The organism is Streptomyces caeruleatus, from assembly GCF_001514235.1.
In the GTDB taxonomy this organism is placed as follows: Bacteria; Actinomycetota; Actinomycetes; order Streptomycetales; family Streptomycetaceae; genus Streptomyces; species Streptomyces caeruleatus.
This window is the reverse complement of sequence record NZ_KQ948927.1, coordinates 367,514-482,856: the sequence shown is the minus strand read 5'-3', so window position 1 is coordinate 482,856 and position 115,343 is coordinate 367,514. Positions and strand designations below refer to the sequence as shown.

99 protein-coding genes, 1 tRNA gene and 2 pseudogenes (2 of these 102 running past the window's edge) are annotated in these 115,343 nt (G+C 71.1%); 44 read left to right on the top strand and 58 right to left on the bottom strand.

The window, feature by feature from the left end:
- Both AQJ67_RS14495 and AQJ67_RS14490 read left to right on the top strand, forming a co-directional pair.
- A protein-coding gene (locus tag AQJ67_RS14495; RefSeq protein ID WP_062719117.1) for a hypothetical protein crosses the window boundary here: on the top strand, positions 1-79 show its final stretch. 797 nt of this gene lie to the left of the window's left edge; the window shows 79 of its 876 coding nt (coding positions 798-876); its start codon lies beyond the left edge, outside the window; it ends in the stop codon at positions 77-79.
- Positions 80-336: 257 nt separating this feature from the next.
- Positions 337-1,293 carry a hypothetical protein gene (locus tag AQJ67_RS14490; protein WP_062719116.1) on the top strand — a complete coding sequence of 319 codons (957 nt, stop codon included), beginning with the start codon at positions 337-339 and terminating at the stop codon, positions 1,291-1,293.
- Positions 1,294-1,577: 284 nt separating this feature from the next.
- On the opposite strand, the gene AQJ67_RS50675 is transcribed toward AQJ67_RS14490, so the two are convergent.
- Both AQJ67_RS50675 and AQJ67_RS50670 read right to left on the bottom strand, forming a co-directional pair.
- Complete coding sequence (locus AQJ67_RS50675; protein WP_062719115.1) at positions 1,578-1,808, bottom strand: beta family protein; 231 nt, start codon at positions 1,806-1,808, stop codon at positions 1,578-1,580.
- A gap of 24 nt (positions 1,809-1,832) precedes the next feature.
- Positions 1,833-2,344, bottom strand: a pseudogene (locus tag AQJ67_RS50670) (beta family protein); the annotation flags it as partial.
- A 204-nt stretch (positions 2,345-2,548) separates the two neighbouring features.
- Between AQJ67_RS50670 and AQJ67_RS14480 the strand changes: the two are divergent.
- The 4 genes from AQJ67_RS14480 (at position 2,549) to AQJ67_RS14465 (ending at position 12,954) form a co-directional block, all read left to right on the top strand.
- The gene (locus AQJ67_RS14480; protein ID WP_062719114.1) at positions 2,549-9,334 is read left to right on the top strand and encodes a DEAD/DEAH box helicase; all 6,786 of its coding nucleotides are present in this window, start codon (positions 2,549-2,551) and stop codon (positions 9,332-9,334) included.
- Positions 9,331-11,613 (top strand): UvrD-helicase domain-containing protein, encoded by a 2,283-nt coding sequence (locus tag AQJ67_RS14475; RefSeq protein WP_062719113.1) that lies wholly within the window; start codon positions 9,331-9,333, stop codon positions 11,611-11,613. Before AQJ67_RS14480 ends, AQJ67_RS14475 begins: the two co-directional genes overlap by 4 nt.
- Before the next feature lie 88 nt (positions 11,614-11,701).
- Complete coding sequence (locus AQJ67_RS14470) at positions 11,702-12,376, top strand: hypothetical protein (RefSeq protein WP_244190454.1); 675 nt, start codon at positions 11,702-11,704, stop codon at positions 12,374-12,376.
- 152 nt (positions 12,377-12,528) lie between these two features.
- Positions 12,529-12,954: a RidA family protein gene (locus AQJ67_RS14465; RefSeq protein WP_062719111.1), complete on the top strand. Its 426-nt coding sequence runs from the start codon at positions 12,529-12,531 to the stop codon at positions 12,952-12,954.
- A 417-nt stretch (positions 12,955-13,371) separates the two neighbouring features.
- Here AQJ67_RS14465 and AQJ67_RS14455 read toward each other — a convergent pair whose 3' ends face one another.
- Positions 13,372-14,091, bottom strand: a complete 720-nt coding sequence (locus tag AQJ67_RS14455; protein ID WP_062719109.1) for an aspartate/glutamate racemase family protein — start codon at positions 14,089-14,091, stop codon at positions 13,372-13,374.
- 5 nt (positions 14,092-14,096) lie between these two features.
- A complete protein-coding gene (locus tag AQJ67_RS14450) occupies positions 14,097-15,581 on the bottom strand; it encodes an NCS1 family nucleobase:cation symporter-1 (protein WP_062719108.1) in 1,485 nt (494 codons plus the stop codon).
- Between the two features lie 170 nt (positions 15,582-15,751).
- On the opposite strand from AQJ67_RS14450, the gene AQJ67_RS14445 reads away from it, so the two are divergent.
- A complete protein-coding gene (locus AQJ67_RS14445) occupies positions 15,752-16,456 on the top strand; it encodes a GntR family transcriptional regulator (RefSeq protein WP_062719107.1) in 705 nt (234 codons plus the stop codon).
- Here the strand turns inward: AQJ67_RS14445 and AQJ67_RS45050 are convergent.
- Positions 16,441-17,044 (bottom strand): annotated as a pseudogene (locus AQJ67_RS45050) (alpha/beta hydrolase family protein); the annotation flags it as partial. The gene AQJ67_RS14445 and the pseudogene AQJ67_RS45050 overlap by 16 nt on opposite strands.
- A 7-nt stretch (positions 17,045-17,051) precedes the next feature.
- Positions 17,052-17,756, bottom strand: a complete 705-nt coding sequence (locus AQJ67_RS14435; RefSeq protein ID WP_062719105.1) for a uracil-DNA glycosylase — start codon at positions 17,754-17,756, stop codon at positions 17,052-17,054.
- A gap of 68 nt (positions 17,757-17,824) precedes the next feature.
- Between AQJ67_RS14435 and AQJ67_RS14430 the strand changes: the two genes are divergently transcribed.
- Positions 17,825-18,364: an RNA-binding S4 domain-containing protein gene (locus tag AQJ67_RS14430; RefSeq protein WP_062719104.1), complete on the top strand. Its 540-nt coding sequence runs from the start codon at positions 17,825-17,827 to the stop codon at positions 18,362-18,364.
- A gap of 188 nt (positions 18,365-18,552) precedes the next feature.
- Here AQJ67_RS14430 and AQJ67_RS14425 read toward each other — a convergent pair whose 3' ends face one another.
- Together AQJ67_RS14425 and AQJ67_RS14420 are read right to left on the bottom strand one after the other, a co-directional pair.
- The gene (locus AQJ67_RS14425) at positions 18,553-19,026 is read right to left on the bottom strand and encodes a DoxX family protein (RefSeq protein WP_062719103.1); all 474 of its coding nucleotides are present in this window, start codon (positions 19,024-19,026) and stop codon (positions 18,553-18,555) included.
- Positions 19,027-19,120: 94 nt separating this feature from the next.
- The gene (locus AQJ67_RS14420; protein WP_062719102.1) at positions 19,121-20,050 is read right to left on the bottom strand and encodes an acyltransferase domain-containing protein; all 930 of its coding nucleotides are present in this window, start codon (positions 20,048-20,050) and stop codon (positions 19,121-19,123) included.
- 55 nt (positions 20,051-20,105) lie between these two features.
- Here AQJ67_RS14420 and AQJ67_RS14415 point away from each other — a divergent pair, with 55 nt between their 5' ends.
- On the top strand, positions 20,106-20,426 hold the full coding sequence (locus AQJ67_RS14415) for a DUF6343 family protein (protein ID WP_208614958.1): 321 nt from the start codon (positions 20,106-20,108) through the stop codon (positions 20,424-20,426).
- Between the two features lie 69 nt (positions 20,427-20,495).
- On the opposite strand, the gene AQJ67_RS14410 is transcribed toward AQJ67_RS14415, so the two are convergent.
- The 4 genes from AQJ67_RS14410 to rpsA form a co-directional block, all read right to left on the bottom strand.
- Entirely contained in the window at positions 20,496-20,876 is a 381-nt protein-coding gene (locus AQJ67_RS14410) for a tetratricopeptide repeat protein (protein ID WP_062719100.1), read from the bottom strand.
- 89 nt (positions 20,877-20,965) lie between these two features.
- Entirely contained in the window at positions 20,966-21,580 is a 615-nt protein-coding gene (coaE, locus tag AQJ67_RS14405) for a dephospho-CoA kinase (protein ID WP_062719099.1), read from the bottom strand.
- A gap of 54 nt (positions 21,581-21,634) precedes the next feature.
- On the bottom strand, positions 21,635-22,573 hold the full coding sequence (locus AQJ67_RS14400) for a PAC2 family protein (RefSeq protein WP_062719098.1): 939 nt from the start codon (positions 22,571-22,573) through the stop codon (positions 21,635-21,637).
- 240 nt (positions 22,574-22,813) lie between these two features.
- Positions 22,814-24,310, bottom strand: a complete 1,497-nt coding sequence (rpsA, locus tag AQJ67_RS14395; protein ID WP_062719097.1) for a 30S ribosomal protein S1 — start codon at positions 24,308-24,310, stop codon at positions 22,814-22,816.
- Between the two features lie 384 nt (positions 24,311-24,694).
- Between rpsA and AQJ67_RS14390 the strand changes: the two genes are divergently transcribed.
- The gene (locus tag AQJ67_RS14390) at positions 24,695-25,537 is read left to right on the top strand and encodes a class I SAM-dependent methyltransferase (protein ID WP_062719096.1); all 843 of its coding nucleotides are present in this window, start codon (positions 24,695-24,697) and stop codon (positions 25,535-25,537) included.
- Between the two features lie 4 nt (positions 25,538-25,541).
- Entirely contained in the window at positions 25,542-28,022 is a 2,481-nt protein-coding gene (hrpB, locus tag AQJ67_RS14385) for an ATP-dependent helicase HrpB (protein WP_062719095.1), read from the top strand.
- On the opposite strand, the gene pgfA is transcribed toward hrpB, so the two are convergent.
- The 3 genes from pgfA to AQJ67_RS14375 all read right to left on the bottom strand — a co-directional run bounded on the left by pgfA (position 28,012) and on the right by AQJ67_RS14375 (position 31,096).
- The gene (pgfA, locus tag AQJ67_RS14380; RefSeq protein WP_062719094.1) at positions 28,012-29,004 is read right to left on the bottom strand and encodes a cell envelope lipid trafficking protein PgfA; all 993 of its coding nucleotides are present in this window, start codon (positions 29,002-29,004) and stop codon (positions 28,012-28,014) included. The two genes, hrpB and pgfA, sit on opposite strands and share 11 nt — an antisense overlap.
- 41 nt (positions 29,005-29,045) lie before the next feature.
- Positions 29,046-29,180, bottom strand: coding sequence for an SPW_0924 family protein (locus tag AQJ67_RS46725; RefSeq protein ID WP_107122876.1), 135 nt, complete (start codon positions 29,178-29,180; stop codon positions 29,046-29,048).
- A gap of 158 nt (positions 29,181-29,338) precedes the next feature.
- Positions 29,339-31,096, bottom strand: a complete 1,758-nt coding sequence (locus AQJ67_RS14375; protein WP_062719093.1) for a lytic transglycosylase domain-containing protein — start codon at positions 31,094-31,096, stop codon at positions 29,339-29,341.
- A 333-nt stretch (positions 31,097-31,429) separates the two neighbouring features.
- Between AQJ67_RS14375 and AQJ67_RS14370 the strand changes: the two genes are divergently transcribed.
- Positions 31,430-32,293, top strand: a complete 864-nt coding sequence (locus AQJ67_RS14370; protein WP_062719092.1) for a DUF4184 family protein — start codon at positions 31,430-31,432, stop codon at positions 32,291-32,293.
- 536 nt (positions 32,294-32,829) lie between these two features.
- Here AQJ67_RS14370 and polA read toward each other — a convergent pair.
- On the bottom strand, positions 32,830-35,556 hold the full coding sequence (gene polA / locus AQJ67_RS14365) for a DNA polymerase I (protein ID WP_062719091.1): 2,727 nt from the start codon (positions 35,554-35,556) through the stop codon (positions 32,830-32,832).
- A gap of 136 nt (positions 35,557-35,692) precedes the next feature.
- Here polA and AQJ67_RS14360 point away from each other — a divergent pair, with 136 nt between their 5' ends.
- From AQJ67_RS14360 to AQJ67_RS14325, 8 genes are all read left to right on the top strand, one after another.
- Positions 35,693-37,972 carry an FdhF/YdeP family oxidoreductase gene (locus AQJ67_RS14360; protein WP_062719090.1) on the top strand — a complete coding sequence of 760 codons (2,280 nt, stop codon included), beginning with the start codon at positions 35,693-35,695 and terminating at the stop codon, positions 37,970-37,972.
- Between the two features lie 69 nt (positions 37,973-38,041).
- Positions 38,042-38,533, top strand: a complete 492-nt coding sequence (locus AQJ67_RS14355; protein ID WP_062719089.1) for a hotdog fold thioesterase — start codon at positions 38,042-38,044, stop codon at positions 38,531-38,533.
- 121 nt (positions 38,534-38,654) lie between these two features.
- The gene (locus AQJ67_RS14350; RefSeq protein WP_062719088.1) at positions 38,655-39,086 is read left to right on the top strand and encodes a hypothetical protein; all 432 of its coding nucleotides are present in this window, start codon (positions 38,655-38,657) and stop codon (positions 39,084-39,086) included.
- A gap of 509 nt (positions 39,087-39,595) precedes the next feature.
- Positions 39,596-40,825, top strand: a complete 1,230-nt coding sequence (locus AQJ67_RS14345; RefSeq protein WP_425264150.1) for a branched-chain amino acid ABC transporter substrate-binding protein — start codon at positions 39,596-39,598, stop codon at positions 40,823-40,825.
- A gap of 116 nt (positions 40,826-40,941) precedes the next feature.
- A complete protein-coding gene (locus tag AQJ67_RS14340) occupies positions 40,942-41,871 on the top strand; it encodes a branched-chain amino acid ABC transporter permease (protein WP_062719087.1) in 930 nt (309 codons plus the stop codon).
- A 23-nt stretch (positions 41,872-41,894) separates the two neighbouring features.
- Entirely contained in the window at positions 41,895-43,706 is a 1,812-nt protein-coding gene (locus AQJ67_RS14335) for a branched-chain amino acid ABC transporter permease (protein WP_062719361.1), read from the top strand.
- A 5-nt stretch (positions 43,707-43,711) separates the two neighbouring features.
- Positions 43,712-44,590: an ABC transporter ATP-binding protein gene (locus AQJ67_RS50420; RefSeq protein WP_062719360.1), complete on the top strand. Its 879-nt coding sequence runs from the start codon at positions 43,712-43,714 to the stop codon at positions 44,588-44,590.
- Positions 44,587-45,303 carry an ABC transporter ATP-binding protein gene (locus AQJ67_RS14325; RefSeq protein WP_062719086.1) on the top strand — a complete coding sequence of 239 codons (717 nt, stop codon included), beginning with the start codon at positions 44,587-44,589 and terminating at the stop codon, positions 45,301-45,303. Before AQJ67_RS50420 ends, AQJ67_RS14325 begins: the two co-directional genes overlap by 4 nt.
- A gap of 83 nt (positions 45,304-45,386) precedes the next feature.
- On the opposite strand, the gene AQJ67_RS14320 is transcribed toward AQJ67_RS14325, so the two are convergent.
- Positions 45,387-46,043 carry an ANTAR domain-containing response regulator gene (locus AQJ67_RS14320; protein WP_030949406.1) on the bottom strand — a complete coding sequence of 219 codons (657 nt, stop codon included), beginning with the start codon at positions 46,041-46,043 and terminating at the stop codon, positions 45,387-45,389.
- 101 nt (positions 46,044-46,144) lie between these two features.
- Here AQJ67_RS14320 and AQJ67_RS14315 point away from each other — a divergent pair.
- A tRNA-Leu gene (locus AQJ67_RS14315) sits at positions 46,145-46,219 on the top strand.
- A 94-nt stretch (positions 46,220-46,313) separates the two neighbouring features.
- Here AQJ67_RS14315 and pyk read toward each other — a convergent pair.
- Together pyk and AQJ67_RS14305 are read right to left on the bottom strand one after the other, a co-directional pair.
- The gene (pyk, locus tag AQJ67_RS14310; RefSeq protein WP_062719085.1) at positions 46,314-47,750 is read right to left on the bottom strand and encodes a pyruvate kinase; all 1,437 of its coding nucleotides are present in this window, start codon (positions 47,748-47,750) and stop codon (positions 46,314-46,316) included.
- A gap of 169 nt (positions 47,751-47,919) precedes the next feature.
- Positions 47,920-48,636: an SIMPL domain-containing protein gene (locus AQJ67_RS14305; protein ID WP_062719084.1), complete on the bottom strand. Its 717-nt coding sequence runs from the start codon at positions 48,634-48,636 to the stop codon at positions 47,920-47,922.
- 139 nt (positions 48,637-48,775) lie between these two features.
- On the opposite strand from AQJ67_RS14305, the gene AQJ67_RS14300 reads away from it, so the two are divergent.
- The gene (locus AQJ67_RS14300; RefSeq protein WP_062719083.1) at positions 48,776-50,581 is read left to right on the top strand and encodes a bifunctional metallophosphatase/5'-nucleotidase; all 1,806 of its coding nucleotides are present in this window, start codon (positions 48,776-48,778) and stop codon (positions 50,579-50,581) included.
- A gap of 24 nt (positions 50,582-50,605) precedes the next feature.
- Here AQJ67_RS14300 and AQJ67_RS14295 read toward each other — a convergent pair whose 3' ends face one another.
- From AQJ67_RS14295 to AQJ67_RS14270, 6 genes are all read right to left on the bottom strand, one after another.
- On the bottom strand, positions 50,606-52,246 hold the full coding sequence (locus tag AQJ67_RS14295) for a lysine N(6)-hydroxylase/L-ornithine N(5)-oxygenase family protein (protein ID WP_244190453.1): 1,641 nt from the start codon (positions 52,244-52,246) through the stop codon (positions 50,606-50,608).
- The gene (locus AQJ67_RS14290) at positions 52,243-53,706 is read right to left on the bottom strand and encodes a pyridoxal phosphate-dependent decarboxylase family protein (RefSeq protein WP_062719358.1); all 1,464 of its coding nucleotides are present in this window, start codon (positions 53,704-53,706) and stop codon (positions 52,243-52,245) included. Before AQJ67_RS14290 ends, AQJ67_RS14295 begins: the two co-directional genes overlap by 4 nt.
- Before the next feature lie 210 nt (positions 53,707-53,916).
- Positions 53,917-56,412, bottom strand: coding sequence for an aminopeptidase N (gene pepN / locus AQJ67_RS14285; RefSeq protein WP_062719357.1), 2,496 nt, complete (start codon positions 56,410-56,412; stop codon positions 53,917-53,919).
- Between the two features lie 56 nt (positions 56,413-56,468).
- Positions 56,469-57,005: a response regulator gene (locus AQJ67_RS14280; RefSeq protein ID WP_062719082.1), complete on the bottom strand. Its 537-nt coding sequence runs from the start codon at positions 57,003-57,005 to the stop codon at positions 56,469-56,471.
- Between the two features lie 271 nt (positions 57,006-57,276).
- Positions 57,277-57,642 (bottom strand): chorismate mutase, encoded by a 366-nt coding sequence (locus AQJ67_RS14275; RefSeq protein ID WP_062719081.1) that lies wholly within the window; start codon positions 57,640-57,642, stop codon positions 57,277-57,279.
- A 23-nt stretch (positions 57,643-57,665) separates the two neighbouring features.
- A complete protein-coding gene (locus tag AQJ67_RS14270) occupies positions 57,666-58,553 on the bottom strand; it encodes a helix-turn-helix domain-containing protein (protein ID WP_062719080.1) in 888 nt (295 codons plus the stop codon).
- Between the two features lie 89 nt (positions 58,554-58,642).
- Between AQJ67_RS14270 and AQJ67_RS14265 the strand changes: the two genes are divergently transcribed.
- Positions 58,643-60,418, top strand: a complete 1,776-nt coding sequence (locus AQJ67_RS14265) for a glycoside hydrolase family 35 protein (protein ID WP_062719079.1) — start codon at positions 58,643-58,645, stop codon at positions 60,416-60,418.
- 23 nt (positions 60,419-60,441) lie between these two features.
- On the opposite strand, the gene AQJ67_RS14260 is transcribed toward AQJ67_RS14265, so the two are convergent.
- Positions 60,442-61,206 (bottom strand): S1 family peptidase, encoded by a 765-nt coding sequence (locus tag AQJ67_RS14260; RefSeq protein WP_062719356.1) that lies wholly within the window; start codon positions 61,204-61,206, stop codon positions 60,442-60,444.
- 193 nt (positions 61,207-61,399) lie between these two features.
- On the opposite strand from AQJ67_RS14260, the gene AQJ67_RS14255 reads away from it, so the two are divergent.
- A complete protein-coding gene (locus tag AQJ67_RS14255) occupies positions 61,400-62,308 on the top strand; it encodes a hypothetical protein (protein WP_062719078.1) in 909 nt (302 codons plus the stop codon).
- A 211-nt stretch (positions 62,309-62,519) separates the two neighbouring features.
- Here AQJ67_RS14255 and AQJ67_RS14250 read toward each other — a convergent pair whose 3' ends face one another.
- The gene (locus tag AQJ67_RS14250; RefSeq protein ID WP_062719077.1) at positions 62,520-63,431 is read right to left on the bottom strand and encodes an SDR family oxidoreductase; all 912 of its coding nucleotides are present in this window, start codon (positions 63,429-63,431) and stop codon (positions 62,520-62,522) included.
- A gap of 1 nt (position 63,432) precedes the next feature.
- A complete protein-coding gene (locus tag AQJ67_RS14245; protein WP_062719076.1) occupies positions 63,433-64,173 on the bottom strand; it encodes an SDR family oxidoreductase in 741 nt (246 codons plus the stop codon).
- A gap of 210 nt (positions 64,174-64,383) precedes the next feature.
- Here AQJ67_RS14245 and AQJ67_RS14240 point away from each other — a divergent pair, with 210 nt between their 5' ends.
- Genes AQJ67_RS14240 through AQJ67_RS14225 form a run of 4 tightly spaced genes read left to right on the top strand, consistent with a single transcriptional unit; the run spans position 64,384 to position 67,722 of the window.
- Complete coding sequence (locus tag AQJ67_RS14240; protein WP_062719355.1) at positions 64,384-65,100, top strand: enoyl-CoA hydratase family protein; 717 nt, start codon at positions 64,384-64,386, stop codon at positions 65,098-65,100.
- Entirely contained in the window at positions 65,100-65,936 is an 837-nt protein-coding gene (locus AQJ67_RS14235) for a CoA transferase subunit A (RefSeq protein WP_062719075.1), read from the top strand. The genes AQJ67_RS14240 and AQJ67_RS14235 overlap by 1 nt, the downstream gene beginning before the upstream one ends.
- Positions 65,933-66,676 (top strand): CoA-transferase subunit beta, encoded by a 744-nt coding sequence (locus AQJ67_RS14230; RefSeq protein WP_062719074.1) that lies wholly within the window; start codon positions 65,933-65,935, stop codon positions 66,674-66,676. The genes AQJ67_RS14235 and AQJ67_RS14230 overlap by 4 nt, the downstream gene beginning before the upstream one ends.
- Positions 66,676-67,722 (top strand): NAD(P)H-dependent flavin oxidoreductase, encoded by a 1,047-nt coding sequence (locus AQJ67_RS14225; protein WP_062719073.1) that lies wholly within the window; start codon positions 66,676-66,678, stop codon positions 67,720-67,722. The genes AQJ67_RS14230 and AQJ67_RS14225 overlap by 1 nt, the downstream gene beginning before the upstream one ends.
- A gap of 117 nt (positions 67,723-67,839) precedes the next feature.
- Here the strand turns inward: AQJ67_RS14225 and AQJ67_RS14220 are convergent, their stop codons facing one another.
- The 3 genes from AQJ67_RS14220 to AQJ67_RS14210 are packed head-to-tail and all read right to left on the bottom strand — an operon-like array spanning position 67,840 to position 70,478.
- The gene (locus tag AQJ67_RS14220) at positions 67,840-68,997 is read right to left on the bottom strand and encodes an acetyl-CoA C-acetyltransferase (protein WP_062719072.1); all 1,158 of its coding nucleotides are present in this window, start codon (positions 68,995-68,997) and stop codon (positions 67,840-67,842) included.
- Positions 68,998-69,035: 38 nt separating this feature from the next.
- Complete coding sequence (locus tag AQJ67_RS14215) at positions 69,036-69,677, bottom strand: TetR/AcrR family transcriptional regulator (RefSeq protein WP_062719071.1); 642 nt, start codon at positions 69,675-69,677, stop codon at positions 69,036-69,038.
- A 15-nt stretch (positions 69,678-69,692) separates the two neighbouring features.
- Positions 69,693-70,478: an SDR family oxidoreductase gene (locus tag AQJ67_RS14210; protein WP_062719070.1), complete on the bottom strand. Its 786-nt coding sequence runs from the start codon at positions 70,476-70,478 to the stop codon at positions 69,693-69,695.
- A 68-nt stretch (positions 70,479-70,546) separates the two neighbouring features.
- Here AQJ67_RS14210 and AQJ67_RS14205 point away from each other — a divergent pair, with 68 nt between their 5' ends.
- Both AQJ67_RS14205 and AQJ67_RS14200 read left to right on the top strand, forming a co-directional pair.
- On the top strand, positions 70,547-71,686 hold the full coding sequence (locus tag AQJ67_RS14205; protein ID WP_062719069.1) for an acyl-CoA dehydrogenase family protein: 1,140 nt from the start codon (positions 70,547-70,549) through the stop codon (positions 71,684-71,686).
- 37 nt (positions 71,687-71,723) lie between these two features.
- Entirely contained in the window at positions 71,724-72,698 is a 975-nt protein-coding gene (locus tag AQJ67_RS14200; RefSeq protein ID WP_062719068.1) for an acyl-CoA dehydrogenase family protein, read from the top strand.
- Here the strand turns inward: AQJ67_RS14200 and qcrB are convergent.
- Positions 72,676-74,325, bottom strand: coding sequence for a cytochrome bc1 complex cytochrome b subunit (gene qcrB, locus AQJ67_RS14195; protein WP_062719067.1), 1,650 nt, complete (start codon positions 74,323-74,325; stop codon positions 72,676-72,678). The genes AQJ67_RS14200 and qcrB overlap by 23 nt on opposite strands.
- Before the next feature lie 85 nt (positions 74,326-74,410).
- On the bottom strand, positions 74,411-75,136 hold the full coding sequence (locus AQJ67_RS14190; protein WP_062719066.1) for a vWA domain-containing protein: 726 nt from the start codon (positions 75,134-75,136) through the stop codon (positions 74,411-74,413).
- A 146-nt stretch (positions 75,137-75,282) separates the two neighbouring features.
- Here AQJ67_RS14190 and AQJ67_RS14185 point away from each other — a divergent pair, with 146 nt between their 5' ends.
- Complete coding sequence (locus AQJ67_RS14185; RefSeq protein ID WP_062719065.1) at positions 75,283-76,230, top strand: rhomboid family intramembrane serine protease; 948 nt, start codon at positions 75,283-75,285, stop codon at positions 76,228-76,230.
- Positions 76,231-76,291: 61 nt separating this feature from the next.
- Positions 76,292-77,203, top strand: a complete 912-nt coding sequence (locus AQJ67_RS14180) for a chitosanase (RefSeq protein WP_062719064.1) — start codon at positions 76,292-76,294, stop codon at positions 77,201-77,203.
- Positions 77,204-77,325: 122 nt separating this feature from the next.
- Here AQJ67_RS14180 and AQJ67_RS14175 read toward each other — a convergent pair whose 3' ends face one another.
- The 3 genes from AQJ67_RS14175 to AQJ67_RS14165 form a co-directional block, all read right to left on the bottom strand.
- Positions 77,326-78,786, bottom strand: a complete 1,461-nt coding sequence (locus tag AQJ67_RS14175; RefSeq protein WP_062719063.1) for a glutamate synthase subunit beta — start codon at positions 78,784-78,786, stop codon at positions 77,326-77,328.
- Complete coding sequence (gene gltB, locus AQJ67_RS14170; protein WP_079055956.1) at positions 78,779-83,377, bottom strand: glutamate synthase large subunit; 4,599 nt, start codon at positions 83,375-83,377, stop codon at positions 78,779-78,781. The genes AQJ67_RS14175 and gltB overlap by 8 nt, the downstream gene beginning before the upstream one ends.
- Positions 83,378-83,746: 369 nt before the next feature.
- Positions 83,747-84,478, bottom strand: a complete 732-nt coding sequence (locus tag AQJ67_RS14165; protein WP_062719061.1) for a VIT1/CCC1 transporter family protein — start codon at positions 84,476-84,478, stop codon at positions 83,747-83,749.
- A 271-nt stretch (positions 84,479-84,749) separates the two neighbouring features.
- Here AQJ67_RS14165 and AQJ67_RS14160 point away from each other — a divergent pair, with 271 nt between their 5' ends.
- The 7 genes from AQJ67_RS14160 to AQJ67_RS14130 are packed head-to-tail and all read left to right on the top strand — an operon-like array spanning position 84,750 to position 92,828.
- Entirely contained in the window at positions 84,750-85,817 is a 1,068-nt protein-coding gene (locus AQJ67_RS14160) for an ADP-ribosylglycohydrolase family protein (protein ID WP_062719060.1), read from the top strand.
- Positions 85,814-87,340, top strand: coding sequence for an ADP-ribosylglycohydrolase family protein (locus tag AQJ67_RS14155; RefSeq protein WP_062719059.1), 1,527 nt, complete (start codon positions 85,814-85,816; stop codon positions 87,338-87,340). The genes AQJ67_RS14160 and AQJ67_RS14155 overlap by 4 nt, the downstream gene beginning before the upstream one ends.
- Before the next feature lie 8 nt (positions 87,341-87,348).
- Positions 87,349-88,524 carry an ADP-ribosylglycohydrolase family protein gene (locus tag AQJ67_RS14150; RefSeq protein WP_062719058.1) on the top strand — a complete coding sequence of 392 codons (1,176 nt, stop codon included), beginning with the start codon at positions 87,349-87,351 and terminating at the stop codon, positions 88,522-88,524.
- Positions 88,512-89,900 carry an ADP-ribosylglycohydrolase family protein gene (locus AQJ67_RS14145; protein ID WP_062719057.1) on the top strand — a complete coding sequence of 463 codons (1,389 nt, stop codon included), beginning with the start codon at positions 88,512-88,514 and terminating at the stop codon, positions 89,898-89,900. The genes AQJ67_RS14150 and AQJ67_RS14145 overlap by 13 nt, the downstream gene beginning before the upstream one ends.
- Entirely contained in the window at positions 89,897-90,790 is an 894-nt protein-coding gene (gene rbsK, locus AQJ67_RS14140) for a ribokinase (RefSeq protein ID WP_062719056.1), read from the top strand. The genes AQJ67_RS14145 and rbsK overlap by 4 nt, the downstream gene beginning before the upstream one ends.
- Complete coding sequence (locus AQJ67_RS14135; protein ID WP_062719055.1) at positions 90,787-91,998, top strand: CaiB/BaiF CoA transferase family protein; 1,212 nt, start codon at positions 90,787-90,789, stop codon at positions 91,996-91,998. The genes rbsK and AQJ67_RS14135 overlap by 4 nt, the downstream gene beginning before the upstream one ends.
- Positions 91,995-92,828: an HpcH/HpaI aldolase/citrate lyase family protein gene (locus AQJ67_RS14130; protein WP_062719054.1), complete on the top strand. Its 834-nt coding sequence runs from the start codon at positions 91,995-91,997 to the stop codon at positions 92,826-92,828. The genes AQJ67_RS14135 and AQJ67_RS14130 overlap by 4 nt, the downstream gene beginning before the upstream one ends.
- 78 nt (positions 92,829-92,906) lie before the next feature.
- Here AQJ67_RS14130 and lgt read toward each other — a convergent pair whose 3' ends face one another.
- The 11 genes from lgt to hisI all read right to left on the bottom strand — a co-directional run bounded on the left by lgt (position 92,907) and on the right by hisI (position 101,767).
- Complete coding sequence (gene lgt, locus AQJ67_RS14125) at positions 92,907-93,863, bottom strand: prolipoprotein diacylglyceryl transferase (RefSeq protein WP_062719053.1); 957 nt, start codon at positions 93,861-93,863, stop codon at positions 92,907-92,909.
- Positions 93,864-93,960: 97 nt separating this feature from the next.
- Positions 93,961-94,737 carry a DsbA family protein gene (locus tag AQJ67_RS14120; protein ID WP_062719052.1) on the bottom strand — a complete coding sequence of 259 codons (777 nt, stop codon included), beginning with the start codon at positions 94,735-94,737 and terminating at the stop codon, positions 93,961-93,963.
- Between the two features lie 112 nt (positions 94,738-94,849).
- Complete coding sequence (gene trpA / locus AQJ67_RS14115) at positions 94,850-95,668, bottom strand: tryptophan synthase subunit alpha (protein ID WP_062719051.1); 819 nt, start codon at positions 95,666-95,668, stop codon at positions 94,850-94,852.
- Positions 95,665-96,951, bottom strand: coding sequence for a tryptophan synthase subunit beta (gene trpB, locus AQJ67_RS14110; RefSeq protein ID WP_062719050.1), 1,287 nt, complete (start codon positions 96,949-96,951; stop codon positions 95,665-95,667). Before trpB ends, trpA begins: the two co-directional genes overlap by 4 nt.
- 59 nt (positions 96,952-97,010) lie before the next feature.
- Positions 97,011-97,253, bottom strand: a complete 243-nt coding sequence (gene trpM, locus AQJ67_RS45040) for a tryptophan biosynthesis modulator TrpM (RefSeq protein WP_079055955.1) — start codon at positions 97,251-97,253, stop codon at positions 97,011-97,013.
- 21 nt (positions 97,254-97,274) lie between these two features.
- Positions 97,275-98,084: an indole-3-glycerol phosphate synthase TrpC gene (gene trpC, locus AQJ67_RS14105; RefSeq protein ID WP_062719049.1), complete on the bottom strand. Its 810-nt coding sequence runs from the start codon at positions 98,082-98,084 to the stop codon at positions 97,275-97,277.
- Positions 98,085-98,219: 135 nt separating this feature from the next.
- Positions 98,220-98,666: a DUF2752 domain-containing protein gene (locus AQJ67_RS14100; protein WP_062719354.1), complete on the bottom strand. Its 447-nt coding sequence runs from the start codon at positions 98,664-98,666 to the stop codon at positions 98,220-98,222.
- 101 nt (positions 98,667-98,767) lie between these two features.
- Positions 98,768-99,013 carry an HGxxPAAW family protein gene (locus tag AQJ67_RS14095; RefSeq protein WP_062719048.1) on the bottom strand — a complete coding sequence of 82 codons (246 nt, stop codon included), beginning with the start codon at positions 99,011-99,013 and terminating at the stop codon, positions 98,768-98,770.
- A gap of 124 nt (positions 99,014-99,137) precedes the next feature.
- Positions 99,138-99,776 carry a TIGR02234 family membrane protein gene (locus tag AQJ67_RS14090; RefSeq protein ID WP_062719047.1) on the bottom strand — a complete coding sequence of 213 codons (639 nt, stop codon included), beginning with the start codon at positions 99,774-99,776 and terminating at the stop codon, positions 99,138-99,140.
- A gap of 81 nt (positions 99,777-99,857) precedes the next feature.
- On the bottom strand, positions 99,858-101,345 hold the full coding sequence (locus tag AQJ67_RS14085; RefSeq protein WP_062719046.1) for an anthranilate synthase component I: 1,488 nt from the start codon (positions 101,343-101,345) through the stop codon (positions 99,858-99,860).
- A gap of 11 nt (positions 101,346-101,356) precedes the next feature.
- Positions 101,357-101,767, bottom strand: coding sequence for a phosphoribosyl-AMP cyclohydrolase (gene hisI, locus AQJ67_RS14080; RefSeq protein ID WP_062719045.1), 411 nt, complete (start codon positions 101,765-101,767; stop codon positions 101,357-101,359).
- A 95-nt stretch (positions 101,768-101,862) separates the two neighbouring features.
- On the opposite strand from hisI, the gene AQJ67_RS14075 reads away from it, so the two are divergent.
- Positions 101,863-102,498, top strand: a complete 636-nt coding sequence (locus tag AQJ67_RS14075; RefSeq protein ID WP_062719044.1) for a TIGR03085 family metal-binding protein — start codon at positions 101,863-101,865, stop codon at positions 102,496-102,498.
- Between the two features lie 53 nt (positions 102,499-102,551).
- Here the strand turns inward: AQJ67_RS14075 and hisF are convergent, their stop codons facing one another.
- From hisF to hisD, 8 genes are read right to left on the bottom strand one after another with little or no spacing between them, the layout of a single operon-like run.
- Positions 102,552-103,307, bottom strand: coding sequence for an imidazole glycerol phosphate synthase subunit HisF (gene hisF, locus AQJ67_RS14070; RefSeq protein WP_062719043.1), 756 nt, complete (start codon positions 103,305-103,307; stop codon positions 102,552-102,554).
- Positions 103,308-103,320: 13 nt separating this feature from the next.
- Positions 103,321-103,716 (bottom strand): RidA family protein, encoded by a 396-nt coding sequence (locus AQJ67_RS14065; RefSeq protein ID WP_062719042.1) that lies wholly within the window; start codon positions 103,714-103,716, stop codon positions 103,321-103,323.
- A complete protein-coding gene (gene priA / locus AQJ67_RS14060; RefSeq protein ID WP_062719041.1) occupies positions 103,713-104,438 on the bottom strand; it encodes a bifunctional 1-(5-phosphoribosyl)-5-((5-phosphoribosylamino)methylideneamino)imidazole-4-carboxamide isomerase/phosphoribosylanthranilate isomerase PriA in 726 nt (241 codons plus the stop codon). The genes AQJ67_RS14065 and priA overlap by 4 nt, the downstream gene beginning before the upstream one ends.
- Before the next feature lie 4 nt (positions 104,439-104,442).
- Positions 104,443-105,093 (bottom strand): imidazole glycerol phosphate synthase subunit HisH, encoded by a 651-nt coding sequence (hisH, locus tag AQJ67_RS14055; RefSeq protein WP_062719040.1) that lies wholly within the window; start codon positions 105,091-105,093, stop codon positions 104,443-104,445.
- Positions 105,084-105,248 (bottom strand): hypothetical protein, encoded by a 165-nt coding sequence (locus AQJ67_RS48220; protein WP_062719039.1) that lies wholly within the window; start codon positions 105,246-105,248, stop codon positions 105,084-105,086. The genes hisH and AQJ67_RS48220 overlap by 10 nt, the downstream gene beginning before the upstream one ends.
- Positions 105,245-105,838 (bottom strand): imidazoleglycerol-phosphate dehydratase HisB, encoded by a 594-nt coding sequence (gene hisB, locus AQJ67_RS14045; protein WP_062719038.1) that lies wholly within the window; start codon positions 105,836-105,838, stop codon positions 105,245-105,247. Before hisB ends, AQJ67_RS48220 begins: the two co-directional genes overlap by 4 nt.
- Entirely contained in the window at positions 105,835-106,977 is a 1,143-nt protein-coding gene (locus AQJ67_RS14040; protein WP_062719037.1) for a histidinol-phosphate transaminase, read from the bottom strand. The genes hisB and AQJ67_RS14040 overlap by 4 nt, the downstream gene beginning before the upstream one ends.
- Positions 106,974-108,317: a histidinol dehydrogenase gene (gene hisD, locus AQJ67_RS14035; protein WP_062719036.1), complete on the bottom strand. Its 1,344-nt coding sequence runs from the start codon at positions 108,315-108,317 to the stop codon at positions 106,974-106,976. Before hisD ends, AQJ67_RS14040 begins: the two co-directional genes overlap by 4 nt.
- A 182-nt stretch (positions 108,318-108,499) precedes the next feature.
- On the opposite strand from hisD, the gene AQJ67_RS14030 reads away from it, so the two are divergent.
- From AQJ67_RS14030 to ybaK, 4 genes are all read left to right on the top strand, one after another.
- Positions 108,500-110,089 carry a hypothetical protein gene (locus AQJ67_RS14030; RefSeq protein WP_062719035.1) on the top strand — a complete coding sequence of 530 codons (1,590 nt, stop codon included), beginning with the start codon at positions 108,500-108,502 and terminating at the stop codon, positions 110,087-110,089.
- A gap of 169 nt (positions 110,090-110,258) precedes the next feature.
- Positions 110,259-111,305, top strand: a complete 1,047-nt coding sequence (locus AQJ67_RS14025) for a hypothetical protein (protein ID WP_062719034.1) — start codon at positions 110,259-110,261, stop codon at positions 111,303-111,305.
- A gap of 11 nt (positions 111,306-111,316) precedes the next feature.
- Positions 111,317-112,054, top strand: a complete 738-nt coding sequence (locus AQJ67_RS14020) for an LON peptidase substrate-binding domain-containing protein (RefSeq protein WP_062719033.1) — start codon at positions 111,317-111,319, stop codon at positions 112,052-112,054.
- A gap of 15 nt (positions 112,055-112,069) precedes the next feature.
- Positions 112,070-112,576: a Cys-tRNA(Pro) deacylase gene (gene ybaK / locus AQJ67_RS14015; protein ID WP_062719032.1), complete on the top strand. Its 507-nt coding sequence runs from the start codon at positions 112,070-112,072 to the stop codon at positions 112,574-112,576.
- A 196-nt stretch (positions 112,577-112,772) separates the two neighbouring features.
- Here the strand turns inward: ybaK and AQJ67_RS14010 are convergent, their stop codons facing one another.
- The 3 genes from AQJ67_RS14010 to AQJ67_RS14000 form a co-directional block, all read right to left on the bottom strand.
- Complete coding sequence (locus AQJ67_RS14010; RefSeq protein WP_063807325.1) at positions 112,773-113,531, bottom strand: DUF2567 domain-containing protein; 759 nt, start codon at positions 113,529-113,531, stop codon at positions 112,773-112,775.
- A 34-nt stretch (positions 113,532-113,565) separates the two neighbouring features.
- A complete protein-coding gene (locus AQJ67_RS14005; protein ID WP_062719030.1) occupies positions 113,566-114,390 on the bottom strand; it encodes an ABC transporter permease in 825 nt (274 codons plus the stop codon).
- 112 nt (positions 114,391-114,502) lie between these two features.
- A protein-coding gene (locus AQJ67_RS14000) for an ABC transporter ATP-binding protein (protein WP_062719029.1) crosses the window boundary here: on the bottom strand, positions 114,503-115,343 show its 3' portion. It continues 134 nt past the right edge of the window; 841 of the gene's 975 nt are visible here — the last part of the coding sequence; its start codon lies off the right edge, out of view — the gene reads right to left on this strand; it ends in the stop codon at positions 114,503-114,505.

Here is a 115,343-nt window from a genome sequence, read left to right as displayed (position 1 = left end):
CCGGCTGGTGCCCGAACGGAAGTCCTTCCGTCTGGGCTACGTCGGTGACAAGCCCGGCAGCGACCGCTTGTCCAACTGACGGTTCTCCCTGACCGGCGGTTCGGGCCGGTTCGGCCACCCCGTTGCGATCGGAGGCGTCGTACTTTCCCGACCAGGCCGTGTCACTGCTGGGCGGCGCTCCGGCCTGGGGCGCCGTCGCCGCGCCGCTCGGCAAGGCCGAGAAGCGCAGGGACTTCATGGAGCGCTGGTGGTGGGGCGAGAAGCCCAAGCGTGACTCCCCTAGCCGAGCGGGGGAACCGACGGGAAGGTTCCGCCAGTCCCCGGCCGTCGAACGGCATGCAGGCGCTGCTGCAACGCCTGGAACGCGGTGAGTCGCTGTACGACCCTCCTGCCGACGTGCGCTTTCCCCATCAGGCGGGCCGCGAGGCGAACGGGCCTGCCCCGGTACCGGCCGGCACCGCCGCCGTGGACGGCTGGGCCGCCGCCAAGGCCGAGTTCAACCGTGCGCTGCGGCACGCGGAGAGGCTGCGTGCCGCGCGGGTGACCGCGGCACGTGCGCTGCGCGACGTCGAGCGGCTCGGCATGGACGTGGTGTGCGCTCAGACGGCGGAGCGGCGGGCGCGCCAGGACGAGGAGCAGGCCGCGGAAGCGGTCGAGTCCGCGTACGCCGCCCTGCGGGAGGCGTCGGCGGCGTACCAGGACGTGCGTGCGGGAGCCGGGAGCCATGCGCAGGGCAGGCCCGGCGGTCTGCGGAGCATGCTGGGTACCGGGCACGCGTTCGCGGAGTGGCAGGAACGGGAGCGCTGGTTCCAGGCGGAGGTGGAGCGGACGTACCTCGCGTGCGGGGCGGCCCGCAACCACGCGCTCGCCGCGGAACGTGCGCTGGACGAATGCGTCGAGATCCGCAGGCACGCGCTCGAACGGCTGCGGCTTGCGCGGGACGCCGCCGATTTAGCGCGACGCGTTCTGGAGCAGGCGCGCGCCGACTGGGGTGAGCGCGTTCCCGAGGACTGGGAGCAACTCGACGACACACGGCGCGAGTTGTCCGCGCCCTGGTCCGACGAGGAGTTCTGTGCCGCGCGTACCCGAGTGTTCCACGCCGCGCTGAATCTGCACCGCGCCTTCATCGTCGCCAACGCCCGTACCCTGCGCCTGGACCTGCTGCTGCTCAAGGAGGTGTTCGCCGGGGTCGCGCCCCAGGACGCGGCACTGGCGGTCTGTTCCCGGTCGCGGTCCAGCAAGTCGCAACGCCTGACATACATTTCGATCTTGGCCGCCTGTGCGAGACGCTGAACCCGCCATGCCGCCGCCTGCTCGGTCCTGTTGTTGCGCTCACCGAAGAGGTGCACTTCCACCAGGTACAACCGCGAATCGCCGTCCGGCGTCAGTACTCCCGCCGCTGGGCCCTCCCCCCGGGCGAAAGAGGCGACCATCGGCCAGTCGCGCTGCGTGAACTCGCTCTCGGCCTTTTCCCAGTCCCTGGGCCCACCGCGCACCTCGACAAGTGCCAGTGCTCGCTGGTCGTACCGGACACGCACGCGTGCCTCCCCCATAGGCGTGTGCTGACTGCTGATGGATCATTCCACAGCGCCCATGAGCCGGCTCACGACGAAGTTCATGTGCTGGACGTGCCCCATCTTGATCCATGTCTCTGGTGTGCCGGAGCCCTTGGCCCCCTCTCCCACCGCGCACTCGTGCAGCCAGCGTTCGCCCTCGTTGCAGTCGGCGCCACGGAACTCCTCGGACTCCTGGATCCACCGGGCCATGGCACGGACCCGGTCGGCGTGCCCGCTGCCCCGGGTCGGCACACGGTGGTCACGCCCATGTCCAGGATGAGGTCGGTCCGTGACGGCACCAGGCAGAGGCGGGCGACCATCGCCAGCAGCTCGGTCGAGTACCGCTCGTCCGGTGGCTCGTCGACCAACAGCCGTATGCCGAGCCCCCGGCCGCTGAGGAACGCCAGATCGGCCGTGTAGCGCTGCAGCGTGTGGTCCCGTTCCGGGCCGGTGACCAGCCTCAGGGAGCTCCTGGTCGCCAACCGCCACAAGCCCACGGCGGACCCCCGGACATGGTTCTCCGCATGGACGGCGTCGACCCAACCCGGCGCCCCTTCCATGACCTTGATCAGTCGGTCCACGAGCGGGGTGAGCCAGCGCTCCGTCACCATCGCTTCGTCCTCCGGCTCCGGGCCGGCCCGTTCCCCTCGGGTCCGCTCCGTGCCGGTGCGCGGGACAATCGTCCACAGGGGTGCGACGCGTCTCCGTAATCGGGAATCCAGCAGCCCGTAGGCGTCCCAGGCACGCGGTCGTGTCGGCAGTACGGGTACATAGATCGGCTCGGTCATCGCGGCTCCCCCTCGCCGAATCACCCATCACCCCTGGTCACAGGGTGAGTGGGCACGCTTCGCTACGAAAGAGCGCAATTCCGGCCAGATTCGAACCGGAAACGAATGGTGTGCGTCCTGATTCGGGGGACGCTGTCGGTGCTCCCCTATACGGTTGGGCTGAACGGTTGATCCGTACACTGACCTGGGACTAAGGAGTACGTCGTGCGGCCCACCCTGGCCGCCGCGCAGGTGCGCGGCAGTCTGACTCAGTACCTCACGACGACGTACGCCCTGACCGACTCCGACACCCGCCTCGCCCTGGAGCGGTTTCTCAACCACCCCGAGACCGGGATCTTCCGGGGGCCGTATCTGCGCATCCGGACGCCGTTCCACACCGCCGACGACGGCTGGCGGCAGCACCTCGAATGGTCTCCTGGCTTCCCTCCGTACCGGCATCAGGCGAAGGCGTGGGAGCGGCTCAGCACCCTGCGAGGGCCCGCGCAGCCGACACTGATCACCACCGGAACGGGGTCCGGCAAGACGGAGTCCTTCCTCGTGCCCGTGCTCGACCACTGCCGACGGGAGCGGGCGGCCGGGCGGGCCGGCGTCAAGGCCGTGTTCCTCTACCCCATGAACGCCCTCGCCACCGACCAGGCGGGGCGTATCGGCGAGTACCTGGCACAGCCGGAGCTGGCCCAGGTCACCGCGGGGCTCTACATCGGTGACCGCCCGGACACCGACTTCCGGCGAGTCATGACCCGCCGGGAGGAGATGCGGGTCTCCCCGCCGGACGTGCTGATCACCAACTACAAGATGCTCGACCTGCTGTTGCAGCGAGGCGAGGACCAGCCCCTGTGGGACGGCGCCGACATCACGTATGTGGTGCTCGACGAGTTCCACACGTACGACGGCGCGCAGGGCACCGACGTCGCCATGCTGCTGCGGCGGCTCGCGACGGCCACGGGCAAGAGCCGGCCGGGGCGGCCGCTCGGGGCGATCTGTCCCGTTGCCACGTCGGCGACCTTGGGCGAGGGCGCCACTCACGACGGCGGGATCCTGGAGGTCGCCGAGCAGGTCTTCGGCATGCCCTTCCCCGCTGACACGGTGATCGGCGAGGAGCGGATGTCCGCGGAGCAGTTCACCGGAGAGATCGACTACGAGCTGCCCGAACCGCCGACGCCCAAGGAAGTCATCGAGTGCTCCGGCGGTCCCGGTATCGAGGCCCGGCCTGACCTGCTCGATCTCGACGGGCTCGCGGAGCGGCTGCTCGGGCGCAGAGGGCTGGACGCGTTCCAGATCGGCAGGCTGCTGAAGCGGCACGACTTCACGCACGGTGTTCTGTCGCTGCTCGACGGCGAGCCGCTGAGCGAGTGGGAACTGCGGGACCGTATGAGCCGGTTCGGGTATGCGTGGGGGCGTACCGCACGCGAGAACCCACGGTTGGTGCTTCAGGCACTCTCGCGGTTCGTGGCGCTGCTGTCCGCCGCCCGGGACCCGGAGTCGGACGCGAGGCGGCCCAGGCCGCTGCTGCATGTCGAAGCCCATCTGTGGGTGCGGCCCGTGACACGCGTCCTGCGCGGGGTGAGCCCGAACGCCGAGTTCCGGTGGTACGAGGACGACCGCACCGCCGCACGTCGTTCCGCGCTCGCCGCGCCGCCCGCCGATGCGGAGGCTTTCGAGGGCGTCGACGGCGAGCGGTCGTCCGGCGGATGGCCGTCCGGCGATGCCCGGCGCGCCCAGGCACAGCCGGGGGCGGACACCGCGGTCCGCCCTGCCGCCGTGCATCTGCCCGCTGTCTACTGCCGCACCTGCGGTCGGTCAGGCTGGGCCGCTTTGTCCCCGGAAGCCGACCCGCAGCAGCTCGTCATGGCCCAGGACCGGGTCTGGCGCGCCGGAGTGGGGCGCGACAAGCGGCGGATCCGGTACTTCATCGCCGCCACTTCGGCCGAGCGGGACGAGGCGCTGGACGCGCTGACCGGCGCCAGGCCGTCCTCGGGCAAGGGCAGCGGTGTCGATCCGCTCTCCGTGGTCGTCCTCGACGGAGCGCAGGGCACGTATCGTCTGCCGACGCCCGCCGACCGCGAAGAACTGCAGGACGGCTGGTTCGCGCTGGCCATCACCGACAAGAAGTCGGCCGACCGGGCGGCCGTCGACGACCGCTGCCCGGCCTGCAACACCGACAACGGCATCCGCTTCCTCGGTACGGCACTGGCGGCGCTCGCCTCGGCGACCGTCACGCAGCTGTTCACGGGCGGGGACATCGCGCTCGTACCGGAAGAGCGCAAGACGCTGCTGTTCAACGACTCGACACAGGACGCCGCGCACCGTGCGGGGTACGTCGCCAACGCCTCGTACAAGTTCTCGCTGCGCTCGCTCCTCGCCCACGCCCTCGCCGACTCGCCGGAACCGCTGCCACTGAACGACCTGATCGGCAATGTCCTCGACTCCATCGACGACACTCAGGCCCTGGCCGCCGTCGTACCGCCCGACCTGCACGACGAGCCCGGCGTGGACCGCCTGCTGTCCGGGCGGGGCACGGGGGATGCCCGTACCTGGAAGCTGATCGGTGAGCGGCTGGCCTTCGCCACGGTGATGGAGTTCGGCCTGCGATCCCGGCAGGGGCGCACGCTGGAGCTCACCCGCACCCTGGCGGCGGAGGTCGCCCTGCGCGAGCCGGACCGCATCACGGCGCTGGCCCGCGATCTGCATCTGTCGCTGCCCGGCCAACTGGTGGCGGTGGGCGAGTTGCCCACGCCGGACCGCTATCTGGCGTTCGTGCGCGGGTTGTTGGAGCGCATCAGGCTGCGTGGTGGCGTACGGCACCGCTGGCTGGAGCCGTGGATGCGGGACGCCGGGGTCACTCGGTTCAAGGTGTGGGGCGGGCGGCCCGACGGCATGCCCGCGTTCCCCGACGGAGTTCCCGCGCCCCGGTTCCTGCTGGACGCCCCCAAGGAGAAGTCGGCGTTCGACGCGGCCACCGGCCGGCTCGGCTGGTACCAGGACTGGACCCGGCGTTGCCTCGGCCTTGACGGCGCGGGCGCCAACGAGTACCTGCGGCGGCTGCTGCCGGTGCTCGCGGAGGAGCACGTGCTGGCGGTCCGCACGGCACAGGACCGGACGACGAAGGTGTACGGGCTGCAGCCCGGGCACATCGCAGTGCGGCTGCTGGACGACACATCGGTCAACAAGGCGTTCGTCAGCTGCCCGGACTGCGGATGGGAGCAGGTCGTCCTGCCGGAGCGCCGAACCCGCTGGTACGGGCATCCGTGCCCGCGCTACCGCTGCCAGGGCGTACTGCGGCCGCCCCAGGACGACGTCTCGGTGAGTATCGCCGGCACCTCCGGGAGCTTCGGCGGATCACGCGAGCGTGACTACGTCGGCGACTACTACCGGCGGCTGTATCTGACCGGTGGCACCTTCCGCGTAGTGACGGCCGAGCACACCGGCATGCTCACGCGGCCACAGCGCGAGCGCGTCGAGCGCACGTTCCGCGACGGCACCCACTACACCGACCCGAATGTGCTGTCGTGCACGCCCACGCTCGAACTCGGCATCGACATCGGTGACTTGTCGGCCGTGCTCCTCGGTTCGCTGCCGAAGGGGCCCGCGAACTACGTGCAGCGGGCCGGCCGTGCAGGCCGCAGGACCGGCAACGCGCTGGTGGTGGCGTTCGGCGGGCGGCGCGCCCGGGACCTGTACTACCTGGACGAGCCACGCGAGATGATCGCGGGCGACATCGTCCCGCCGGGTTGCTATCTGTCCGCGGTCGAGATCCTGCGACGCCAGTACACGGCGCATCTGCTCGATCTCGCGGCCCGGGGAGCGCTGGCCACCGCGGACGGCGAGCGGCTCCAGCCCGCGCCCCGGCTGGTATCCGCGCTCTTCGGCACGACCGGCTGGTGCCAGGACCTCGCGGACGCGGCACTCACCCATGGCGCGCGCCTGGTCGAGGACTTCCTGACCCTCATCGCCGGTGTCACCGACCATGCCGCGGGAGAGCTGCGGGCGTACGCGACCGGCGGGATCGTGCGCACTCTCCAGGAAGCCGAGGAGGACTGGACGGCACGCCGCGAGGAACTGCGCCGACGGATCGCGGCGATCGACACCGCGATGGACGGCCTGGTGCGCTCCGACCCCGAACAGGACCGGGAGCACCGGGAGTTGCTGGCCGAGCGCCGCACCACCGGGAATCTGCTGCGCGAGCTCAGCCAGACCAGCGCCCACGGCGCGCTCGTCGATCTGGGTCTGCTCCCGAACTACAGCCTCACGGACACGACGACCCAGCTGGAGGCCACGCTCTACTGGACGGAGGAGCAGGACTCCGGCGAGGCGGAGGGTGCGAAGAAGACCTATCGCAGCGAGGTACGCGACTACGAACGGTCGCGCCGGCTCTCGCTCGCCGAACTCGCCCCGGGCAACAGCTTCTACGTCAACGGCTACAAGCACGTCGTGCGCGCCCTGGACATCGGCAGCCCCGACCGCCGCGCCTGGTCGGTGTGGCGGCTGTGCCCGGCATGCGGATACGCGCGCACAGAGAACGCCAAGGCGGACACCTCGCCCTGTCCGCGCTGCGGTGGCCGGGAGATCGCCGACGCCGGGTGCGTCCAGCAGGTACTCGAACCGCGGCGGGTGATCGCCCGGGACAAACGAGACGATGCCCGCGTCCGGGACGACAAGGACGAGCGGGACCGTCGCCGCTACTCCATGCTCACGACGGTCGACATCGACCCCGTGCACCTCGCTCCCGGTTCCTGGCGGCACGACACCGCCGTGTTCGGCGTCGACTTCACCCGGCGAGCCGTCGTCAGAACCCTGAACCTGGGGCTCGACCGGCAGGACGGCAGCAGCACCGCGCCCGTCGCCGGTGAGGACGTACGTCTCAACCCCTTCTACGTGTGCACCAGTTGCGGTGGTGCGACCGCCGACGGACGTCCCGTGGTGGACCAGGCCCAGGACGGCCTCACCGAGTCGCTCGCCGCTTCCACCAGGGCCAGCGCCCACCATCTGCTGTGGTGCCCCCGCCGCAAGACGCGGTCGACCGGTGACGGGCAGGGCAAGGGCCAGGACATTCCGCTGCTGCTCGCCCACGAGCTGGTCACGGAGGCTGTGCGCATTCTGCTTCCGGCGTCCGTCGCCCGCGCCAAGGAGCGACTCGCCTCCTTCACCGCGGCCCTGTTCGTCGGCATCGCGGCCCGTTATGGCGGAGACCCGGACCACATCGACATCGCCGCCGCCTCCATGCCCGACGGTGGGGACGCCAACTGGCCACGGCGCTTCCTCGTGGTGTACGACCGGCTGCCGGGCGGCACCGGGTATCTCCACCGCCTCGCTTCCGCGGACGGCTTCCGGGAGGTGCTGCTCAAGGCCAGGGAGGCCATCGAGAGCTGCCCCTGCATCGAGAAAGGGCTCGACGGCTGCCACCGCTGTCTGCTGCGTCGCGTCCCCGCGAGCGACTACGACAAGGTCAGCCGGAACGAAGTGCGGCACATGCTGGACGAGCTGCTCGGCAAGGGCGGTGAGGCCTGGAAGACCTCGCCCGTGGCCGCGACGCAGGCCATTCCCATGGAGCGCCAGGCCGAGAGCGACCTTGAGGTCATGTTCATCGACACGCTCAAGGAGTGGGCACGCCAACCCGCGGCGCAGGCCAGCGCGGACGCGTACACGACCACCGCGGGCACCTACTCCCTCGACCTGCGGCTGACGAACCCGGCCGGAAAGACGCTGAGCTGGCGGGTGTCCCAGCAGCGCGTGCTCGACGGCACGCGTCCGGACGTACTCTTCGAACGGCTCGACGCGCCCGGACCGCGTCTGGCGCTCTATCTCGACGGGTACGAGTTCCACGCCTCGGCCCGGCACAACCGTCTCGCCGACGACGCCGCCAAGCGCACACGGCTCCGGGCGGAGGGACTCCGGGTCTTCCAGCTCACGTATTACGACGTCAAGCAATGGCGCACGCGCGTGCACGACACCGGATATGCGGCGGCCGGTCCGGCCGACCCGGTGTGGCGGCCCTACGGCGACCAGGGCCGGCGGCAGGCGCGCGACTACTACGCCAGGGTGAAGGGCGGACTGCCCGGCGAACTCGCCGAGAACGTCTGGGTCAATCCGGCCGAGACACTGCTTGCTTACCTCCGTTCCCCGGACGCGGACCGGTGGCTGGCCCGTGCGGAGGCGGCCGTCGCGGGGCTCACCGGGGCCCGGCCGGAGTCGTCAGCGGTCTCGGGGGATGCCGTGAGCTCGCAACTCATGGCTGCCCTGCGCGGAGCTCCGCTGACCGGTCAGAGTGGTCCCGTGCGCATTCTCGGCGCAACGGACCAGTCGGGGGGCCGTGTGGTCGCGGTGGCCGACGGGCGGCAGAAGCCTCCCGTGTGGACGGCGGTCACCGTCCTGGACGACACAACGGCCGCCGTCACCGACTCCGCACCGCACAAGGAGCGGTGGCGTGCCTGGCTGTACTGGAGCAATCTGCTGCAGTTCCTCGAGCGTGGGGGCGGGGACAGCGCACAGCTGACAACCAGTCAGCTCGATGCCTTCTCGCCGGAGACACTCGCGGTCACGGGAGGGTCGGGGTGGCTTGCCTCCACACGTGTCGACCTGGAGGCGGTAGCGCGGGAAGGGGACACGGAGCCCGTCGTCGAGACGCCTGTCCCACAGGGCGGGGACTGGAACGCCGTACTGGAGTACCTGGATCCCGACGAGCCCGGCCTCCAGCTCCTCGCGGTGTCCCTGGCCACTCGGGGCGTACCCGCCCCCGTCGACGGATTCGAACTCGACGAGAACGGTTGGCTGGCCGAGCTCGCCTGGCCGGACCGGAAGGTGGGAGTGGTTCTCGCGCCCCGGTCCGCGCAGCCGGAACCCGACTACGAGGCTCAGGACCGGGACCGGGCCTTCGCCGCCGCCGGGTGGGACGTACGGCCCGCGAGCGACTGGACCGCGGAAGAGCTGGCCCATCGGCTCGACGCACAGGTGAAGAACGACGGAACGACTCAGGGGGAGCCCCACCGATGAACAACGCGAGTGTGACTCTGCGTCTGCTGGACAAGGCCGACAAGGAGATCCTGAAGCTCCCTCGCGCGGTAAAGGGCGCCCTCTACGACTTCCAGCACAAGTTCAAGACCAACCCGCAGGCCACTGGTCTTCAGCTGAAGCAGCTCAAGGGAGACAGCAGGCTCTGGTCCGCGCGCGTCAACGACGAGTACCGCGCGCTGCTGCTGCGCCTGGCCGACACCGACTGGCTGATCGTCTCGCTCAAGCACCGCAAGGAGGTCTACGAGAATCTCGACCGGCTCTCCTACGGCATCAACCAGGTCACCGGTGCCATCGAGTACGTCGACCTCCAGGTGGTCGAGGAGAGCGTGCTGCGGCGCGTCTCGCCCGCTCGCCCTGCTGCGCCGGAACGGCCTGTGCCGGAGCAGACTCGGCCGCAGCCGCAGCCGCAGCCGCAACAGCAGCCGGAACCGACCCGGCCCGAGCCCCTGTTCGCGCGATTCACGGACGAGCAGCTCACCGACCTCGGTGTGGCAGAACCACTGATCCCGGTGGTCCGGACCCTCACCACGGAGGAACAGCTGCTCGGGCTCGTGGAGTTCGCTCCGCAGCTCACCGGCGAGATCCTGCTCTCGCTGTTCGACGGCAAGTCCTACGACGAGGTCCTGGAGCAGGTGACCGCTCCGGTCGCCGCACCCGAACCCGTCGACACGGAGGACTTCCAGGCTGCCGCCGAACGTCCGGCGACCATGGTGACGACCACGGACGAAGCACTCCGCGAGGCGCTTGAGGGAGAGGACTTCGGGCGCTGGAAGGTCTTCCTGCACCCGACACAGTCCAAGCTGGTCGAGCGGGATTACTCCGGTCCCGCCCGAGTGGGCGGCGGCCCCGGCACAGGCAAGACGATCGTCGCCCTCCATCGGGTCAAGCACCTGGTCGAGCAGCTTCCGCCGGGGCGCAACAAGCCCGTGCTCCTCACGACGTACAACAAGAACCTCGCCGCCGACCTTCGGACTCGCCTCCTGGAGCTCGGAGGCGAAGAACTCCTGTCCCGCGTGGAGATCAGCCACGTCGATCAGCTGGCCCTGCGAGTGGTGCGGGAGGCCGAACCCGGCAACGCCAAGCAGACCACCGACGACAACCAGGTACTGCGCGAGTGGCGCGCCATGCTGGACGAGCTCGGCGAGACGAACTGGGACGCGGACTTCCTCCACGACGAGTGGACGCAGGTCATCCTCGGCCAGGCGGTGGCCTCCCGCACCGAGTACTTCCGCGCCCGCCGGGCCGGCCGGGGGCGCAACATCGCGCGAGCCGAGCGGGCCGAGATCTGGCAGCTGGCGGAGAAGTTCACGCAGCGACTGGACCGGCTGGGGCGCCAGACGTGGGCCCAGGTCGCCGAGCGGGCCGCCCGACTGGAAATGGAGCGGGAAGGGCGCATCCATGCCGTCGAGCGGCAGCGCGAAGAGGCCGGCGGCCTGGACAACATCCATCTCCAGGACGGCTCCGCCGGACGGCTGCGCTATCGCTACCGGCACATCGTGGTGGACGAGGCTCAGGATCTTCGGCCGGGTCACTGGAAGATGCTGCGAGCCATGGTCGACCACGACCGGAACGACATCTTCCTGGTAGGTGACACACATCAGCGGATCTACAACAACCAGGTGACGTTGGGCAGCCTTGGCGTCAACATCCGAGGCCGGTCCGCCAAGCTCACCCTCAGCTACCGCACCACGCGGCAGATCCTCGGGTCAGCTCTCGGCGTGCTCGAAGGCGAGTCCTTCGACGACCTGGACGGCAACCAGGAAACCCTGGCCGGCTACCGTTCCGTGCTCACCGGCGCGCCCCCGGCCCTCCACCCGAGCCAGGACTGGGAATCCGAACGCGAGGAGATCGCCGAGCTTGTCTCCGACTGGAACGACATCCCCCTGGAACAGATCGCGATCTGTGTCCCCACCAACGCCATGGCACAGGAGGTGGCGTTCACCCTGGCCCAGTCCGGGATCAGGGCCGTCGAGATCGGTCCGGACGGACCGCGAGGCGACGAGGGCGTCCACATCGGGACGATGTTCCGCTTCAAGGGGCTCGAATACCAGCGCATGATCATCGCCGGGGTGAGCGAGGGTCTGGTACCGCGCAACACCGTGCTCGGACTGCAGCACAGCGACGCACTGCGGTACCGACGCGAACTCCAGCGCGCTCGCTCCCTGCTCTTCGTCGCCGCCACACGATCCCGCGACGCGCTCGCCGTCTTCTGGCACGGAAAGCCCAGCCGCTTCCTCGCCCCGCTGCTCACCGAGTAGCGCAGCCGCGCCGCGGCATTGTCAGTGGCACCCGCTATCAATGGAATCGTCACTCAACGTGACGATTCCATTGATGACGGGGGCAGCGATGACAGCACATGAGGAGATCCCAGAGGACCTGAGCCAGGGCAAAGCACCCCGTACCCACCTCTCCCCAGCCGGCCTACGAGCCCGCGGCTGGACCCCCGGCATGATGCGCCAACTGCTCGGCGAACCCGACCTGTTGCGCACCCACCCGCACTTCGACTCCGCCCCGCCGACCCGTCTCTACAGCATCGAACGCGTGGAGGGCGTCGAGCGGAGCGAGGAGTTCCGCGCCGTCGCGGCGGTTGCCGCCAGGCGTTCGGCTGCCGCGCGGGCCGCGGCGCTGCGCAGGCGGCGGGAGGTCCTGGTGCGGATCGCGGCGGAGCCCATCGAGGTGCCGCGCCTGGCCCCGGACAGGCTGGCTGCACTGGCGGTCGAGCACCGCAACCGCAGGGACGAGGAGCGGGCGTCGTGCCGGCCGGGCCATGTCGTGCAGCCCGTCACGGTCGACGGCGTCGAGCCCGGCGCGCTCGCCCGCTGGAAGGTCGACTATCTGCGCCATCGCCTCACCCGCTACGACGAGATCCGCGACGAGTTGTACGGCCGCACCGGCCGCGCGGCAGCCGAGGAACTGCTGCGTCACCGCGTCTACGCCGCCATCTCCGAGGCGTACCCGCACCTTGCACGGGAGTGCGAACGCCAGCTGCGCGCACGGGGATGCGGTCCACCGCCGGGCTGACAGCCCAGGAGCAGCTTCCGGGACGGAAATTCGGATGCGTATGCGGGTCGGCCCCCGGATGATCGGCAAGTTGCCACCACGACACCACCCACCTTCCACTCACCTCCCACCCACCCCCAGTCACCACCTCTCAGGCACCCCCAGGAGCTCCCATGATCCGGCGAGTCACCTCCCCCACCCTGTTCCCTCCCCCCACTTACTCCCACGCCTCCGTCGTCGAAGCCGGCACGAGACTCGCCTTCCTCGCCGGTTCCGTGCCGCTGGACGGTGACGGGAACCTCGTCGGCGAAGGAGACCCGGTACGGCAGGCCGAGCAGGTGATCGCCAATCTGGGGGCGCAACTGCGGGCGGTCGGCAGCGACTTGGCGCACGTGCTGTCGACCGACGTGTACGTCGTGAGCAGCGACACCGCCGTGCTGTCCGCCGTCTGGGAGGTCGTCGAGGCGTCGGGACTGAGCGCGGGTCCCCACTCGTCGACACTCCTGGGCGTGGCCTGTCTCGGGTACACGGGGCAGCTGGTGGAGATCACGGCCACGGCGGTCGTTCCCGAGGGGCCGACAGGAGAGTCGCGGCCATGACGCCGGTCGTGCTGCGCCGTGCCACCGCGACCGGCGCCGGCGCCGCCGCCGGAGTCTGGCTGCGGTCCTACTTCCGGGAGGTGGTGGTCCCGCTCAGGGAGACCTGGGTCGCCACAGCAAGCGAGACAGACGAGGCCGGCGAGGCAAGTGAGGCAAGCGAGGCAAGCGAGGCAAGCGAGGCAACCGACCGAGCCATCGGCCTCATGGTCCTCGACCACGACGAGCTCTTCCAGCTCTACCTCGCCCCCCCCACCGGCGCGGCCGCGGCATCGGCGACCGGTTCGTCGATCTCGCCAAGCGCCGCAGACTTCGTCGCCGTCGAGCACACGGACGACAGCGGCAACGAGGAGCGGGAGCCGGACGTACGGTACGTCTGGACTCCCCCCCGTCGCCCCCCGTCACCCCCCGTCACCCCGATCAGCCCTGAGCCGCCCCCCACGCCCGCCGCTTCGGCAACGGCTTCGCGTACGTCCCGACCCGACTCGTCCTCAGCCCCAACCCCACCAGTGACTCGGCGAGTTTGACGGCCGCCCCCACCCCGTCGACCACCGGAACCCCCAGCTTCTCCCCCACGGTCCGCTGCAACCCGGTCATCCCGGCACAGCCCAGCACCAGGACCTCGGCGCCGGCGTCACGGGCGCGTTCGGCGGCCGCCAGGAAAGCGGACTCGGTGCGCTCACCGTCCTCCAGCTCCAGTACGCCGAGGCCCGTACCGACGACTGCGACGCAGTTGCGGCCGACCCCGGCCGTCTCCAGGCTGTCCTCGATCTGCCCGCACGACCGCTCCAGCGTGGTCACCACGCCGTACCGCCGCCCGAGCAGACAGGCCAGATGCGCGGCCGCCTCCGTGATGTCGACGACGGGTACGTCCACCAGTTCCCGGACGCCCTCCCGCCCGTGCTCCCCGAAGCCGGCCATGACGACCGCGTCGTACTCGGGTCCCTCGTACGTCCGCAGCGCGTCCATCACGGCCGCCGCCGAGAGGTAGCTGTCGAGCCAGCCCTCCGCCGACTCCGGCCCCCACGAGGGGGTCAGTCCGAGCACGGTGGTGCCCGGGCCTGCGGCGGCCCGGGCACCTCGTACGATCTCCTCGGTCATCTCCTGCGTGGTGTTGCAGTTGGTGACGACGATCCGCACGTCCTTCAGACCTCCCGCGTCACGGACTTGGTAACCGGCGCGGCAGCGGACTCGGCGCGCTCACCGCGGCACAGCAGCAGGTACAGCCCCGCCGCCATCGCCGTCCCGATGAACCAGGAGTACGGCGACACATCGCTGAACGCCTTCACCAGCGCCAGCACCGCCGCGACCCCCGCCGACGGCAGGAACGCCCACAGCGCCTTGGGGTTGACGCCCTTGCGGTAGTAGTAGCGCGAGCCGGGCTCGGCGGAGAACAGCTCCTCGACGTCCACCCGGCCACGCTTGACGAGGTAGTAGTCGACCATGATCACGCCGAACAGCGGGCCGAGGAAGGCGCCCAGACCGCCCAGGAAGTAGTTGACGACCGTCGGGTTGGAGAAGAGGTTCCAGGGGGTGACGACGAGCGCCGCCACCGTGCTGATCATGCCGCCGACCTTGAAGGTGATCTTCTGCGGCCAGACGTTGGCCAGGTCGTACGCCGGGGAGACGAAGTTGGCGACGATGTTGACGCCCATGGTGGCGATGGCGAACGTCAGAGCGGCCAGCACCAGGATCCAGGTGTTGCCGACCTTCGCTACCAGCTCCGCCGGATCCGTGATGGCCTCGCCGAAGACCTCCAGCGAACCGGCGGTGACGATCACCGAGACGACCACGAAGGCCGTCGAGTTGATGGGCAGGCCCCAGAAGTTGCCCTTGCGGACCGTCCGGTAGTCGGGCGCGAAGCGCGAGAAGTCGCAGAAGTTGAGCATCAGCGTGCCGTAGGTGGCGAGGATCAGGCCGATCGCGCCGAACCACTGCCGCCACTGCTCACCGACGGAGACGGGGTGCGGGGTGGACGTGAGCGAGATCGTCCAGCCGGCCTTGGCCAGGATCCAGACCGCCAGCGCGATCATCACCACCCAGATCGCTGGCCCGCAGAAGTCCTGGAACTTCCGCACCGACTCCATGCCCTGGCTGATGATCAACGCCTGGATGAGCCAGAGGGAGAGGAAGGAGACCCAGCCGAGCGCGTGCAGGCCCAGGAAGGAGTTGTGGGTCCAGGACTCCAGGCCGGGCCAGGCTGCCAGCAGCATCACGTTCACGGCGACCGAGGCCAGGTAGGTCTGGATGCCGTACCACATGATGGCGATCACGGCCCTGATCAGCGCCGGGATGTTGGCGCCCCAGACGCCGAAGCTGATGCGGCTGACGACGGGGAACGGGACGCCGTGGCGCTGGCCGATCTTGCCCATCCAGTTCATGCCGACGTAGATGAGCACGAAGCCGACGAGCAGGGATGTGAAGACCTGCCACACGTTCATGCCGAGGACCAGCAGACCGGCCGCGAAGGTGTAGTTGCCGAGGTTGTGGACGTCGGACATCCACAGCGCGAAGAGGTCGAAGACCTTCCAGTTGCGCTTGTCCGCGGGCGCGAGGTCTTCGTTGGTGAGTCTGGGATCGGGGACGAACGCTGGCGTGCCGGTGACTTCGGCACGGTCGGCGAGGGACACGGGGCCTCCAGGAGCCAGGGGACGGAGGACTGCTTATGGAGGTGCCGCCCACGATACGGCGGCATTTGGTATACCAAACTGCCGACATGGTCCTCCCGTCAACAGTTCTGACCGATGTCGCTCTTGTTAACGCTCCGTAAAACACCCCCCGGGTCGGCCAAAATGGCCCCATGAGCTCCCCGACGAAGATCGAACCCATCGGCGCGGTACGGGAACGCGTCCTGGCGACCCTGCGCCAGGACATCATCGCCGGACGCCTGCGCCCCGGAGACCGGCTCGTCGAGCGGGAACTGGCCGAGCGCCTCGGAGTCTCGCGCGTGCCGGTCCGCGAGGCGATCCGCGCCCTGGTCGTCGAGGGGTTCGTCCACTTCGAGTCGGCACGCCGTACGGTCGTGCGCCGGCTGACCCCGGACGACGTCAAGGAGCTCTTCGAACTGCGCGAGGCGCTGGAGGTGTACGCGGCCGGACTCGCCGCGTCACGGGCGACACCGGAGGACCTGGCCGAGGTCGAGCGGCTCCTCGACCAGGCGGCCGCCGCAACCGAGGCCGGCGACGCGGAGACCATCACGGACGTCAACAGCCGACTGCACGACCGCATCATCGCCATGGCCGGCAACAACCTGTTGATCGAGGCCCTGGAACCGGTCGCCGGCCGCCTGCGCTGGATGACCCGACGCAACGAGGAGTGGCCCCAACTCCTCGTGGAGCACCGCGAGTTGTACGAGGCCATCGCCTCCGGCGACCCGGCACGGGCCAAGTCGCACGCGCTGGCCCACGTGCGGACCAACTACCGGTCGACGGTACGGCAGCTGTTCGGGGAGGACGCCGATCAGGATCCTGCCGGTCAGAGTCCTGCCGATCAGAGGCCCGTCTGAGCCGGCTCGCGCCCCGCGTACTTGTCCGTCGCCGCCACCAGCGCGTCCGCCATGTCCGGCGCCCCGGCGTTGTGCCCCCACGTCGTCGATGACGATCAGCTCGCTGCCCGGCCAGGCGTGGTGCAGACGCCAAACGATGCCGAGCAGGTTGCCGGGGTCGAGGCTGCCCTGGACAAGGGTGCCCGGAATGCCTTTGAGCAGGGGCGCGTCCCGCAGGACGACACCCTCCTCATGCGCCTCCTCATGCGCCTCATCGCGCCCCTCCCGACGCTCCTCGCCGAGGAAGTGGCCGTTGCCCCAGTAGTGCGTCACGGTGCGCGCGAAGCCCATGCGGAACACCGGATCCTCGTAGCGCGGGACGGAACGCGGCGGTGCGGCGGCCACGGCCGTCTCCCAGTCGGTCCACGCGCGCGCCGCCCGCGCCCGCACCTCCGGATCCGGCGACTCGATCAGCCGACTGGACGCGGCGGCGAGGTTCCCCACCCGCTCGGCCTCCGGCACCTCGGCGACGAACCGCTCGAAGGCCTCCGGGAAGAACTGCCCGAGAGGCATCCGGGCAACGTAACGTCCACACGGTCGTCCGGTCGCTTCAATTTCAGGTGAGAGAGGCTGCTCGCGCCGCCAAGCTCAACACGTCCCGCAGCATCTCGGGGGTCAGCCGGCCGGTGAAGGTGTTGCGCTGGCTGACATGGAAGCACCCGAAGAGGTCGAGCCCGTCGAGACCACCGGCACCGTCCAGTGCAACCCGCGCCCCGTGCGCGAACGCCGGCCGCGGCCGGGGCACACTCCACCCCGCCTCCACCAGCGCCGGCAACGTCGCCTGCCAGCCGAAGGCCCCCAGCACCACGATCGCCCGCAGCGTCGGCCGCAACAGCCCCAACTCCCGCACGAGCCAGGACCGGCAGGTCTCCCGCTCCCCCGGCGTGGGCTTGTTCGCGGGCGGAGCGCAGTGCACCGGGGCCGTGACCCGTACGCCGTACAGCTCCAGCCCGTCGTCGACGGCGACCGACGTGGGCTGCGAGGCGAGGCCCACGTCGTACAGCGCCTGGTACAGCACGTCCCCGGAGCGGTCCCCGGTGAACATCCGGCCGGTCCGGTTGCCGCCGTGGGCCGCGGGGGCGAGCCCGACGATCAGCAGCCGGGCGTCCGGCGGGCCGAACCCCGGCACCGGGCGGCCCCAGTACGTCTGGTCGGCGAAGGCGGCGCGTTTGGTGCGGGCCACCTCCTCACGCCAGTCGACAAGACGCGGGCAGGCCCGACAGCCCGCGATCCGTCGGTCGAGGTCAGTGAGGGCGTCCACGTTTCCACCGTAGTCACACCCGCACCGGTACAGCCGTCGCGGCCCCCGGTGCGGGCTAAGGTCGAGGCATGGCTTCCGAGGATGACGAGGACGACAAGGGGACGAGCGGCGGCACGGCCGAGGGACGGCCCGGCACGGCCGACCCGGAACCGACCGTCGACCCGCAGGTCGCCGCGGCCGTGGCCGCCGCCGAGGCCGCCGGTGCGCGCAGCGGCGAGAGCGTACGGATCGACAGCTGGATCTGGTCCGTACGCCTGGTCAAGACCCGCTCCATGGGCGCCACCGCCTGCAAGGGCGGCCACGTGCGCGTGAACGGCCACAACGTGAAGCCCTCCCACGCGCTGCGCGTCGGCGACGAGGTGCGACTGCGGCAGGAGAACCGGGAGCGGATCGTCATCGTCAAGCGGCTCATCAGCAAACGGGTCGGGGCGCCGGTGGCGGCCCAGTGCTACGTCGACAACTCGCCCCCTCCCCCGCCGCGCGAGGCCGTCGCCCCGGCCGGCCTCCGCGACCGCGGCACCGGCCGGCCGACCAAGCGGGACCGACGCGAGATGGAACGCCTGCGCGGCCTCATGGACGGCGGCAGCGGACAGCCCCGCGGGCGGTGACATACGGCTGCTGACCGGCGGCTGGCGACCCACGCGAACGACATACGGCGGTGGCGTCCGACCGGGCTCTCGGCCCACCGGACGCCACCACGCCGTTCAACTCCGTCGTCAGTCCCGTCAGTCCCGTCAGCCCCGTCAGCCCCGTCAGCCCCGTCAGCCCCGTCAGCCCCTCAGTCCCGTCAGAGCTGTCAGGCCCGTCGCCGCACCAACCGCAGTAGCTCCGCGTTCGAGCCTCGCCTCGCCCACGCGATGAGGGCGAGCGGCAGGATCAGGATGAGCGGGGTGATGGCGTACTCGCCGTCGAAGTACGTCATCTGGACGACGAAGGCGCCCACCATCAGCGCGCTCAGCGCGACCGCCGCCACCGACTGGAGGGCCGGGATCAACAGGGCGACGGCACCGGCCAGTTCGAGGACACCGATGGCGTACATGCCCGCGCTGCCCCAGCCTATCTCCTGGAAGCTCTCGGCGGCCGACGGGTGCGCGATCAGCTTGGGCAGCGCGCTCGCGACCGCGTAGAAGAGAGCGAGCACTATCTGCAGGCCGCGCAGGGCGATACGGGCCCGGCGACCGCGAGGGGTCGCGGACTCGGCGATGGCGATGGCGATGGCGGTGACGGTGGCGGTCGTGCCGGCGGGAGCGGAGGCGGTGGTCTCGGACATGGGGGTCTCCTCGTGAAGCGGTCAAGCGGTCCGTCGTGCTGTCACAGAGGTAGACCGGGCGTCGCCCCGGAACTCATCGCCGTACGAAGCGAATTCACGCACTTCCGTCGAACGGCTCGAACGGCTCGAACGGCAGCCACCCGTGCCCGATGTACCAGTGCCCGCCCGCCCGCAGATGGTCCCCGACGGCCCGCTCCACCGCCGTGCGGCGCGGCAGGCTCTCGACCGGCAGCTCCGGGTCGCCGAAGACGAACTGGACCGGCTCGGTGTCGGACGGCTCCCGGTCCTCGCGGGCGACGCCGAAGCGCTCCTGGAACCGGACGATGTTGGAGTCCCCGGGAAGGTACTTCCTGAGCTGCGGGTCCAGCAGCCAGGAGTGACAGAGCACCACCGGGTACCGCTCCTGTGGAAAGCACAGGGCGAAGAACTCCCGGGCCAGCTCCAGGGACCGGTCGACCGCGGCCGGGGACAGGGGCCCGCGGAAGTCGGGGATGTGCAGGTTGAGGCAGCGCGAGCCCGGACGTACGTCGAGCCCGGCCGCCGCGAGCCTTGTCCCCGTACGCTGCCCGAGCCGCGCCCGCTCGAACTGCAACCGCCCCAACTGGTACAGCTCGCCACGGAAGTGATGGACGAGCCACCACGGGGCCTGCACCCCCGCCCGGCCGTACCGCCTGCGGAACACGGCCATGTTCCGCCCGAGGTCGGCGAGGGTGCGCCGGGTGACGTCGGCCGGGACGCCGTGCTCGCGGTGGTACGCGCGCGTGGCCGGCAGGGCCGCGACGAAGACGTACACGGGAAAGCAGCGCTGCAGAGCGCCCGAGGCCCAGTCCAGGTCGGGCAGGTCGACCGGTCCTCCGACCTCCCCCATCCCCTGGACAAGCTCGTCGACGGACCGCTCCAGCACCTGGCGCAGCTCCGGGTCGTCGGTCACCCGTCGGGCCATCCGCACGAGGTCGTTGATGTCCTCGTGGGGTACTCCGAGGTCGAGCAGCACCTCGGCCAGTTCATCGGTGTCCGGCAGCACGCGGCCCCCTGCGAGGAGTACGAGGAGTACGTTTCAAGTAGGAGTGGTGATCCCGATGCGTACGGGCAGTGAGCCGACGACAGCGCGCAGTGCACTGCGGGCCCGCTTCTGGCTGTGCGTGTGGGGCCTGGTCTGGACGGTCTTCGGCACCGCCGCGTTCGCGCTGGCGGGGCGTCCCGGCTGGGCCGCGGCCTGCGCGGCGCTGTGGCTGGTGATCACGATCGACACGGCCATGGTCCTCAGACACATCCGCCAGGGCCCGCATTACCAGCCCGGCCGCGACATACCGCCGTATCTCCCGCCCGAGAGCCGTCCCTACGGCCGGACACCCGAGAACCGACCCCACCGGCCACCGCCGGAGGACCGCCGCGCCTAGGGGCGTGCTACGAAAGTCCCGCCCGCCGCACCGAAGACTCACCGAAGCCTCATCCCCCCTGGCCGCCCCTCACGCGTCGAACCGGGCCGCCTTGAGGTACTGCGGGTTCGGGTCGAGCGCGGCGGCCAGCCGGAAGTGGCGCTTGGCCTGGCCGCCCCGGCCCTGTCGCTCATAGGTCCGGGCAAGGGCGAAGTGCGCGAACGCGTTGTCCGGCTCGCGCTCCAGGACGATGGTGAACTCCAGCTCGGCGGGTCGCAGTTGCGCGGCGGCGAAGAAGGCACGGGCGCGCAGCAGCCGGGCGGCGGTGTTCTCCGGGTGGACGGCGATGACCTCGTCGAGCAGCTTCACCGCGCCCCGCGGGTCCCGCGCGGCGAGCAGTTGCTCGGCGGCGCGGTAGTCGATGACATGCGTCTCCGGAGTACGTCCGGTCGAACCGCTGGTCTCGGGCACGGCAATGTCCTTCCCTCGCTGGAGGGCTTCAACGCGCGAACGGGCCGCCGCTATTCCTGGGACGCCCGGGACGCCCGGGACTACCGGGACTACCGGCTCCCCTGTGCCGCATGGGCTCGGCGCACAAGCTCGTCCCACACGTCCTTCACGCGTCTTTGGAGCTCCTCCAGCGGTACGTCGTTGTCGATGACGATGTCCGCGATCTCCCGGCGCTGCTCACGCGTCGCCTGCGCCGCCATGCGTGCGCGTGCGTCCTCCTCGGTCATGCCGCGCAGCCGGACGAGGCGGTCGAGCTGGGTCTCGGGGCCGGCGTCGACGACGACCACGAGGTCGTACAGCGGCGCGAGGCCGTTCTCCGTGAGGAGTGGGACGTCGTGCACGACGACGGCGTCCTCGGCGGCGGCCTCTTCGAGTTCGCGGGAGCGGGCACCGACGAGGGGGTGCACGATCGAGTTCAGCACGGCGAGCCGGTCGGGGTCGGCGAAGACGATCGAGCCCAGCTTGGGCCGGTCGAGGCTGCCGTCCGCGGCGAGCACGTCCTCACCGAACGCCTCGACGACGGCGGCGAGCCCGGGCGTACCGGGCGCGACGACCTCGCGGGCGATCCGGTCCGCGTCGATCAGCACGGCCCCGTGCTCCACGAGCAGCCGCGACACCTCGCTCTTACCGGCACCGATGCCCCCGGTCAGGCCCACCTTCAGCATGTCCCGAAGCTTAGGCCCTGCCACTGACAGCGCACCCGGCAGGGACCAGCCCCCTCAGTTGTCGCCCTCGCGCTCCGCCAGGAACCGCTCGAACTCCCGCCCGATCTCGTCCGCCGACGGGATGTCCACCGGCTCGGCGAGCATGTTGCCCCGGGACTCGGCACCCGCCATCGCGTCGTACTGGTGCTCAAGGCCCTCGACGAGGGTGGTGAGCTCCTCGTCGCCCTCGCGGATCTGCCGGTCGATCTCGTTCTGTGTGCGGTGGGCTTCCGTGCGCAGGGAGTGCGCGATGCCGGGCAGGACCAGCCCGGTCGCCGCGGTCACGGTCTCCAGGACGGTCAGTGCGGCGTCCGGGTAGGCGGAGCGGGCGATGTAGTGCGGGACGTGCGCGGCGACGCCCAGCACATCGTGCCCGGCCTCCATCAGCCGGTACTCGACCAGGGCCTCGGCGCTGCCGGGCACCTGCGCCTCGTCGAAGGGGCTGCTGTGGCCGGGGACGAGGTCGGTGCGGTTGCCGTGCGGGGTGACGCCGACCGGACGGGTGTGCGGGACGCCCATGGGGATGCCGTGGAAGTTCACCGAAAGGCGCACCCCGAGCCGCTCCACGATCTCCTTGACCGCCACGGCGAAGCGCTCCCACTCCACGTCCGGCTCGGGCCCGGACAACAGCAGGAACGGCGCCCCGGTCGCGTCCTGCACGAGCCGTACCTCTATGCCCGGCACCTCGTACCCGGTCCAGCGGTCGCGCTTGAACGTCAGCAGCGGTCGGCGGGCACGGTAGTCCACCAGCCGGTCGTGGTCGAAGCGGGCGACGACCTGGTGGGGCAGTGAGTCCAGGAGTCCGTCGACGATCTGGTCGCCGGTCTCACCCGCGTCGATGTATCCGTCGAAGTGGTAGAGCATGACAAGACCGGCCGACTCCTGGGCGAGCGCCATGTCGACGACAGCCAGCCCCTTCGGCTCCCACGTGTACAAACCCTGCGGATCAAGCACAGTGACCGCTCCTCCTCGTGTCCGTACGTCACAACGCCCTTACGGGCGGCGGCATTCCCAAAGAGAAAGCTCAAGATCACAGAGAACGGCACGGACAACGCCCCGCTTCTAGGGGCGCGGGGAACTGCGCGACAAGCCCCCACCGGCCGGCACACGATAGGCAACGTACAAACGCCTGAGGGACCGCACCTCGAAAGGTACGGCCCCTCAGTCAGCTGCTAGGCCTCAGCGAGCCAGCGTTCAGCTCTGGCCGCCGGCCAGCTTCTCGCGCAGCGCGGCAAGCGCCTCGTCCGACGCCAGCGCACCGGAGGTGTCCGCACCCTCGGAGGAGTACGAACCGCCACCCGCGGCCGGAGCCGCACCCGCGGCGTCGCCACCCTCGGCGGCAGCGGCAGCGTCGGCCTCGCGGCTCTTGATGACCTGCTGCTGGTGCTGCTCGAAGCGGGTCTGCGCCTCGGCGTACTGGGACTCCCACGCCTCGCGCTGGGTCTCGTAGCCCTCGAGCCAGTCGTTGGTCTCGGGGTCGAAGCCCTCGGGGTAGATGTAGTTGCCCTGGTCGTCGTAGGACGCGGCCATGCCGTACAGGGTCGGGTCGAACTCGACCGAGGCCGGGTCGGCACCGAAGGACTCGTTGGCCTGCTTCAGCGAGAGGCTGATGCGACGACGCTCGAGGTCGATGTCGATGACCTTGACGAAGATCTCGTCGTTGACCTGGACGACCTGCTCCGGGATCTCCACGTGGCGCTCGGCCAGCTCGGAGATGTGGACCAGACCCTCGATGCCCTCGTCCACGCGGACGAACGCACCGAACGGAACGAGCTTGGTGACCTTACCCGGGACGACCTGACCGATCTGGTGGGTCCGGGCGAACTGCTGCCACGGGTCTTCCTGGGTCGCCTTCAGCGACAGGGAGACACGCTCGCGGTCCATGTCGACGTCGAGGACCTCGACGGTGACTTCCTGGCCGACCTCGACAACCTCGGACGGGTGGTCGATGTGCTTCCAGGAGAGCTCGGAGACGTGGACCAGACCGTCGACGCCACCCAGGTCCACGAAGGCACCGAAGTTGACGATCGAGGAGACGACGCCGGAACGGACCTGACCCTTCTGGAGGGTGGTGAGGAACGTCTGGCGGACCTCGGACTGGGTCTGCTCCAGCCAGGCACGGCGGGACAGGACCACGTTGTTGCGGTTCTTGTCCAGCTCGATGATCTTGGCCTCGAGCTCCTTGCCCACGTAGGGCTGGAGGTCGCGGACGCGGCGCATCTCGACCAGGGAGGCCGGGAGGAAGCCACGGAGGCCGATGTCGAGGATGAGACCACCCTTGACGACCTCGATGACGGTACCGGTGACGATCCCGTCCTCTTCCTTGATCTTCTCGATGGTGCCCCAGGCACGCTCGTACTGGGCGCGCTTCTTCGAGAGGATCAGGCGGCCTTCCTTGTCCTCCTTCTGGAGAACAAGGGCCTCGATCTCGTCACCGACGGCGACGACCTCGTTGGGGTCGACGTCGTGCTTGATCGAGAGCTCGCGGCTCGGGATAACGCCTTCGGTCTTGTAACCGATGTCGAGCAGGACCTCGTCCCGGTCGACCTTCACGATGACGCCGTCGACGATGTCGCCGTCGTTGAAGTACTTGATCGTCTCGTCGATCGCGGCGAGGAAGGCTTCCTCGTTACCGATGTCGTTGACCGCTACCTGCGGGGTGGTGGCGGTGGTCTCGGTGCTGCTCGTCATGTGGGAAAGGGCTCCGGTACGGACATTGAAGTCGTAGGTACTGCTACGCCGGGAGCCCGTATCGCTCTGAAGAAGCCGGACAGCCTAGGAAGCGCCACAGAAATCCGGTGGCGCCTCGACAACCGAGGGGACATACAACAGATGCGAGCGCAGCCTGCTACGTCTGAGGTGCGCAGGCCCGCAGCGCAACTTGTAGCATACGGGGGCAGCCGGACAGGGTCAATGCGCGAAGCCGCCCACCCGGGGCGGATCGCCGCATAACCGGCACAAAACCTGTCTCCTGAGGCCACGCAGGCCTTGGAGCACCCCTTTTGTGACACCGCCGTGAGGCCGCCGTGAGGGGCCGTGGCATTCAGGTGACGGAAGAGTACGACGAGGGAGCCGATCATCCAAGAGTACGAACCGGAGGCCACGCGCCGTGAGTCCGGCGTCGCGGAGAGCTCGCACGCCAACCGTGGCTGGTGGGACCGGAACGCGGACGAGTACCAGACCGAGCACGGCACGTTCCTCGGCGACGACCGGTTCGTCTGGGGGCCCGAGGGCCTGGACGAGGTGGAGGCCGAGCTGCTCGGTCCGCCGGAGGACCTCAAGGGAAAGGATGTCCTGGAGATCGGCGCCGGCGCGGCCCAGTGCTCGCGCTGGCTGACCGCGCAGGGGGCCCGTCCGGTCGCCCTGGACATCTCCCACCGCCAGCTCCAGCACGCCCTGCGCATCGGGAGCGCGTTCCCCCTGGTGTGCGCCGACGCCGGCGCCCTGCCCTTCGCCGACGCCTCCTTCGACCTGGCGTGCTCGGCGTACGGCGCGCTGCCGTTCGTCGCCGACCCGGTGCTGGTGCTGAAGGAGGTGCGCCGGGTGCTGCGGCCGGGAGGGCGTCTCGTCTTCTCCGTGACGCATCCCATCCGCTGGGCGTTCCCCGACGAGCCGGGCCCGGAGGGTCTGTCCGTCTCGGCCTCCTACTTCGACCGCACGCCTTACGTCGAGCAGGACGAGGAGGGCCGCGCGGTCTACGTGGAGCACCACAGGACGGTCGGCGACCGGGTCCGGGACGTCGTGGCGGCGGGCTTCCGGCTGGTGGACCTGGTGGAGCCGGAGTGGCCGGCCTGGAACACCTCCGAGTGGGGCGGCTGGTCGCCTCTGCGCGGAAACCTCATCCCGGGGACGGCGATCTTCGTCTGCGAGCGAAGCGAGATGGGGGCACCCCCGGCCGGAGGCTGGGGGAGAGACTGAGAGCGTGATCCGTTACGACGCCCTGGACGCGCTGCCCGTACGAGGTGCCCTGCCCGGCCTGACCGACGCCCTGGACGCGCACGGCACCGCGGTGCTCGTCGCGCCGCCCGGCACCGGCAAGACGACGCTGGTGCCACTGGCCCTGGCGGGGCTGCTGGGCGACGGGCCGGCGCGGCGGGTGGTCGTGGCCGAGCCCCGGCGGATCGCCGCCCGGGCCGCCGCGCGGCGGATGGCGTGGCTGCTGGGCGAGAAGGTCGGCGAGAGCGTCGGCTACACCGTGCGCGGGGAGCGGGTCGTCGGGCGCCGCGCGCGCGTGGAGGTCGTCACGACCGGGGTGCTGCTCCAGCGGTTGCAGCGCGACCAGGAGCTCGCGGGCGTGGACGTCGTGGTCCTGGACGAGTGCCACGAGCGGCATCTGGACGCGGACACGGTGGCCGCGTTCCTGTGGGACGTACGGCAGGCGCTGCGGCCGGAGCTGCGGCTGGTGGCCGCTTCGGCCACTACGGACGCGCAGGGGTGGGCGCGGCTGCTGGGTGACGCGCCGGTCGTCGAGGCCGAGGGCAGCTCGCATCCCGTGGACGTGGTGTGGGCGCCGCCTGCGCGTCCCGTACGGCCGCCGCACGGGATGCGGGTCGATCCGGCGCTGCTGGCGCATGTGGCGTCGGTGGTGCGGCGGGCGCTGGCCGAGCGGGCGGGGGACGTGCTGTGTTTTCTGCCGGGCGTGGGCGAGATCGCGCGGGTGGCCGGGCAGCTGGGGGGTCTCGGGGACGTCGAGGTGTTGCAGGTGCACGGGCGGGCGTCGGCGGCCGTGCAGGACGCGGTGCTGGCCGGTGGGGAGCGGCGCCGGGTGGTGCTGGCGACGTCCGTGGCGGAGTCGTCGCTGACGGTTCCCGGGGTGCGGGTGGTCGTCGACTCCGGGCTGGCGCGGGAGCCTCGCGTCGACCACGCGCGTGGGCTGAGCGCGCTGGCGACGGTGCGGGCCTCGCAGGCGGCCGGGCGGCAGCGGGCGGGGCGGGCCGGGCGTGAGGCGCCGGGGGCGGTGTACCGGTGCTGGGCGGAGGCCGAGGACGCGCGGCTGCCGCGCTTCCCGTCGCCGGAGATCAAGGTGGCCGACCTGACGGCGTTCGCGTTGCAGGCGGCGTGCTGGGGCGATCCCGACGCGTCGGGGCTGGCGCTGCTGGACGCTCCGCCGGGCGGGGCGATGGCGGCGGCGAGGAGCGTACTGACCGCCGTCGGCGCGGTCGACTCCGACGGGCGGGCCACGACTCGCGGCGCCGAGCTGGCCCGGCTGGGGTTGCATCCCCGGCTGGGGCGGGCGCTGCTGGACACGTCCGGTGCGGGCGGTGCCGAGGTGGTGGCGCTGCTGAGCGAGGAGGCTCCGCGGGAGTACGGCGACGACCTGGCGGCCGCGCTAAGGGCGGCTCGGCGGGGCGGGGACGCGTATGCGGGGCGCTGGCGTGCGGAGGTGCGGCGGCTGCGGTCGGGCGGTGAGAGCGCTCCGGCGGGTGACGTGGACGACCGCGCCGTGGGCCTGGTCGCCGCTCTCGCCTTCCCCGAGCGCGTCGCCAGGGCCGACGGCGGTTCCTACCTCATGGCCTCCGGCACCCGCGCCGAGCTCGCCGACGGCAGCCCCTTGCGCGGTGCTCCGTGGCTCGCCGTGGCCGTGGCGGACCGTCCGGTCGGCAAGGGGCACGCGCGTGTGCAGCTCGCCGCCGTGGTGGACGAGGACATGGCCCGCTCGGCGGCGGCCTCGCTGTACGGCGAGAGCCAGGAGGTCCACTGGGCCGACGGGGACGTCGTCGCCCGGCGGGTCGAGCGGCTCGGGGCGATCGAGCTCGCGGCGCGGCCCTTGCGGGACGCCGACCCCGTACTCGTACGCGACGCGCTCCTCGACGGGCTGCGGCAGGAAGGGTTCGGCCTGTTGCGGTGGACTGCCGATGCCCTCGTGCTGCGCCAACGGCTCGCGTTTCTCCGGCTGCGCCTCGGCGATCCCTGGCCCGACGTGTCCGACGACGCGCTGCACGCGCGCGTGGACGAGTGGCTGGAGCCCGAGCTGGGGCGCGCCCGGAGGCGGGCCGACCTCGGGCGGATCGACGCGGGGCAGGCGCTCGCCCGCTTGTTGCCGTGGGCGTCGGGGGAGGCAGGGCGGCTCGACGAGTTGGCGCCCGAGCGCATCGCCGTGCCGAGTGGGTCCAGAATCCGGATCGACTACGGGGATCCCGGACAGCCCGTGCTCGCCGTGAAGTTGCAGGAGATGTTCGGGTTGCAGGAGTCGCCGTCCGTCGCCGGGGTGCCGCTCCTCGTCCATCTGCTCTCCCCCGCCGGTCGCCCCGCCGCTGTCACCGCCGACCTCGCCTCCTTCTGGAGGGACGGCTACAAGGGCGTACGGGCGGAACTGCGCGGGCGCTATCCGAAGCATCCCTGGCCCGAGGACCCGGCCGGCGCCGAGCCGACCCGGCACACCAACGCCCGGCTCAGGCGGTGACCGGTTCGGGCTCGCTGTCCTTCGTGGGCTCGGGGTCGCCGGGGCGGCGGCCGCGTGCCTCCAGGTAGAGGGAGAGCGCCAGGAGCAGCAGGCCGAGCGCCAGGAAGCCCCAGGGCAGGTACGACGTCAGCAGCAGGAGCAGCGTGCGGTTGGACTTGACCAGGTCGACCGTGGACTCGATGTAGTCCTCGCGCATCTTCACATGGCCGGCGAACGCCGTGACCTTGTCCCGGCCGCCGAGGAGGGTGCCGCCGCGCAGCTCTTCTTTGTGGATCTCCTCGCCGTAGACGGGGGCGCCGGTGAGGGGTTCGACCCAGAACTTGCGGACGGTGGTGTACCAGCGGGTCGTGCCGGTCTTGGCGACCGACTCCGGGGTGATGCCCTCGACCGGCATCGTCCTGGGGAACCGGACCTTCGTCCAGGGGATGGTCTGCTCGAAGTAGTAGACGTCGACGCCGCGGAAGTTCTGGGTGCCCTTGTAGTGGATGGGGGCGGTGACGCGGGCCTGCGCGTCGAAGTACTGGTAGTCCCGTTTCTCCGTCAGGAAGGGCCACTTGAACTCGATGCCCTGCCGCTTGACCGGGTCGCCGTCGACCATCTCGCCCGTGGCGTGGACGGGTTCCTGGGTGTGGGCGTCGAAGATGTAGCGCTCGGGGATCTTGGAGACCATCTTGCCGTCGGGGCCGACGACGTAGGACAGGCCGTCCCAGACGACCACGTCCCTGCCCGCCGTCTTCTCGATCTTCTCGGACTCCTCGACGTTTCCCTTGAGGGTCTGCACGATGGTGACCTCGGGGACCTTGCGGGCCTGCATGGTGCCGTAGTCGAGGAGGGTGGCGTCCTTCGCCTCCAGGACCATGTCCTGGTACTGGTTGGCCGGGATCTTGGCCAGGCGCGGGAAGGCGTACCAGCGCAGCAGCGGGGACAGGGCCGTGAAGAACACGGCGAGGGCGAGCAGGATCAGGCCGGCCTTGCGGCGCATCTCGGCCTCCCTCCCGGTCGGGCAGACGGTCGGACGGGCGGTTACGGGTGTGCGGGCACCGTCGTGAGCAGCGGCTTGGGGGATGTCTCGCCGGCCGGGCTGCCGAGCGCGGTGATGGTGAACACCAGGGCGAGCGCGACGGCGAGGCCGGTCGCGGCGGCGATCAGGGCGCGCATACGGGCCTCCCGGGATCCCGGAGCCAGGGCATCTGATACTTCGTCAGGTTCGGCACCGTAGCAACGGGCGGGCGAGATGAGAACACGTCGCGCACATGCGCGAGGGGCGCCCTGCCCGCCGTGGCGGAAGGGCGCCCCTCGTTCGGATCCCGCGGGGCCTACGCGGTCGGGCTGGCCGACGCCGACCCGGATGCCGACTCCGACGGGGCCGGGCTGGGCGACGTGTCGGCCGCCGCGACCTTCAGTTCGACGGTCAGGGTGGCGCCGCCCGCGGTGTTGACGCGGAGCAGGAACGTGCCCGTGGTGTCGTCGGCGTACAGCTTCGGCAGCTTGAGCAGGCCGTTGGCGTCCGTGGTCAGACCGGTCAGGGTGCGTACGGTCTTGCCGTCGGCGTCCTTGAAGTAGGGGCCCTTGTCGTTCTCGGCCGGGTCGTCCGCCGACTTGATGAGCGTGGCGGTGGCCGCGACCTTGTCCGCCACGGCGCCCTTGTACGTCGCCTTCACCTCGACCTGGTCGGCGAACTCGCCGCCCGGGGTGCAGGTCAGCGCGGTGTCGCTGGTGCGGGTCAGGGTGTCGGCGGCGCGTTCGGTGACGGTGGCCGTGTAGTCGAGGCCGGCGACCGCCCGGCCGACGACGGTGGCGCGGACCACGAACTCGCCGGTGTCCTCGCCCGCCTTCAGCGCGGGTGCCACGACCCGGCCCGTGCTGTCGGTGAGTGCGGTGGCGTACTTCTCGCCGGTGCTGAAGGTGGCGTCGGTGTCGCCGGTGATGGTGAAGCGGACCCGGACCTTGGCGACGGCCTTGCCGGCCTGGGTCTCGGCGCGGGTGCCGATCCGCTCGGTGAAGGTGTCGCCCGCCATCGCCGTGAGCTTCGCGGTGTCCGCGTCCTCCAGGTGGTGGACGGTGTCGGTGGGCGTGGGCGGCGTGGTGCCGGGCGGCGGGGTGGTGCCCGGCGGAGTGAGCTCGGGGCTGCTGGAGCCGCCGCCGTTGTCACCGGGCCGGGGGCTGCTCGGCGTCGTCGGCGTGGCGGGCTCGGTGGGTGTGGTGGGCGTGACGGGAGTCGTCGGCGTGGGGCTCGCGCCCGCCGAGTCGTCGCTGCGGTCGGACGGGAGGGTGCCCGTGCCGTCCGGGATCTCGTGCGTGCCCTTGCGGTAGTACTCCAGCCACCTCATGACGAGGTTCAGGTAGTCCTGCGAGTTGTTGTAGCTGAGGATCGCGCGGTCGAGGTCGCCCTGGGTGGACAGGTCCCAGCCGAAGCGGCACAGGTAGTGGCCGGCGGCGAGCGCGGCGTCGTAGACGTTGTTGGGGTCCCTCTTGCCGTCGCCGTTGCCGTCGCGGCCGGCCCACTCCCAGGTGGACGGGATGAACTGCATGGGACCGACGGCACGGTCGTAGGAGCTGTCCCCGTCGTAGGCGCCGTTGTCGGTGTCGCCGATGTTCGCGAAGCCGTTGCCGTTGAGCTGCGGGCCGAGGATCCGGGAGATCGTGGTGCCGCCCGCGTCGACGCGGCCGCCGCGGGCCTGGCCCGACTCGACCTTGCCGATGGCGGCGAGGAGCTGCCACGGCAGGTTGCAGCCGGGCTTGGCCTCCCGGAGCGCGGTCTCCGCCTTCTTGTAGGCGTCGAGGACTGTCGCGGGGATGCCCGCCTCGCTGGTGCCCGGGGTGACGGGAGTGTCGGCGGACGGCGAGGGGTTGGGGCTGTGGAGCGGCGGCAGGTCCGTGTAGTACGGCGAGTTGCCGGTCGCGCTGTCCTCGGCGGCCGTGTCCGGTGAGGGCTGGGTTCCGGTGGCGATCTGTCTGCCGGCGTCGTCGGTCGTCACTCCCGGAGCCTGGGACGCGGCCAGCGCCGCCACCGCGACCGCGGCCACGGTGGTGTTCACCGCCCCCTTGCGCAGCCTGCCGAATTGCGCCGCCATGAAATGGACCCCTCCTGCGGACGCCCGAGCGCCCGACGCTGTCTGCCGGGCTCGCCGTGCCGAGCCCGCCCCTGTTGTGACGATCGACTCGCCGCGACAGTTGCCCTCGCGGCGCGTTTTCTGTCGCTGTTCACTTGTTCGACCGGGCTCCCCGGCACGGTGACCCAGGCGACCCTACGACAACTTCCTTTGCGGGGGCACCCGTTGGTGCCCGATTTTTACCGGTTGGCCATGTACGGTTCCGCCCGCCGAAGCGGCCGGCGGCGTCCCGCATACTGACCACTCCGACAACCGGGCCGACCGGCCCCTCAACACCCCGCACAAGGAGGCCCGTTGCCGTTCACGCTCAGCCACGCGGCGGCCGTACTGCCCGCCGTACGCACCGACGGAACCGGCCGGGGCGCGCTCGTACCGGCCGTACTGGTAGCGGGTTCCTTCTCGCCCGACATGACCTATTACGTGGCGAGTGTCCTGCCGGAGGCGATGGAGTTCGGCGATGTCACGCACTCGTTCCCGGGTGTGTTCACGGTCGACGTGGCGGTCGCCTGGGCCCTGGTGGGCCTGTGGCTGCTGCTGCGCGAGCCCCTGGTCGCCCTCCTGCCGCTCCGGTGGCAGGGCCGGCCGGCCGCGCTGGTGCGCTGCGGGGCGCCACGCGCGCGCGTGCGGCCGTCGCTGGCGGCGCGCTGGTACCTCTCGGCCGCGCTCGGCGCGCTGACCCATGTCGTGTGGGACGCGTTCACGCACCTCGACCGCTGGGGGATGCGGCTGTTCCCCGTGCTGGGCGAGGAGATCGCGGGGTCGCCTCTGTACTGGTACCTCCAGTACGGCGGTTCGGCGGTCGCCGCGGTCGTCATCGCCGCGTTCGTCGTCGTGGCGCTACGGCGCTCCCCTGCCGCCACGCCGGTCGGGGTGCCGGTGCTCTCGGTACGGGACCGGTGGCTGGCCTGCGCGGTGATCGGCGGGTTGGCCGCGGTGGCGGCGGTGCAGCGGGCGTCGCGGTGGTGGGACTACTGGGGGTCGACCGCGAGGTATTGGGAGCTGATCCCGACGCTGTGCTTCGGGGCGGGCGCGGGGCTCGTGCTGGGGCTGCTGCTGTATGCCGTGGGCGTCAGGGTGTGGCGTCCGGTTCAGGGGCCTGACAGTGGGGATTCGGATGGGGCCGGGTCCCTCCGGGGCGGGACCGTGGGAGCAGGGTGAGGGCGAGGGAGGCGTAGCCGCGGGCCAGCGCGGACCACCCCTGTGTCCGGTGGGTGAGACGGGTGCGGAGCGTTGTCGCCGTCTGCCGCCACGCGGTCGTCAGGTCGACCGGGATGCGGGCGGTGCTCGCGTCGATGGCCACGGGCGGCTGCGCCGGGCTCGGCGGATGGTCGGCGGTCGCTTGCGCCGGTGCCGGGGTCGGCCGGCGGTGGAGCGTGCGTATACCCATGTCGGCATCCTTACGGGTGCCGGGTGGGTGGGGCGTGTTTGCGGGGGCCGCGTGGGTGACGGGTCCCTCCGGGGGTTGGGCCGGGTTCCTCGCGTTGTGGCTGGTTGGGGGTTGGGGTGGTTCGGGGGTGCGGGTGCGGGTGCCTGAGCGTGTTCCTGGTTGCGGTGGGCTTGGGGGTGCGGGTGGTTTGTGGCTGGTCGCGCAGTTCCCCGCGCCCCTTCAGGGGCGCTGCAGTGCCGTCTCCCGAGATGCGCAGGATGCCGGGGCGGGTGGGTGGCCGGCCCCGGCATCCATGGGCGTCCGGGGGCTAGTGGGCGGCCGACTCCCAGTCCGGGCCCGCGCCTACCGAGACGCCCAGGGGGACGCTGAGGTGGACGGCGTTGGACATCTCTCGGCGGACCAGTTGCTCTGCGGTGTCCCGCTCGCCGGGGGCGATCTCCAGGACGATTTCGTCGTGGACCTGGAGGAGCATGCGGGAGGTGAGGTTCTCCTCGCGCAGGGCACGGTCCACGTTCAGCATGGCGATCTTGACGATGTCCGCCGCCGTGCCCTGGATGGGGGCGTTGAGGGCCATGCGCTCGGCGGCCTCGCGGCGCTGGCGGTTGTCGCTGTTGAGGTCGGGGAGGTAGCGGCGACGGCCGAAGAGGGTCGCCGTGTAGCCCGTCGCCCGGGCCTCGTCGACCGCGCGGCGCAGGTAGTCGCGGACGCCGCCGAAGCGCTCGAAGTAGGCGTCCATCAGGGCGCGGGCCTCGCCCGCGTCGATGTTCAGCTGCTGGGAGAGGCCGAAGGCGGAGAGCCCGTAGGCCAGGCCGTACGACATGGCCTTGATCTTGCGGCGCATCTCCGCGTCCACCGCGGTGGGCTCGACGGCGAAGACCTGGGAGGCGGCCGTGGTGTGCAGGTCCTCGCCCGAGGTGAAGGCCTCGATCAGGCCCTCGTCCTCGGAGAGGTGGGCCATGACGCGCAGCTCGATCTGGCTGTAGTCCGCGGTCATCAGGGACTCGAAGCCCTCGCCGACCACGAAGCCCCGGCGGATCGCGCGGCCCTCGTCGGTGCGGACCGGGATGTTCTGCAGGTTGGGGTCGGTGGAGGAGAGGCGGCCGGTCGCGGCGACCGTCTGGTTGAAGGTCGTGTGGATACGGCCGTCCGCGGCGATCGTCTTGATCAGGCCCTCGACGGTGACGCGGAGCTTCGCCTGCTCGCGGTGGCGGAGCATGATGACCGGCAGTTCGTTGTCGGTCTGCCCGGCGAGCCAGGCCAGGGCGTCGGCGTCCGTGGTGTAGCCGGTCTTGGTCTTCTTCGTCTTGGGCAGGGCGAGTTCGCCGAAGAGGACCTCCTGGAGCTGCTTGGGTGAGCCCAGGTTGAACTCGTGCCCGGCCGCGGCGTGCGCCTCCTTCACCGCCTGCTGCACGGCGCCCGCGAACATCTGCTCCATGGCCTCCAGGTGGGCCCGGTCGGCCGCGATGCCGTGCCGCTCCATGCGGGCCAGCAGGGCGGAGGTCGGCAGCTCCATGTCGCGGAGCAGGTCCGCGGCGCCGACCTCCTCCAGGCGGCTCTCGAATGCCTCGCCCAGGTCGAGGACCGCGCGGGCCTGGACCATCAGCGCCTCGGCCTCGGCGCCGTCGTCCGCGCCGAAGGCCAGCTGACCGTCGGCCGCGGCGGCGGGGGCCAGCTCGCGGTGCAGGTACTCCAGGGACAGCGCGTCCAGGTCGAAGGAACGGCGGCCCGGCTTGACCAGGTAGGCGGCGAGCGCGGTGTCCATGCGCACGCCCTCGATGGTCCAGCCGTGCTCGGCGAAGACGCGCATCGCGCCCTTGGCGTTGTGGAAGACCTTCGGCTTGTCGGCGTCGGACAGCCAGCCCGCGAAGGCCTTCTCGTCGGCCTCGTCCAGCTGCGAGGGGTCGAACCAGCCGGCCGTACCGTCGGCGGCCGCGAGCGCGACCTCGGCGACCGAGCCGGTGCCGAGCGCCCAGGTGTCGACGGTGGCCACGCCGAGCAGCCCGCCGCCGTGCTCGGCGAGCCAGGGGGCCAGCTCGCCGGTGCCGAGGACCGAGCCGTCGATCTCCACGCCGTCGGTCGCGATCGGGGTGGCCTCGGCCTCCTCGGATCCGGGGTCGACGCCGAAGAGCCGCTCGCGCAGGGAGGGGTTACGGATCTCCAGGGTGTCCAGGATCATCGCGACGGCCTTGCGGTCGTACGGCACGCGCGCGACGTCGGCGACGGTCTTGGGCAGCTCGACGGCCCGCTCCAGCTCGGTCAGCCGGCGGTTGAGCTTGACCGACTCCAGGTGGTCGCGGAGGTTCTGCCCGGCCTTGCCCTTGACCTCCTCGACGCGCTCGACCAGCTCGGCGAAGGAGCCGAACTGGTTGATCCACTTCGCGGCCGTCTTCTCGCCGACGCCCGGGATGCCCGGCAGGTTGTCGGACGGGTCGCCGCGCAGGGCCGCGAAGTCGGGGTACTGGGCGGGCGTGAGGCCGTACTTCTCGAAGACCTTCTCCGGCGTGAAGCGGGTCAGCTCGGAGACGCCCTTCGTCGGGTACAGCACCGTCGTGTGCTCGCTGACCAGCTGGAAGGAGTCCCGGTCGCCGGTGACGATCAGCACCTCGAAGCCGTCGGCCTCGGCCTGGGTGGCGAGCGTGGCGATCACGTCGTCGGCCTCGAAGCCGTCGACCGCGAACCGTGAGACGTGCATCGCGTCGAGCAGCTCGCCGATCAGCTCGACCTGGCCCTTGAACTCGTCCGGGGTCTTGGAGCGGTTCGCCTTGTACTCGGTGAACTCCGCGGAGCGCCAGGTCTTGCGGGACACGTCGAAGGCCACCGCGAAGTGCGTGGGCGCCTCGTCGCGCAGCGTGTTCGCCAGCATCGACGCGAAGCCGTAGATCGCGTTCGTCGGCTGGCCCGTCGCGGTCGTGAAGTTCTCCGCGGGCAGCGCGAAGAACGCGCGGTAGGCCAGCGAGTGCCCGTCCATGAGCATCAGGCGCGGCCGGCTGCCGCCGGGGGTGTTGTCGGTCTGCTTCGCTGCTGTCTCTGCCACGTCCCCGATCCTGCCACGCCCCACTGACAGTCGGTCCCCCTCCGCACTCCCTCCCCGGGCCCCCTGCCCCCGTTGTCGGTCCCGCGTGCGAGGATCGGAGATGTACCTCACACGTGTACACAAAGGAGAGCGCGCGATGGCCACCAAGCCGCCCAAGGGTGATCCGGTGCAGGACGCGCCTCAGGTCGCGGAGCCGCAGCACGCGGCGGCGGGGCTGCCGGCCATCGGGCACACCCTGCGCATCGCCCAGCAGCAGATGGGCGTGAAGCGGACGATGCTGACGCTGCTGAGCGTCAACCAGAAGAACGGCTTCGACTGCCCGGGCTGCGCCTGGCCGGAGCCGGACCACCGGCACAAGGCGGAGTTCTGCGAGAACGGCGCGAAGGCGGTGGCCGAGGAGGCCACCCTGCGCCGGGTCACCCCGGAGTTCTTCGCCGCGCACTCCGTCGCCGACCTCGCGACGCGCAGCGGTTACTGGCTGGGGCAGCAGGGGCGGCTCACCCACCCCGTGTTCCTCCCCGAAGGGGGCACGCACTACGAGCCGGTGAGCTGGGAGCGCGCCTTCGACATCATCGGCGAGGAGATCGCCGCCTGCGACTCCCCCGACGAGTCCGTCTTCTACACCTCCGGCCGCACCAGCAACGAGGCCGCGTTCCTCTACCAGCTGTTCGCGCGCGAGCTCGGCACCAACAACCTGCCGGACTGCTCGAACATGTGCCACGAGTCCTCGGGCTCGGCGCTCTCCGAGACCATCGGCATCGGCAAGGGCAGCGTCCTGCTGGAGGACCTCTACAAGGCCGACCTGATCATCGTGGCCGGTCAGAACCCGGGGACGAACCACCCGCGCATGCTCTCCGCACTGGAGAAGGCCAAGGCGGGCGGCGCGAAGATCATCAGCGTCAATCCGCTGCCCGAGGCCGGGCTGGAGCGGTTCAAGAACCCGCAGACCCCGCAGGGCATGCTCAAGGGCGCCGCGCTCACCGATCTGTTCCTGCAGATCCGCATCGGCGGCGACCAGGCCCTGTTCCGTCTCCTCAACAAGCTCATCCTCGAGACAGAGGGCGCCGTCGACGAGGAGTTCATCGGCGAACACACCCACGGCTACGAGGAGTTCGCCGCGGCCGCCCGCGCCGCCGACTGGGACGAGACCCTGACGGCGACGGGCCTCACGCGCGCGGACATCGAGAAGGCCATGGAGATGGTCCTGGCCTCGCGGCGCACCATCGTCTGCTGGGCCATGGGCCTCACCCAGCACAAGCACTCCGTGCCGACCATCCGCGAGGTCGTCAACTTCCTTCTGCTGCGCGGCAACATCGGCCGCCCGGGCGCGGGCGTGTGCCCGGTCCGCGGCCACTCGAACGTGCAGGGCGACCGCACGATGGGCATCTTCGAGCGGCCCGCCCCGGCGTTCCTGGACGCCCTGGAGAAGGAGTTCGGCTTCGCGCCCCCGCGCGAGCACGGCTACGACGTCGTACGGGCCATCCGCGCGTTGCGCGACGGCGAGGCGAAGGTCTTCTTCGCGATGGGCGGCAACTTCGTCTCCGCGACGCCGGACACGGACGTCACCGAGGCGGCGATGCGGCGCGCCCGGCTGACCGTGCACGTGTCGACGAAGCTCAACCGCAGCCACGCCGTCACCGGGGCCCGTGCGCTGATCCTGCCCACCCTCGGCCGCACCGAGCGCGATCTCCAGGGCAGCGGCGAGCAGTTCGTGACCGTCGAGGACTCCATGGGCATGGTGCACGCCTCCCGGGGCCGCCTGGAGCCCGCCAGCGCGCATCTGCTGTCGGAGCCGGCCATCGTCTGCCGCCTGGCACGCCGCGTGCTGGGCGAGGACAGCCGCACGCCCTGGGAGGAGTTCGAGAAGGACTACGCGACGATCCGGGACCGTATCGCCCGGGTGATCCCCGGCTTCGAGGACTTCAACGCGCGCGTGGCCCGCCCCGGCGGCTTCACGCTCCCGCACGCCCCGCGCGACGAGCGGCGCTTCCCGACGGCGACCGGCAAGGCCAACTTCACCGCGGCCCCGGTCGAGTACCCGAAGCTGCCCGAGGGCCGGCTGCTGCTGCAGACCCTGCGCTCGCACGACCAGTACAACACCACGATCTACGGCCTCGACGACCGCTACCGGGGGATCAGGAACGGCCGCCGGGTCGTCATGATCAACCCGGCGGACGCGCGGGGACTGGGTGTCGCGGACGGGGCGTACGTCGACCTGGTGAGCGAGTGGAAGGACGGCGTGGAGCGGCGGGCGCCCGGATTCCGGGTCGTGCACTATCCGACCGCCCGGGGCTGCGCGGCCGCCTACTACCCGGAGACCAACGTCCTCGTCCCGCTGGACGCCACCGCGGACACCAGCAACACCCCGGCCAGCAAGTCCGTCGTCGTGCGTCTGGAACAATCGGCGACCGACTGAGCGTTTGCTCAGTCGACGTCATCCGCTGATCACGTCCCCGACGGATCACGACGAACGGAGCCGGGCCCCATGGGCGAGAAGCAGCACGTGAAGTTCCCGCAAGAGGTCATAGCCGAGTACGCCGCGCTCGGCGTCGACCTCCCGGCCCTGTTCTCCGCCGGGCACCTCGGCACCCGCATGGGCGTCGAGATCGTGGAGGCGTCCGCCGAGCGGGTCGTCGGGACCATGCCGGTGGAGGGGAACACCCAGCCGTACGGGCTGCTGCACGGCGGCGCGTCCGCGGTGCTCGCCGAGACCCTCGGGTCGGTCGGGTCGATGCTGCACGCCGGCAGCTCCAAGATCGCGGTCGGCGTCGACCTCAACTGCACCCACCACCGGGGCGTGCGCGCCGGCCTCGTCACCGGTGTGGCCACGCCTCTGCACCGGGGCCGCTCGACGGCGACGTACGAGATCGTGATCAGCGACGAGGCGGGGCGGCGGGTGTGCAGCGCGCGGCTGACGTGTCTGCTGCGGGACGTGAACCCGAGCGACGGGGAGCACATGCGGTCGGCGGCGGGCTGAACCCGGCACCCCCCTGGACGCGGCACCCCGGCAACTCCCTTGGGGCCCACACCCCTTACCCACAACACCCGTACACCTTCACGCCGTTGAACCCGAGCCCCCGGCGGCATAACGTCGGGGCATGACGTCGGGAGGAGCCCTCACCAAGGCGGGAGCGCTCGGACTCGCGCTCCTGGCCGCCGGGTTGGCGTCCGGATGCGGGGGCACGGGCCCGGGGGGCGGCGCGACCGGCCCCCGGACCGGCGCCGAGTCGCCCTCCCCGCCCTCCTCCCCATCTCCCTCTCCGGCGGCCACCGCGCCCGCGCAGTTGTGCACGCGGATCATCGGGTACTGGTCGCGCCGGACGCTCACCGAGGACACCTACGGGGACTACCAGTCGATGGGCCTGTCCGACGGGCAGTACGAGATCCTCCGCAAGGTCGTGGACGCCGCCCGGGCGGAGCGTGAGCGCTCGGACGCACGGACGGCCGACCGGCTGATCGACCGCCGGGCGCGCGAACTGTGCGAGGAGCGGTACCGAAACGGCGAGCCGACCGGAGGGCCATGGGGCTGAGTGGCCAAATCCCGGCTTCCAGTTTTTCGTGTCGCGTACACGAAAAGGATTCGTGCCCCGTACATGAAAAAGACGAGGGGTGGCGAGCACCCATTCCCCAGCTGTAACTCTGCGTAATACAACCGCAATACAGACCCAGGGATCCCCCACCGCGAGCACCCTCCCCACAACACCGCGGAGGCCCTCGGGTAACGTTCAACAACGATCCGGGTAATCACCAAAACATGTGAACACTCGTGAAGGAGCTACGCGCGAACGCTGCGAGTTCTCACTATGTGGACAGGGCGAATCGGCTGGAAATCCACTCTTCCCCCCACTCAGCACCGCTCTGCGTTACCCCGTGTCATAACAAGAGCGTCACAGCCTTGGTCAGAGCCTCCTCCATGTTCCCCGCCCGCGCTTAGAGTCACCGCCAGTCACCGAGCTACAGGATTCGAAGTCACTTCGACCCAGCGCTCGACTCGGCGCGTTCCACGGGGAGCCGCCGTGCCAGGGAAAGGACCTGATTCGTGCGTCAACGTTCGATCATCGCCATAACCGCCGCGCTCGCGGCGGGATCGCTGACACTCACGGCTTGTGGGTCGCGTGACGACGACGGCGGCAGCAGCAACGGCGACAAGACCACTGTGGTGATCGGTGTCGACGCTCCGACGACCGGCGACCTGTCGGCCCTCGGCCTCGGCATCAAGAACTCCGCCGACCTCGCCGCCAAGACGGCCAACAAGCAGGAGTTCGTCAAGGGCGTCGAGTTCAAGATCGAGGCCCTCGACGACCAGGCGCAGCCCACCGTCGGCCAGCAGAACGCCCAGAAGTTCATCAGCGACAAGGACGTCCTCGGTGTCGTCGGCCCGCTGAACTCCAGCGTCTCGCAGCAGATGCAGAAGCCGCTCAACGACGCCGGCCTGACCCAGGTCTCCCCCGCCAACACCGGCACGGAGCTGACCCAGGGCGACGGCTGGAAGACCGGCGACTCGGTCCGCCAGTTCAAGACGTTCTTCCGTACCGCCACCACGGACGAGATCCAGGGCGCCTTCGCCGCCGACTACCTGTACAACCAGGCGAAGATCAAGAAGGTCTACCTGATCGACGACCAGAAGACCTACGGCGCCGGCCTCGCCGCCTCCTTCAAGACTAACTTCACGAAGTTCGGCGGCCAGATCGTCGGCAGCGACCACGTCAACCCCGACGACCGTGACTTCAACGCCGTGGTCGCCAAGATCAAGAAGACCGGCGCCGAGGCCCTGTACTACGGCGGCGAGTACCCGGCCGCCGGCCCGCTGAGCCAGCAGCTCAAGGACAGCGGCCAGAACATCCCGCTCATGGGCGGCGACGGCATCTACTCCGGCGAGTTCCCGAAGCTGAACAAGAAGGCCGAGGGCGACCTCGCCACCTCGGTGGGCAAGCCGGTCGAGCAGCTCGACTCCGCCAAGACGTTCATCAAGAACTACAAGGCCGCGGGCTACGAGGACGACTACGAGGCCTACGGCGGCCTCACCTACGACGCCACCTGGGCCATCATCGAGGCCGTCAAGATCGCGGTCGAGGGCAACGACGGCAAGCTCCCGTCCGACGGCCGCAAGGCAGTCCTGGACGCCATGGCCAAGGTCAAGTTCGACGGCGTCACCGGCACCATCTCCTTCGACGAGTTCGGTGACACCACGAACCACACGATGACGGCGTACAAGGTCAAGAACAACGCCTGGACGCCCGAGTTCAGCGGCGAACCCAAGCTCGGCTGACGAAGGACGAGTCAGAGAACCCTCCCCAGCTCACACATTGATCCAGGCCGCGCGGGAAGCGCCCACCAGCGCTCCCGCGCGGCGCCATATCCGAACCACTCCACGGAGGCCCTGCGGTGCACGAACTGCCGCAACAGCTGGCCAATGGACTCATCCTCGGCGCGATGTACGGACTCATCGCGATCGGCTACACGATGGTCTACGGCATCGTCCAGCTCATCAACTTCGCCCACGGCGAGATATTCATGGTCGGGGGCTTCGGAGCCCTCACCGTCTGGTTGGTCCTCCCCGAAGGCTTCGGCCTCGGCGCCGCCGTCCCGCTCATGATCATCGGCGGCGTGCTCGTATCGGTCGCCGTCGGCACGGCGGCGGAACGCTTCGCCTACCGGCCACTGCGCTCAGCGCCACGGCTGGCCCCCCTCATCACCGCCATCGGCCTGTCCATCGTCCTCCAGCAGGCCGTATGGATGTGGTACCCGGACGCGAAGAAGGACCACCCCTTCCCGCAGTTCCACGGCGGCCCCATCGAAATCCTCGGCGCCAACATCCAGCGCGGTGACCTCTTCGTCCTCATAGCCGCCCCGCTGTGCATGATCGCCCTCGGCCTGTTCGTCACCAAGACGCGCTCCGGCCGCGGCATGCAGGCCACCGCACAGGACCCCGACACCGCCAAGCTGATGGGCATCAACACCGACCGCATCATCGTCATGGCCTTCGCCATCGGTGCCGCGTTCGCCGCCATCGCCGCGGTCGCCTACGGCCTGAAGAACGGCCAGGTCGGCTTCCGCATGGGCTTCCTGATGGGCCTCAAGGCCTTCACCGCCGCCGTGCTCGGCGGCATCGGCAACATCTACGGCGCCATGCTCGGAGGCATCGTCCTCGGCCTGGCCGAGTCCCTCGCCACCGGCTACATCGGCGAAGTCCCCGGCATGGACCTCTTCGGCGGCGGCGCCTGGAAGGACGTATGGGCGTTCGCACTGCTCATTCTCGTCCTCCTGTTCAGGCCACAGGGCCTGCTCGGCGAACGCGTCGCGGATCGGGCGTGATACCCATGACCACCGACATCCCCATGGACAAGAGCACCGACACCGCCAAGGTGTCCACCGCTGAAGCGACCCCGATCATCCCGCTGCCGCAGGCCGCGGCACGCGGCATCACGGTCGCCGGCTCCGCCCTCGCCCTCATAGGCACCTTCCTCGCCTGGACCTGGACCAGGGAGTTCCCCGGCAACCTGACCGTCACCGGCTACCCGGGCGGCCTCCAGGTCCTCACCCTCGTCGGCTCCGCGCTGACCCTGCTGTTCGCCCTCTCCGGCTACGGCATCAAGGGCCTCGGCTGGCTCACCCCCGGCGGCAAGAACAGCCCCGTCCTGCTCGCCGCCCTCGGCGTGTTCGGAACCACGGGCTACGCCATCGGCGCCATCAGCCAGGAACTCGGCGGCCTGGTCAACCTGGAACCCGGCGCCTGGGTCTCCGGCATCGGCGCGCTCGTCGCCCTGATCGGCGCCCTCGGCCTCCCGGTCGACCAGCCCTACGGCGCGGGCGAACCGACCCCGAACCTCTGGGGCCGGATCCGCCACTCGCTCACCGCCCCCGACCCCGGCCGGGCCAAGGAACTGCCCTCCTGGGCGGAGATCCTGATCATCGCCGGCGGCTTCGGCGTCGGCCTGTACGTCTTCGCGTACGGCATCGGCACCGAGTACTCCGAGCTGTTCATCGGCTTCCTGATCGTCGCCGCGTTCGGCTTCACCGCCATCACCCGCGCCGGCCTCCTGAAGCGGCTGTCGGCCCTGACCGCCAAGCACCGCAACGTCACCCTCGGTGCCGCGTTCGCGGCGGCGATCTGCTTCCCCTTCACCCAGACCAACGACCAGTTCGCCCTCATCGGCGCGAACATCCTCATCTTCGCCACGGTCGCCCTGGGCCTCAACGTGGTCGTCGGCCTCGCCGGCCTCCTCGACCTCGGATACGTCGCCTTCCTTGGCGTCGGCGCCTACGCCGCCGCCCTGGTCTCCGGATCCCCCGCCTCGACCATCGGCGTGGAGTTCCCCTTCTGGGCGGCCGTTCTCACCGGTGCCGCCGCCTCGCTGATCTTCGGCGTGGTGATCGGCGCCCCGACCCTGCGGCTGCGCGGCGACTACCTCGCCATCGTGACGCTCGGCTTCGGTGAGATCTTCCGCATCACCATGAACAACCTGAACGGCAACAGCGGCCCGGACGTCACCAACGGCTCCAACGGCATCCCGCAGATCCCCGACCTGGAGATCTTCGGGTTCAACCTCGGAGTCCCGCACGACGTCCTCGGTCACGAGCTGACCCGCTCGGCCAACTACTACCTGCTGATGCTGGTCTTCACGGCGATCGTCGTGATGGTCTTCCGCCGCTCGGCGGAGTCCCGCATCGGCCGCGCCTGGGTCGCCATCCGCGAGGACGAGACCGCCGCGACCGCGATGGGCATCAACGGCTTCCGCCTCAAGCTCCTCGCCTTCGCGCTCGGCGCCTCCCTCGCCGGCCTCGCGGGCACCGTGCAGTCCCACGTGTCGTACAGCGTCACCCCCGAGCAGTACCAGTTCGCCGGGTCCGTCCCGCCGAACTCGGCCTTCCTGCTCGCCGCCGTCATCCTCGGCGGCATGGGCACCATCAGCGGCCCGCTGATCGGCGCCGCGCTGCTCTACCTGATCCCGGCCAAGCTCCAGTTCATGGCGGAGTACCAGCTGCTCCTCTTCGGCATCGCCCTGATGCTGCTGATGCGCTTCCGCCCCGAAGGCCTGGTCGCCGACCGCAGGAAGCAGCTCGAATTCCACGAGACCGGACAGCTCGACGTACCGGAGGACAAGCCGTTGCCCGAAGGCGCGACCGGCGTCGCCAAGGCAGGGGCGTGACCGCCATGACCACCACCACGACCGCACCCACCAGCACCACGGTGCTCGACGCCACCGGTGTCACGATGCGCTTCGGCGGCCTCACCGCCGTACGCGACGTGGACCTCAAGGTGAACACCGGCGAGATCGTCGGCCTCATCGGCCCCAACGGCGCCGGTAAGACGACCTTCTTCAACTGCCTCACCGGCCTGTACGTGCCGACCGAGGGCAAGGTCGCCTACAAGGGCACCGTCCTGCCGCCCAAGCCGCACCTGGTCACCCAGGCCGGCATCGCCCGTACGTTCCAGAACATCCGGCTCTTCGCCAACATGACCGTTCTGGAGAACGTGCTGGTCGGCAGGCACACCCGCACCAAGGAAGGCCTCTGGTCGGCCCTGCTGCGCCTGCCCGGCTTCAAGAGGGCCGAGGAGGCGTCCCGGGCCCGCGCCATGGAACTCCTGGAGTTCACCGGTCTGGCCGCCAAGGCCGACCACCTCGCCCGCAACCTGCCCTACGGCGAGCAGCGCAAGCTGGAGATCGCCCGGGCACTGGCGAGCGAGCCCGGTCTGCTCCTCCTCGACGAGCCGACCGCCGGTATGAACCCGCAGGAGACCCGGGCGGCGGAGGAACTGATCTTCGCCATCCGGGACAAGGGCATCGCCGTCCTCGTCATCGAGCACGACATCCGGTTCATCATGAACCTCTGTGACCGGGTCGCCGTGCTGGTCCAGGGCGAGAAGATCGTCGAGGGCCCCGCCGAGGTCGTCCAGGCCGACGAGCGCGTCATCGCCGCCTACCTGGGCGAGCCCTTCGAGGGCGCGCCCGGCAAGGAGGAAGCCGCCGAGGTCGAGGCCGCGGAGGCCGAGGCCGACGCGCAGAGCACCACGGAAGGGGACGAGAAGTGACCGCACTGCTCGAGGTCGAGGACCTCAGGGTCGCTTACGGCAAGATCGAGGCCGTCAAGGGCATCTCGTTCAAGGTGAACGCGGGCGAGGTCGTCACCCTCATCGGCACCAACGGCGCGGGCAAGACCACCACGCTGCGGACCCTGTCCGGTCTCCTCCAGCCGGTGTCCGGCGACATCAGGTTCGACGGCAAGTCGCTGAAGAAGATCCCCGCCCACAAGGTCGTCGCGCTGGGGCTCGCCCACTCGCCCGAGGGGCGGCACATCTTCCCCCGCATGACGATCGAGGACAACCTCCGCCTCGGCGCGTTCCTGCGCAACGACAAGGAGGCCATCGAGAAGGACATCCAGCGGGCCTACGACCTGTTCCCCATCCTCGGGGAGCGCAGGAAGCAGGCCGCGGGCACCCTCTCCGGCGGTGAGCAGCAGATGCTCGCCATGGGGCGGGCGCTGATGTCCCGGCCGAAGCTGCTCATGCTCGACGAGCCCTCCATGGGTCTCTCCCCGATCATGATGCAGAAGATCATGGCGACCATCCAGGAGCTCAAGTCCCAGGGCACCACCATCCTGCTCATCGAGCAGAACGCCCAGGCCGCGCTCTCCCTGGCCGACCACGGCCATGTGATGGAGGTCGGCAAGATCGTCCTCTCCGGCACCGGGCAGGACCTCCTGCACGACGAGTCGGTGCGCAAGGCGTACCTCGGCGAGGACTGATCGCCCGAGCGCATTCCCGTACACGACGAGGCCCGCGCCCCCTGAGCTGGGGACGCGGGCCTCGTCGTACGCGCTCGGGCGGGTCAGCCCTTGGCGGCCTTCTTCTCGTCGGCGTCCTGGATGACGGCCTCGGCGACCTGCTGCATCGACATCCGGCGGTCCATGGAGGTCTTCTGGATCCAGCGGAACGCGGCGGGCTCGGTCAGCCCGTACTCGGTCTGGAGGATCGACTTCGCGCGGTCCACCAGCTTGCGGGTCTCCAGGCGCAGGGTGAGGTCGGCGACCTCCTTCTCCAGCTCCTTCAGCTCGGTGAAGCGGGAGACGGCCATCTCGATCGCCGGCACGACGTCGCTCTTGCTGAAGGGCTTGACCAGGTACGCCATGGCGCCGGCGTCCCGGGCCCGCTCGACCAGGTCCCGCTGGGAGAAGGCGGTCAGCATCAGCACCGGGGCGATGGACTCCTCGGCGATCTTCTCGGCCGCGGAAATGCCGTCCAGCTTGGGCATCTTGACATCGAGGATGACGAGGTCGGGCCGGTGCTCACGGGCCAGCTCGACGGCCTGCTCACCGTCTCCGGCCTCACCGACGACGGTGTACCCCTCTTCTTCGAGCATCTCTTTGAGATCGAGCCGGATCAGTGCCTCGTCCTCGGCGATGACGACACGGGTCGTCAGCGGAGGCACGTGCGACTTGTCGTCGTCGGGCGCGTCTACGGGCTGGGGCGACTCGGGGGCGGTCACGGGGGCTCCTCGTTCAGGGGCAGGGGTACTGCTCCCAAGAGCCTACCTAGCTACGGTATGGTGGACGCGCGGAGGGTCGGGGGAAACCTTTGATTCTTCGAGCCCCGGTAGCCCAATTGGCAGCAGGCAACGGATTCAAAACCCGTACAGTGTCGGTTCGAGTCCGACCCGGGGCACTTTTCCTTCAATTTCAAGGTCGCGATTGCGGCCCCTCCAATGGACGCCAAGGGAGGGGCCTTTTCGCTTTTCCGTCTTCTTTTTCCGTCTTCTTTACTTCGGGCTGTCGTCCTCGCCGATGTGGTGGACGCGGACCATGTTCGTCGAGCCGGAAACCCCGGGCGGCGACCCGGCGGTGATGACCACGACGTCGCCCTTCTTGCAGCGGCCGTACTTCAGCAGCAGTTCATCCACCTGGTCGACCATCGCGTCCGTGGAGTCCACATGCGGACCCAGGAACGTCTCCACACCCCACGTCAGACTCAGCTGCGACCTCGTCGCGGGCTCCGGTGTGAACGCCAGCAGCGGGATCGGCGAGCGGTAGCGGGAGAGGCGGCGGACGGTGTCGCCGGACTGTGTGAAGGCGACCAGGAACTTCGCACCGAGGAAGTCGCCGATCTCGGCCGCGGCGCGGGCCACGGCGCCGGGCTGGGTGCGGGGCTTGTTGCGTTCGGTCAGCGGCGGCAGGCCCTTGGCGAGGATGTCCTCCTCGGCCGCCTCGACGATCTTCGCCATCGTGCGGACCGTCTCGATGGGGTACTTGCCGACGCTCGTCTCGCCGGACAGCATCACCGCGTCCGTGCCGTCGATGACGGCGTTGGCGACGTCGCTGGCCTCGGCGCGGGTCGGTCGGGAGTTGTCGATCATCGAGTCGAGCATCTGGGTGGCGACGATGACCGGCTTGGCGTTGCGCTTGGCCAGCTTGACCGCGCGCTTCTGGACGATCGGGACCTGCTCCAGGGGCATCTCGACGCCCAGGTCGCCGCGCGCGACCATGATGCCGTCGAAGGCGGCCACGATGTCGTCGATCGCCTCGACGGCCTGCGGCTTCTCCACCTTGGCGATCACCGGGAGGCGGCGGCCTTCCTCGTCCATGATGCGGTGGACGTCCTCGATGTCACGGCCGGAGCGGACGAAGGACAGCGCGATGACGTCGAAGCCGGTGCGCAGCGCCCAGCGCAGGTCGTCCTCGTCCTTCTCGGAGAGGGCCGGCACCGAGACCGCGACGCCGGGCAGGTTGAGGCCCTTGTTGTCCGAGACCATGCCGCCCTCGACCACCGTGGTGTGGACGCGCGGGCCGTCGACGGACGTGACCTCCAGGCAGACCTTGCCGTCGTCGACGAGGATGCGCTCACCGGCGGTGACGTCGGCGGCCAGACCGGCGTAGGTGGTGCCGCACTGCTGGCGGTCGCCCTGCGCGCCCTCCTCGACGGTGATGGTGAAGGTGTCGCCGCGTTCAAGCAGTACGGGGCCTTCGGTGAAGCGGCCGAGGCGAATCTTCGGGCCTTGAAGGTCGGCGAGGAGGCCGACGCTGCGGCCGGTCTCGTCGGAGGCCTTCCGCACCCGCTCGTAGCGCTCCTCGTGATCGGCGTGGCTGCCGTGGCTGAGGTTGAATCGGGCGACGTCCATTCCGGCGTCGACCAGTGCCTTTATCTGGTCGTACGAGTCGGTTGCGGGGCCCAGGGTGCAGACGATTTTCGCTCGGCGCATGTTTCGACCCTATGACTTACCGACGGGTAGTGAATTGGTCGTGCATGACGACTCAACAACCTTTGCGTGAAGGGCTATTGACAAGTGTTGAATTGTGCGGCGGGGTGCTCCGATGAGCATTCGCCCAGGCATTCGACACCCCGCCGGGGACTCCTTCGGAGCGTCGTGTTCACAGGCGCGGCGGCGCCATCGTGAATCGCGCGTTCACCTGCGCGTAGACGTGCTGCCGCTGGGGTTCCAGGTCGAGCGGGGCCGCCGCGGTGTCCTCGGTGGCGTCGTAGGCCATGGAGCGCATGCGGCCGGCCGGGGCGGCGCCCGCGAAGGGCTGGGGGTTCTCCGCGCCGACGTCGGCGAGTTCCACCAGCGCGGCCAGGGAGGTGCCGAGGGCCTCCGCGTACTCCCGCGCCCGCTGCACCGCTTCCCGCACCGCCTGCTGCCGGGCCTCCCGGTGGGCCGGCGAGTCGGGGCGCAGCGCCCACCAGGGGCCGTCCACCCGGGTCAGGTCCAAGTCGGCCAGTCGTGTGGTGAGTTCGCCGAGCGCCGTGAAGTCGTTGAGCTCGGCGGAGACGCGGACGCGGCCGTGGTAGGCGTGGATCCGTTCGCCGCGGCCCTTCTCCTTGAGCTCCGGGGTGATGGAGAAGGAGCCGCTCTCCAGGCGCTCGACCGCGTCGCCGTAGGACTTGACCAGGTCGAGGACGGCGGCGTTGCGGCGGGTGAGGTCGTCCAGGGCGGCGCGGCGGTCCTTGCCGCGGGAGGCCACGGTGACGCCGATGCGGGCGATCTCGGGGTCGACTTCAAGGCGGGCCTCACCGCGCACCGCGATACGGGGGGCGTCGGGGATGCCGTAGCGGACGGCGGGCTGAAGTTCCTCTGAAGGGGCGGTCATACGTCCCACTCTGTCATCGCTTGCTTGGTTACGGCCCCCGTGGGTCATCAGATCGAAACCTGCGGGGTCTATTGCTGCTCGCCATGACCAGGTCAGAATCTACGCGCGTTGTTGACCAATTCGCCCGGGAGAAGCACTCATGCCGTTGAACCGTCGGAAGTTCCTGACCAAGTCCGCCGTGACCGGAGCGGGGGTGGCGGTGGCCGGTGCGGTGACCGCCCCGGCGGCGCAGGCCGCCGAGACGGCGAAGGGCTCCCGGCCGAAGAAGCGGTACGCCCTGACGGTGATGGGCACGACCGATCTGCACGGCAACATCTTCAACTGGGACTACTTCAAGGACGCGGAGTACTCCGACGCCAAGGGCAACGCCAAGGGCCTGTCGCGCGTCTCGACGCTGGTGAACCAGGTCCGCGCGGAGAAGGGCCGCCGCAACACGATGCTCATCGACGCGGGCGACACGATCCAGGGCACCCCGCTGACGTACTACTACGCGAAGGTCGACCCGATCACGGCCAAGGGCGGCCCGGTCCACCCGATGGCGGCGGCGATGAACGCGATCGGGTACGACGCGGTGGCCCTCGGCAACCACGAGTTCAACTACGGCATCGAGACGCTGCGCAAGTTCGAGGACCAGTGCCACTTCCCGCTGCTGGGCGCGAACGCGCTGGACGCGAAGACGCTGAAGCCCGCCTTCCCGCCGTACTTCATCAAGAGGTTCTGTGTGCCGGGCGCCCCTGACGTGAAGGTCGCGGTCCTCGGTCTGACCAACCCCGGTATCGCGATCTGGGACAAGGCGTACGTCGAGGGCAAGATGGTGTTCCCGGGGCTGGAGGAGCAGGCCGCGAAGTGGGTGCCGAAGCTGCGTTCGATGGGCGCTGACATCGTGGTCGTGTCCGCGCACTCCGGTTCGTCGGGGACGTCGTCGTACGGCGACCAGCTGCCGTACATCGAGAACTCGGCGGCGCTGGTGGCCCAGCAGGTGCCGGGCATCGACGCGATCCTCGTCGGGCACGCGCACACGGAGATCGCGGAGCTGCTGGTCACGAACGACAAGACGGGCAAGAAGGTCGTGCTGTCGGAGCCGCTGTGCTACGCGCAGCGCCTGTCCCTGTTCGACTTCGAGCTGGTCCTCGAGAAGGGCCGCTGGACGGTCGAGTCGGTCAAGGCGTCGGTGCGTGACTCCAAGACGGTCGCCGACGATCCGAAGATCACCAAGCTGCTGAAGGACGACCACGACATCGTGGTGGAGTACGTCAACCAGGTCGTCGGCACGGCGACCGCCACGCTGACGACGGTCGAGGCGCGCTACAAGGACGCCCCGATCATCGACCTGATCACCAAGGTCCAGGAGGACGTGGTGAAGGCGGCGCTGGCGGGTACGGAGCATGCCGCGCTGCCCGTCATCTCCCAGGCCTCCCCCTTCTCCCGCACCTCGGAGATCCCGGCCGGCGACGTGACCATCCGGGATCTGTCGAGCCTGTACGTCTACGACAACACGCTGGTCGCCAAGCTGATGACGGGCGCGCAGATCAAGGCGTACCTGGAGTACTCGGCGCAGTACTTCGTGCAGACCGCCGCCGACGCGGCCGTCGACGTGGAGAAGCTGACCAACGCGGGCGACCGCCCCGACTACAACTACGACTACGTGTCGGGGCTGTCGTACGACATCGACATCGCGCAGGCGGCCGGTTCGCGGATCAAGAACCTGGCCTACAACGGTGCCGCTCTCGACGACGCCCAGCAGTTCGTGTTCGCCGTGAACAACTACCGGGCCAACGGCGGCGGCGCGTTCCCGCATGTGGCGTCGGCCCAGGAGCTGTGGGCGGAGTCGACGGAGATCCGCACCCGGATCGCGGAGTGGGTGACCGCGAAGGGCGTGCTGGACCCGAAGGACTTCGCGTCGGTGGACTGGAAGCTCACGCGGAACGGCACGCCGGTGTTCTAGGACCGAAGTCCCTTCTCAGGAGCCTCAGATCCCGTCCAGGAGCGGTGTCAGCGTCCTCGGCTGACGCGCGCGCGGGATCCGGGGCTCCTGCTGTTGGAGGCCGAAGGTGGTGAACGCCGTGCGGGTGGGCAGGGGGTAGGCCTCCTGGCCGGTGACGGCGTTGAGGATGCTCGCGCTGCGCCAGGCAGCGAGGCCGAGGTCCGGGGTGCCGACGCCGTGGGTGTGGCGTTCGGCGTTCTGGACGTAGACGTTGCAGCCGGAGCCGGTGACGGACGGGTCCATGACGAGGCGGTACTGGTCGTCGACGCGCGGGCGTTCCTGGCTGTCGCGGCGCAGATAGGGGTCGAGGCCGGCGAGGATGCGGCCGAGGGGGCGCTCGCGGTAGCCGGTGGCGAGGACGACCGCGTCGGTGGTCAGACGCGAGCGGGTGTTCTGGTGGAGGTGCTCCAGGTGCAGCTCGACCTTGGTGGTGGCGATACGGCCGGCCGTGCGGACCTGGACGCCGGGGGTGAGGACGGTGTCGGGCCAGCCGCCGTCCAGGGTGCGGCGGTAGAGCTCGTCGTGGATGGCGGCCAGGGTCTCGGCGTCGATGCCCTTGTGGAGCTGCCACTGCGAGGCGACGAGCTGGTCGCGGACCGGTTCGGCGAGGGACTGGAAGTAGCGGGTGTAGTCGGGGGTGAAGTGCTCCAGGCCGAGCTTGGAGTACTCCATGGGCGCGAAGGCCGCGGTACGGCCGAGCCAGTGCAGTCGCTCGCGTCCGGCGGGGCGGTGGCGGAGCAGGTCGAGGAAGATCTCCGCGCCGGACTGTCCGGAGCCGATGACGGTGATGTGCTCGGCGGCGAGCAGTGTCTCGCGGTGGTCGAGGTAGTCGGCGGCGTGGATGACGGGGACGGCGGGCGCGTCGACGAGGGGCCTGAGCGGGTCGGGGACGTCGGGTTCGGTGCCGATGCCGAGCACGATGTTCTTCGCGTACGTACGGCCGACGGCCTCGGCGTCCCCGCCGGGGTCGAGCTGGGTGTAGTCGACCTCGAAGACGTCGCGTTCGGGGTTGAAGCGGACCGCGTCGACCTGGTGGCCGAAGGACAGCGCGGGGAGGTTCTCGCAGACCCAGCGGCAGTAGGCGTCGTACTCGGCGCGCTGGATGTGGAAGCGCTCGGCGAAGTAGAAGGGGAAGAGCCGGTCGCGGGTCCTGAGGTAGCTGAGGAACGACCACGGGCTGGCGGGGTCGGCGAGCGTCACCAGGTCGGCGAGGAACGGGACCTGGATCCGGGAGCCGTCGATGAGGAGCCCCGGGTGCCAGGCGAAGGAGGGGCGCTGCTCGTAGAAGACGGCGTCGAGGTCGGTGAGGGGGTGGGCCAGGGCGGCGAGGGAGAGGTTGAAGGGGCCGATGCCGATGCCGACGAGGTCGCGGGGGGTGTCGGGGTCGTGGTGCGGGGGGCTGGGCTGGGTGCTGGGGGCGTGCGCGGGGGTGGTGTGTGAGGGGTTGGGGTGCGGGGTCTTGGGGTGCGAGGCCGTTCCGGGGGCCGAGGGGCGGGGGCCGGGGTCCGGTTCCGAGCGGGGGCTCGGTTGCAGGTCCGCTCGGGGAGCGGTGTCAGGGGCTTCCTGGAGGGTGGTGAGACGGGGGGCGGCGTGGGGGGTGGTGCGGGGGTTCGTCTGCGGGCTCATCCGGGGGTGTTTCCTTCCACCAGGTTCAGGAGGGCGGCCAGGTCGTCCGGGCGCGTGTGGGGGTTGAGGAGGGTGGTCTTGAGCCACAGGCGCCCGTCTGTGCGGGCCCGGCCGAGGACGGCGCGGCCGTCGGTGAGCAGCATGCGGCGTACGGCGGCGACGGCGTCGTCGTCGGCGTGCGCCGGCCGGAACAGGACCGTGCTGATGGTGGGCGGGTCGTAGAGCTCGAACCCGGGGTGACCGTGAACGAGGTCGGCGAAGTCACGGGCCCGGTCGCAGACCTGCTCGACGAGTCCGCCGAGTCCGCTGCGGCCGAGGGCCTTGAGAGTGACGGCGATCTTGACGACGTCGGGCCTGCGGCTGGTCCGTAGGGACCGGCCGAGCAGGTCGGGCAGGCCCGCCTCGGTGTCGTCGTCGGCGTTGAGGTAGTCGGCGCGGTGGTGCAGGACGGCGAGGTCACCCGGATCGCGCACGGCCAGCAGCCCCGCGGCGACGGGCTGCCAGCCGAGCTTGTGCAGATCGAGGGTGACGGTGTCGGCGGCGTCGAGACCGGCGAGCCGCGCCCGGTACCGGTCGCTGAACAGCAGGCCTCCGCCGTACGCGGCGTCGACGTGCAGCCGTGCCCCGTGGGCCGCGCACAGCTCGGCGATCTCGGGCAGCGGGTCGATGAGCCCGGCGTCGGTGGTCCCGGCGGTGGCGGCGACGAGATGCGGACCGGGCAGCTCCGTCAACGCCTCGTCGAGCGCGGCGACATCGAGGACACCGGCCGGCGCGGGCACGACGACCGGCTCGGCCAGCCCGACCAACCATGCGGCACGGGGCACCGAATGGTGAGCGTTGGCCCCGTGCACGAGCCTGAGCCCGGCGCCGTGCGCTTCCCGGGCGAGGAGGAGGGCGAGCTGGTTGGACTCGGTGCCGCCGGTGGTGATCAGGGCGGTGGGGGTGGCGGTGAGGCGGGTGGTGATCAGGGCGGTGGGGGTGGCGGTGAGGCGGGTCGTGGGGGTCGCGGGGGGTGGGGCCGAGGCGTCCTCCGCTCCCCCGCTCCCGAACACCTCCCGCGCCAGTGCTCCCGTCACCAGGGCCTCCAACTCCGAGGCGCCCGGCGCCTGGTCCCATGAGTCCAGGGAGGGGTTGAGGGCGGAGGCGGCGAGGTCGGCCGCGGTGGCGAGGGCCAGGGGCGGGCAGTGGAGGTGGGCGGTGCAGAGGGGGGCGGCGGGGTCGGCGGCGGTTTCGGCCAGGGCGTGGACGACGGTGTGGAGGGCGTTCGGGTCGCCGTCGGCCGGCAGTACGTCACCGACGGCGTCCCGCAGGCGCGCGGCCACCGCCTTCGGGCCGCCCCGGGGCAGTGGGCCGCCGCGTGCCCGGGTTCCCTCGCTCAGCGCGTCCAGCACGGTGTCGAGCAACGGCCGCAGGGCGTCGGGGCCTTCCGGGCCTGAAGCGAGCGACGGCGACGTACGCATCGTGTCCTCCCGGGCGCTGGGCAAGAGGGACTTCCAGCTTGTACGCCGATGCGCTGTCGCGCCCGAAAAGCCCAATGATCGGAACCCGAAAGGGGGTATTTCCGTACGGGGAACGCGTGTCGGAGGATGCGCGCCGAGGGTGGCGGAGTAAAAGCCCGCCGCCCTCGGCCCAGGGGGGCTGGTCTCTGGTCTTCCTTGGGTCCCGGCGGGCTAGCCCTCCCTCACCCGCAGCGCCCGCGCCAGGTCGTCCAGCTGGTCGGCGAGCCTGCGGCGCAGTGCCGGAACCGGATCTCCGTCGCGCAGGCAGCCCTCGCCCAGCTCCAGGGCGTCGGCGTCGACGGCGTGCACCGGGAAGGCGTGGCGGCCGGCGGCGTCGGCCATGGCGGGTCCGCGGCGGGCGCCGAGGGCGACGGCGTCCTTGTAGAAGCGCGGCACGTACTGCCGGAGCAGGTCGGCCTGTTCGGGCTGCCAGAAGCCGTGGGCGGTGGCGATGAAGAGGTAGTTGGACAGGTCGGCGCTGCCGTCGCCGCCGAACATGGCGTCCCAGGCCCTCGCCTTGGCCTCCTCGTCCGGCAGGGCGGCCCGGCAGCGGGCGGCGCCCTCCTGGCCGGTGGCGCTCGGGTCGCGCTCCAGCTCGGCGGCGATGGCGGGCTCGTCGACGGCGCCGAGGACGGCCAGCCGGGCGAGGAGGCGCCAGCGCAGGTCGGGGTCGAGCTCGGGCCCGCCGGGCACGGTCCCGTCGGCGAGCCAGGCGGCGATGGTGTCGGGGTGGGCGGCGACATCGATGAAGTGGCGTACGGCGATGAGGCGCAGCCCCGGGTTGTCGCCGTCCTCGGTGCGGCGGATGAGGTCGCGGCAGAGCGAGGAGAGGGTGGCCAGGGCGGCGGGCCGCTGCTCGGGGGCGAGGTAGCGGTCGGCGACCTGGGCGCCGGCGAAGGCGAGGACGCCCTGGACGACAGCGAGGTCGGTCTCGCGCGGGAGGTGGGCGCGGGCGGCCTCCAGGTAGGCCGTGGCGGGCAGTTCGCCGTCGCGGACGGCGTCGCGCAGGGCGTTCCAGACGACAGCGCGGGTGAGCGGGTCGGGCAGTCCGGCGAGGCTCGTGCGGACGGTCTCGAAGGACTCGGCGTCGAAGCGGACCTTGGCGTAGGTCAGGTCGCCGTCGTTGAGCAGCAGCAGGGCCGGGCGCTTGCCGATGGGCTGCGGCGCGGTCTGCGGGATGTCCAGGTCGAGGCGCTCGCGCAGGGTGAGGTGGCCGTCGTCGTCGCCGAGGTCCTGGTCGTACAGGCCGACGGAGACGCGGTGTGTGCGGCTGCCCGCGTGGTCGACGGTGAGCGTGTAGGTGCCGTTGTCGCCGCGGGTGACGGTCGGGGTGAGGGTGTCGACGCCGGTGGTGCGCAGCCAGGCGTCGGCCCAGGCGTGGACGTCGCGTTCGGTGGCGGTGGCGAGGGAGTCGATGAAGTCGGCGAGGGTGGCGTTGCCGAACCGGTGGCGGGCGAAGTGGGTGTTGATGCCGGCGAGGAAGTCCTTCTCGCCGAGCCAGGTCACCAGCTGCCGCAGCGCGGAGGCGCCCTTGGCGTAGGAGATGCCGTCGAAGTTGAGCATCGCGGAGGCGGTGTCGTCGACGGCCTCGGGGGCGACGGGGTGGGTGGAGGGGCGCTGGTCGGCGTCGTACCCCCAGGCTTTGCGGACGATGCCGAAGTCCGTCCAGGTGTCGCTGAAGCGGGTGGCCTCGGCGCAGGTCTGGTAGCCCATGTACTCCGCGAAGGACTCGTTCAGCCAGATGTCGTCCCACCAGCGCAGGGTGACGAGGTCGCCGAACCACATGTGGGCCATCTCGTGGGCGATGACCATGGCGCGGGTCTGCCGCTCGGTCTTCGTGACGGCGGAGCGGTACACGAACTCGTCGCGGAAGGTGACCAGTCCGGGGTTCTCCATGGCGCCGGCGTTGAACTCGGGGACGAACGCCTGGTCGTAGGAGTCGAAGGGGTACGGCTCGTCGAACTTCTCGTGGAAGCGGTCGAAGCACTGCCGGGTGACCTCGAAGAGTTCCTCGGTGTCCGCGTCCAGGTAGGGGGCCAGGGAGCGGCGGCAGTGGACGCCGAAGGGCAGTCCGCGGTGCTCGGTGCGCACCGAGTGCCAGGGGCCGGCGGCGACGGCGACGAGGTACGTGGAGATCAGCGGGGTGGGCGCGGCCTGCCAGCGGCCGTCGCCGAGGTGCTCGGTGATGCCGTTGGCGAGGACGGTCCAGCCCTCGGGGGCGGTGACGGACAGCTCGAAGACGGCCTTGAGGTCGGGCTGGTCGAAGGCCGGGAAGACCAGCTTGCAGTCGTCCAGCGCCAGTTGGGTGTAGACGTACGTCTCGCCGTCGGTGGGGTCGGTGAAGCGGTGCATGCCCTCGCCGGTGCGGGAGTAGCGCATGGCCGCGTCGACGCGCAGTTCGTGCTCACCGGCGGTGAGGTCCTTCAGGGGCAGCCGGTCGTCGGCCAGGATTCCGGGGTCGAGGGGGTGTCCGTCCAGCGTGACGGAGCGCAGCTCGGCGGGCCTGATCTCGATGAACGTGTCCGCGTCGGCGCGCGTGGTGAACCTGATGACGGTGCGCGAGTCGAAGGTCTCGTCCCCGGTGGTCAGATCGAGTTCGATCGAGTAGCGGTGGACGTCGAGGAGCTGGGCACGGGTCTGCGCTTCGTCGCGCGTCAGTACGGACATGCAGGACATGCTGCCTGATGGCACTGACAAGGCACAGGGGCGGATCAGTACGTGCGCTATGTCCGGTTCTTGGCCGCCGGGCTGTCGCGTTGCGGCGGTACGCGGGCGTCGGGGTGGGGCAGGGCGGGAGACGGGCCGGGGTTCTCGGCCTCGGTGGGGTCCTTGATCAGGGCGCGTAAGGTGCGGACCTCCTGCTCCAGCGCGCGGTGGCGTTCGTGGGCGTCGTACAGGTAGCGGACCTTGGTGCGCAGCGCCCAGGGGTCGATGGGCTTCATGACCAGGTCGGCGACGCCGAGGCGGAAGGCGGCGGACACCAGTTCCTGGTCGGCGCCGAAGCCGGTGAGGAGGATGACCGGTATGTGCTGGGTCTGTTCGACGCGTCGCATGTAGCGGACCACGTCCAGGCCGCTGACGCCGGGCATGCGGACGTCCAGGAGCAGCAGGCCGACCTTCCCGCGGAGCACCTGCTTGAGCGCCTCGTCGCCACTGGTGGCCCGGGCCAGTCGGTAGCCCAGCGGGGCCAGGGCGCTCTCCAGCGCGTACAGCGTGTCCTCGTGGTCGTCGACGATGAGGATCTTGGCATCCGACGGCATGGCCCGACGTCCCTCCCGCGTGGACATCCGAGGTATGTCCGGGGGCGCTGACGGGGAGTGCGTGTCAGCTGGCATGCGGTGCACAGCGCAGCATGCCCCGCCCGGGCCGCCGTGTCACTCCCTCGGGAGGGTCTGTTCACGTCCTGTCGTCACATTTGCGTCGTCCGCGCGACGGGCCACGCCGTGGTCGGGAATGCCGCGAGATGTCCCGGGCGGGCATCCCCTAGGCCCTGTCGACGCCTCCGGGCAGGCGGGAATTTGACGACAGGGCCTAGGAGCGAGGTGCGCTGGGCTCGGCGCCGTTGAGGGTGTCCTCGGCGATGCTCTCGTGGTGCCTGATCACCTCGGCGATGATGAAGTTCAGGAACTTCTCCGCGAACGCGGGGTCGAGCTTGGCGTTCTCGGCGAGGGTGCGCAGGCGGGCGATCTGGCGGGACTCGCGGGCCGGGTCGGCGGGCGGGAGCTGGTGCTTGGCCTTGAGATGGCCGACCTGCTGGGTGCACTTGAAGCGTTCGGCGAGCATGTGGACGACGGCCGCGTCGATGTTGTCGATGCTGTCGCGCAGCCGGGCGAGCTCCTCGCGGACGGCGGGGTCGACGTCGCCGGGGGAGGTGCTGGAGGACGTGTTGCTGGTCATGAGCGCCCAGCCTACGGGGCGCGTCAGGTGGTCATTCGTTCGATCACGGGTGGATCGGCGGGGTCGGGGACCTGGTTGCTCCAGCCGCCGGGGACGACGCGGCTCTGCTGGGCGCGGAAGCGGACCGGGGCCATGCCGACGCGGCGGGTGAACAGCCGGGAGAAGTAGGCGGGGTCGTCGTAGCCGACGCGGCGGGCGACGGCGGCGACGGGGAGCTCAGTGGCGGCGAGGAGTTCCTTCGCGCGGCCCAGGCGGATGCCGAGCAGATAGTCCTTGGGGCTGCACCCGGCGCCGCGCCGTACGGCCGTGCGCAGTTCGGCGAGGGTCATGCCGTGCCGGGCGGCGTGGTCGGCGACGGTCAGCGGCAGGCAGGCGTCGCGGGCGAGGGCCTTGAGCACGAGGTCGCCGTCCGGGGCGAGGTCGGCACGCGCGCGACGCAGGGCGACGAGGAGCTCATGGACGGCGGCGCCGGTCTCGACCTCCAGAAGCGGGTTGTCGCGGCGGGCGGCGCGCGCCATGCGACCGATGACGGCGCGCGGCCCGGAGGCGTCGGCGAGAGGCACCACGGGGCGGTCGGGTTCGATGTAGCCGAGTTCGGTGTACGAAGCGGTGGCGGGTCCGGCGAAGTCGACGAAGCCCTCGTCCCAGCCGGTCTCCGCATCGGGCGCGTAGTGGTGCGGGACGCCGGGGGTCAGCCACAGCAGCGCGGGCGCGGTGACGGGCGTGCGGCGGCCGTCGGGGTGGGCGTACCAGCCGCCGCCGGTGCTGATCACGACGGCGACGTGGTGGTCCAGGACGCGCGGTCCGACGGTCGGCAGGGCGCCGTACTGGAGGCCGACGCCGAGGCAGACGAGACCGAGGCGTTGGTGGGCGGGGCCGGGCGTGAAGAAGCGCATCCAGGTGTGGTACACGCCCCTACCTCCCGTCCGTGGCTTCGGTCCAAGCAGCGCCGATCTTTGTCCATGGACCGTGACCCGCGCCAGGGGCGAGGGTGGGGCGTATGAGCGAGTTCACGGTGGGGGAAGAAGACTTCCTGCTGGACGGGCGGCCGGTGCGGCTGCTGTCCGGCGCGCTGCACTACTTCCGGGTGCACGAGGCGCGGTGGGGGCACCGGCTGGCCATGCTGCGGGCGATGGGCCTGAACTGCGTGGAGACGTATGTGCCGTGGAACCTGCACGAGCCGGTGCCGGGACACAGCCGGGACGTGCAGGCGCTCGGCCGGTTCCTGGACGCGGCCCGTCAGGCGGGGCTGTGGGCGATCGTGCGGCCTGGGCCGTACATCTGCGCCGAGTGGGAGAACGGCGGGCTGCCGTCCTGGCTGACGGCCGAGGTGGGGGCACGCGCGCGTACGCGTGACGAGCGCTACCTGGGGTATGTGGCGAGCTGGTTCCGGCGGCTGCGGCACGAGATCGTGCCCCGGCAGATCGACCGCGGCGGCCCGGTGATCATGGTGCAGGTCGAGAACGAGTACGGCAGCTACGGCTCGGACGCCGCGTATCTGCGCCGTCTGGCGGACCTGTTGCGCGAGCACGGCGTCACGGTCCCGCTGTTCACCTCGGACGGCCCCGAGGACCACATGCTCTCCGGCGGCTCGGTCCCCGGGATCCTCGCGACGGTGAACTTCGGCTCCCACGCGCGCGCGGCCTTCGAGACGCTGCGCCGGCACCGCCCCGACGGTCCGCTGATGTGCATGGAGTTCTGGTGCGGCTGGTTCGACCACTGGGGCGGCGAGCATGCGGTACGGGACCCGGGGGACGCGGCGGCGGCGCTGCGGGAGATCCTGGAGTGCGGGGCGTCGGTGAACCTGTACATGGCGCACGGCGGCACGAACTTCGCCGGCTGGGCGGGCGCCAACCGGGGCGGCGGCGCGCTGCACGACGGGCCGCTGGAGCCCGATGTGACGTCGTACGACTACGACGCCCCGATCGACGAGTACGGGCGCCCCACGGAGAAGTTCTGGGCCTTCCGGGACGTCCTCGCCGAGTACGCCGACGGCCCCCTGCCCGAAGTCCCGCCCGCCCCGGCCGCGTTGGGCACCCCGGCCGAGGCGGACCTGACCGACTGGGCGCCCCTCACCGCCGTGCTGGAGGCCCTGGGCGGCGCGGAGACCGCCGGTCCCGTGCCGCCGACGTTCGAGGAACTGGGCGTCGAGCGGGGTCTGGTGCGGTACGAGGTGACGGTGCCGGGTCCGCGGCAGCCGTATCCGCTGACGGTGCGCGGGCTGCGGGACCTCGCCGTGGTGTACGTCGACGGGGAGCGGGCCGGGGTACTGACCGAGGACGAGGCGTGCCTCAAGGAGCCCGTCGCCGGGTACGCGCGCGTGGAGCTGTGGGTGGAGTCCCTGGGGCGGGTCAACTACGGGCCGCGGCTGGGCGAGCCCAAGGGGATCACCGGGGGTGTGCTGCACGAGCGGCAGTACTTGCACGACGTACGCGCGCGTGGGCTGCGGCTGGAGGCGCTGGACGACGTCGGGCAGGTCCGGGCGGTGCCCTCACGGGAGCTGCCGGAGGACGGTGCCCCGGGGCTGTACCGGGGCACCGTCACCGTGCGCGGCGCCGGTGACGCCTGTCTGGAGCTGCCCGGCTGGACCCGTGGCTTCGCGTGGATCAACGGGTTCGGCCTCGGCCGTTACTGGTCCGCCGGCCCCCAGCGCTCGCTTCACGTCCCCGGTCCCGTCCTGCGGGAGGGCGGCAACGAGGTGTGGGTGCTGGAGCTGGAGGGGACGGCCCGGTCGGGGTCCGGCGAGGCGGGTGCCCCGGTGCTCCGGGCCGTCTGACGCGCTGCTGGTGCGGCGGCCGCCTAGAGGGCGTTCGCCGCGCGGGCTATGTCCTTGGCGAAGGTGCTGACCTCGGTGTAGACGCCGGGCACACCCGTGCGGGCGCAGCCGTCGCCCCAGCTGACTATGCCGACCTGGAGCCACTTGCCGGCGTCGTCCTTGCGGAACATGGGGCCACCGGAGTCGCCCTGGCAGGTGTCGATGCCGCCGCTCTGCCAGCCGGCGCACAGTTCCTCCTTCGACACCAGCCGGTTCCCGTAGTGACGCTTGCAGATGCGGTCGGCGACGAAGGGAACCGTGGCCTTGCGGAGCTTGGTCGTGCCCGTGCCGGCTCCCTCCTGGGTGTCGCCCCATCCGGCGATCGTGAACATGCCGCGGTTGTAGCGGTCCGTGGTGGCGATCTTCAGCGTCGGCTTGTCGATCGGCTTGGCGAGCTTGATCAGCGCCCAGTCCTTGCCGTTGCCGTCGTAGCCCGGGGCCACCTTGACCTTCTTCGACTTGACCTTGATCGCGGCGGAGGAGTCGAGGTCGTTGACACCAGCGGTGACAGTGATGCTGGTGTTGTTGCCGGAGCCGTCCATGCAGTGGGCGGCGGTCAGGACGACGTCCTTCTTGTAGAGCGCTCCGCCGCAGCCCATCGAGAGATGGACCATGAACGGGAACTCGTTCTGCGCGGTGGGCGTTCCACCGACGACGCGGGTGGACGCGGCGTTCGCGCTGAGGGGCTGGAGGGAGGCGACCGCGAGGGCGACGGCGCCCACCGCCGCCGCTCTCTTGGCCAGGGTCATGCCGCTTCTCTTCGGCGAGCTGTGGGTCAACATACGTCCTCTCATGGCGTGTTGAGCGGCCCGCAGTATGAAGATCGGGTGGCATGCCTGGCAAGGACGGATCTCACGCCCCGGGCGTGGAACCTCGCCGGGGAAAAACCCCTCACCTCCCCGTAGAGTGGAATCGGGTTCCAGGCGTCTTGGGGGTAAGGGCGTGGCGAACGGCGGACCGGTTCAGCACGGCTTCCCGCATCTGGAGACGGTGCGGGCCTCGATCACCGCGCTCTACAAGCGGTTGTCGTACGACACCGTCCAGACGTTCGCGACCAGCGTGGCGCCGGCCGACGTGGCGTTCTGCGACACGGACGACCTGTATCTGGGTGCGCAGCGGGTGGCCCGTGAACTCGTCCGGCACTACCGCCTCCCGGACGCCCGGCTGATCGTCAGCTTCCGGGAGATGACCCACGCGGCGAGCGTCGAACTCGCCGCCGGGCCGGAGTACTTCGTGGAGCTGAACGACCGTTTCCGCACGCATCGGCGGGACATCGGGGCGGCCCTCGCCCACGAGGTGATGCATGTGTACCTGCACCGCCTGGGCCTGTCCTTCCCCGGCACCCGGGACAACGAGATCCTGACGGACACGGCGACGACGTATCTCGGCGCGGGCTGGCTGCTCCTCGACGCGTACCGGGAGGACTCGGCGTCCTCGCAGAAGCTGGGGTATCTGACGCCGGAGGAGTTCGGGTACGTCCTCGCCAAGCGGGCGCGGGTCTTCGCCGAGGATCCGTCGGTGTGGTTCACCAGTCCGCAGGCGTACACGGCGTACGGGAAGGGGCTTGCGGAGGCTCGGCGGGACGAGCAGCAGCCGCCGTTGACGGCCGCCGGGTGGGCGGGGAGGCGGCGGTACGCCCACGATCGGCGGCATGCTCAGGGTGATCGCGCTGCCGGTTCCAGTGCCGGCGCACGGGCGGGGGTGCCGTACTCGTTCACGCCGGACGGGCGGGGGCCGTTGCGGGTGTCGTTCCCGTGTCCGACGTGTCAGCAGCGGATTCGGGTGCCGGTTCGGGGGCGGGTGCGGGCGCGGTGCGGGTTGTGCCGGACGGTCCTGGAGTGCGACACATAGCCTTCCTCGCCCCCGCCGCCCCTACCCGTCCCATCCTTCTGGGGCTCCGCCCCAGACCCCGCTCCTCAAACGCCGGAGGGGCTGGATTTGCCGGGCCTGGATCTTTCAGCCCGTCCGGCGTTTGAGGACGAGGCCCGCAGGGCCGACAGCGGGGGTCTGGGGGCACAGCCCCCAGGGACGGGACGGGTAGGGGCGGCGGGGGCGAGGGAACTTATGTGCCGTACACCGCTCCCGCCGCCCCCGCCTCCCCCAGCAGCTTCACCGCCGCCGCCCCCACCTCCTCCGGCGCCCACCTCGCGCCCCTGTCGACCGTCGGCCCCGCCCGCCACCCCTCCATCACGGTGATCCGACCCCCCTCCGCCTCGAAGACCCTCCCCGTCACCCCCGCGCTTCCCGCGGAACCGAGCCAGACGACCAGCGGGGACACGTTCTCCGGGGCCATGGCGTCGAAACCGCCGCCGTCAGGGGCCGTCATCGTCTCGGCGAAGGTCCGTTCCGTCATGCGGGTCCGCGCAGCGGGGGCAATGGCGTTGACCTGGACGCCGTAGCGCCCGAGCTCGGCCGCGGCGACCAGGGTCAGACCGAGGATGCCGGCCTTGGCGGCGCTGTAGTTGCCCTGCCCGAGCGACCCCAACAGCCCGGCGCCGCTGCTCGTGTTGACGACCCGGGCAACCGGCCTACGCCCGGCTTTCGCCTCCGCCCGCCAGTGAGCGGAGGCGTGCTTCAGAGGAAGGAAGTGGCCTTTGAGGTGGACGCGTACGACAGCGTCCCAGTCGTCCTCGTCGAGGTTGACCAGCATCCGGTCCCGCAGAAAGCCGGCGTTGTTGACGAGGGTGTCGAGACGGCCGTACGTCTGCAGCGCGGCCGCCACCAGGGAGGCGGCCCCGGCGCCGGTGGCGACGTCCCCGCCGTGCGCGACCGCCTCACCGCCGGCGGCACGGATCTCGTCGACGACCTGCCGGGCGGGGCTGTCGGCGGAGCCCAGCGTGCCGTCGAGCCCCACGCCGAGGTCGTTCACGACGACCTTCGCCCCTTCGGCGGCGAACGCCAGCGCGTGCGCGCGCCCGAGCCCGCGCCCCGCGCCGGTGACGGCCACGACCCGCCCCTCACACATCCGGCCCATGTCATGCCTCCTTGTTGACCGTTGCGGCGTCCAGGAACACGGGCCGCTCGCCCCCGCCGTGCAGGAGCAGGCTCGCCCCGCTGACGTAGGCGGCGGCGTCGGAGGCGAGGAAGACCGCGGCGGCCCCGATGTCGGCGGGCTCGGCGAGACGCCCCAGCGGGACCGTGCGGGAGACGCTCGCGATGCCGTCCTCGCCCCCGTAGTGGAGGTGGGCCAGCTCGGTGCGGACCATGCCGACGACCAGCGTGTTGACCCGGACCTCCGGCGCCCACTCCACGGCCATCGAGCGGGCCAGGCTCTCCAGCCCGGCCTTGGCCGCCCCGTACGCGGCGGACCCGGGCGAGGGTCGGCCACCGCTGACGCTGCCGATCATCACCACTGACCCCCGCACCCGTCTCAGCTGCTCGTACGCGGCCAGGGACGCCGTCAGCGGGGCCACCAGGTTCAGCTCGATCACGCGTGCGTGCCGCCCGGCATCCGCGTCCGTCAACCGCCGGTACGGCGTACCACCCGCGTTGTTGACGAGGACGTCCACGCGGGGCAGGGCGGTGAAGAAGGCCCGTACGGCTTCCGGGTCGCGAAGGTCCAGTGCCCTGAACTCGGCGCCGGGCAGGGGGACTTCGGGTGGTCTGCGCGCACAGACCACGACGTCCGCACCGGCCTCGGCGAAGGCCTTCGCGACGCCTGCGCCGACCCCGCGCGTGCCGCCCGTGACGACCACGACCTTCCCGTCCAGCCCCATCCCCGGCTACCCTTCATCACCTAACAAACGTTTGGTGGAAAGGTAGCTGATGCGGCCATGGGTGTCTCCACCTCGTCCCCGGAAAACCCGTCTCCGGAAAACCCGTCTCCGGAAAACCCGTCTCCGGAAAACCCGTCTCCGGAAAACCCGTCTCCGGAAAACCCGTCCCCGGGAGGCTCGTCCCCGGAAGAGGGGAGCGGACCGAGTGGGATCGCCGTCGTCACGGTCGACTTCCCGCCGGTCAACGCGCTGCCGGTGGACGGCTGGTTCGCCCTGGCCGACGCCGTGCGGGCGGCCGGCCGTGATCCGGAGATCCGGTGTGTGGTGCTGGCGGCTCAGGGGCGCGGGTTCAACGCGGGCGTGGACATCAAGGAGTTGCAGCGGGACGGGGCCGGCGCGGTGATCGGCGTCAACCGCGGCTGCGCGGAGGCCTTCGCCGCGGTGTACGACTGCGAGGTGCCCGTCGTGGCGGCCGTGCAGGGGTTCTGTCTGGGCGGCGGCATCGGTCTGGTGGGCAACGCCGACGCGATCGTGGCGAGCGAGGACGCCACCTTCGGGCTGCCCGAGCTGGACCGGGGCGCGCTGGGCGCGGCCACGCATCTGGCCCGGCTGGTCCCCCAGCATCTGATGCGCGCCCTGTACTACACCTCGCGCACGGCGACCGCGGCCGAGCTGCACGCGCACGGCTCGGTGTGGCGGGTCGTGCCGCGCCGGGAACTGCGCGCCGCCGCCCTGGAGCTGGCCGGCGAGATCGCCGCGAAGGACGGCAGGCTGCTGCGGCTGGCCAAGGCCGCCATCAACGGCATCGACCCCGTCGACGTACGCCACAGCTACCGCTTCGAGCAGGGCTTCACCTTCGAGGCCAACCTGAGCGGGGTGGCGGACCGGGTCCGCGACACCTTCGGCAGTGGGAAAGAGAGGGCGTAGTGAGCGACAAGACGATGACCGCCGACGAGGCCGTCGCGCGGCTGCACAGCGGCATGACCCTCGGCATCGGCGGCTGGGGCTCGCGCCGCAAGCCGATGGCCCTGGTCAGAGCCCTGCTCCGGTCCGGCATCACCGACCTCACCGTCGTCTCGTACGGCGGCCCGGACGTCGGCATGCTGGCCGCGGCCGGAAGGATCCGCAGGCTCGTCGCCCCCTTCGCCACCCTCGACTCCATCCCCCTCGAACCGCACTTCCGCGCCGCCCGCGAACGCGGCGCCTTCGAGCTGACGGAGATCGACGAGGCGATGTTCATGTGGGGACTGCACGCCGCCGCGAACCGGCTGCCGTTCCTGCCCGTGCGGGCCGGGATCGGTTCGGACGTGATGCGGGTCAACCCCGGCCTGCGGACGGTGACTTCGCCGTACGACGACGGAGAGACCTTCGTGGCCATGCCCGCCCTGCGGCTCGACGCGGCCCTGGTCCACGTCAACCGCGCCGACCGGCTGGGCAACGGGCAGTATCTGGGCCCCGACCCCTACTTCGACGACCTGTTCTGCGAGGCGGCGGACACGGCGTACGTCTCGTGCGAACGGGTCGTCGACACGGCCGAGCTGACGAAGGACGCGGCCCCGCAGTCGCTGCTGATCAAGCGGCACACGGTGACGGGGGTCGTCGAGGCCCCGAACGGCGCGCACTTCACGTCCTGCGCCCCCGACTACGGCCGGGACGAGGCCTTCCAGAAGACGTACGCGACCACGCCCTGGCCGCAGTTCACGGCCCGGTTCCTCGGCGGTGACGAGCAGGCGTACCAGTCGGCGGTCAGGGAGGGGTCATGACGGAGGCAGACCGCACGCCCGCTCTCCCGCCGACCCGCGCCGAGTACTGCGTGATCGCCTGTGCCGAGGCCTGGCGCGGCGCCGGTGAGATCCTGGCGAGCCCCATGGGCCTGATCCCGTCCGTGGGTGCCCGGCTGGCGCGGCTCACCTTCGCGCCGGACCTGCTGCTGACCGACGGCGAGGCGATGGTCGTCCGCCCGGACGGCACGACCGAGGGCTGGCTGCCGTACCGACAGCATCTGGCCCTGGTCACCGGCGGGCGACGGCACGTGATGATGGGCGCGAGCCAGATCGACCGGTACGGCAACCAGAACATCTCGTGCGTCGGCGACTGGGCGAAGCCGAGGCGGCAGCTGCTCGGGGTGCGCGGCGCGCCGGTCAACACCCTCAACAACCCGACCAGTTACTGGGTCCCACGGCACTCACGGCGGGTGTTCGTCGAGAAGGTCGACATGGTGTGCGGGGTGGGATACGACCACGCGGCGGGCGCGCGTTTCCACCGCGTCCCGCGTGTCGTGTCCGACCTCGGCGTCTTCGACTTCGCCACGCCCGACCGCACGATGCGGCTGGCCTCGCTCCATCCGGGAGTCACGTTGGACCAGGTCAGGGAGGCGACCGCGTTCGACCTGGCCGTCCCGGACGACGTGCCGCCGACCCGCGAGCCCACCGCCGCCGAACTGCGCCTCATCCGCGAGGTCATCGACCCGGCGAACACCCGCGCCCGGGAGGTCGGTGCCTGATGGAGACACCGCTGACCCGGCTGGTCGGAGTGCGCCATCCGGTCGTGCAGACGGGGATGGGCTGGGTGGCGGGCCCCCGGCTGGTCTCGGCGACGGCGAACGCGGGCGCTCTCGGGATCCTCGCCTCCGCGACGATGACCGTGGACCGGCTGCGCGAGGCGATACGCGAGGTCAAGTCCCGTACGGACGCGCCGTTCGGTGTGAATCTGCGCGCGGACGCCTCGGACGCCGGCGACCGGGTCCGGGTGATGATCGCCGAGGGGGTGCGGGTCGCCTCCTTCGCCCTCGCGCCCTCCCCCGAGCTGATCACCGAGCTGAAGGACGCGGGTGTGATCGTCATCCCCTCGATCGGGGCCCGGCGGCATGCCGAGAAGGTCGCGGCCTGGGGCGCGGACGCGGTGATCGTGCAGGGCGGGGAGGGCGGCGGGCACACCGGGGACGTGGCGACGACGGTGCTGCTGCCCCAGGTGGTCGACGCCGTGGACATACCGGTCGTCGCGGCGGGCGGCTTCTTCGACGGCCGGGGTCTGGTCGCGGCGCTGGCCTACGGGGCGGCGGGCATCGCCCTGGGGACGCGGTTCCTGCTCACCTCGGACTCGACGGTGCCGGACGCGGTGAAGGCGCGGTACCTGGCGGCGACGGTCAGGGATGTCACGGTGACCCGGGCGGTCGACGGCCTGCCCCACCGCATGCTGCGCACGGAGCTGGTCGAGGCCCTGGAGCGCTCGGGCCGGGCACGGGCTCTGTTCCAGGCGCTCCGCAGGGCGGCGGGCTACCGGAAGCTGTCCGGCACGAGTTGGCTCCGCATGGTCCAGGACGGTCGCGCGCTCAGACACGGCAGGGACCTGACCTGGAGTCAGGTCCTGCTCGCCGCGAACACGCCGATGCTGCTGAAGGCGTCAATGGTGGACGGCCGTACGGATCTGGGGGTGATGGCGTCCGGGCAGGTCGCCGGGCTGATCGACGACCTGCCGTCGTGCGCGGACCTGGTGGGGCGGATCATGAAGGAGGCGGCGGAGGTGCGGGAGGGACTCACAGGTTCATAGGAGCCGACCTCGGGGTTCATAGGCGCCGGCCTCCGGGTTCATAGGCGCCGACCTCCGGGTTCATAGGAGCCAGCCTGCGGGTTCTAGGCGCCGGCCTCCGGTTCATTGAAGCCGGCATCACAACCGTTCAATGATCGTCACGTTCGCCTGGCCCCCGCCCTCGCACATCGTCTGAAGCCCGAACCGGCCGCCCGTACGCTCCAGTTCATGCAGCAGGGTCGTCATCAGCTTGACCCCGGTCGCCCCCAGCGGATGCCCCAGGGCAATCGCCCCGCCGTTGACATTGACCTTGTCCGGGTCCGCCCCGGTCTCCTTCAGCCAGGCCAGGACGACCGGCGCGAAGGCCTCGTTGATCTCGACGAGGTCGATGTCGTCGATGGACAGGCCGGTCTTCTTCAGGGCGTGGGCGGTGGCGGGTATGGGCGCGGTGAGCATACGGATGGGGTCCTCGCCGCGCACCGAGAGGTGGTGCACCCGGGCCCGGGGCGTGAGCCCTTGTTCGCGCACCGCCCGTTCGGAGGCCAGCAGCATCGCCGCCGCGCCGTCGGAGACCTGCGAGGAACAGGCGGCCGTGATCGTGCCGCCGTCGACGACCGGCTTCAGCCCGGCCATCTTCTCCAGCGAGGTGCCCCGGCGCGGCCCCTCGTCCACGGCGACCTGCCCGTAAGCCACCACCTCCCGCTCGAAGCGGCCCTCGTCGATCGCCCGCACGGCCCGCCGGTGCGAGCGCAGCGCGAACTCCTCCTGGTCCTGCCGGCTGATCCCCCACTTCGCGGCGATCATCTCGGCGCCGACGAACTGGTTGACCGGCTTCTCCCCGTACCGCGCCCGCCAGCCCTCGCTGCCGGCGAAGGGTCCCGCGGTGAGGCCGAGTGGTTCGGCGGCCTGCCGGGTGGCGAAGGCGATGGGGATCATCGACATGTTCTGCACGCCACCGGCGACCACGAGGTCCTGTGTGCCGGACAGCACGCCCTGCGCCGCGAAGTGCACGGCCTGCTGGGAGGAACCGCACTGCCGGTCCACGGTCACGCCCGGGACCTCCTCGGGCAGCCCCGCGGCCAGCCAGCAGGTCCGCGCGATGTCCCCGGCCTGCGGCCCGACGGCGTCCAGGCACCCGAAGACGACGTCCTCGACGGCGGCCGGATCCATCCCGGCCCGCCCGACCAGCTCCTTCAGCACATGCGCGCCCAGGTCGGCCGGGTGGACCGCGCTCAGTCCTCCCCCGCGCCGCCCCACCGGCGTACGGACCGCTTCGACGATGTAGGCCTCGGCCATGACAACTCCCTCATTGTTAAGGGCACTTCGACAGCTTTCTACGGCTGTGCACGTACGGCGATCCCGTCCAGCACCATCGACAGGTACTGCCGGGCGATCTCCTCGGGGCTGTGCTGTCCGCCGGGCCGGTACCAGGACGCCGCGACCCACACCGTGTCCCGCACGAACCGGTAGGTGAGCCGGACGTCGAGGTCGGACCGGAACACCCCGGCCGTCACCCCGCGCTCCAGCGTGGACAGCCACGCCTTCTCGAACCTGCGCTGCGACTCGGCGAGGAACGCGAACCGCTCCTGCGCCACCAGCTGGCGGTTCTCCTTCTGGTAGATCGCGACGGCGGCGCGGTGCCGGTCGATCTCCCGGAACGACTCGGTGACCAGCGCCTCCAGGGTCTCGCGCGGGCCGAGCTCGGCGCCCAGGACGGTGTCGTAGCCGCCCCACAGCTCGTCGAGGAAGGAGCGCAGGATCTCTTCCAGCATCGATTCCTTGGAGTCGAAGTGGTAGTAGAGGCTGCCCGCGAGCATGCCCGCCTGGTCGGCGATCTTGCGTACGGTGGTGGCGTTGTAGCCCTGCTCGGCGAAGACCTCGGCGGCGGTGTCGAGGAGTTCACGGCGGCGCGCCTGGGCGGCAGCGGCCGCGGGCTTTCCGGTGGCGGTCACCTGGGGCTTCTTCTTGGTCGGCACGGGTCCATTGTCGTCCTAGGCGTGCTGGCTGCTGACGGAGACGATCTCTCCGGTCATGTACGACGAGTAGTCCGAGGCCAGGAAGACGATCACGTTGGCCACCTCCCAGGGCTCGGCGTACCGTCCGAAGGCCTCGCGCGCGGTCAGTTCCTCCAGCAGTTCGGGGGTCGTCACCTTCGCGAGGTGGGGATGCATGGCGAGGCTCGGGGAGACGGCGTTGACCCGCACCCCGTGGTCGGCCGCCTCGATCGCCGCGCACCGGGTCAGCGCCATCACGCCCGCCTTCGCGGCCGCGTAGTGCGCCTGCCCGGCCTGGGCGCGCCAGCCGACGACGGAGGCGTTGTTGACGATCACGCCGCCGGTGTCCCGCATGCGGCGGAGGGCGGCGCGGGTGCACCGGAAGGTGCCGTTCAAGGTCACGTCGAGGACCTTCGACCACTGCTCGTCGGTCATGTCGACGAGGGGTGAAGTCCCGCCGAGACCGGCGTTGTTGACGACGACGTCCAGCCGCCCGTGCTCGGCCACGGCCGTCTCGAACAGCGCCGCCACCTGCGACGCGTCGGTCACGTCGCAGGGCAGCGCGGCCACCGACGCCGCGCCGAACTCCCCGGCCAGCTCCGCCTCGTACTCCTTCAGCCGCCGCACGTGCGCGTCGCTGACCAGCACGCGCGCGCCCTCCTCCAGGAAGCGGCGAGCGGTCGCGCCGCCGATGCCGGCGCCGGCCGCCGCGGTGATGACGGCGGTGCGCCCGCGGAGCAGTCCGTGCCCGGGAACGTACGTCGGCACCTCGACGTTTGTCATAGCAGCACGCTAACCTACCAAACACTTGTTAGGGAAGAAGTCGCAGGGAGACAGGAGGGAAGCCGACCGTGGATCTCGCTCACTCCGCCGCCGACGAGGCGTTCCGCGCCGAGGCCCGCGCCTGGCTGCGCGCGCATGTGCCGGTCGATCCGCTCCCCTCACTGGAGACCGAGGAGGGCTTCGCGGCGCACCGCGCGTGGGAGGCCGAACTCGCCGTCGACCGCTGGTCGGTGGTGAACTGGCCGGCGGCGTACGGCGGCCGGGACGCCACGCTGGTGCGGTGGCTGCTGTTCGAGGAGGAGTACTACGCGGCGGGCGCACCGGGCCGCGTCAATCAGAACGGCGTCAGTCTCCTCGCCCCGACCCTCTTCGACCACGGCACAGAGGAGCAGCGCGCACGCGTGCTGCCGCCCATGGCCACCGGCGAGGTGGTTTGGGCGCAGGCGTGGTCGGAGCCCGAGGCCGGTTCCGACCTGGCCTCGCTGAGGTCGAGGGCCACGCGCGTGGCGGGCGGTTGGCTGCTGTCCGGCCAGAAGACCTGGTCGTCCCGGGCCGCCTTCGCCGATCGCGCGTTCGGCCTGTTCCGCTCCGACCCGGGCGCCCCGAAGCCCCACCAGGGCCTGACCTACCTGATGTTCGACCTGCGCGCCTCCGGTGTCACGGTCCGCCCCATCGCCCGCCTCGACGGCAGGCCCGCCATCGCCGAGCTGTTCCTGGACGAGGTGTTCGTGCCTGACGAGGACGTGATCGGCGAGCCGGGCCAGGGCTGGCGGATCGCGATGTCGACGGCGGGCAACGAACGCGGTCTGATGCTGCGCTCCCCGGGCCGGTTCCTGGCGAGCGCCGACCGGCTCCACCGGCTCTGGCAGGACCGGGGCAGCCCGGAGAGCGCGCGGAACAGCGTGGCCGACGCCCTGATCGGCGCCCGCGCCTACCAGCTCTTCACCTTCGCCGCGGCCTCCCGCTTCCTCGACGGCGAGTCGATCGGCCCGGAGTCCAGTCTGAACAAGGTCTTCTGGTCGGAGTACGACATCGCGCTGCACGAGACGGCTCTCGATCTGCTGGGCGCCGAGGGCGAGTTGGCCGACACGGAGTGGGCGGAGCGGTACGTCTTCTCCCTCGCCGGCCCGATCTACGCCGGGACGAACGAGATCCAGCGCGACATCATCGCCGAGCGCCTGCTGGGCCTGCCGAAGGGGCGACGGTGACCAAGCCGCGTCGACGCCACCGAAAGGACCCCCGCTGATGCGCTTCCTCCTCGACCCCGAGCAGCGTGCCTTCGGCGACTCGCTGAACGCCATGCTGGCGGTCGCCGACACACCCTCGGTCATACGGGACTGGAGCCGGGGCGAGCATGCGCGGGGCCGCGCGCTGTGGTCCCGTGTCGCCGAGGCGGGGGTGTTCGCGCTGGCGGTTCCGGAGGCGTACGAGGGGATGGGCCCACGGCCCGTCGAACTCGCCGTCGCCTTCATCGAGCTGGGGCGTCACGCGGTGCCGGGGCCGTTGGTGGAGACGGTCGCGGCGGCGGTCCTGCTCGCCGATCTGCCTGACCCCGGCCCGGCCAAGCGGCTCCTGCCGGCACTGGCGACGGGCGAGGCCATGGCGACGCTGGCGTGGAAGGCACCGTACGCCCTGGACGGTGACGTGGCCGGCACCCGTCTGGCCGTCACCTCCCAAGGCCTTCACCTCTCCCCCGGCCACGGCCCCGTACGCCCCTCTCTGGACGCGGCCCGCCGCCTCACGCCCCTCGAACCGGGCGGCGAACTGCTCGGCCCCGCCCCGGCCAGGGCCCTCGCCTACGCCCGCCTCACCACCGCCGCCCAGGCCCTCGGCGTCGGTCAGGCCCTGCTCGACAAGACGGTCGCCCACGTCCTGCGGCGCACCCAGTTCGGTGTCTCCATAGGCTCGTTCCAGGCCGTCAAGCACCGTCTGGCCGACGTGCGGATCGGCCTGGAGTTCGCCCGGCCGCTCCTCTTCGGTGCCGCGCTCACCATGGCGCCCGCCGATGTCGCCGCCGCCAAGGTCACCGCCTGCGAGGCCGCGTACGCCGCCGCCCGTACCGCGCTCCAGCTGCACGGCGCGATCGGCTATACGGCGGAGTACGACCTCTCGCTCTGGCTGACCAAGGCCCGCGCGCTGCGCACGGCCTGGGGCGACCCGGACGCGTGCCGAGCCGACGTGCTGGGTGCCCCCACGCTCAGTGGTGATCGCCGCTGGTGAGTTCGCGGTACTCCTCGACCGTCGGCTTGGTGATCCGCGTCTGCGGCCCGAACATCGCCCGCGCCAGCCGGGCCCGCACCCGCTGCGTCGGGCCCACCCGGCGCCGGACGCCGTTCGCGTCGACGAGCGGACCGATCTCGTAGGGCGGCGGCTGCTCGTGCTGGGTGAGGGTGAACAGCTGCGCCTGCGAGAGGGGCTCGTGGACCTCGACGTACGCACCGTGCGGGAGCCGTTTGATGGTGCCCGTCTCCCTGCCGTGCAGCACCTTGTCCCGGTCCCGGCGCTGCAGGCCCAGACAGATCCGCTTGGTCACGTAGTAGGTGAGGACCGGCACGACGAAGACCGAGATCCGGACGAACCAGGTGATCACATTGATGGACAGATGCAGATGCGTGGCCACGATGTCGTTGCCGCCGCCGATCAGCAGCACCGTGTACAGGCTCAGCCAGGCCGCGCCGAGGCCGGTGCGCACGGGCACGTTGCGCGGCCGGTCGAGGATGTGGTGTTCACGTTTGTCACCGGTGATCCATGCCTCGACGAAGGGGTAGACCCCGAGCGCGAGCAGGATCAGCGGGAAGAGGGAGAAGGGGATGAAGACGCCGGGTTCCAGGGTGTGGCCCCAGAAGTTGATCTCCCATCCCGGCATCACCCGGATCAGTCCCTCGGAGAAGCCGAGGTACCAGTCGGGTTGGGCACCCGTGGTCACCAGGTCGGGGCGGTAGGGCCCGAAGGCCCAGACCGGGTTGATGCTGGCGATGCCTCCCATGAGTGCCAGGACGCCGAAGACGAGGAAGAAGAAGCCGCCCGCCTTGGCCATGTACACCGGCAGGAAGGGCATGCCGACGACCGTCTTCTGGTCGCGGCCGGGACCCGGGTACTGGGTGTGCTTGTGGTAGAAGACCAGGATCAGATGGGCGACGACCAGACCGAGCATGATCCCGGGCAGCAGCAGGATGTGGATCGGGTAGAGCCGGGCGATGAAGTCCTCGCCGGGGAACTCCCCGCCGAAGAGGAAGAACGCCACGTACGTGCCCACGATCGGGATGGACAGGATCGCGCCGTGCGCGAACCGCAGGCCGGTGCCGGACAGCAGGTCGTCGGGGAGGGAGTAGCCGGTCAGGCCGGTGATGATGCCGAGCATCAGCAGGGTCCAGCCGAACACCCAGTTGATCTCGCGGGGCTTGCGGAAGGCGCCGGTGAAGAACACCCGCATCATGTGCACGAGCATGCCGGTGACGAAGACCAGCGCCGCCCAGTGGTGGATCTGCCGGATGAGCAGCCCGCCGCGCACGTCGAAGCTGATGTCGAGGGTGGACTCGTAGGCCCTGGTCATCAGGACGCCGTTGAGGGGCTCGTAGGTGCCGTTGTAGACGACCTCGTTGGTGCTGGGGTCGAAGAAGAGGGTGAGGTAGACGCCGGTGAGGATCAGGACGAGGAAGCTGTAGAGGCAGACCTCGCCCAGCATGAAGGACCAGTGGTCCGGGAAGACCTTGCGCATGTTGGCCTTGGCCAGCGCGTACAGCCCGAGCCGTCCGTCGGCCCAGTCGGCGATCTTCTCGCCCCGGCCGGGCGGGCCGGACCGCCGCGCACCCGTCGTCCCGTCGTTCCCCGATCGTGCGCCGTCCATACGTCGTCGCCTCCCCGTCGGATCAACCACAGGGTGACACGGGCACAGGGGGCCCGCCAACGGGGCGGACAGCCCCGGCCACGCGTCAGGACGGCCGTACGATCCCCTGCGCCCGCGCCGCCACCAGCCACTTGGGGAACTCCCCCACGAGGCGGTCGTACAACTCGGCGTCGGACACGGTCCGCGGATCCGAACCGGCGTGGAAGAACCCGGCGTTGTCGACGACCCGCTTGGCGGGGACGGCGAGATCGTCGAGCTTGCGCAGGAAGTCGAACTGCTTGCTGGTCGGGTCCCCGAAACCGATGAACTGCCAGAACAGCGGGAGCGGGGCCGCCTTGCACAGATACCGTTCGGCGGCGAGCTTGTTGATCGGGCCGCCGTCCGTCTGGAACACGACCAGGGCGGGGTCCCGCGATCCGCTGTCCAGGTAGTGGTCGATGACGGCGTCCATCGCCAGGTGGTAGCTGGTCTTGCCCATGTGCCCGAGCCCGGCCACGATCCGCTCGATCCGCCCCTGGTGGTCGGCCAGCGCGATCTCGGTCTCGGCGTCGACGTCGGTGGAGAAGAAGACGACCGGCACGGTCCCGTCGTCGTCGAAGTGGGCCGCCATGCCGAGCACCCGGTCGGCGAGCGCCTGCACGCTGCCGTCCTTGTAGTACGGCTTCATCGACCCGGAGTAGTCGACCACCAGGTAGACGGCGGCCCGCACGCCGTCCAGGCCGTGCTTGTGCAGCGACACCCCGGCGCTCTTGTACAGGCTGACCAGCGCGGGCGCGGTCTCCTCGACCTTGCTGAGACTGATCGCCGCCATATGGTCTCCCCCTCGTACGCCTGGCTGGTTGCCGAGGTTACGGCACACCGGCCCCGCCTCTCCCTCCGTCCACAGGTGTTCGCTATTTTGTTCGCCGCCGACCCCACCGGCTCATCGTCCGTCCCGTCCCCTTCGAGGAGCCGGCTGTGGAGCCCGAGTCCACCCCTTCCACCGAGTCCGCCGTCACCACCTGCTACCGCCATCCCAAGGTGGAGTCCCACGTCCGGTGCGTCCGCTGCGACCGGTACATCTGCCCGGACTGCATGCGTGAGGCGTCCGTCGGCCATCAGTGCGTGGAGTGCGTGAAGGAGGGCGCGCGGTCGGTGCGGCAGGCCCGTACGGTCGTCGGCGGCCGGATCGCCGCGACGCCCCTCGTGACCTCCGTGCTCATCGTCCTCAACGTCCTGGCCTATCTGGCCGAGGTGGTGCGCCCGGAGATCGTCGACCGCTTCGCGATGCTCAGCGCCCGGCTGGTCGGCCCGGACGGCCTCTACTACGTCTACGAACCGGGATACCCGTCCGGATTCCACGCCGAGGGCCTCGTCGCCGGCCAGTGGGAGCGGCTGCTGACCAGCGGTTTCCTCCACCTGCCGCCGACCGAGGGCACCTTCGGGCTGCTGCACATCGTGATGAACATGCTCTCGCTGTGGCAGCTCGGCCGGATCGTGGAGCCCATGCTGGGCCGGGTCCGCTACCTCGCGCTCTACCTGCTGGCGACGCTGGGCGGTTCGGTGTTCGAGCTGCTGCTGACCGACGTGAACACGGAGTCGGTCGGCGCGTCCGGCGCGATCTTCGGCCTCGGCGCCGCGTACTACGTCCTCGCCCGCCGCGTCGGCGCGGACATGCGCGGCGTCAACCGCTTCATGGCCTTCCTCCTCCTCTGGCTCCTGCTCTCCGCCGGCCTCACCTCCTGGCAGGGCCACCTCGGCGGCCTCCTCACGGGAGCCGCGGTGACCCTCGCCTACGCCTACACGCCCCGCACCCCACGCCGAGCCCTGATCCAGACGGCCGCCTGTGTGAGCGTGCTGGTGCTGCTGGCGGTGGTCGCGGTCGTGAGGGTGACGGAACTGACGGGCGGAGGGATGGCCCAGTGAGACGAATCGCTGCCCACGCCGGCTCCCCCCGCACTCCGCGCCGAGGTGGAGGGGTGGGCCAGTGAGACGTGTCGGTGTGCTGCTCTTCGCGGCCGTGCCCGTCGCCGTCGCCGCGGGCGTCTACTTTCTCGTCCCGGCGGAATCCGGCGACAGCGCGGGCGGTGAGTCCGCGGTCGTCACCGCGCAGGAGGGGTCCCGGCAGGAGGCCAGGAGCCGGGCCGAGCAGGAGCGGTCGGCGGACGACGAGCTGATCGCGAGCCTGCCGCCGGGGCTGGCCGCGCCGGCGAAGAAGGAGCTGGCCCAGCAGCTGGTCGCCACCGCCGAGAGCTCGACCCTGGACTGGCGCCGCACCTACGGCGACATCGAGGACCTCGACGACGGCCAGGGCTACACGGCCGGCACGATCGGCTTCTGCACCGGCACGCACGACCTGCTCACCCTGGTCGAGAACTACACCGAGGCCCACCCGGACAACGGACTCGCCCGCTACCTGCCCGCCCTGCGCGCGGTCGACGGCACCGACTCCCACGAGGGCCTGGACCCCGGTTTCCCGGCCGCCTGGAAGGCGGAGGCCGAGGTGAAGGCCTTCCGCGCGGCCCAGGACGCCGAGCGCGACCGCGCCTACTTCGACCCGGCGGTCCGCCTCGCCAAGCTCGACGGCCTCGGCACGCTCGGCCAGTTCGTCTACTACGACGCGATGGTCTTCCACGGCGCCGGCATCGACGAGGACGGCTTCTACGTCCTGCGCGAACGCGCCCTGCGCAAGGTCGAGTCCCCCGCGCGGGGCGGCTCCGAGAAGGCGTACCTCGACGCCTTCCTCGACGTCCGCCGGGCTGCCATGCGGGAGCGGCGACCGGGCGCCGACACCAGCCGGGTGGACACGGCCCAGCGGCGGTTTCTGGAGGAGGGGAACCTCAAGCTGAGCACGCCCCTGACATGGCAGGTGTACGGGGAGACCTACCGGGTGCCCTAGCCAAGAAAGGCGACGGCGCCCGCCCTGTAGTCCGGTCGGGGACTGTGGGCAGGCGCCATCTGTGTTCCGTACGCCGTTGTACGGGACGTATGTGCGTGACCGTCAGGTCACTTGTCGGGCCGTCAGACCATCAGCGAACGGTCCGTCGGCTTGATCGGCGCCGGCAGTTCGCTGGCGCCGGTCAGGAAGCGGTCGCAGCCGCGGGCGGCCGAGCGGCCCTCCGCGATGGCCCAGACGATGAGCGACTGGCCGCGGCCCGCGTCACCGGCGACGAAGACACCCGGGACGTTGGTCTGGAAGTCGGCGTCGCGGGCGATGTTACCGCGTTCGTCGAGGTCCAGGCCGAACTGGTCGACCAGGCCGTTCTCGCGGTCGGTGCCCGTGAAGCCCATGGCCAGCGTCACCAGCTGGGCGGGGATCTTGCGCTCCGTGCCCGGCTTCGGGGTCAGCTTGCCGTCGACGAACTCGACCTCGGTGAGGTGCAGCCACTGGACGTTGCCGTCCTCGTCGCCCTCGAAGTGGGTGGTGGAGACGGAGTAGACCCGCTCGCCGCCCTCCTCGTGCGCGGACGTGACCTTGTACAGCATCGGGAAGGTCGGCCACGGCTGGTGCGGCGCCCGGTCCTCGCCCGGACGGGGCATGATCTCCAGCTGCGTGACGGACGCCGCGCCCTGGCGGTGGGCGGTGCCCACGCAGTCGGCGCCGGTGTCGCCACCGCCGATGACGACGACGTGCTTGCCCTCGGCCGAGATCGGGGCGGTGACGTAGTCGCCCTCCTGGACCTTGTTGGCCAGCGGCAGGTACTCCATGGCCTGGTGGATGCCCTTGAGCTCACGGCCGGGGACCGGGAGGTCACGGGCGGTCGTGGCGCCGGCGGCGATGACGACGGCGTCGTACCGCTTCTTGAGGTCGGTCGCCTTGAGGTCGCGGCCGATCTCGATGCCGGTACGGAAGCGGGTGCCCTCCGCGCGCATCTGCTCGATACGGCGGTTGATGTGCCGCTTCTCCATCTTGAACTCGGGGATGCCGTAGCGCAGCAGGCCGCCGATGCGGTCCGCGCGCTCGTACACCGCCACCGTGTGGCCGGCCCGCGTCAGCTGCTGGGCAGCCGCCAGGCCCGCCGGGCCCGAGCCGATGACCGCGACGGTCTTGCCGGACAGGCGCTCCGGGGCCTGCGGGGCGACGGTGCCCGCGTCCCACGCCTTGTCGATGATCGAGACCTCGACGTTCTTGATGGTGACGGCCGGCTGGTTGATGCCGAGCACGCAGGCCGACTCGCACGGGGCCGGGCACAGGCGGCCCGTGAACTCCGGGAAGTTGTTCGTGGCGTGCAGGCGTTCCGACGCGGCCGACCAGTCCTCGCGGTAGGCGTAGTCGTTCCACTCGGGGATGAGGTTCCCGAGCGGACAGCCGTTGTGGCAGAACGGGATGCCGCAGTCCATGCAGCGGCTGGCCTGCTTGCTGATGATCGGCAGCAGGGAGCCGGGGACGTAGACCTCGTTCCAGTCCTTCAGACGGACGTCGACCGGGCGGGACTTGGCGACCTCGCGGCCGTGGTTCAGAAAGCCCTTCGGGTCAGCCATTGATCGCCGCCTCCATCATCTTCTCGGTGATCTCGGTCTCGGACAGACCGTCTCGCTCGGCGGCGTCCTTGGCGGCGAGCACTGCCTTGTACGTGCTGGGGATGATCTTGCTGAAGCGCTCGACGGCGGTGTCCCACTCGGCCAGGAGCTTCTCGGCGACCGTGGAGCCGGTCTCCTCCTGGTGGCGGCGGACCACGTCGTGCAGCCACTGCTTGTCGGTGTCGTCGAGAGCCTCGACGGCGCTGACGTTACCGACGTTGACGTTGTCGCGGTCGAGGTCGATGACGTAGGCGATACCGCCGGACATACCGGCCGCGAAGTTACGGCCCGTCTCGCCCAGGACCACCGCGTGGCCACCGGTCATGTACTCGCAGCCGTGGTCGCCCACGCCCTCGGAGACGACCGTCGCGCCGGAGTTGCGGACACAGAACCGCTCACCCGTACGACCGCGCAGGAACAGCTCGCCGCCGGTCGCGCCGTACGCGATGGTGTTGCCCGCGATCGTCGAGTACTCGGCGAGGTGGTCGGCGCCACGGTCGGGACGGACGATCACCCGGCCGCCGGAGAGGCCCTTGCCGACGTAGTCGTTGGCGTCGCCCTCCAGGCGCAGCGTGACACCGCGCGGGAGGAAGGCGCCGAAGGACTGGCCCGCGGAACCGGTGAAGGTGATGTCGATGGTGTCGTCGGGCAGACCGGCACCGCCGAACTTCTTCGTCACCTCGTGGCCGAGCATGGTGCCGACCGTGCGGTTGATGTTGCGGACCTTGACCTGGGCGCGCACCGGCTGGGCGTCGGTCGCGGAGTCCGCGGCCAGCGCGTCGGCGGCGAGCTTGATCAGCTCGTTGTCGAGCGCCTTCGCCAGGCCGTGGTCCTGCTCGATCAGCTGGTGACGCACCGCGCCCTCGGGCAGCTCGGGCACGTGGAACAGCGGCTCCAGGTTCAGGCCCTGCGCCTTCCAGTGGTCGACGGCACGCGTGACGTCCAGCGTCTCGGCGTGGCCGACGGCCTCCTCGATGGTGCGGAAGCCCAGCTCGGCGAGGATCTCGCGGACCTCTTCGGCGATGTACTGGAAGAAGTTGACGACGTACTCGGCCTTGCCGGAGAACCGGTCGCGCAGCGTCGGGTTCTGGGTGGCGATGCCGACCGGGCAGGTGTCCAGGTGGCAGACGCGCATCATGACGCAGCCGGAGACAACGAGCGGCGCGGTCGCGAAACCGAACTCCTCGGCGCCCAGCAGCGCGGCGATGACGACGTCACGGCCGGTCTTCAGCTGACCGTCGGTCTGGACGACGATGCGGTCGCGCAGACCGTTGAGGAGAAGGGTCTGCTGGGTCTCGGCGAGGCCGAGCTCCCAGGGGCCGCCCGCGTGCTTCAGCGACGTCAGCGGGGAGGCACCCGTACCGCCGTCGTGACCCGAGATGAGTACGACGTCCGCGTGCGCCTTGGACACACCCGCCGCGACCGTGCCGACGCCGACCTCGGAGACCAGCTTCACGTGAATCCGCGCCTGCGGGTTCGCGTTCTTCAGGTCGTGGATCAGCTGGGCCAGGTCCTCGATGGAGTAGATGTCGTGGTGCGGCGGCGGGGAGATCAGGCCCACGCCCGGCGTCGAGTGACGCGTCTTCGCGACCCACGGGTAGACCTTGTGGCCGGGCAGCTGGCCGCCCTCACCGGGCTTGGCGCCCTGGGCCATCTTGATCTGGATGTCGTCCGCGTTGACCAGGTACTCCGAGGTCACACCGAAGCGGCCGGACGCGACCTGCTTGATGCTCGACCGGCGCGCCGGGTCGTACAGACGGTCCGGGTCCTCGCCGCCCTCACCGGTGTTGGACTTGCCGCCCAGCTGGTTCATGGCGATGGCGAGGGTCTCGTGCGCCTCCTTGGAGATGGAGCCGTACGACATGGCGCCGGTGGAGAAACGCTTGACGATCTCGCTGGCCGGCTCGACCTCGTCGATGGAGATCGAGGGACGGTCGGACTTGAAGCCGAACAGGCCACGGAGCGTCATCAGGCGCTCGGACTGCTCGTTCACGCGCTCGGTGTACTTCTTGAAGATGTCGTAGCGACCGGTGCGCGTGGAGTGCTGGAGGCGGAAGACCGTCTCCGGGTCGAACAGGTGCGGCTCGCCCTCACGGCGCCACTGGTACTCGCCGCCTATTTCGAGGGCGCGGTGGGCGGGCGCGATGCCCGACGCCGGGTACGCCTTCGCGTGACGGGCGGCGACCTCCTTGGCGATGACGTCGATGCCGACGCCGCCGATCTTGGTGGCCGTGCCGTTGAAGTACTTCTCGACGAAGGCGTCGTCGAGGCCGACGGCCTCGAAGACCTGGGCGCCGCGGTAGGAGGCGACCGTCGAGATGCCCATCTTGGACATGACCTTCAGGACGCCCTTGCCGAGGGCGTAGATCAGGTTGCGGATGGCCTTCTCGGCCTCGATGTCCGAGAGGAAGGTGCCCGCGCGGACGAGGTCCTCGACGGACTCCATCGCCAGGTACGGGTTCACGGCCGCGGCGCCGAAGCCGATCAGCAGGGCGACGTGGTGGACCTCGCGGACGTCACCGGCCTCGACCAGCAGGCCCACGTGGGTGCGCTGCTTGGTGCGGATGAGGTGGTGGTGGACGGCCGCGGTGAGCAGCAGCGACGGGATCGGCGCGTGCTCGGCGTCCGAGTGACGGTCCGACAGGACGATCAGACGGGCGCCGTTGTCGATGGCGGCGTCGGCCTCGGCGCAGATCTCCTCGATGCGCGCGGCGAGGGCGTCACCGCCGCCGTGCACCCGGTACAGGCCGGACAGGGTCGCGGCCTTGAAGCCCGGCATGTCGCCGTCGGCGTTGATGTGGATGAGCTTGGCCAGCTCGTCGTTGTCGATCACCGGGAAGGGCAGGGTGACTGAGCGGCAGGAGGCGGCCGTCGGGTCGAGCAGGTTGCCCTGCGGGCCCAGCGAGGAGTTCAGCGAGGTGACGAGCTCCTCGCGGATGGCGTCCAGCGGCGGGTTGGTGACCTGCGCGAACAGCTGGGTGAAGTAGTCGAAGAGCAGGCGCGGGCGCTCGCTCAGCGCGGCGATGGGCGAGTCGGTGCCCATGGAGCCGAGCGGCTCACCGCCCGTCTTGGCCATCGGCGCGAGGATGACGCGCAGCTCCTCCTCGGTGTAACCGAAGGTCTGCTGGCGGCGGGTGACCGAGGCGTGCGTGTGCACGATGTGCTCGCGCTCGGGCAGGTCGGACAGCTCGATCTCGCCGGCTTCCAGCCACTCGGCGTACGGCTTCTCCGCCGCGAGCTGGGCCTTGATCTCGTCGTCCTCGATGATGCGGTGCTCGGCGGTGTCCACGAGGAACATCCGGCCGGGCTGCAGGCGGCCCTTGCGGACGACCTTCGCCGGGTCGATGTCGAGGACGCCGACCTCGGAGCCGAGGACGACGAGGCCGTCGTCGGTGACCCAGTAGCGGCCGGGGCGCAGACCGTTGCGGTCGAGCACGGCGCCGACCTGGGTGCCGTCGGTGAAGGTGACACAGGCCGGGCCGTCCCAGGGCTCCATCATCGTGGAGTGGAACTGGTAGAAGGCGCGCCGGGCCGGGTCCATGGAGTCGTGGTTCTCCCACGCCTCCGGGATCATCATCAGCACGGAGTGCGGGAGCGAGCGGCCGCCGAGGTGGAGCAGTTCCAGGACCTCGTCGAAGGACGCCGAGTCGGAGGCGTCCGGCGTACACACCGGGAAGATGCGGTCCAGGGACTTGTCGTCCGAGCCGAACAGGTCGGAGACGAGCTGCGACTCGCGAGCGACCATCCAGTTGCGGTTGCCCTTGACGGTGTTGATCTCACCGTTGTGCGCGACGAAGCGGTACGGGTGCGCCAGCGGCCACGACGGGAAGGTGTTCGTCGAGAAACGCGAGTGGACGAGGGCGATGGCCGAGCCGAAGCGGCGGTCGGACAGGTCCGGGAAGAAGGGCTCCAGCTGGCCGGTGGTCAGCATGCCCTTGTAGACGATGGTGCGGGCCGACAGCGACGGGAAGTAGACGCCGACCTCGCGCTCGGCGCGCTTGCGCAGCACGAAGGCCTTGCGGTCGAGGGCGATGTCCTTCGAGGAACCGTCCGCGACGAAGACCTGGCGGAAGACGGGCATCGTCGACCGGGCGGTGGCCCCGAGCAGCTCGGGGGCGACGGGCACCTCACGCCAGCCGAGGACGGTGAGGTCCTCCTCGGACGCGATCGTCTCGATCTTCGAGACGGCGTCCTGGGTCCCCTCCTCCGGCAGGAAGGCGATACCCACGGCGTACGCACCGGCCTCGGGCAGTTCGAACCCGGCCACCTCGCGGAAGAAGGCGTCCGGCACCTGGGACAGGATGCCCGCGCCGTCACCCGAGTCGGGCTCGGAACCGGTGGCACCACGGTGTTCGAGATTGCGCAGAACGGTGAGCGCCTGCTCGACCAGCGCGTGGCTCGCCTCGCCGGTGAGGGTGGCCACGAAGCCGACGCCACAGGCGTCGCGCTCGTTGCGGGGGTCGTACATACCCTGCGCAGCAGGGCGAGCATCCATGAACGACCAGTTCTGGCCATTCGTGGAGTGCTGGGACGGCTGGCGCGGCGTACGCATCGGCTCTCCCGTCGTCGTCATCTGGCATATGCAAATTGCCGAGGGACGACGTTGGCCCTCTGCGTGAGTGCAAAATTTCGTGCAGGTTACATGATGGGGCGGTTCTCGGGAAGCGGGATAATCCGTTCCATCATGCGGACACCAAGGGCTGCGACAAGGGTTCCGCGCCCATGGCTTGAAGTATGTGGGGACCGAACGAGACAGGTCTATGTCCGTCGATCCGAGGCGGAGGGGGCGTCGTCGCTCACCCCGCGAGTGCGCCGCAGGCGTCATTGCCCACAGCGCTTACGGCTCATGCCCGGTGGTCATGCATCCGAAACCAGCGAGTAACGGCTACTTATGCGGCCCAACGCATAAGTTCCAGCCGAGCTATCCTACGGCCGTTCCGAACCAACTGCCCAGGGCGTACGTCACACCGGCCGCGGCCCCACCGAGCGCGAGCTGCCGCAGCCCGCTGTACCACCAGGTCCGCGCCGTCACCTTGGCCACGACCGCCCCGCACAGGAAAAGCCCGACGAGCGCGAGCAGCACGGCCGGCCACAGCGAGGTCGCACCGAGCAGATACGGCAGTACGGGCAGCAGGGCACCCAGCGCGAAGGACCCGAACGACGAGACGGCCGCGACCAGCGGCGAGGGCAGATCGCCGGGGTCGATGCCGAGCTCCTCGCGGGCGTGTATCTCCAGGGCCACCTCGGGATCACGGGAGAGCTGCTCGGCGACGGCCTTGGCGAGCCGCGGCTCGACGCCCCGGGCCTCATAGAGCGCCGCGAGCTCGGCTTCCTCGTCCTTCGGGTGCTTCCTCAGCTCCCGCCGCTCGACGTCCAGCTCGGCCTCGACGAGCTCGCGCTGCGAGGCGACCGAGGTGTACTCACCGGCGGCCATGGAGAAGGCGCCGGCGGCGAGTCCCGCGAGCCCGCTCAGCACGACGGTCTGCTGACCGGCCGCCCCGCCCGCGACACCGGTCATCAGAGCGAGGTTGGAGACCAGGCCGTCCATCGCCCCGAACACGGCGGGACGCAGCCAGCCGCCGTTCACGTCGCGGTGCGTGTGGTTGTCGCGGTGCGCCTCGTGCAGCGCGGCCTCGGTCTCGATGATGGCCATGAGGGTCCCCCAGGGAGCTAGGTAAGGCTGTCTTTAGACGAGTTCTATTCTTCGACAACACCAAATCTACGTCCGGAATTTCCCGCCCGCCAGCAAGGAAAGGCTGGGCTAACCTGCGGTTTTCCCTTAGAACGCTCATTCGTGTAGTGGGCTGCACAAATGTCGACCGGGTGACTCTGAGGCCTTCAAGGCTCAGGTCAACCGCCGACGGTGGGACATATCCACAAAGGTCTCCGCGCCCTGGGCGGAGCCCCCGGAGGAGAGGCCGCGCATGCCATCCATCGCCTGCATCCCCTCGGTCCCGGCGCCGGGGGACGCCGCCGAACTCCGCGAACGGGCGCGCGGCGCACTGCTGGGCCTGGCGGTCGGCGACGCGCTGGGCGCCCCCGCCGAGAACATGAAGCCCTCCGAGATCCGCGCCCGCTGGGGCCGCATCACGGGGTTCGTCACCGACAACCCCTCCGGTACGGACGACACCGAGTACGCGATCTTCTCCGGCCTCCTCCTCGCCCGCCACGGCTCGGCCCTCACCCCGGCCCATGTGGAGGCGGCCTGGCACGAGTGGATCGCGGACCGGGCGGAGGGCCCCTTCCGGGGCGCCGGCTTCAGCGAACGCGGCACGCTGGAGAACCTCCGCCGAGGCCTCGCGGCCCCCATCTCCGCCCAGCACCGCCACGCCTGGAGCGACGGCCTGGCCATGCGGGCGGCGCCCTTCGGCGTCTTCGCCGCGGGCCGCCCGGCGGAGGCGGCCCGCCTGGTGGCGATCGACGGCTCGGTGAGCCACGACGGCGAGGGCATCTACGGCGGCCAGGCGGTGGCGGCGGGCGTGGCGGCGGCGATGGCGGGGGCTCCGACGATCGCCGTGGTCGCCTCGGCCCTCGCGGTGGTCCCGGACGACTCCTGGACGGCCCGCTCGCTGCGCCGGGCGGTGGCGGTGGCCCACCGAGGCGAACGCGCGGTCCGCTCCGCGGTCGTCATCGGCGGCTACCCCTGGACCGACCTGGCCCCCGAGGCGGTCGCCCTGGCCTTCGGGGCGTACGCGGCGGCGGACGGCGACTTCGTCCAGGCGGTCCTCACGGCCGTGAACATGGGCCGCGACGCGGACACGACGGCAGCCGTGGCGGGCGCGCTGGCCGGCGCGACACAGGGCGCGCCGGCGATTCCCACGGAGTGGGCGACGGCGATCGGCCCGGCACGCGGCAGCTGCCTGCCGTCGATGGCCGGCCACCACGTACTGGACGTGGCGGAGCTCCTGGTGCCGGGCGAGGACAGGAAGTGGGTGACCGAAGGCCTCCCCGCGATCGAGGCCCCGACGCCGCGCACGGGGACCCCACGATGAGGCCACCAAGCCCTTGGGACGAGGGCACCTCCACGACAACCGCCCCCGAAGCCGAGCCCCCGCCGCCCGAACCCACGACCACCGACGACACGACTCCGACACCGCCGAACGAACCCACGACCACCAACAGCACGACCCTCACCCCGCCGAACGAACCGACGACCGCCAACCGCACGACTCGCACGCCGCCGAACGAACCGACGGCTGCCCACGGCATGACACTCACGCCGCCCAACCAACCCACGACTGCCCACGCCACGACACTCGCACCGCCCAACCAACCCGCGGCCGCCGACGGCGAGCAGGCCCCACTGGGGCCACCCGCACCCGACGACGAATGCCGCACGGGCGGTGCGGGTGGGAAACAAAGGGCCGAAGGCGAAGCCGAGGCCGAAACCGAGACCGAGCCCCGGCAACGCATCCTGGGCCTCCTGCTCGGCCTAGCCGCAGGCGACGCGGCCGGCTGGCCAGCCGCCCGCCACAGAGCCGCCCGCATGCCCGACTGGACCCGCCGCCTCACCCGCGAACTCGACACCTTCGCCGAACACAACGCCACCACCACCCTCCCCGTCCCCATCGCCCTCAACCAGCCCCCCGAACCCCTCCGCCTCGGCCCCTCCGACGACGCCGAATGGGCAGTCTTCGCCGCGGAAGCCGTACTCCGCGCCGGCGACGACACCACCCTCGGCGACCTCAGCCGTGAACGCCGCACAAGAGCCGCAATCGACCTCACCTGGAGCGCCCTGGCCGACGAGATCGCCGCCGCAGCGGACCGCGCCCCCGAGGTCGAGTCGGCCATCCTCCCCCTCCGCGCCCGCATCTCCGTCCGCGCCGGCCTCGGCAACCTCGCCACCGGTCTGCGCCCGCCCGCCACCGGACACGACAACCCGCACTACTTCGACGACGCGGCCTGCGTCAGGGCCTGCGTCCTCGCCGTCGCCCACCCCGGCGACCCCCACCGCGCCGCCGAGCTCGCCGAGTTCGACGCCCGCTACACCCAGGACGGCGACGGCGTCCACGGCGCGCGGGCGATGGCGGCGGCCGTGGCACTCGCCCTGACCGGCGCGGCGACGAAACCCTGCGTGGCCGCGGCCCTCGCCGAACTCCCCGAGGAGACGGAGATCGGCCGCAACGCCCGCCACGCACTGCACCTCGCACACTCCGCCGACAGCGCCTTCGCCCTGATCCCCCTCCTGGAACACCAGATCGTCGACCACGTCTACAGCTACGGCATCGCCGCCGCCGAGACCGTCCCGGTCGCCCTGGCCCTCACGGTCGCCGCGGACGGCCGTATCGCCGAGGCGGTCCCCGCGGCGGCGTGCCTCAGCCGGGTGGCCGACTCGGCACCGGCCCTGGCGGGGGCGCTGACCGGCGCGCTCGGCGGCGGTACGTCGATCCCGGCGACCTGGCGCGAGGCGTGCCGCACCCTCTCCGGCTGCGTACTCCCCCGGCTCACCGGCACCGACCTGGTGGAACTCGCCGGACTCCTGGAAGCCACGCAACCGGCCCGACCAGGAGGATGATTCGGGGCATGACGCCCAAAGCAGATGAAAGCAGTGGCCCGCGTCTCGATGAGCGGATCACCGGCGCCCTGGTCGGCGCGGCGGTCGGCGACGCCCTCGGCGGGCCGGTGGAGGGCTACTCCCCCGACCAGATCCTCCAGCGCCACGGCGGCCGCGTCCACGGCATCGTCGGCCCCTGGAACGGCGACGCCTGGCGCACGGCCCGCCCCATCGCGCCGTACCACAAGGGCGACGGGCACGTCACCGACGACACCTTGCTGACCCACGCGCTGGTACGGGCGTACGCCACGGTCCGCGACCACCTCGACGCGTACGCCCTCGCCGACCACCTGGTCCCGGACCTGATGACCAACCCGCGCTGGATCCCGGAGCTGGAGGCGGAGGCCCTCCCCCTGCACCGTGTCTTCCTCGCGGAGAAATGGCTGGTCACCCGCCTCCACTACGGCCATGTGGACCCGCGCGAGGCCGGCGTCGGCAACATCGTCAACTGCGGTGCCGCGATGTACATGGCCCCGGTCGGCCTGGTCAACGCGGCCGACCCGAGGGCCGCGTACGCCGAGGCCCTGGACATCGCGGGCGCGCACCAGTCGTCGTACGGCCGTGAGGCGGCGGGTGTCCTCGCGGCGGCGGTGGCGGCGGCGTGCGCACCCGGGGCGACACCGGACTCGGTCGTCGCGGCGTGTCTGTCCCTGGCGAAGGACGGGACGCGGGCGGCGATCGAGACGGTCTGCGACACGGCGGCCCGGTACACGGACTTCGAATCGGCCCTCGCCCCGCTCCGGGCGGCCGTCACCCCGTACGACACGGTGGGCCCCGACTACCGGCAGCCGTCCCTCGGCGCCCGCCGCCCCTCCCGTCTGCACGCCATCGAGGAACTCCCCGTCGCCCTGGGCATGTTGGTGGTCGCGAACGGCGACTTCCGCCACGCGGTCCTGGGCGCGGTGAACTACGGCCGTGACTGCGACTCGATCGCGACGATGGCCGGCGCCGTGGCCGGCGCGCTGGGCTCGCCGGTCCCCGAGGACTGGTCGAAGGCGGTCGCGGAGGCCAGCCGCCTCGACCTGTGGGAGCCGCCCCGCACGCTGACCGAGGTCGCGAGGGAGATCCACGCCCGGGACGTGGACCGCCGCCGGGCCCACGAGGCGGCGTTCGGCGCGCTGGAGGGCCGACCATGCTCCGACTGACCTGGGTCCAGCCGGAGGACCTGCTCGGGCACGAGTTGCGCCAGGCGGCGCTGGACGGCCGGGAGCCGGCGAGGATCGCGGAGCGATGGCGGGCGGCGGGCGGTGCGCAGGCCCCGCTGCGGGCCGGGGCGTCGACGGACCCGGCGTCGAGGTATCTGCGGACGCTCGCGGAGGACCTGCTGGACGAACTGGCGGACCTGCCCAGCCGGTTGAAGGACGACGAGCCGACGGACCTGGAGACGATCAAGTCCCTGTGCCCGCACTGGCCGCCCCGTCCTGCCGTCGCCGCCACCGCATCCCCCGAGGCCACCCGCTACGAAGCCGCCTGGCTCGGCCGGGCCGTCGGATGTCTCCTGGGCAAGCCCGTGGAGAAGCTTCCCCTGGAAGCCATCCGCCACCTGGCCGGATCCACCGGCAACTGGCCCCTGACCAGCTACTTCACCGCCCGTGGCGTCCCCGCCGACCTCCTCGCCGCCCACCCCTGGAACCGCCGCTCGGCCGCCACCTCCCTGGCCGAGAACATCGACGGCATGCCCGAGGACGACGACCTCAACTACCCCCTTCTCAACCTCCTCCTGCTCCAGCGCCACGGCAGGGCCTTCACCACCACGGACGTGGCCCGCCTCTGGCTCGACGAACTGCCGGCCGGCCGCACCTTCACCGCCGAACGCGTCGCCTACCGCAACCTCCTCACCGGCATCGAACCCCCGCACACGGCCCGCCACCGCAACCCGTTCCGCGAGTGGATCGGCGCGCTGATCCGCGCGGACGTCCACGGCTGGACCAACCCCGGCGACCCGGCCGCCGCGGCCGAACAGGCCCACCGCGACGCCACTCTCACCCACACCGCCAACGGCGTCTACGCGGCGATGTTCACGGCGGCCGTCATCGCCCAGGCGGCGACAGCGACCGGCCCCGACGCCGTCCACGCCTGCCTGCGCACCGGTCTCACGGTGGTCCCCCCGAACTCCCGCCTGGCCCGAGCCGTCCAGCACGCCGTCGGACTGGCCCGCGGCCACGCCGACTTCGACACGGTCGTCGACACACTGCACGCCACGCACGCGCCCACCCACCACTGGGTGCACGCCGTCCCCAACACCGCCCTGATCGCCGCCGCCCTCACCCACGCCGACGGCGACTTCACGGGCTCCATCTGCCGTGCCGTGTCGGGCGGTTGGGACACCGACTCGAACGGCGCGACGGCAGGCAGCGTCGCCGCCCTCCTCGCCGGCTCCCCCGCCGCGCTCCCCGACCACTGGACGGCCCCCCTCAAGAACCGCCTCACCAGCTCGGTCGCCGACTTCAACGGCACCGGCTTCGACGCCCTGGCCCACCTCACCCATGAGCTCACGCCCCCGGAGGCCACTCGCCCATGACCGACATCGTCGTGCTCGGCAGCACGAACATGGACCTCGTCACCTATGTCGCCAAAGCCCCGCAGCGCGGCGAGACCGTGACGGGACGGGAGTTCCGTACGGTCCCCGGCGGCAAGGGCGCCAACCAGGCCATCGCCGCCGCCCGCGCCGGCGGCAACGTCTCGATGATCGGCGCCGTCGGCAACGACGCCTTCGGCACCCGCCTGCGCTCCACCCTGGAGCACTCCGGCGTGGACACCGACGACCTGCGCACCGTCGAGGGCCCGTCCGGCACCGCGCACATCGTCGTGGACGACGAGGGCGGCAACGCCATCGTCGTGATCCCCGGCGCGAACGGCACCCTCGACCACCTCAGCCCCGGCGACGAGGGCGTCATCGCCTCCGCCGACACCCTGCTGCTCCAGCTGGAGATCCCGATCGCGGCGGTCCTCGCCGGCGCCCAGGCGGCCCGCCGCCACGACGTCCGTACGATTCTCACGCCGTCCCCCGCCCAGCCGCTGCCGGACGAACTCTTCGCCGCCGTGGACCTGTTGGTGCCGAACGAGCACGAGGCGACCACCCTCACCGGCCGCACCGACCCCCGGGAGGCCGCCGTCGGACTGCTCGACCTGGTGCCCGCGGTCGTCGTCACCCTGGGCGCGGCCGGCAGCCTGTACGTCAGCCGGGACACCGATCCGGTGACCGTGCCCGCCCCGGAGGTCACCGCCGTCGACTCGACCGGCGCCGGCGACACCTTCGTCGGCGCCCTCGCGGTGGCGCTCGGCGAAGGACGGCCCATGCTCGACGCCCTGGCCTGGGCGGCGGAGGCGGCCGCGCTGTCGGTGCAGCGGGAGGGCGCCACGGTGTCGATGCCGTACCGCCCCGAGATCGAGGAGCGGCACGCCTCATGAACGCGTCCGGAACCCGGTCCGCCGACGCCCCGCTGACCGGCCTGCGCGTCCTGGACCTCGCCACCCTGTTCGCCGGCCCCCTGGCCGCCACGATGCTCGGCGACTTCGGCGCGGAGGTCGTCAAGGTCGAGCACCCCGAGAAACCGGACCCCTCGCGGGGGCACGGTCCGTCGAAGGACGGGGTGGGCCTGTGGTGGAAGGTACTCGGCCGCAACAAGCGCACCATCGCCCTGAACCTCTCCAGGCCGGGCGGCCGCGCCACCCTGCTCCGCCTGGCCGCGACCGCGGACGTCGTCATCGAGAACTTCCGCCCGGGCACCCTGGAGAAATGGGACCTCGGCTGGCCCGAGCTCTCCGCCGTCAACCCCCGTCTGGTCCTCACCCGCGTCACCGGCTTCGGCCAGTTCGGCCCCGCCGCCCATCGCCCCGGCTTCGGCACCCTCGCCGAGGCGATGAGCGGCTTCGCCGCGCTCACCGGCGAACCGGACGCACCCCCGACCCTGCCGCCCTTCGGCCTGGCCGACTCCATCGCGGGCCTCGCGACCGCGTACGCGGTGATGACGGCACTGGCCGCGCGCGAGCGCACCGGCGAGGGCCAGGTCGTCGACATGGCCCTCATCGAGCCGATGCTGCTGGCCCTCGGCCCCCAGCCCACCTGGTACGACCAGCTCGGCTACGTCCAGGAACGCACCGGCAACCGCTCCGCCAACAACGCCCCACGCAACACCTACCGCACCGCCGACGGCACCTGGGTCGCCGTCTCCACCTCGGCCCAGTCGATCGCCGAACGCGTGATGCACCTGGTGGGGCGCCCCGACCTGATCGACGAACCCTGGTTCGCGACCGGCGCCGACCGGGCCCGCCACGCCGACGTCCTCGACAAAGCGGTCGGCGACTGGATCGCCCGCCACACCCGCGCCGACGTCCTCGCGGCCTTCGAGAAGGCGGAGGCGGCCGTGGCCCCGATCCAGGACGTCCGGGACGTGATGACCGACCCCCAGTACGCGGCCCTCGGCACCCTCACCACCGTCGACGACCCCGAGCTGGGCCCGCTGCGCATGCAGAACGTCCTGTTCCGCCTCTCGGCCACCCCCGGCACGATCCGCTGGGCCGGCCGCCCGCACGGCGCGGACAGCGCCGAGATCCTCACCGGCCTGGGTCTGACCCCCGCCGAACTGGCGGCCCTGCGCGAGGAGGGCAGCCTGTGACACGGTTCCCGCTGACCTGGCTGTACGCCCCCGGCGACCGCCCCCATGTGGTGGCCAAGGCCCTGACGTCCGGCGCCGACATCGTCATCGTCGACCTGGAGGACGCGGTCGCCCCGGACCGCAAGGACTACGCCCGGTCGGCCACCGCCGACCTGCTCTCCGAACCGGACCACCCCGTCCCCGTCCACGTCCGGGTGAACGCCCTGGACACCCAGGCCGCGGCGAAGGACCTGGAGGCGCTGGCCACCCGCCCCGGCCTGTCCGGCATCCGGCTGCCCAAGGTGCGCTCCGCCGACCAGATCGTGCGCCTCGCGGAGACCACCCCGCCGAGCGCGGGCGGCGCCCCACCGCTGCACGCCCTGCTGGAGTCGGCCCTGGCCATCGAGCGGGCGTACGCCATCGCCTCCGCCCACCCGTCCCTGCGCGGCATCGCCCTCGGCGAGGCGGACCTACGGGCCGACCTGGGCATCCGGGGCGACGCGGGCCTCGACTGGTCCCGTTCCCGCGTCGTCGTGGCGGCCAGGGCGGCAGGGCTGCCGCCACCGCCCCAGACGGTCCACCCCGACATCCGCGACCTGGAGGGCCTCGCCGCGACCTGCGCCCACGGCCGAGCCCTCGGCTTCCTCGGCCGTGCGGCCATCCATCCCCGCCAGCTCCCAGTGATCGAACGGGCCTACCTCCCCACGGAGGAGGAGCTGCAACAGGCGGAGACGATCATCAAGGCGGCGGCGACGAACCAGGGCGCACAGGCCCTGCCGGACGGCAGCTTCATCGACGCGGCGGTGGTGGCGACGGCGCAGCGGACCCTGTCCCTGGTGCGCCGCGGCTGATCACCCCCTCTTTCCTCCCACACACAACGGAGGGCGCCCGGTAAGCACCGAGCGCCCTCATCGCCGTACGGCTGTGCCTCACGTCTTCTTCGACGACCCGGCTTCGTCCTTGACGTCGTCCTTCACGTCGGTCTCGGCCTCGGTCTGGTCGTCGCCGTCGGCGGCCTGGTCCTCATCGGACGCCTCGGCCTCACCGTCGGCTCCACCGCCGGAGGCAGACGCTCCCGGCTCGACGACCTCTTCCCGGCCCGGCCGCTTCTTCGCCGACACCACGAGGTACGTCACCGCCAGCAGGAACACGATCAGCGCGGTCCAGACGTTCAGCCGCACGCCCAGGATGTGGTGGGCGTCGTCGACCCGCATGTACTCGATCCACGCGCGGCCCGAGCAGTACGCGGCGACGTACAGCGCGAACGCCCGTCCGTGGCCCAGCTTGAACCGGCGGTCGGCCCAGATCACCAGCAGGGCGACGCCGATGCACCACAGCGACTCGTAGAGGAACGTCGGGTGGTAGGTGCCCGGCACCCGTCCGTCCGTGGAGGAGGTGATCTCCAGCGCCCAGGGGAGGTCGGTCCGGCGCCCGTACAGCTCCTGGTTGAACCAGTTGCCCCAGCGCCCGATGGCCTGCGCGAGGGCGATGCCGGGGGCGATGGCGTCGGCGTACGCGGGCAGCGGGATGCCACGACGGCGACATCCGATCCACGCGCCCACGGCGCCGAGCGCGATGGCGCCCCAGATGCCGAGGCCGCCCTCCCAGATCTTGAACGCGTCCACCCAGTCACGGCCCTCGCTGAAGTACAGCTCGTAGTCCGTGATCACGTGGTAGAGGCGTCCGCCGACCAGGCCGAACGGGACGGCCCAGACCGCGATGTCGGCCACCGTGCCGGCCCGCCCGCCCCGGGCGATCCAGCGTTTGTTGCCGAGCCAGACGGCTACGAAGACACCGATGATGATGCAGAAGGCGTAGCCGCGCAGCGGAATGGGACCGAGGTGGATCACCCCGCGCGACGGGCTGGGAATGTAGGCAAGTTCCATGGCAAGGTCGACGCTACCCTGCCGGGCGGCAGCGATGGCAGGCAGCCCGGCTACGGGTCCATAACAGGCAGCGCCCGAAGTCGGCCCCGGGCGGGGCTCATCCCTTGGCGGCCTCCTCCACCATCTGCTTCAGCTTGGCCGGCGTCATCGTCTGGTCCTGGTAGATGTTCTTGCCGTTCAGCAGGACCGTCGGCGTGCCGCTGAAGCCGCCCTTCTTGAACGCCTCGTTGGACTTGTTGACCCAGCTGTTGTGGGTGCCGTCCTCGACGCACTTGCGGAAGGCGGGCGTGTCCAGGCCGTCGACCTTGGCCGCGAGCTCCAGCAGCTTGCTGTTCTTGGCGAAGGCGTCGTCCTGCTCGGGCGGCTGGTTCCGGTAGAGCACGTCGTGGTACGGCGTGAACTTTCCGGCGTCCTGGGCGCAGGCCGCGGCGTTCGCCGCGTTGCGCGAGCCGGTGCCGCCCATGCCGCCGTCGATGATCGTCGCCAGGTGGTAGTCGACTCTGAGCTTGCCGGCGTCCGTCAGCTCGTGGATCGTCGACCGGTACGCCTCCTCGAAGGACTTGCAGGCCGGGCAGCGGAAGTCCTCCCAGACCGTGAGCGTCGACTTGGCGCTCTCCTCGCCGACCGGGATCGCGAGGCCGTCCTTGCCCTGCGCTCCCGAGGGCCCCACGACCGGCCCGGCCGAGTCACTGCTGTCGTCCTTGCCGGCGTTCGCCGCGACGACTCCGATCACCGCCGCGAGTCCCAGCACGCAGACGACGCTCGCGCCGACGATCAGCGCGCGGCGCCGCTTGTCGGCGGCCTTCTGCTTGTCACGCTCGGCCGCCAGCCGCTCCCGGGCGGTCCGCTTTCCGTCACGATTCTTTTCGCTCACACCCGCAGAACGAACCGGGGAGGCGCAGCGCGCCTCCCCGGTCTCAGGTCCACCCGTTCGAGCGAGTCGTACGGAAGGCCCTTCTTCTGAAGATCTTTCACCCCTGAAGGTGTTACGCCTGGCCGCGCACGCCCTTCGCCAGGTCACCGGCGAGCGCGCGGACGGCCTCGACACCGGCCGCGTCGTCCGGCGCGTCCAGCATGCACTTGACGAAGGCCGAGCCGACGATCACGCCGTCGGCGAAGCCGGCGACCTCGGCGGCCTGCTCGGCGTTGGAGACGCCGAGCCCGACGCAGACCGGCAGGTCGGTGCCGGTGGCGCGGGTGCGTTCGACCAGGTCCTGGGCCTGCGCGCCCACGGACTCGCGGGTGCCGGTGACGCCCATCAGCGAGGCGGCGTAGACGAACCCGCTGCCCGCCGCGGTGATCTGCGCGAGCCGCTCGTCCTTGCTGCTGGGCGCCACGACGAAGACCGTCGCGAGTCCGTGCTTCTCGGCGTGCTCCCTCCACAGCGCCGACTCCTGGACGGGCAGGTCGGGCAGGATGCAGCCCGCGCCACCGGCCTCGGCCAGCTCGGCGGTGAAGCGCTCGACGCCGTAGCGGTCGATGGGGTTCCAGTACGTCATGACGAGGATCGGCTTCCCGGTGGCCGCGTGGGCCTCCTTGACCGTCCGCATGACGTCCGCGATCTTGACGCCGCCGCGCAGGGCGATGTCGTCGGCGGTCTGGATGACGGGGCCGTCGAGGACGGGGTCGCTGTGCGGCAGCCCGACCTCCACGACGTCCGCGCCGCCGTCGAGGGCGGCCTTGATCGCCTCGATGCCGCCGTCCACGGTCGGGAACCCGGCCGGGAGGTAGGCCATGAGCGCGGAGCGGCCCTCGGCCCTGGCGGCGGCGAGGGTGTCGGACAGCAGCTGAATGTTCCCGCTCACTTGGCGTCCCCCTCGATCTCCGCGCCCGTGCCGGCCTCGTCCGCTGCGACGGCCGCGTCGGTGTCGTACAGGCCGAAGTACCGCGCGGCCGTGTCCATGTCCTTGTCACCGCGGCCGGACAGGTTGACGACGATCAGGCCGTCCTTGCCCAGTTCACGGCCGACCTCCAGGGCGCCCGCGAGCGCGTGGGCGCTCTCGATCGCCGGGATGATGCCCTCGGTGCGCGACAGCAGGCGCAGGGCCTGCATGGCCGCGTCGTCGGTGACCGCGCGGTACTCGCCGCGGCCGGAGTCCTTGAGGTAGGAGTGCTCCGGGCCGATGCCGGGGTAGTCCAGACCGGCCGAGATCGAGTACGGCTCGGTGATCTGGCCCTCCTCGTCCTGGAGGACGTAGGAGCGGGAGCCGTGCAGGATGCCGGGCTCGCCGGCGGTCAGCGTGGCCGCGTGCTCGCCGGTCTCGACGCCGTGCCCGGCGGGCTCGCAGCCGATGAGGCGTACGTCCGTGTCGGGGATGAAGGCATGGAAGAGGCCGATGGCGTTGGAGCCGCCGCCGACGCAGGCGACGGCCGCGTCGGGGAGACGTCCGGCGCGCTCCAGGAGCTGGCGGCGGGCCTCGACGCCGATGACGCGGTGGAAGTCGCGGACCATGGCGGGGAAGGGGTGCGGGCCGGCGACCGTACCGAAGAGGTAGTGGGTGCGGTCGACGTTGGCGACCCAGTCGCGGAACGCCTCGTTGATGGCGTCCTTCAGGGTGCGGCTGCCGGACTTCACGGCGATGACCTCGGCGCCGAGCATGCGCATGCGGGCCACGTTGAGGGCCTGGCGCTGGGTGTCGATCTCGCCCATGTAGATGGTGCAGTCGAGGCCGAACAGGGCGCAGGCCGTCGCCGTCGCGACGCCGTGCTGGCCCGCCCCGGTCTCCGCGATCACTCGGGTCTTGCCCATGCGCTTGGTGAGCAGGGCCTGGCCGAGGACGTTGTTGATCTTGTGGGAGCCGGTGTGGTTGAGGTCTTCCCGCTTCAGGAAGATCCGGGCGCCGCCCGCTTCCGCGGCGAAGCGGGGGACCTCGGTGAGGGAGCTGGGGCGGCCGGTGTAGTTGACCAGGAGGTCGTCGAGCTCGCGGGCGAACTCGGGGTCGTGCTTGGCCTTGTCGTACTCGACGGCCACCTCGTCGACGGCGGCGACGAGGGCCTCCGGGATGAACTTGCCGCCGAACGCGCCGAAGTAGCCTTCGGGGCTGGGGACTTGACCCTCCGGGTCGGGGATGAAGAAGTCGCTGGGCATGCGTGTACCTCACGGTGAGTTTGTGTTGAGTGCACTAATCGCCGTGGGGGCGGAGATGGTCAGGCGACCGCGGGCCGTGTGTGGCTGGTCGCGCCCGCGCGGCGGTAGCCGCAAATCAAACAGAGCCCCGCGCCCCTGGAGGGGCGCTGCCATCGGCGGCCGTTGACCTGCCCGGGTTCGTCACCGATGACGTACCTGACCCTGCGGCCGTGCACGCGGCGGGCCGGAGCACGGCAGCCTCGGGGACGGCAGCCGCGCGCGAGGCGGGCGTGCCGGTCCACGGTGGTCACGGTGAGAGTCATCGGGGTCAGCCTAGCGGGTGATCAGCCTCTGCCGTGGCGGAGCGCGGGGTGCTCGCCGGCCGCCACCAGGTCGGAGACCGCCGACTTCGGGTCCTTGCCCGTGACGAGGGACTCGCCGACCAGGACCGCGTCGGCGCCGGCGTTGGCGTAGGCGATGAGGTCGTGGGGGCCACGGACGCCCGATTCGGCGACCTTGACCAGGCCGGAGGGGATCTCGGGGGCGACGCGCTCGAAGGTGCCGCGGTCGACCTCGAGGGTCTTCAGGTTGCGCGCGTTGACTCCGATGATCTTGGCGCCCGCGTCGACGGCACGCTCGACCTCGTCCTCGTCGTGCACCTCGACCAGCGGGGTCAGGCCGATGGACACCGCGCGCTCGATCAGCGACTCCAGGGCCGACTGGTCGAGGGCCGCGACGATCAGCAGGGCGAGGTCGGCGCCGTACGCGCGGGCCTCCCACAGCTGATACGACGTGACGATGAAGTCCTTGCGCAGGACCGGGATGTCCACGCGGGCGCGGACGGCCTCCAGGTCGGCGAGCGAGCCGCCGAAGCGGCGCTGTTCGGTGAGGACGGAGATGACGGCCGCGCCGCCCGCCTCGTAGTCCGCGGCGAGGCCCGCCGGGTCGGCGATGGCGGCCAGCGCGCCCTTGGAGGGGCTGGAGCGCTTGACCTCGCAGATGACCTTGACGCCGTCGCCCTTGAGCGCGGCGACCCCGTCCTTGGCGGCGGGAGCCTTGGCCGCGCGCTCCTTGAGCTCGTCGAGGCTGACGCGCGCCTGCCGCTCCGCGAGGTCGGCACGGACTCCGTCGATGATCTCGTCGAGCACACTCACGCGAGCGGCCCCCTTCCAGACGGTTGGACTGTGAAAGCGGTACGAAACCTACGGTCACTCGATGGTATCCGGAGGAAGGCCAAGGCTTCGCATCCGGTTGACGGCAATCCCAGTACCTGGGCATTCTCCAGTTGATCAAGGGTGTAGCCAGCCACCGAACGGCAGGTTTCGGACAATCGTGAAGACCAGCAGCAACGCCCCCGCGGCCCACAGCTGCACGGGCCCGGGATCGATCCTGAACGGGCGTCCGCGCGCCGCCCGGACCACCCACACGGTCCACAGCACGGCGAAGAGCGCGTAGCCGACGACGGCGAGCGCGTTGTCCTGGAGCGCCGCGAGGAAGTCCCCGTGGACCACGGCGTGCGCGCTGCGCAGTCCGCCGCAGCCGGGGCAGTAGATGCCGGTGTACTGCAGGAGCGGGCAGGCGGGGTAGTGGCCCGGCTCGTTCGGGTCCACGGCGCCGACGTAGGCGAAGGCGCCGGCGACGGCCGCGAGGATCCCGGCGGGGACGGCCAGCCGCCGGACCCTGCCCTGCGGGCCGGGCCGCGTCACGCTCTGGCCGTGGGTGTTCACACCTCGCATTGTGCCCGGTGCGGGCGCCCACGCGCGCATGAGGGCGGCTTCCGGTACGTCGTGCACCGGTAGCCGCCCTCCGCGAGGTCGGACGAGACCGCCCTGTGGGATCAGCCCTGGACGTCCGCCGTCTCACGCTTCTCCGCGAGGAGCACGTGCGAGTCCTTGGGCTGGCCGAGGCCCATGCCGCGCATGACCCAGCCGACGACGCCGCCGAGGACCACGACCCCCAGGCCGGCCCAGAAGCCCGCGGGCTGCGCCATCACCATGAAGGCGCCCGAGACGCAGAAACCGATGAAGGCGATCGTGACACCGGTCCAGGCGGCCGGGGTGTGACCGTGGCTGCTGCCCGCCATTGCTTGCTCCTCTTGCTGTGTACGTGTTGTACGTGGGTGAGCCGGTCGCTCGCTGTCATTGTCCCGCACGCGCCCGCGCGCGGTGATCGGGGGTCACGGCCTGCCCGCCCCGGTCGGGTGCCGGTCAGCTCCGGGTCGGGTCCTCGCCCCGGTCGAGGGCCTTCCAGAGTTCCTCGGGGCGGTCGGGGTCGGCGGCCGGGGACCTGCGGGGCCGGGGGGCGCCGCCGCGCTCGTAGCGGCCGGACATGCCGGGCCACAGCCGGCCGTAGCGCAGGGCCAGCAGTCCGGCGAGCAGGATCAGGGCGCCGCCGACGGCCGCGACGTACGGCCAGGCGGTGTGGGTGAGGGCCTGGACGGTGGCCGAGGTGTCGCCGGAGGCCTGCGCGGCCTTCTCGTCCAGCGCGGAACTGTCGGAGGCGCCGAGCAGGGCGGCGGCGACGGTGCCGGCGCCGGAGAGCGCGAGCAGGGCGGCGACCATGAAGCGGCCTGCGCGGCGGACGGCGAAGACGGCGACGAGCGCGGCGAGCCCCACTATGGCCAGGGCCGCCGGGACGCCGGTGACGTCGCTGCCCTTGGCGATCAGGGGGAACGGGCCGCCGGCCACCGTCACGGTGCCCTCCGACCAGCGCTGCCGGGTCGAGAGCAGCGCGACGGCCGCGCCGAGCGCGCCGCACAGCAGGGCTACGGCGAGGCTCATACGGCCGGCCCGGGCGGAGCCGGGGGCCTCGGAACGGGGGTGCGGAACAGCAGTCACGTACTCCACTATCACCCGAACCCCGAGCGATCGGTCACCCGGGGTTCGGCTGAAGCGGCTACGGGGATCACCCGAGGCGGCCGCGAGGCCTCACTTGAGGCGGTTCGCGGTGTGGACGGCCCGGAGGACCGCCGCCGCCTTGTTCCGGCATTCGGTGTCCTCGGCGACCGGGTCCGAGTCGGCGACGATGCCCGCGCCCGCCTGGACGTAGGCCGTGCCGCCGCGCAGCAGGGCCGTACGGATGGCGATGGCGGTGTCGGAGTCGCCCGCGAAGTCGAGATAGCCGACGCAGCCGCCGTACAGCCCCCGGCGGGACGGTTCGAGTTCGTCGATGATCTGCATCGCCCGGGGCTTGGGCGCGCCGGAGAGGGTGCCGGCCGGGAAGCAGGCCGTCAGGACGTCGAAGGCCGTGCGGCCGGGTGCCACGCGTCCGGTGACGGTCGAGACGATGTGCATCACGTGCGAGTACCGCTCGATGGACATGAAGTCGACGACCTCGACCGAACCGGGTTCGCAGACCCGCCCCAGGTCGTTGCGGCCCAGGTCGACCAGCATCAGGTGCTCGGCGCGCTCCTTGGGGTCGGCGATGAGTTCGTCGGCGAGGGCCTGGTCCTCCTGCGGGGTGGCGCCGCGCCACCGGGTGCCGGCGATGGGGTGGACCATGGCCTGTCCGTCCTCGACCTTCACGAGGGCTTCGGGCGAGGACCCGACGACGTCGAAGCCGTCGAAGCGGAACAGGTACATGTACGGGGAGGGGTTGGTCGCCCGCAGTACCCGGTAGACGTCCAACGCGCTTGCCGTGCACGGTGTTTCGAAGCGCTGGGAGGGCACGACCTGGAAGGCCTCGCCGGCCCGGATGCGCTCCTTGATGTCCTCGACGGCCTCCTGGAAGTCCTCGCCGCCCCACAGCGCGGTGTACTCGGGGAGCTCGGAGGGGGGCAGGACGGCGGGCGGCTGGGCGACCGGGCGGGAGAGGTCGGCCTGCATGGCGTCGAGGCGGGCGACGGCGTCGGCGTAGGCCTCGTCGACGCCCGTATCGAGGTCGTTGTGGTTGATCGCGTTGGCGATCAGCAGGACCGAGCCCTCCCAGTGGTCCATGACGGCGAGGTCGCTGGTGAGCAGCATGGTCAGCTCGGGGAGTTTGAGGTCGTCCCGCTCGCCGGGGCCGATCTTCTCCAGGCGGCGCACGATGTCGTAGCCGAGGTAGCCGACCATGCCGCCGGTGAAGGGCGGCAGGCCCAGGTCGTGGGCGAGGTCGCGGGGGGTGTGCAGGGCCTCGATGGTGGCGCGCAGGGCGGCGAGCGGGTCGCCCTCGGCGGGGACGCCGACGGGCGGCGTACCGAGCCAGTGGGCCTGTCCGGCGCGCTCGGTGAGGGTCGCGGCGGAGCGGACGCCGACGAACGAGTAGCGGGACCAGGAGCGGCCGTTCTCCGCGGATTCCAGCAGGAACGTGCCCGGGCGCTCGGCGGCGAGCTTGCGGTAGAGGGCGACCGGGGTGTCGCCGTCGGCGAGGAGCTTGCGGGTGACCGGGATGACGCGCCGGTCGGTGGCCAGCTTGCGGAAGGTCTCTAGGTCCATGGCGGCTGACCCTACTGATCCGAGGCCGGTGCGCCGGAATCGGCGCCGTCCTTGAGCAGCACGTCCTCGTCGAAGCAGGTCCGCGCGCCCGTGTGGCAGGCGGCGCCGACCTGGTCGACCTTGACGAGCACGGTGTCGGCGTCGCAGTCGAGGGCGACGGACTTCACCCACTGGAAGTGGCCGGAGGTGTCACCCTTGACCCAGTACTCCCGGCGGCTGCGCGACCAGTAGGTGCAGCGGCCGGTGGTGAGCGTCCGATGCAGCGCCTCGTCGTCCATCCAGCCCAGCATCAGCACCTCTCCGGTGTCGTACTGCTGGGCGATGGCGGGCAGGAGCCCGTCCGCGGTGCGCTTGAGGCGTGCGGCGATCTCGGGGTCCAGCCCACTGGGGCGGCGGGGCGTGCTGGTGGTCATGCAAGCCATTGTGCCGCCTGCCACTGACAGTGACGGTCCGATGTCCACTTCGTGGATGCGGGCGACGGGTGGGCGGACCTGATACGTGGTCGTAGGCTGACTGCATGTCGACCTTCGCCAAGCGTGAACGACTTCTCATGGCCGACCTCCTGGAGGCCGAGGGCCCCGACGCCCCCACTCTCTGCGAGGGCTGGACGACCCGTGACCTGGCCGCGCACGTGGTGGTGCGCGAGCGCCGCCCCGACGCCGCCGCGGGCATCCTGATCAAGCCGCTCGCCCCGCGTCTGGACAAGGCGATGGAGGAGTTCGCGGCGAAGCCGTACGAGGAGCTGATCCAGCTCATCCGCACCGGCCCGCCCCGCTTCTCGCCCTTCCAGCTCAAGCAGATCGACGAGGCGTCGAACACCATCGAGTTCTACGTCCACACGGAGGACGTCCGCCGCGCCCAACCGGACTGGACGCCCCGCGAACTCGACCCGGTCTTCCAGGACGCCCTCTGGTCCCGTCTGGAGCGCTCCGCCCGCCTGGTGGGCCGCACCGCGCCCACCGGCCTGGTGCTGCGCCGCCCCGACGGCCAGACCGCGGTCGCCCACAAGGGCACCCCCGTCGTCACGGTGACCGGCGAGCCCTCGGAGCTGCTCCTGTTCGCCTACGGCCGTCAGAACGCCGCCAAGGTCGAGGTGGACGGCGACAAGGACGCCATCGCGAAGCTGCACGAGGGCAAGCAGCTGGGGATCTAGACCCTGTCGTCCGGATCGTCCCGGCGTCCGGTCCGGACGCCGGGACCCGGCGTTCAGCGGACGGGGTGCCCCGTCCCCCGCAACGCGTCCTTCACCTCGCCGATCCGCAGGTCGCCGAAGTGGAAGACCGACGCGGCGAGTACGGCGTCCGCCCCCGACTCGATGGCCGGCGCGAAGTCGGCCAGCTTGCCCGCGCCGCCGGAGGCGATCACCGGGACCGTGACGTGCTTGCGGACGGCCTGGATCATCTCCAGGTCGTAGCCGTCCTTGGTGCCGTCCGCGTCCATCGAGTTGAGCAGGATCTCCCCGGCGCCCAGGTCGGCCGCGCGGTGCGCCCACTCGACGGCGTCGATGCCGGTTCCCTTGCGGCCGCCGTGGGTGGTGACCTCGAAGGTGCCCTCGGGGGTGCGGCGTGCGTCCACCGAGAGGACCAGGACCTGCCGGCCGAAGCGCTCGGCGATCTCGCGGATCAGGTCCGGGCGCGCGATGGCCGCCGTGTTGACGCCCACCTTGTCGGCGCCGGCGCGCAGCAGCTTGTCCACGTCCTCGGCCGTACGGACGCCGCCGCCGACGGTCAGCGGGATGAAGACCTGCTCGGCCGTGCGGCGCACCACGTCGTAGGTCGTCTCGCGGTTGCCGGACGACGCGGTGATGTCCAGGAACGTCAGCTCGTCGGCGCCCTCGGCGTCGTACACCTTGGCCATCTCGACGGGGTCTCCCGCGTCGCGCAGGTTCTGGAAGTTGACGCCCTTGACGACCCGGCCGTTGTCCACGTCCAGGCAGGGGATGACTCGGACCGCCAGGGTCATGAAACCGGCTCCTCTAACGTCCTCTGAATGCTTCTATTTCCACTTCGACCAGGATGCGCGAGTCCACGAAACCCTCCACGACGAGCAACGTCGTGACCGGGCGCACCGTGTCGAAGAACTCCTTGTGGGCGCGGCCCACGGCGTCCACGTCACGCGCGTGGGTGAGGTACAACCGGGTCCGGATCACGGACTCGACGCCGAGCCCGAACTCCCCGAGCGCCTCGACCGCGCTGGTGAAGGCGACCTTGGCCTGCTCGTAAGGGTCGCCCTCCCCGTACAGCACATCGCCCTTGAAGGAGGTCGTGCCCCCGACCAGGACGCGGTCACCCGCCGCGACGGCGCGTGCGAAACCGAAGGACTCTTCCCAGGGACTTCCGCTCTGCACGCGCCGCACGGCATCGGACGTCATGACGAGACAACCTCCAGGGCCTCTTCCAGGGTGAACGCCTTCGCGTACAGGGCCTTCCCGACGATGGAGCCCTCGACACCGAGCGGGACGAGCTCGGCGATGGCCCGCAGGTCGTCCAGGGAGGAGACGCCGCCGGAGGCGACGACCGGGCGGTCCGTCGCCGCGCAGACGTTCTTCAGCAGCTCCAGGTTGGGGCCCTGGAGCGTGCCGTCCTTGGCGATGTCGGTGACGACGTAGCGGGCGCAGCCCTCGTTGTTGAGGCGCTCCAGCGTCTCGTAGAGGTCGCCGCCGTCGCGGGTCCAGCCGCGGCCGCGCAGCGTGGTGCCCCGTACGTCCAGGCCCACCGCGATCTTGTCGCCGTGCTCGGCGATGACCTTGGCGACCCACTCGGGGGTCTCCAGGGCGGCCGTGCCGAGGTTCACGCGGGTGCAGCCGGTGGCGAGCGCGGCGGCCAGGGAGGCGTCGTCGCGGATGCCGCCGGACAGCTCGACCTTGATGTCCATGGCCTTCGCGACCTCGGCGATCAGCTCCCGGTTGTCGCCGGTGCCGAACGCGGCGTCCAGGTCGACCAGGTGCAGCCACTCGGCGCCCGAGCGCTGCCAGGCGAGAGCGGCCTCCAGCGGGGAGCCGTAGGAGGTCTCGGTGCCGGACTCGCCGTGCACGAGGCGGACGGCCTGGCCGTCGCGGACGTCGACGGCGGGGAGGAGTTCGAGCTTGGCCATGTCTCTACAGGGTTCCGATCCAGTTGGTGAGCAGCTGCGCTCCGGCGTCGCCGGACTTCTCGGGGTGGAACTGGGTGGCCCACAGGGCGCCGTTCTCCACGGCGGCCACGAAGGGCTTGCCGTGCGTCGACCAGGTGACCAGCGGTGCGGTCATCAGCGGGTTCCCGGTCTCCAGGGTCCAGTCGTGGACGGCGTAGGAGTGCACGAAGTAGAAGCGCGCGTCCGCGTCCAGGCCGGCGAACAGCTCGGAGCCGGCCGCCACGTCGACGGTGTTCCAGCCCATGTGGGGCACGATGTCGGCCTGGAGCGGCTCGACCGAGCCGGGCCACTCGCCCATGCCTTCGGTCTCGACGCCGTGCTCGATGCCGCGCGCGAAGAGGATCTGCATGCCGACGCAGATGCCCATCACGGGGCGCCCGCCGGCCAGTCGCCGCTCGACGATCCAGTCGCCGCGCGCCTCCTTCAGGCCCTGCATGCAGGCGGCGAAGGCGCCGACGCCCGGCACCAGCAGACCGTCGGCGTTCATGGCCCTGTCGAAGTCACGGGTGATCTCGACGTCGGCGCCCGCGCGCGCGAGGGCGCGTTCGGCGGAGCGGACGTTGCCGAAGCCGTAGTCGAAGACGACGACCTTCTTCACGCCGTTGCTCAATTCCACACCTCCAGCCTCACTACACCGGCCACGAGACACATCGCGGCGCCTATGGAGAGCAGCACGATGAGGTTCTTCGGCATCTGCTGCTTGACGAAGGAGATGATCCCGCCGATCAGGAAGAGACCGACGACGATCAGGACCGTGGAGAGGCCGTTCACAGCGCGCCCTTCGTGGAGGGAAGGATGCCCGCCGCGCGCGGGTCACGCTCGGAGGCGTACCGCAGGGCCCGGGCCAGCGCCTTGAACTGGCACTCCACGATGTGGTGGGCGTTGCGCCCGTACGGCACGTGCACGTGCAGCGCGATCTGCGCCTGGGCGACGAAGGACTCCAGGATGTGCCGGGTCATCGTGGTGTCGTACTCGCCGATCATCGGCGCCATGTTCTCGGGCTCGGTGTGCACGAGGTAGGGGCGGCCGGAGAGGTCGACGGTGACCTGGGCGAGGGACTCGTCCAGCGGGACCGTGCAGTTGCCGAAGCGGTAGATGCCCACCTTGTCGCCGAGGGCCTGCTTGAAGGCGGCGCCGAGCGCGAGGGCGGTGTCCTCGATGGTGTGGTGCGAGTCGATGTGCAGGTCGCCCTCGGTCTTGACCGTGAGGTCGAACAGGCCGTGGCGGCCGAGCTGGTCGAGCATGTGGTCGTAGAAGCCGACGCCGGTCGACACATCGACCTTGCCGGACCCGTCGAGGTCGATCTCGACGAGGACCGAGGTCTCCTTCGTCACCCGCTCTATGCGTCCTACGCGGTTCATGCGCTCTGCTCCTCCGGGGGTGTGGGGGTGTCCCCCACAAAACTCAGTAGTTCACGGACCGCGTCGAGGAACGCGTCGTTCTCTTCGGGGGTTCCCGCGGTCACCCGCAGCCAGCCCGGCACGCCGTTGTCCCGGACCAGGACGCCCCGGTCGAGGATCCGCTGCCAGACGGCGTGGGCGTCGTCGAACCGCCCGAACTGCACGAAGTTGGCGTCCGACGCGGTGACGTCGTAGCCGATCGCCAGCAGCTCGGTGACCAGCCGGTCCCGCTCCGCCTTCAGCTGCTCGACGTACTTGAGCAGCGTGTCGGTGTGCTCCAGGGCGGCCAGCGCGGTCGCCTGCGTGACGGCCGACAGGTGGTACGGCAGCCGTACGAGCTGGACGGCGTCGACCACCGCCGGGTGCGCGGCGAGATAGCCGAGGCGCAGGCCGGCGGCGCCGAAGGCCTTGGACATCGTCCGGGAGACGACCAGGTTCGGCCGGCCTTCGAGCAGCGGCAGCAGCGAGTCGCCGTGGCTGAACTCGATGTACGCCTCGTCGACCACGACCATCGACGGCTTCGCCGCCTGCGCGGCCTCGTACAGCGCGAGCACGGTCTCGGGCGGGACCGCGGTGCCCGTGGGGTTGTTGGGGGTGGTGACGAAGACGACGTCGGGCCGGTTCTCGGCGATGGCCTTCTCGGCGGCGACGAGGTCGATCGTGAAGTCCTCGCCCCGCGGGCCCGAGATCCAGCCGGTGCCGGTGCCGCGCGAGATGAGGCCGTGCATCGAGTACGACGGCTCGAAGCCGATCGCGGTGCGGCCCGGTCCGCCGAAGGTCTGCAGCACCTGCTGGATGACCTCGTTGGAGCCGTTCGCCGCCCAGACGTTGGCGAGGCCCACCTCGTGGCCGGACGTGTTCGTCAGGTACTCGGCGAGCTTGGTGCGCAGCTCGACCGCGTCCCGGTCCGGGTAGCGGTTGAGGTTCCGGGCCGCCTCACGGACGCGCTCGGTGATGCGCTCGACCAGCGCCTCGGGCAGCGGGTAGGGGTTCTCGTTGGTGTTCAGCCGTACGGGGACGTCCAGCTGGGGCGCGCCGTAGGGGGACTTGCCGCGCAGCTCGTCCCGTACGGGGAGATCGTCGATGCGTACGTCGTTCACTTGCTCTCCGGTACCTTCCAGCCGAACCTGGCCTTGATCGCCGCCCCGTGGGCCGGCAGGTCCTCCGCCTCCGCCAGCGTGACCACGTGATGCGCGACCTCGGCCAGCGCGTCCTTCGTGTACTCGACGATGTGGATGCCGCGCAGGAAGGACTGGACGGACAGGCCGGAGGAGTGGCAGGCGCAGCCGCCGGTGGGCAGGACGTGGTTGGACCCGGCGGCGTAGTCGCCGAGCGAGACCGGCGCCCAGGGGCCGATGAAGATCGCTCCTGCGTTGCGCACCCGGTCGGCCACGGCGGCCGCGTCGGCGGTCTGGATCTCCAGGTGCTCGGCGCCGTACGCGTCGACGACCTTGAGGCCCTCGTCGACGCCGTCGACCAGGACGATCGCGGACTGCCTGCCCTTGAGGGCCGGGACGATCCGGTCGTCGATGTGCTTGGTGGCGGCGACCTGCGGCTCCAGCTCCTTCTCCACCGCGTCCGCGAGTTCCACGGAGTCGGTGACCAGGACGGCGGCGGCCAGCGGGTCGTGCTCGGCCTGGCTGATCAGGTCGGAGGCGACGTGCACCGGGTCGGCGGTGGCGTCGGCGAGGACCGCGATCTCGGTCGGGCCGGCCTCGGCGTCGATACCGATCTTGCCGGTGAAGTAGCGCTTGGCGGCGGCGACCCAAATGTTGCCGGGGCCGGTGACCATGTTGGCGGGCGGGCAGGACTCGGTGCCGTACGCGAACATCGCGACGGCCGTCGCGCCACCGGCGGCGTACACCTCGTCGACGCCGAGCAGCGCGCACGCGGCGAGGATCGTCGGGTGCGGCAGGCCGCCGGCTGGATCATTTTCAAAAGCGGGGGCCTGTGCCGGGGAGGCGAGGGCGATCGACTCGACGCCGGCCTCCTGGGCCGGGACGACGTTCATGATCACGGAGGACGGGTAGACCGAACGGCCGCCGGGCGCGTACAGCCCGACCCGGTCGACGGGCACCCACTTCTCGGTGACCGAGCCGCCGGGCACGACCTGGGTGGTGTGCGTGGTGCGACGCTGCTCGCGGTGGACGAGCCGGGCGCGGCGGATGGACTCCTCCAGGGCCGCGCGCACGGCCGGGTCGAGCTCCTCCAACGCGCGCGTGAGCGCCTGGGCGGGCACCCGCACCTGGTCGAGCTTCACCCCGTCGAACTTCTCCGCGAAGTCGATCAGCGCCGCGTCGCCCCGATGATGCACGGCTTCGCAGATCGGACGCACCTTCTCCAGGGCGGCCGAGACGTCGAAGTCGGCTCGGGGCAGCAGGTCGCGCAGGGCGGGGCCCTCGGGGAGGGCGTCGCCGCGCAGATCGATTCGGGAGATCACGTGCTCAATTCTCTCAGACCCTGCTCCGGCGTCGTTCGCGCGTATCAATGGCTGATACAGATCCCTCCAAAGATCGCACCTGGAACCCGGAAGATCGCCTTCACGTCTTGCGTTCGGAGCGTCACTCAGCGGGCATGAACGGTTGTACGAACCCATGAGTAGATGAGGGGGATGGGCGAAACGTGACCGAAGGTGCCGGCCTCCGTGACGGAGACCTGCCGGACGACCTGCCGAACGACCTGACCGCCGCCGAGCTCGGCATGTGGCAGGCCTTCCGCAACGGCAGTGTGTACGACCTGAGCAGCGGCGACACGATCGTCGACGATCCGCACGGCGGCCATCCCTGGGGAGACGAGCGCACTGTACGCGCGCGGATCGTCTGCTGGCTGCTGCTGGACGGGCCGCCCGCCCTCGCGGGCCGGGTGTCCTCACTGAAGCTCGTGGGCGTGCGGATCAGCGACACGATGGACCTGGCGGGCGGCACGGTGGTGCCGTACGTCGAGATGCGCGGCTGCCGCTTCGACCGGGAGATCCGGCTGCCGGAGGCCCACTTCACGACCGTACGGCTGGTGAACTGCGCGGTGCCGCGCCTGGAGGCCGCCCGGGTGCACACCGAGGGCGACCTGCACCTGCCGCGCTGCCGCTTCCACAACGGCATCCGGCTCACCGACGCCCAGATCGGCACGGACCTGCTGCTCAACCAGGCGATCGTCTACCGCGACCGCAGTGGCCGCTCCATGGCCGCCGACGGCATCAGCGTCGGCCAGGACCTCCAGGCCGAGATGCTGGAGTCGCACGGTGAGCTGAGCCTGCGCGGCGCCAGCATCGGCGTGTCGCTGAGCCTGCGGGGCGCACGGCTGGTCAACCCGTACACGCGGCTCGCGCTGAACGCCCCCCAGCTGACCGTCGGACGCACGCTGTACCTGACTCCGGCCGGCGTCGGCAGCCCGCTGCTGAGCGGCCGTACGCCCGCGCGTGGGACGCGTATCCAGCGGTTCGCGTGCCAGGGCGGGGTGCGGCTGGACGACGGGCGGTTCGGGGACGCGGTGGACCTGGAGCGGGCCCGGTTCACCTTCACCGACGAACAGGAGCTGTCGCTGCGCCGCATCCAGACGCCCGAGCTGCGCTTCCTCGGCGAGCGGCCGGAGCGCGGCGGGGTGGTGCTGTCGGGGGCGCGGGTCGTCAACCTGATGGACCGGGCGGACGCCTGGCCCGGCCCCGGCATGCTCCACATGGGCGGCTTCACGTACGAGAACCTCGTGCCGCGCGGCCCGTTCCCGCTGGAACGGCGGCTGGAGTGGGTGACCGCGGCGACCGCCGAGTACAACCCGGAGCCGTACGAGCGGCTGGCCGCCGTGCTGCGGGCCGGCGGTGAGGACGAGGACGCGCGCGAGGTGCTGCTCGCGAAGCAGCGCCGCCGCCGCGAGACGCTGCCGCCCGCGGCCAAGCTGTGGGGGTACGCGCAGGACTGGATGGTCGCCTACGGCTATCGGCCGGGCCGCGCGGCCGTGTGGATGGCGGTGCTGTGGGCGGCGAGCTCGGTGGCGTTCACCTACGCCGACCATCCGCCGATCAAGGGCGGCGAGCACCCGACGTGGAACCCTCCCCTCTTCGCCCTCGATTTGCTGCTGCCGGTCATCGACCTGGGCCAGGTCGGGTTCTGGCAGCTGAGCGGCGCCTGGCAGTGGCTGGCCGCGGCGATGATCCTGCTGGGCTGGATCCTGGCGACGACGGTGGCGACGGGGGCCACGCGCATGCTGCGGCGCAACTGACACCGGTGGGGGCAGTGAGGGCGGTGAGGCCAGTGGGACGGCTGAGTCGAACGGATGCATGTCGGACAGTTGTTGAACAGTTGACCTTTACCCGTTCTTGACCTGACCGCGTACAACTTTCCACGTGTTACCCGATCCCTATGGCGCGGGCGTGACCAGCCGACTTTCAATGGTCGACACCATGGCTCTGCTGCCTCCGTTCGGCCGTGCGTCCCGGACGACAAGGACCGTAGAACACCGCGCCGTCGGACTCCCCACCGACGACGAGGTGCTCCTCGACGCGCCCGACGACCTCCTCGGACCGGCACTGGTCGCGGCCGGGCGGGGTGCGTACGAGGCCGCCGCGGAACTGCTGGCCACCACCCGCCACAGAGCGCTGTGGGAGAGCCGCGACGGATACGCGCTGCGCCTCGCGGCCTTCGCGCGCTCCCGGCCGGAGTGGCTGGAGGCCTGGCACGCGGCCGACCCGCAGGACCCCGACGTGCTCCTGGTCCGCGCCCAGCTCGCGGTGGACCACGCCTGGGGGTCACCGGCCCGGGCCGAGCTGCTGCGCGGGGTGAGCCCGTTGATCACCGCCGCCGCGCGCGCCGACGACCGCGACCCGGTGCCGTGGCGGATCGCCCTGGACCACGCGCGCGGCGCACGCGCCGGCCACACCTACTTCGGCGAGCTCTGGGAGGCGGCCCTGCGCCGCGCCCCGCTCCACTACGGCTGCCATGTCGCGGCCCTGCGCTACCTCGCCTCGTCCTGGCACGGCTCCCACCGGGAGTGCCTCGACTTCGCCGACCGGGCCGCGCAGGACGCCCCGGCCGACTCCCTGGTCCAGGCGCTGCCGGCCCGGGCCGTCCTGGCCTACCTGAACGACGGCTGCGGTCCCGGCGTGCCGCCCGAGCGGCTGGCCGCGGCGGCCGACCGGGCCATCGCGCTCTCCGCCCGCTTCCCGGCCGCCGACCTCTGGCCGGCCGCGATCCGCAACAAGCTGACGTACGTCCTGGTACGCCTCGGCCGCTGGGAGGACGCCCTGGAGCAGCTGCGGCTGATCGGCCCGTACGCCACGTCCTACCCCTGGAGCCGGTTCTCGGAGGATCCGCTGGGCCGTTTCCTGGAGGTGCGCGACGAAGTGCGGCTGCGAACCGCCGGTGTGCACGCGCCGAGCGGGCGCACCGGACATCCACAGGGTGGGCACGCCGGACGCGTTCACTCCGGCGACCACTAGGCTTTGGCGCCGTGACCGTCCGCCTTCCGCTCTTCCCCCTGAACTCGGTGCTGTTCCCGGGACTCGTGCTGCCGCTGAACGTCTTCGAGGAGCGCTATCGCGCCATGATGCGCGACCTCCTGAAGACCGCCGAGGAGGAACCGCGCCGTTTCGCCGTCGTGGCGATCCGCGACGGCCACGAGGTGGCCCAGAGCGCCCCCGGCATGCCGGACCCCACCTCCGTCCCCGAGCGCGGCCCCGCGGCGGGCTTCGGCCCCGACCCGGTCAAGGCCTTCCACGGGGTGGGCTGTGTGGCGGACGCGGCGACGATCCGGGAGCGGGCCGACGGCACCTTCGAGGTGCTGGCGACGGGTACGACGCGCGTACGCCTGCTCTCCGTGGACGCCTCGGGCCCGTTCCTGACGGCCGAGCTGGAGGAGCTCCCCGAGGAGCCGGGCGACGAGGCGGGAGCGCTGGCGGAGGGGGTGCTGCGAGCCTTCCGCCAGTACCAGAAGCGCCTCGCGGGCGCCCGCGAACGCTCCCTGTCCACGACCGCGGACCTCCCGGACCAGCCCTCGGTCGTCTCCTACCTGGTGGCGGCCGCGATGATGCTGGACACCCCCACGAAGCAACGCCTCCTCCAGTCCCCCGACACCGCCTCCCGCCTGCGCGACGAGCTGAAACTCCTGCGCGCCGAGACCTCGATCATCCGTACGCTGCCGTCGCTCCCGGCGTCGGACCTGACGCGCGGCCCGACGAGCCTCAACTGAGCGGAACGGAACGACATGGCGAAGAAGTCGAAGAAGAACCAGCAGTCGGCCGGCGGCACCCCCGCGACGGTCGCCCTCACCGCCGCCGGCGTCGAGTACACGGTCCACGCCTACGACCACGACCCCTCCCACCCGTCCTACGGCGAGGAGGCCGCCGAGGCCATGGGCGTCTCCCCCGCCCGCGTCTTCAAGACCCTCGTGGCGGACGTCGACGGCACCCTGACCGTGGCCGTGGTCCCCGTCGCCGGCCAACTCGACCTCAAGGCCCTGGCCTCCGCGGTCCACGGCAAACGCGCCGCGATGGCCGACCCGGCCCTGGCAGAACGCACCACGGGCTACGTCCGCGGCGGCATCTCCCCCCTGGGCCAGCGCAAGAAACTCCCCACGGTGCTGGACACCTCGGCCACGGCCCACTCCACGATCTGCGTCTCGGCCGGTCGCCGCGGCCTGGAGGTCGAACTCTCCCCCGACGACCTCACCAAGCTCACCGACGCGACCCTCGCCCCCATCGGACGTGCGTGACCATCAAGAAGGGCCGCTCGAACCATGGGCGGCGCCCGGCGTAGCCCTTCAGCCCGTCCGGCGTTTTGAGGACGAGGCCCGAAGGGCCGACAGCGGGGGTCTGGGGGCCGCAGGCCCCCAGGGTCCGGGGTCGAAGGGGCAGCGCCCCTGGGGATGGGACGGGTAGGGGCGGCGGGGGGCGAGAAACCCGGGTCGGCTACGCCCCGTACGGCCCCTGCTGCCCCGCCGGAGGCTGAAGCTGATACGGATCGGCGTCCCGGGGCCCGAACAACGCCGTCAGCCCGAGGTGCACCAGCAACGCCCCCAACGGCCACGCCAGCAACGCCCCCTTGGCCCCCAACTTCAACGGCGCCGAGAACGCGACCCCCTTACCCACCTCCTTGGCATGGGCGATCACGTCCCCCGTCGGCCCGAGCCACACCCCGACCCGCCAGGCCAGCAACGCCCCGAGGAACCCCCCGACAGCGAGCCCGACCACCAACGGCACACCCCCACGCCGCCGCCAGAGGAAGACGGCAACCGCACTCACCAGCCCAAACGCGAGCGCGAGCAGAGTGAACGTTCCGTCCACCCCGACGGCCTGCTCCCCCTCGGAGTCCTTGAAGTAGACGACCCAGCTGTCGTCGACGACATCCCCGACGAGCGGCACGCTGGGCGCCAGCCACCACCACAGCCCGCCGAGCAACGCCCCGAAGACCGCCACCACCACCGCGACCACGGCGGCCTCGCCCACCTCGGTCTTCATCCCAGGACCGTCCTGTCCGTACGAGCCGGATATGCCGTACGCGTCATGAGAGCCGTAAGAGCCGTAAGAGCCGTGAGACCCAGGAGATCCATGGGGTCCGTGAGATCCATGGGGTCCGTGAGCCTGCCCCGCGGCGGCAGCGGGCGGCTGCCATCCCTGCTGCGGGGACTGGTCACGGGGATGCGGCGGAGGAGTCAGCGGAGCGGTCACCCTGCCATCGTGCCAGGCCGCCCTGTGCGGCGCGTCACCGGACGGCCGCCCGGCGGTACGCCCAGGTGGCGACGGCCAGCGAGACGACGCCGACCACCCCGCACACGGCCAGGTCCCCGAGCACGAACGCCCAGTCGGGGTGCGGCCCGAAGGTCCGCGCGAAGGCCTCCACGCCGTACGTCGAGGGCAGCAGATCCCGAGCGAACCGCACCACCTCGGGCATCCGGTCGGCCGGCAGCACGCCCAGCAGCAGAGCCGCGGACATCCCCAACTGCCCGAGCAGCGTGGCCAGTTCGGGCCGCGGCGCGAGCAGCCCGAGCGCGGCACCGAGTCCGGCGAGCGCGGCGCCGGCCAGCGGGATCACCGCGACGAGCACCCACAGATGCGCCACCGGCAGCCCGAACAGCACGCACCCGAAGAGCGCCGTCACCACGGTCCCCGGCACGGTGAAGGAGGCGTACGCCCCCGCCGCCCCCAGCACCACGGCGGCGGGCGGCACCGGCAGCGTGGCGTAGTGGTCGAGCCCGCCGCTGGCCCGCAGCTGCCCGAAGTACTGGGCGAGCAGGTTGAGCGCGACGAAGGCCACGACGAGCACCGACGACCCGGCGACCACGGCCTGCGCCTCGGCGCCGCCGTCCACGACTCCGCGCATCAGGATCATGATCCCGATCGACTGGAAGGTCGCCACGAACAGCAGCGGGATGCGCGCGACCCGGGCACGGGAGAGCTGCGCCCGGTACACGGCGCACAGCGACGGCCACAGCCGCGCCCTCGGCCCGAGCTCGGCCGCGGCCGGGCGGGCCGTCTCGTCCACGGCCAGGACGCTGCCCGGCAGAACCTCGGCGGGTACGACACTCACGTGGCGCTGCTCCCTTTCACACGGGGGTCCACCGGGGAGGTGTCCCTGTTCCGCACGGTGGCCCTGTCCCGCACGGGTACGAAGACGGATACGGAAACGACAGTCTGTGTGCTCAAGCCTTCACCAGCCCCTGCTGCGCGGCCCCGCCCAGCGCCAGGTAGACGTCCTCCAGGCTCGGCGTGGCCAGCGTGAAGTCATCCAGCGCGGCGAACGCGGCCCCGCCGGTGACGGTGGCGACGACCGCGCGGGCCTCCTCGGGCGCGAGCCGCAGCGTCCAGCGCCGCCCGGACTCCACGACCCGGTCCTGGAGGGCTGCGACCTCGGGCACCTCCAGGGGAGCCCGGTCCCGCCACAGCAGCTCGACCCGCACCTCGCCCGCGACCCGTTCCTTGAGCCCGGACGGAGTGTCGCAGGCGATGACGCGGCCCCGGTCGAGCACCGCGACCCGGTCTAGCACGGTCTCGGCCTCGATGACGTTGTGGGTGACCAGCAGCACGGTCGTCGCGCGCTCGGCCCGTCGGCGGTCCACAGCCGACCACACGGCCCGCCGTGCCACCGGGTCCATGGCGGTGGTCGGCTCGTCGAGCACGAGCAGCGGCCGCTCCCCGACCAGCGCGGCGGCGAAGCAGGCCAGCCGGCGCTGACCGCCGGACAGCTTCTTGATCGGCCGTCCGGCGAGCGGCCCGAGGCCCAGCTCGTCGAGTACGGCGTCCCGTTCGGCACGCGCCTGCCGTACGTCCAGGCCGCGCAGCCGCCCGGTGGTCTCGGCGGCCAGCGAGACGGTCAGTTCGTCGAGCGCGGTGGACTCCTGGCCGAGGTAGGCGAGGATCCGCGCGGCCCGCTCGGGGTGGCGCACGATGTCGTGCCCGAGGATCTCCACGCTGCCGCGGTCGGGCCGCATCAGTCCGGTGAGCTGGCGTACGAGGGTGGTCTTGCCGGCGCCGTTCGGGCCG

Coding starts and splice junctions, on each gene's coding strand:
- AQJ67_RS14230 (WP_062719074.1), top strand. CDS start 65,933: ATGACGGAGGCAGACCGCACGCCCGCTCTCCCGCCGACCCGCGCCGAG.
- AQJ67_RS14200 (WP_062719068.1), top strand. CDS start 71,724: ATGCGCTTCCTCCTCGACCCCGAGCAGCGTGCCTTCGGCGACTCGCTG.
- hisF (WP_062719043.1), bottom strand. CDS start 103,307: ATGACCCTGGCGGTCCGAGTCATCCCCTGCCTGGACGTGGACAACGGC.
- AQJ67_RS14430 (WP_062719104.1), top strand. CDS start 17,825: ATGGCTTCCGAGGATGACGAGGACGACAAGGGGACGAGCGGCGGCACG.
- AQJ67_RS14335 (WP_062719361.1), top strand. CDS start 41,895: ATGGACAAGAGCACCGACACCGCCAAGGTGTCCACCGCTGAAGCGACC.
- AQJ67_RS50420 (WP_062719360.1), top strand. CDS start 43,712: ATGACCACCACCACGACCGCACCCACCAGCACCACGGTGCTCGACGCC.
- rbsK (WP_062719056.1), top strand. CDS start 89,897: ATGACCGACATCGTCGTGCTCGGCAGCACGAACATGGACCTCGTCACC.
- AQJ67_RS14470 (WP_244190454.1), top strand. CDS start 11,702: ATGACAGCACATGAGGAGATCCCAGAGGACCTGAGCCAGGGCAAAGCA.
- AQJ67_RS14025 (WP_062719034.1), top strand. CDS start 110,259: ATGGTCGACACCATGGCTCTGCTGCCTCCGTTCGGCCGTGCGTCCCGG.
- AQJ67_RS14160 (WP_062719060.1), top strand. CDS start 84,750: ATGCCATCCATCGCCTGCATCCCCTCGGTCCCGGCGCCGGGGGACGCC.
- AQJ67_RS14475 (WP_062719113.1), top strand. CDS start 9,331: ATGAACAACGCGAGTGTGACTCTGCGTCTGCTGGACAAGGCCGACAAG.
- AQJ67_RS14445 (WP_062719107.1), top strand. CDS start 15,752: ATGAGCTCCCCGACGAAGATCGAACCCATCGGCGCGGTACGGGAACGC.
- AQJ67_RS14100 (WP_062719354.1), bottom strand. CDS start 98,666: ATGCGAGGTGTGAACACCCACGGCCAGAGCGTGACGCGGCCCGGCCCG.
- AQJ67_RS14275 (WP_062719081.1), bottom strand. CDS start 57,642: ATGACCAGCAACACGTCCTCCAGCACCTCCCCCGGCGACGTCGACCCC.
- AQJ67_RS14220 (WP_062719072.1), bottom strand. CDS start 68,997: ATGGCCGAGGCCTACATCGTCGAAGCGGTCCGTACGCCGGTGGGGCGG.
- AQJ67_RS14350 (WP_062719088.1), top strand. CDS start 38,655: ATGACGTCGGGAGGAGCCCTCACCAAGGCGGGAGCGCTCGGACTCGCG.
- AQJ67_RS14355 (WP_062719089.1), top strand. CDS start 38,042: ATGGGCGAGAAGCAGCACGTGAAGTTCCCGCAAGAGGTCATAGCCGAG.
- rpsA (WP_062719097.1), bottom strand. CDS start 24,310: ATGACGAGCAGCACCGAGACCACCGCCACCACCCCGCAGGTAGCGGTC.
- lgt (WP_062719053.1), bottom strand. CDS start 93,863: ATGGAACTTGCCTACATTCCCAGCCCGTCGCGCGGGGTGATCCACCTC.
- AQJ67_RS14260 (WP_062719356.1), bottom strand. CDS start 61,206: ATGACCCTGGCCAAGAGAGCGGCGGCGGTGGGCGCCGTCGCCCTCGCG.
- AQJ67_RS14155 (WP_062719059.1), top strand. CDS start 85,814: ATGAGGCCACCAAGCCCTTGGGACGAGGGCACCTCCACGACAACCGCC.
- AQJ67_RS14465 (WP_062719111.1), top strand. CDS start 12,529: ATGATCCGGCGAGTCACCTCCCCCACCCTGTTCCCTCCCCCCACTTAC.
- AQJ67_RS14250 (WP_062719077.1), bottom strand. CDS start 63,431: ATGGGCCGGATGTGTGAGGGGCGGGTCGTGGCCGTCACCGGCGCGGGG.
- AQJ67_RS14085 (WP_062719046.1), bottom strand. CDS start 101,345: ATGGACCTAGAGACCTTCCGCAAGCTGGCCACCGACCGGCGCGTCATC.
- qcrB (WP_062719067.1), bottom strand. CDS start 74,325: ATGGACGGCGCACGATCGGGGAACGACGGGACGACGGGTGCGCGGCGG.
- AQJ67_RS14305 (WP_062719084.1), bottom strand. CDS start 48,636: ATGACCGCCCCTTCAGAGGAACTTCAGCCCGCCGTCCGCTACGGCATC.
- AQJ67_RS14190 (WP_062719066.1), bottom strand. CDS start 75,136: ATGGCGGCGATCAGTCTCAGCAAGGTCGAGGAGACCGCGCCCGCGCTG.
- AQJ67_RS14290 (WP_062719358.1), bottom strand. CDS start 53,706: ATGCGTACGTCGCCGTCGCTCGCTTCAGGCCCGGAAGGCCCCGACGCC.
- AQJ67_RS14225 (WP_062719073.1), top strand. CDS start 66,676: ATGGAGACACCGCTGACCCGGCTGGTCGGAGTGCGCCATCCGGTCGTG.
- AQJ67_RS14415 (WP_208614958.1), top strand. CDS start 20,106: ATGCGTACGGGCAGTGAGCCGACGACAGCGCGCAGTGCACTGCGGGCC.
- AQJ67_RS14065 (WP_062719042.1), bottom strand. CDS start 103,716: ATGACGTCCGATGCCGTGCGGCGCGTGCAGAGCGGAAGTCCCTGGGAA.
- AQJ67_RS14145 (WP_062719057.1), top strand. CDS start 88,512: ATGCTCCGACTGACCTGGGTCCAGCCGGAGGACCTGCTCGGGCACGAG.
- AQJ67_RS14165 (WP_062719061.1), bottom strand. CDS start 84,478: ATGGCCATCATCGAGACCGAGGCCGCGCTGCACGAGGCGCACCGCGAC.
- AQJ67_RS14295 (WP_244190453.1), bottom strand. CDS start 52,246: ATGAGCCCGCAGACGAACCCCCGCACCACCCCCCACGCCGCCCCCCGT.
- ybaK (WP_062719032.1), top strand. CDS start 112,070: ATGGCGAAGAAGTCGAAGAAGAACCAGCAGTCGGCCGGCGGCACCCCC.
- AQJ67_RS14360 (WP_062719090.1), top strand. CDS start 35,693: ATGGCCACCAAGCCGCCCAAGGGTGATCCGGTGCAGGACGCGCCTCAG.
- AQJ67_RS14490 (WP_062719116.1), top strand. CDS start 337: ATGCAGGCGCTGCTGCAACGCCTGGAACGCGGTGAGTCGCTGTACGAC.
- gltB (WP_079055956.1), bottom strand. CDS start 83,377: ATGCGTACGCCGCGCCAGCCGTCCCAGCACTCCACGAATGGCCAGAAC.
- AQJ67_RS14280 (WP_062719082.1), bottom strand. CDS start 57,005: ATGCCGTCGGATGCCAAGATCCTCATCGTCGACGACCACGAGGACACG.
- hisI (WP_062719045.1), bottom strand. CDS start 101,767: ATGGCTTGCATGACCACCAGCACGCCCCGCCGCCCCAGTGGGCTGGAC.
- pyk (WP_062719085.1), bottom strand. CDS start 47,750: ATGCGCCGAGCGAAAATCGTCTGCACCCTGGGCCCCGCAACCGACTCG.
- coaE (WP_062719099.1), bottom strand. CDS start 21,580: ATGCTGAAGGTGGGCCTGACCGGGGGCATCGGTGCCGGTAAGAGCGAG.
- AQJ67_RS14095 (WP_062719048.1), bottom strand. CDS start 99,013: ATGGCGGGCAGCAGCCACGGTCACACCCCGGCCGCCTGGACCGGTGTC.
- AQJ67_RS14210 (WP_062719070.1), bottom strand. CDS start 70,478: ATGACAAACGTCGAGGTGCCGACGTACGTTCCCGGGCACGGACTGCTC.
- AQJ67_RS14245 (WP_062719076.1), bottom strand. CDS start 64,173: ATGGGGCTGGACGGGAAGGTCGTGGTCGTCACGGGCGGCACGCGCGGG.
- AQJ67_RS14135 (WP_062719055.1), top strand. CDS start 90,787: ATGAACGCGTCCGGAACCCGGTCCGCCGACGCCCCGCTGACCGGCCTG.
- AQJ67_RS14075 (WP_062719044.1), top strand. CDS start 101,863: ATGTCGACCTTCGCCAAGCGTGAACGACTTCTCATGGCCGACCTCCTG.
- AQJ67_RS14425 (WP_062719103.1), bottom strand. CDS start 19,026: ATGTCCGAGACCACCGCCTCCGCTCCCGCCGGCACGACCGCCACCGTC.
- trpM (WP_079055955.1), bottom strand. CDS start 97,253: ATGACTCTCACCGTGACCACCGTGGACCGGCACGCCCGCCTCGCGCGC.
- pepN (WP_062719357.1), bottom strand. CDS start 56,412: ATGTCCGTACTGACGCGCGACGAAGCGCAGACCCGTGCCCAGCTCCTC.
- AQJ67_RS14300 (WP_062719083.1), top strand. CDS start 48,776: ATGCCGTTGAACCGTCGGAAGTTCCTGACCAAGTCCGCCGTGACCGGA.
- AQJ67_RS46725 (WP_107122876.1), bottom strand. CDS start 29,180: ATGCGCGCCCTGATCGCCGCCGCGACCGGCCTCGCCGTCGCGCTCGCC.
- AQJ67_RS14265 (WP_062719079.1), top strand. CDS start 58,643: ATGAGCGAGTTCACGGTGGGGGAAGAAGACTTCCTGCTGGACGGGCGG.
- AQJ67_RS14175 (WP_062719063.1), bottom strand. CDS start 78,786: ATGGCTGACCCGAAGGGCTTTCTGAACCACGGCCGCGAGGTCGCCAAG.
- priA (WP_062719041.1), bottom strand. CDS start 104,438: ATGGCCAAGCTCGAACTCCTCCCCGCCGTCGACGTCCGCGACGGCCAG.
- pgfA (WP_062719094.1), bottom strand. CDS start 29,004: ATGCGCCGCAAGGCCGGCCTGATCCTGCTCGCCCTCGCCGTGTTCTTC.
- AQJ67_RS14150 (WP_062719058.1), top strand. CDS start 87,349: ATGACGCCCAAAGCAGATGAAAGCAGTGGCCCGCGTCTCGATGAGCGG.
- AQJ67_RS14375 (WP_062719093.1), bottom strand. CDS start 31,096: ATGGCGGCGCAATTCGGCAGGCTGCGCAAGGGGGCGGTGAACACCACC.
- hisB (WP_062719038.1), bottom strand. CDS start 105,838: ATGAACCGCGTAGGACGCATAGAGCGGGTGACGAAGGAGACCTCGGTC.
- trpB (WP_062719050.1), bottom strand. CDS start 96,951: ATGCCCAGCGACTTCTTCATCCCCGACCCGGAGGGTCAAGTCCCCAGC.